90 protein-coding genes, 3 tRNA genes and 1 pseudogene (1 of these 94 only partly in view) are annotated in these 115,343 nt (G+C 57.6%); 34 read left to right on the forward strand and 60 right to left on the reverse strand.

Features of this window, described 5'->3' with window-relative positions; translation table 11 throughout:
• The 4 genes in view from trbB to ACZ5DH_RS00280 are tightly spaced (at most 18 nt apart) and all read right to left on the reverse strand, a layout consistent with a single transcriptional unit that may run on beyond the window.
• On the reverse strand, window positions 1-678 hold the 5' portion of the coding sequence (gene trbB / locus ACZ5DH_RS00265) for a P-type conjugative transfer ATPase TrbB (RefSeq protein ID WP_464255183.1). It extends 321 nt beyond the left edge of the window; the window shows 678 of its 999 coding nt (coding positions 1-678); it begins with the start codon at window positions 676-678; the stop codon falls past the left edge of the window.
• The gene (locus ACZ5DH_RS00270; protein WP_464255184.1) at window positions 678-1,115 is read right to left on the reverse strand and encodes a hypothetical protein; all 438 of its coding nucleotides are present in this window, start codon (window positions 1,113-1,115) and stop codon (window positions 678-680) included. Before ACZ5DH_RS00270 ends, trbB begins: the two co-directional genes overlap by 1 nt.
• An 8-nt stretch (window positions 1,116-1,123) precedes the next feature.
• A complete protein-coding gene (locus tag ACZ5DH_RS00275) occupies window positions 1,124-1,849 on the reverse strand; it encodes a nucleotide-binding protein (RefSeq protein WP_464255185.1) in 726 nt (241 codons plus the stop codon).
• An 18-nt stretch (window positions 1,850-1,867) separates the two neighbouring features.
• Entirely contained in the window at window positions 1,868-2,209 is a 342-nt protein-coding gene (locus tag ACZ5DH_RS00280; protein ID WP_464255186.1) for a hypothetical protein, read from the reverse strand.
• A gap of 239 nt (window positions 2,210-2,448) precedes the next feature.
• Between ACZ5DH_RS00280 and ACZ5DH_RS00285 the strand changes: the two genes are divergently transcribed.
• Both ACZ5DH_RS00285 and ACZ5DH_RS00290 read left to right on the forward strand, forming a co-directional pair.
• Entirely contained in the window at window positions 2,449-2,748 is a 300-nt protein-coding gene (locus tag ACZ5DH_RS00285) for an immunity protein (protein WP_464255187.1), read from the forward strand.
• 71 nt (window positions 2,749-2,819) lie between these two features.
• Window positions 2,820-3,137, forward strand: a complete 318-nt coding sequence (locus tag ACZ5DH_RS00290) for a helix-turn-helix domain-containing protein (protein WP_464255188.1) — start codon at window positions 2,820-2,822, stop codon at window positions 3,135-3,137.
• On the opposite strand, the gene ACZ5DH_RS00295 is transcribed toward ACZ5DH_RS00290, so the two are convergent.
• Entirely contained in the window at window positions 3,092-3,550 is a 459-nt protein-coding gene (locus tag ACZ5DH_RS00295; RefSeq protein ID WP_464255189.1) for a very short patch repair endonuclease, read from the reverse strand. The two genes, ACZ5DH_RS00290 and ACZ5DH_RS00295, sit on opposite strands and share 46 nt — an antisense overlap.
• Window positions 3,551-3,588: 38 nt before the next feature.
• Here ACZ5DH_RS00295 and ACZ5DH_RS00300 point away from each other — a divergent pair, with 38 nt between their 5' ends.
• Genes ACZ5DH_RS00300 through ACZ5DH_RS00320 form a run of 5 tightly spaced genes read left to right on the forward strand, consistent with a single transcriptional unit; the run spans window position 3,589 to window position 12,368 of the window.
• Window positions 3,589-5,145: a DNA cytosine methyltransferase gene (locus ACZ5DH_RS00300; RefSeq protein ID WP_464255190.1), complete on the forward strand. Its 1,557-nt coding sequence runs from the start codon at window positions 3,589-3,591 to the stop codon at window positions 5,143-5,145.
• A 56-nt stretch (window positions 5,146-5,201) separates the two neighbouring features.
• Window positions 5,202-6,683, forward strand: a complete 1,482-nt coding sequence (locus tag ACZ5DH_RS00305) for an ATP-binding protein (RefSeq protein ID WP_464255191.1) — start codon at window positions 5,202-5,204, stop codon at window positions 6,681-6,683.
• Window positions 6,676-9,333, forward strand: a complete 2,658-nt coding sequence (locus ACZ5DH_RS00310) for a Z1 domain-containing protein (protein ID WP_464255192.1) — start codon at window positions 6,676-6,678, stop codon at window positions 9,331-9,333. The genes ACZ5DH_RS00305 and ACZ5DH_RS00310 overlap by 8 nt, the downstream gene beginning before the upstream one ends.
• Window positions 9,326-10,294: a PD-(D/E)XK motif protein gene (locus tag ACZ5DH_RS00315; RefSeq protein ID WP_464255193.1), complete on the forward strand. Its 969-nt coding sequence runs from the start codon at window positions 9,326-9,328 to the stop codon at window positions 10,292-10,294. Before ACZ5DH_RS00310 ends, ACZ5DH_RS00315 begins: the two co-directional genes overlap by 8 nt.
• A 1-nt stretch (window position 10,295) precedes the next feature.
• Window positions 10,296-12,368 carry an AIPR family protein gene (locus tag ACZ5DH_RS00320; RefSeq protein ID WP_464255194.1) on the forward strand — a complete coding sequence of 691 codons (2,073 nt, stop codon included), beginning with the start codon at window positions 10,296-10,298 and terminating at the stop codon, window positions 12,366-12,368.
• Between the two features lie 176 nt (window positions 12,369-12,544).
• Here the strand turns inward: ACZ5DH_RS00320 and ACZ5DH_RS00325 are convergent, their stop codons facing one another.
• The 8 genes from ACZ5DH_RS00325 to ACZ5DH_RS00360 all read right to left on the reverse strand — a co-directional run bounded on the left by ACZ5DH_RS00325 (window position 12,545) and on the right by ACZ5DH_RS00360 (window position 21,580).
• Window positions 12,545-12,766 carry a helix-turn-helix transcriptional regulator gene (locus ACZ5DH_RS00325; RefSeq protein WP_464255195.1) on the reverse strand — a complete coding sequence of 74 codons (222 nt, stop codon included), beginning with the start codon at window positions 12,764-12,766 and terminating at the stop codon, window positions 12,545-12,547.
• A 223-nt stretch (window positions 12,767-12,989) separates the two neighbouring features.
• Window positions 12,990-14,567, reverse strand: a complete 1,578-nt coding sequence (locus tag ACZ5DH_RS00330) for a DUF2357 domain-containing protein (protein ID WP_464255196.1) — start codon at window positions 14,565-14,567, stop codon at window positions 12,990-12,992.
• The gene (locus ACZ5DH_RS00335; protein WP_464255197.1) at window positions 14,536-16,875 is read right to left on the reverse strand and encodes an McrB family protein; all 2,340 of its coding nucleotides are present in this window, start codon (window positions 16,873-16,875) and stop codon (window positions 14,536-14,538) included. Before ACZ5DH_RS00335 ends, ACZ5DH_RS00330 begins: the two co-directional genes overlap by 32 nt.
• An 80-nt stretch (window positions 16,876-16,955) precedes the next feature.
• Window positions 16,956-18,281 carry a tyrosine-type recombinase/integrase gene (locus tag ACZ5DH_RS00340; protein ID WP_464255198.1) on the reverse strand — a complete coding sequence of 442 codons (1,326 nt, stop codon included), beginning with the start codon at window positions 18,279-18,281 and terminating at the stop codon, window positions 16,956-16,958.
• Window positions 18,282-18,472: 191 nt separating this feature from the next.
• A tRNA-Ser gene (locus ACZ5DH_RS00345) sits at window positions 18,473-18,566 on the reverse strand.
• Window positions 18,567-18,651: 85 nt separating this feature from the next.
• Window positions 18,652-19,470: a tetratricopeptide repeat protein gene (locus tag ACZ5DH_RS00350; RefSeq protein ID WP_464255199.1), complete on the reverse strand. Its 819-nt coding sequence runs from the start codon at window positions 19,468-19,470 to the stop codon at window positions 18,652-18,654.
• Window positions 19,464-20,252 (reverse strand): nicotinate-nicotinamide nucleotide adenylyltransferase, encoded by a 789-nt coding sequence (locus ACZ5DH_RS00355; protein WP_464255200.1) that lies wholly within the window; start codon window positions 20,250-20,252, stop codon window positions 19,464-19,466. Before ACZ5DH_RS00355 ends, ACZ5DH_RS00350 begins: the two co-directional genes overlap by 7 nt.
• Entirely contained in the window at window positions 20,252-21,580 is a 1,329-nt protein-coding gene (locus ACZ5DH_RS00360) for a glutamate-5-semialdehyde dehydrogenase (protein WP_464256576.1), read from the reverse strand. Before ACZ5DH_RS00360 ends, ACZ5DH_RS00355 begins: the two co-directional genes overlap by 1 nt.
• Before the next feature lie 128 nt (window positions 21,581-21,708).
• Between ACZ5DH_RS00360 and ACZ5DH_RS00365 the strand changes: the two genes are divergently transcribed.
• The 3 genes from ACZ5DH_RS00365 (at window position 21,709) to ACZ5DH_RS00375 (ending at window position 25,085) form a co-directional block, all read left to right on the forward strand.
• Window positions 21,709-22,479 (forward strand): tetratricopeptide repeat protein, encoded by a 771-nt coding sequence (locus tag ACZ5DH_RS00365; RefSeq protein ID WP_464255201.1) that lies wholly within the window; start codon window positions 21,709-21,711, stop codon window positions 22,477-22,479.
• 131 nt (window positions 22,480-22,610) lie between these two features.
• On the forward strand, window positions 22,611-24,467 hold the full coding sequence (iorA, locus tag ACZ5DH_RS00370; RefSeq protein WP_464255202.1) for an indolepyruvate ferredoxin oxidoreductase subunit alpha: 1,857 nt from the start codon (window positions 22,611-22,613) through the stop codon (window positions 24,465-24,467).
• Window positions 24,468-24,476: 9 nt separating this feature from the next.
• Window positions 24,477-25,085 carry an indolepyruvate oxidoreductase subunit beta gene (locus tag ACZ5DH_RS00375; RefSeq protein ID WP_464255203.1) on the forward strand — a complete coding sequence of 203 codons (609 nt, stop codon included), beginning with the start codon at window positions 24,477-24,479 and terminating at the stop codon, window positions 25,083-25,085.
• 247 nt (window positions 25,086-25,332) lie between these two features.
• Here the strand turns inward: ACZ5DH_RS00375 and rlmN are convergent, their stop codons facing one another.
• From rlmN to ACZ5DH_RS00455, 16 genes are all read right to left on the reverse strand, one after another.
• Window positions 25,333-26,433, reverse strand: coding sequence for a dual-specificity RNA methyltransferase RlmN (gene rlmN, locus ACZ5DH_RS00380; protein WP_464255204.1), 1,101 nt, complete (start codon window positions 26,431-26,433; stop codon window positions 25,333-25,335).
• Window positions 26,434-27,618: 1,185 nt separating this feature from the next.
• Window positions 27,619-28,950 (reverse strand): HD domain-containing protein, encoded by a 1,332-nt coding sequence (locus ACZ5DH_RS00385; protein ID WP_464255205.1) that lies wholly within the window; start codon window positions 28,948-28,950, stop codon window positions 27,619-27,621.
• Window positions 28,951-29,418: 468 nt separating this feature from the next.
• Entirely contained in the window at window positions 29,419-30,588 is a 1,170-nt protein-coding gene (dsrP, locus tag ACZ5DH_RS00390; RefSeq protein WP_464255206.1) for a sulfate reduction electron transfer complex DsrMKJOP subunit DsrP, read from the reverse strand.
• 12 nt (window positions 30,589-30,600) lie between these two features.
• Entirely contained in the window at window positions 30,601-31,383 is a 783-nt protein-coding gene (dsrO, locus tag ACZ5DH_RS00395; RefSeq protein WP_464255207.1) for a sulfate reduction electron transfer complex DsrMKJOP subunit DsrO, read from the reverse strand.
• Window positions 31,383-31,763: a sulfate reduction electron transfer complex DsrMKJOP subunit DsrJ gene (gene dsrJ, locus ACZ5DH_RS00400; protein ID WP_291302133.1), complete on the reverse strand. Its 381-nt coding sequence runs from the start codon at window positions 31,761-31,763 to the stop codon at window positions 31,383-31,385. Before dsrJ ends, dsrO begins: the two co-directional genes overlap by 1 nt.
• Entirely contained in the window at window positions 31,764-33,407 is a 1,644-nt protein-coding gene (gene dsrK, locus ACZ5DH_RS00405; protein WP_464255208.1) for a sulfate reduction electron transfer complex DsrMKJOP subunit DsrK, read from the reverse strand. It lies immediately after the preceding gene.
• A 12-nt stretch (window positions 33,408-33,419) separates the two neighbouring features.
• Window positions 33,420-34,439 (reverse strand): sulfate reduction electron transfer complex DsrMKJOP subunit DsrM, encoded by a 1,020-nt coding sequence (gene dsrM / locus ACZ5DH_RS00410; RefSeq protein ID WP_464255209.1) that lies wholly within the window; start codon window positions 34,437-34,439, stop codon window positions 33,420-33,422.
• A 121-nt stretch (window positions 34,440-34,560) separates the two neighbouring features.
• Entirely contained in the window at window positions 34,561-35,094 is a 534-nt protein-coding gene (locus ACZ5DH_RS00415; RefSeq protein ID WP_464255210.1) for an RsbRD N-terminal domain-containing protein, read from the reverse strand.
• 319 nt (window positions 35,095-35,413) lie between these two features.
• On the reverse strand, window positions 35,414-36,442 hold the full coding sequence (locus tag ACZ5DH_RS00420; protein WP_464255211.1) for a hypothetical protein: 1,029 nt from the start codon (window positions 36,440-36,442) through the stop codon (window positions 35,414-35,416).
• A gap of 672 nt (window positions 36,443-37,114) precedes the next feature.
• Entirely contained in the window at window positions 37,115-38,386 is a 1,272-nt protein-coding gene (gene sat, locus ACZ5DH_RS00425; protein WP_464255212.1) for a sulfate adenylyltransferase, read from the reverse strand.
• A gap of 632 nt (window positions 38,387-39,018) precedes the next feature.
• Window positions 39,019-39,558, reverse strand: coding sequence for a single-stranded DNA-binding protein (locus tag ACZ5DH_RS00430; RefSeq protein WP_464255213.1), 540 nt, complete (start codon window positions 39,556-39,558; stop codon window positions 39,019-39,021).
• Window positions 39,559-39,599: 41 nt separating this feature from the next.
• A complete protein-coding gene (locus tag ACZ5DH_RS00435) occupies window positions 39,600-39,938 on the reverse strand; it encodes a hypothetical protein (protein ID WP_464255214.1) in 339 nt (112 codons plus the stop codon).
• 189 nt (window positions 39,939-40,127) lie between these two features.
• A complete protein-coding gene (locus ACZ5DH_RS00440; RefSeq protein ID WP_464255215.1) occupies window positions 40,128-40,778 on the reverse strand; it encodes a biotin attachment protein in 651 nt (216 codons plus the stop codon).
• A gap of 246 nt (window positions 40,779-41,024) precedes the next feature.
• On the reverse strand, window positions 41,025-43,274 hold the full coding sequence (locus ACZ5DH_RS00445) for an acetyl-CoA carboxylase carboxyl transferase subunit alpha/beta (RefSeq protein ID WP_464255216.1): 2,250 nt from the start codon (window positions 43,272-43,274) through the stop codon (window positions 41,025-41,027).
• Window positions 43,275-43,289: 15 nt separating this feature from the next.
• The gene (locus ACZ5DH_RS00450) at window positions 43,290-43,577 is read right to left on the reverse strand and encodes a DUF1847 domain-containing protein (protein ID WP_464255217.1); all 288 of its coding nucleotides are present in this window, start codon (window positions 43,575-43,577) and stop codon (window positions 43,290-43,292) included.
• Window positions 43,578-43,590: 13 nt separating this feature from the next.
• Window positions 43,591-45,030 (reverse strand): ATP-binding protein, encoded by a 1,440-nt coding sequence (locus ACZ5DH_RS00455; RefSeq protein ID WP_464255218.1) that lies wholly within the window; start codon window positions 45,028-45,030, stop codon window positions 43,591-43,593.
• Window positions 45,031-45,306: 276 nt separating this feature from the next.
• Here ACZ5DH_RS00455 and ACZ5DH_RS00460 point away from each other — a divergent pair, with 276 nt between their 5' ends.
• Both ACZ5DH_RS00460 and typA read left to right on the forward strand, forming a co-directional pair.
• The gene (locus ACZ5DH_RS00460) at window positions 45,307-46,224 is read left to right on the forward strand and encodes a purine-nucleoside phosphorylase (protein WP_464255219.1); all 918 of its coding nucleotides are present in this window, start codon (window positions 45,307-45,309) and stop codon (window positions 46,222-46,224) included.
• A 56-nt stretch (window positions 46,225-46,280) separates the two neighbouring features.
• Complete coding sequence (gene typA / locus ACZ5DH_RS00465; RefSeq protein ID WP_464255220.1) at window positions 46,281-48,110, forward strand: translational GTPase TypA; 1,830 nt, start codon at window positions 46,281-46,283, stop codon at window positions 48,108-48,110.
• 353 nt (window positions 48,111-48,463) lie between these two features.
• Here the strand turns inward: typA and ACZ5DH_RS00470 are convergent, their stop codons facing one another.
• The 3 genes from ACZ5DH_RS00470 to ACZ5DH_RS00480 form a co-directional block, all read right to left on the reverse strand.
• The gene (locus ACZ5DH_RS00470; RefSeq protein ID WP_464255221.1) at window positions 48,464-49,105 is read right to left on the reverse strand and encodes a GNAT family N-acetyltransferase; all 642 of its coding nucleotides are present in this window, start codon (window positions 49,103-49,105) and stop codon (window positions 48,464-48,466) included.
• A gap of 537 nt (window positions 49,106-49,642) precedes the next feature.
• Window positions 49,643-54,658: a translocation/assembly module TamB domain-containing protein gene (locus tag ACZ5DH_RS00475; protein WP_464255222.1), complete on the reverse strand. Its 5,016-nt coding sequence runs from the start codon at window positions 54,656-54,658 to the stop codon at window positions 49,643-49,645.
• The gene (locus ACZ5DH_RS00480) at window positions 54,658-56,715 is read right to left on the reverse strand and encodes an autotransporter assembly complex protein TamA (RefSeq protein WP_464255223.1); all 2,058 of its coding nucleotides are present in this window, start codon (window positions 56,713-56,715) and stop codon (window positions 54,658-54,660) included. The genes ACZ5DH_RS00475 and ACZ5DH_RS00480 overlap by 1 nt, the downstream gene beginning before the upstream one ends.
• Window positions 56,716-56,926: 211 nt before the next feature.
• Between ACZ5DH_RS00480 and ACZ5DH_RS00485 the strand changes: the two genes are divergently transcribed.
• From ACZ5DH_RS00485 to thiM, 3 genes and pseudogenes are all read left to right on the forward strand, one after another.
• Window positions 56,927-57,274: a DsrE family protein gene (locus tag ACZ5DH_RS00485; RefSeq protein ID WP_464255224.1), complete on the forward strand. Its 348-nt coding sequence runs from the start codon at window positions 56,927-56,929 to the stop codon at window positions 57,272-57,274.
• A 241-nt stretch (window positions 57,275-57,515) separates the two neighbouring features.
• Window positions 57,516-58,459 (forward strand): annotated as a pseudogene (locus ACZ5DH_RS00490) (IS481 family transposase).
• Window positions 58,460-58,751: 292 nt separating this feature from the next.
• Entirely contained in the window at window positions 58,752-59,585 is an 834-nt protein-coding gene (thiM, locus tag ACZ5DH_RS00495; RefSeq protein ID WP_464255225.1) for a hydroxyethylthiazole kinase, read from the forward strand.
• Between the two features lie 551 nt (window positions 59,586-60,136).
• Here the strand turns inward: thiM and glgP are convergent.
• From glgP to ACZ5DH_RS00515, 4 genes are all read right to left on the reverse strand, one after another.
• Window positions 60,137-64,393: an alpha-glucan family phosphorylase gene (glgP, locus tag ACZ5DH_RS00500; RefSeq protein ID WP_464255226.1), complete on the reverse strand. Its 4,257-nt coding sequence runs from the start codon at window positions 64,391-64,393 to the stop codon at window positions 60,137-60,139.
• Between the two features lie 255 nt (window positions 64,394-64,648).
• Complete coding sequence (locus ACZ5DH_RS00505) at window positions 64,649-66,067, reverse strand: glycoside hydrolase family 57 protein (RefSeq protein ID WP_464255227.1); 1,419 nt, start codon at window positions 66,065-66,067, stop codon at window positions 64,649-64,651.
• On the reverse strand, window positions 66,067-67,422 hold the full coding sequence (locus ACZ5DH_RS00510) for a glycosyltransferase (protein ID WP_464255228.1): 1,356 nt from the start codon (window positions 67,420-67,422) through the stop codon (window positions 66,067-66,069). Before ACZ5DH_RS00510 ends, ACZ5DH_RS00505 begins: the two co-directional genes overlap by 1 nt.
• A gap of 435 nt (window positions 67,423-67,857) precedes the next feature.
• Window positions 67,858-70,023 (reverse strand): amylo-alpha-1,6-glucosidase, encoded by a 2,166-nt coding sequence (locus tag ACZ5DH_RS00515; protein ID WP_464255229.1) that lies wholly within the window; start codon window positions 70,021-70,023, stop codon window positions 67,858-67,860.
• Between the two features lie 889 nt (window positions 70,024-70,912).
• On the opposite strand from ACZ5DH_RS00515, the gene ACZ5DH_RS00520 reads away from it, so the two are divergent.
• From ACZ5DH_RS00520 to ACZ5DH_RS00540, 5 genes are all read left to right on the forward strand, one after another.
• A complete protein-coding gene (locus ACZ5DH_RS00520) occupies window positions 70,913-72,034 on the forward strand; it encodes a branched-chain amino acid ABC transporter substrate-binding protein (RefSeq protein WP_464255230.1) in 1,122 nt (373 codons plus the stop codon).
• A 207-nt stretch (window positions 72,035-72,241) separates the two neighbouring features.
• On the forward strand, window positions 72,242-73,147 hold the full coding sequence (locus ACZ5DH_RS00525; protein WP_464256577.1) for a branched-chain amino acid ABC transporter permease: 906 nt from the start codon (window positions 72,242-72,244) through the stop codon (window positions 73,145-73,147).
• Complete coding sequence (locus ACZ5DH_RS00530; RefSeq protein WP_464255231.1) at window positions 73,144-74,193, forward strand: branched-chain amino acid ABC transporter permease; 1,050 nt, start codon at window positions 73,144-73,146, stop codon at window positions 74,191-74,193. Before ACZ5DH_RS00525 ends, ACZ5DH_RS00530 begins: the two co-directional genes overlap by 4 nt.
• Window positions 74,190-74,960 (forward strand): ABC transporter ATP-binding protein, encoded by a 771-nt coding sequence (locus ACZ5DH_RS00535; RefSeq protein WP_464255232.1) that lies wholly within the window; start codon window positions 74,190-74,192, stop codon window positions 74,958-74,960. The genes ACZ5DH_RS00530 and ACZ5DH_RS00535 overlap by 4 nt, the downstream gene beginning before the upstream one ends.
• A 3-nt stretch (window positions 74,961-74,963) precedes the next feature.
• Window positions 74,964-75,674 (forward strand): ABC transporter ATP-binding protein, encoded by a 711-nt coding sequence (locus ACZ5DH_RS00540; RefSeq protein WP_464255233.1) that lies wholly within the window; start codon window positions 74,964-74,966, stop codon window positions 75,672-75,674.
• Between the two features lie 398 nt (window positions 75,675-76,072).
• On the opposite strand, the gene ACZ5DH_RS00545 is transcribed toward ACZ5DH_RS00540, so the two are convergent.
• Complete coding sequence (locus ACZ5DH_RS00545) at window positions 76,073-77,149, reverse strand: NAD(P)H-dependent amine dehydrogenase family protein (RefSeq protein WP_464255234.1); 1,077 nt, start codon at window positions 77,147-77,149, stop codon at window positions 76,073-76,075.
• A gap of 261 nt (window positions 77,150-77,410) precedes the next feature.
• Window positions 77,411-78,394, reverse strand: coding sequence for a DMT family transporter (locus tag ACZ5DH_RS00550; protein ID WP_464255235.1), 984 nt, complete (start codon window positions 78,392-78,394; stop codon window positions 77,411-77,413).
• A gap of 416 nt (window positions 78,395-78,810) precedes the next feature.
• Here ACZ5DH_RS00550 and ACZ5DH_RS00555 point away from each other — a divergent pair, with 416 nt between their 5' ends.
• Complete coding sequence (locus ACZ5DH_RS00555; RefSeq protein WP_464255236.1) at window positions 78,811-79,767, forward strand: LysR family transcriptional regulator; 957 nt, start codon at window positions 78,811-78,813, stop codon at window positions 79,765-79,767.
• Between the two features lie 405 nt (window positions 79,768-80,172).
• On the opposite strand, the gene ACZ5DH_RS00560 is transcribed toward ACZ5DH_RS00555, so the two are convergent.
• The 13 genes from ACZ5DH_RS00560 to ACZ5DH_RS00620 form a co-directional block, all read right to left on the reverse strand.
• A complete protein-coding gene (locus ACZ5DH_RS00560) occupies window positions 80,173-81,003 on the reverse strand; it encodes a MipA/OmpV family protein (RefSeq protein WP_464255237.1) in 831 nt (276 codons plus the stop codon).
• Between the two features lie 9 nt (window positions 81,004-81,012).
• Window positions 81,013-82,182, reverse strand: coding sequence for a phosphoglycerate kinase (locus ACZ5DH_RS00565; protein WP_464255238.1), 1,170 nt, complete (start codon window positions 82,180-82,182; stop codon window positions 81,013-81,015).
• A gap of 112 nt (window positions 82,183-82,294) precedes the next feature.
• The gene (gene tkt / locus ACZ5DH_RS00570) at window positions 82,295-84,295 is read right to left on the reverse strand and encodes a transketolase (RefSeq protein WP_464255239.1); all 2,001 of its coding nucleotides are present in this window, start codon (window positions 84,293-84,295) and stop codon (window positions 82,295-82,297) included.
• Between the two features lie 10 nt (window positions 84,296-84,305).
• On the reverse strand, window positions 84,306-85,034 hold the full coding sequence (gene rpe / locus ACZ5DH_RS00575) for a ribulose-phosphate 3-epimerase (RefSeq protein WP_464255240.1): 729 nt from the start codon (window positions 85,032-85,034) through the stop codon (window positions 84,306-84,308).
• A gap of 548 nt (window positions 85,035-85,582) precedes the next feature.
• Window positions 85,583-85,936 carry a MerR family transcriptional regulator gene (locus ACZ5DH_RS00580; RefSeq protein WP_464255241.1) on the reverse strand — a complete coding sequence of 118 codons (354 nt, stop codon included), beginning with the start codon at window positions 85,934-85,936 and terminating at the stop codon, window positions 85,583-85,585.
• A gap of 372 nt (window positions 85,937-86,308) precedes the next feature.
• Window positions 86,309-88,714 carry a phenylalanine--tRNA ligase subunit beta gene (gene pheT, locus ACZ5DH_RS00585; protein WP_464255242.1) on the reverse strand — a complete coding sequence of 802 codons (2,406 nt, stop codon included), beginning with the start codon at window positions 88,712-88,714 and terminating at the stop codon, window positions 86,309-86,311.
• 108 nt (window positions 88,715-88,822) lie between these two features.
• The gene (locus ACZ5DH_RS00590) at window positions 88,823-89,287 is read right to left on the reverse strand and encodes a translation initiation factor IF-2 (protein WP_464255243.1); all 465 of its coding nucleotides are present in this window, start codon (window positions 89,285-89,287) and stop codon (window positions 88,823-88,825) included.
• Window positions 89,288-89,296: 9 nt separating this feature from the next.
• On the reverse strand, window positions 89,297-90,334 hold the full coding sequence (pheS, locus tag ACZ5DH_RS00595) for a phenylalanine--tRNA ligase subunit alpha (RefSeq protein WP_291301910.1): 1,038 nt from the start codon (window positions 90,332-90,334) through the stop codon (window positions 89,297-89,299).
• Between the two features lie 201 nt (window positions 90,335-90,535).
• Window positions 90,536-90,892 (reverse strand): 50S ribosomal protein L20, encoded by a 357-nt coding sequence (gene rplT / locus ACZ5DH_RS00600; RefSeq protein WP_179980803.1) that lies wholly within the window; start codon window positions 90,890-90,892, stop codon window positions 90,536-90,538.
• Window positions 90,893-91,190: 298 nt separating this feature from the next.
• Window positions 91,191-91,388, reverse strand: coding sequence for a 50S ribosomal protein L35 (rpmI, locus tag ACZ5DH_RS00605; RefSeq protein ID WP_179980804.1), 198 nt, complete (start codon window positions 91,386-91,388; stop codon window positions 91,191-91,193).
• A gap of 120 nt (window positions 91,389-91,508) precedes the next feature.
• A complete protein-coding gene (gene infC / locus ACZ5DH_RS00610; protein ID WP_464255244.1) occupies window positions 91,509-92,039 on the reverse strand; it encodes a translation initiation factor IF-3 in 531 nt (176 codons plus the stop codon).
• A 1-nt stretch (window position 92,040) separates the two neighbouring features.
• Window positions 92,041-93,984: a threonine--tRNA ligase gene (thrS, locus tag ACZ5DH_RS00615; RefSeq protein WP_464255245.1), complete on the reverse strand. Its 1,944-nt coding sequence runs from the start codon at window positions 93,982-93,984 to the stop codon at window positions 92,041-92,043.
• 179 nt (window positions 93,985-94,163) lie between these two features.
• A tRNA-Val gene (locus ACZ5DH_RS00620) sits at window positions 94,164-94,240 on the reverse strand.
• Window positions 94,241-94,549: 309 nt separating this feature from the next.
• Here ACZ5DH_RS00620 and ACZ5DH_RS00625 point away from each other — a divergent pair.
• Window positions 94,550-94,990 (forward strand): MOSC domain-containing protein, encoded by a 441-nt coding sequence (locus tag ACZ5DH_RS00625; RefSeq protein WP_464255246.1) that lies wholly within the window; start codon window positions 94,550-94,552, stop codon window positions 94,988-94,990.
• A gap of 128 nt (window positions 94,991-95,118) precedes the next feature.
• Here ACZ5DH_RS00625 and ACZ5DH_RS00630 read toward each other — a convergent pair whose 3' ends face one another.
• Window positions 95,119-95,436, reverse strand: coding sequence for a hypothetical protein (locus ACZ5DH_RS00630; RefSeq protein ID WP_464255247.1), 318 nt, complete (start codon window positions 95,434-95,436; stop codon window positions 95,119-95,121).
• 387 nt (window positions 95,437-95,823) lie between these two features.
• On the opposite strand from ACZ5DH_RS00630, the gene ACZ5DH_RS00635 reads away from it, so the two are divergent.
• The 5 genes from ACZ5DH_RS00635 to ACZ5DH_RS00655 all read left to right on the forward strand — a co-directional run bounded on the left by ACZ5DH_RS00635 (window position 95,824) and on the right by ACZ5DH_RS00655 (window position 101,803).
• Window positions 95,824-96,735 carry an ABC transporter substrate-binding protein gene (locus ACZ5DH_RS00635; RefSeq protein ID WP_464255248.1) on the forward strand — a complete coding sequence of 304 codons (912 nt, stop codon included), beginning with the start codon at window positions 95,824-95,826 and terminating at the stop codon, window positions 96,733-96,735.
• Window positions 96,728-97,504, forward strand: coding sequence for an ABC transporter permease (locus tag ACZ5DH_RS00640; RefSeq protein WP_464255249.1), 777 nt, complete (start codon window positions 96,728-96,730; stop codon window positions 97,502-97,504). Before ACZ5DH_RS00635 ends, ACZ5DH_RS00640 begins: the two co-directional genes overlap by 8 nt.
• Window positions 97,501-98,250, forward strand: a complete 750-nt coding sequence (locus tag ACZ5DH_RS00645; RefSeq protein ID WP_464255250.1) for an ABC transporter ATP-binding protein — start codon at window positions 97,501-97,503, stop codon at window positions 98,248-98,250. The genes ACZ5DH_RS00640 and ACZ5DH_RS00645 overlap by 4 nt, the downstream gene beginning before the upstream one ends.
• Before the next feature lie 2,040 nt (window positions 98,251-100,290).
• Entirely contained in the window at window positions 100,291-100,521 is a 231-nt protein-coding gene (locus ACZ5DH_RS00650; protein ID WP_464255251.1) for a hypothetical protein, read from the forward strand.
• Between the two features lie 97 nt (window positions 100,522-100,618).
• Window positions 100,619-101,803 carry an ImmA/IrrE family metallo-endopeptidase gene (locus ACZ5DH_RS00655; protein ID WP_464255252.1) on the forward strand — a complete coding sequence of 395 codons (1,185 nt, stop codon included), beginning with the start codon at window positions 100,619-100,621 and terminating at the stop codon, window positions 101,801-101,803.
• A 325-nt stretch (window positions 101,804-102,128) separates the two neighbouring features.
• On the opposite strand, the gene ACZ5DH_RS00660 is transcribed toward ACZ5DH_RS00655, so the two are convergent.
• The 3 genes from ACZ5DH_RS00660 to ACZ5DH_RS00670 all read right to left on the reverse strand — a co-directional run bounded on the left by ACZ5DH_RS00660 (window position 102,129) and on the right by ACZ5DH_RS00670 (window position 104,001).
• Window positions 102,129-103,216 (reverse strand): IS3 family transposase gene (locus ACZ5DH_RS00660; protein ID WP_464255253.1). Its coding sequence is split into 2 segments (ribosomal slippage): window positions 102,129-102,964 and window positions 102,964-103,216, totalling 1,089 coding nucleotides; the frame shifts between segments, so codons are not numbered across the junction.
• Window positions 103,217-103,440: 224 nt separating this feature from the next.
• Window positions 103,441-103,526, reverse strand: a tRNA-Leu gene (locus tag ACZ5DH_RS00665).
• A gap of 73 nt (window positions 103,527-103,599) precedes the next feature.
• Window positions 103,600-104,001, reverse strand: coding sequence for a hypothetical protein (locus ACZ5DH_RS00670; RefSeq protein WP_464255254.1), 402 nt, complete (start codon window positions 103,999-104,001; stop codon window positions 103,600-103,602).
• A 298-nt stretch (window positions 104,002-104,299) separates the two neighbouring features.
• Between ACZ5DH_RS00670 and ACZ5DH_RS00675 the strand changes: the two genes are divergently transcribed.
• On the forward strand, window positions 104,300-104,770 hold the full coding sequence (locus ACZ5DH_RS00675; protein ID WP_464255255.1) for a phosphatidylglycerophosphatase A family protein: 471 nt from the start codon (window positions 104,300-104,302) through the stop codon (window positions 104,768-104,770).
• A gap of 98 nt (window positions 104,771-104,868) precedes the next feature.
• On the opposite strand, the gene infA is transcribed toward ACZ5DH_RS00675, so the two are convergent.
• From infA to ACZ5DH_RS00700, 5 genes are all read right to left on the reverse strand, one after another.
• The gene (gene infA / locus ACZ5DH_RS00680) at window positions 104,869-105,087 is read right to left on the reverse strand and encodes a translation initiation factor IF-1 (protein ID WP_006008898.1); all 219 of its coding nucleotides are present in this window, start codon (window positions 105,085-105,087) and stop codon (window positions 104,869-104,871) included.
• A 220-nt stretch (window positions 105,088-105,307) separates the two neighbouring features.
• Window positions 105,308-106,189 (reverse strand): prolipoprotein diacylglyceryl transferase, encoded by an 882-nt coding sequence (lgt, locus tag ACZ5DH_RS00685; protein ID WP_464255256.1) that lies wholly within the window; start codon window positions 106,187-106,189, stop codon window positions 105,308-105,310.
• Window positions 106,189-106,677 carry a cyclic pyranopterin monophosphate synthase MoaC gene (gene moaC / locus ACZ5DH_RS00690; protein ID WP_464255257.1) on the reverse strand — a complete coding sequence of 163 codons (489 nt, stop codon included), beginning with the start codon at window positions 106,675-106,677 and terminating at the stop codon, window positions 106,189-106,191. Before moaC ends, lgt begins: the two co-directional genes overlap by 1 nt.
• A 100-nt stretch (window positions 106,678-106,777) precedes the next feature.
• Window positions 106,778-108,061 carry a metal-dependent hydrolase gene (locus ACZ5DH_RS00695; RefSeq protein WP_464255258.1) on the reverse strand — a complete coding sequence of 428 codons (1,284 nt, stop codon included), beginning with the start codon at window positions 108,059-108,061 and terminating at the stop codon, window positions 106,778-106,780.
• Between the two features lie 10 nt (window positions 108,062-108,071).
• Entirely contained in the window at window positions 108,072-108,422 is a 351-nt protein-coding gene (locus ACZ5DH_RS00700) for a chemotaxis protein (RefSeq protein ID WP_464255259.1), read from the reverse strand.
• A 156-nt stretch (window positions 108,423-108,578) separates the two neighbouring features.
• Here ACZ5DH_RS00700 and ACZ5DH_RS00705 point away from each other — a divergent pair, with 156 nt between their 5' ends.
• From ACZ5DH_RS00705 to leuB, 6 genes are all read left to right on the forward strand, one after another.
• Entirely contained in the window at window positions 108,579-109,226 is a 648-nt protein-coding gene (locus ACZ5DH_RS00705; RefSeq protein WP_464255260.1) for a phosphatidylserine decarboxylase family protein, read from the forward strand.
• Window positions 109,227-109,275: 49 nt separating this feature from the next.
• Window positions 109,276-110,037 carry a CDP-diacylglycerol--serine O-phosphatidyltransferase gene (pssA, locus tag ACZ5DH_RS00710; RefSeq protein ID WP_464255261.1) on the forward strand — a complete coding sequence of 254 codons (762 nt, stop codon included), beginning with the start codon at window positions 109,276-109,278 and terminating at the stop codon, window positions 110,035-110,037.
• A gap of 113 nt (window positions 110,038-110,150) precedes the next feature.
• Window positions 110,151-111,698, forward strand: a complete 1,548-nt coding sequence (locus ACZ5DH_RS00715; RefSeq protein WP_464255262.1) for a 2-isopropylmalate synthase — start codon at window positions 110,151-110,153, stop codon at window positions 111,696-111,698.
• Window positions 111,699-112,026: 328 nt separating this feature from the next.
• Window positions 112,027-113,289: a 3-isopropylmalate dehydratase large subunit gene (locus tag ACZ5DH_RS00720; protein WP_464255263.1), complete on the forward strand. Its 1,263-nt coding sequence runs from the start codon at window positions 112,027-112,029 to the stop codon at window positions 113,287-113,289.
• Window positions 113,290-113,428: 139 nt separating this feature from the next.
• Window positions 113,429-113,920 carry a 3-isopropylmalate dehydratase small subunit gene (locus tag ACZ5DH_RS00725; RefSeq protein ID WP_464255264.1) on the forward strand — a complete coding sequence of 164 codons (492 nt, stop codon included), beginning with the start codon at window positions 113,429-113,431 and terminating at the stop codon, window positions 113,918-113,920.
• A gap of 342 nt (window positions 113,921-114,262) precedes the next feature.
• Window positions 114,263-115,336 carry a 3-isopropylmalate dehydrogenase gene (gene leuB / locus ACZ5DH_RS00730; protein WP_464255265.1) on the forward strand — a complete coding sequence of 358 codons (1,074 nt, stop codon included), beginning with the start codon at window positions 114,263-114,265 and terminating at the stop codon, window positions 115,334-115,336.
• Window positions 115,337-115,343 lie beyond the last annotated feature (7 nt).

The following is a 115,343-nucleotide window of genomic DNA, read 5'->3' on the forward strand; positions in this document are numbered from 1 at the left end:
GCCAACCAAAATGCGCTTGGGCGCATAGCGCATGCTGATTTTCGCCAGTTTGCGCATATCCACATTGGCCAGCACAGACGTGCGTAGAAATACCGTGTTGGGGCTTTTGGATTGCAACTCCGCCGTATCTTCCAGGATGAGCAGACGGTGTGAAGGTGTAAGCCGGTAAATGGCGTCAATGACCGCGTTGACGAAGGTCGTCTTGCCGGATGAGGTGCCGCCGACCACAACGATGTTTAAACGACGCTGCACTGCGTCTTCTATGATGTGGGCCACTTCGAGCGTAATGGAACCGGCAGCCCTGTATTCTTCCAGGGTAAACACCCGGCTGGCCTTTTTGCGGAGCGCGAAAGACGGCCCAGGCCCGACCACAGGCGGAAACGTCCCTTCAAAGCGCGAACCATCCAGAGGAAATTCGCCTTCCACAACAGGATCGCGCTCGTTCACCGTAAGGTTCAAGCCACTGGCCACCTGTGAGAGGATGAGCCGCCCCTGCGCCACAACTATTTCACCAATCCGTTCATGGTCCTGCCCATAGCGTTCAATCCAGAGCGAACCATCCGGGTTGAGCATGAGCTCGATCACTTCCGGATCTTCCAGGGCGTTCATAAAGAGCGGCCCGCAAGAGTGGCGCAAACCTTCCAGCAGGCGTGGGTCGTCGCATGGGCGCATGAGCATCAGCGCAAACCTCCAAGCACGAACACCGCAACATTGAGCAGTGCCGAAACCGCCACTATAGCGGCGAGCCAGATTGTATTGTTCTTGAAAGTCTGCAGCCTGGACGCGTGATCATCAAAAACCTTGCGAATGCCCTGCACCGAAGCGGAAGAAAGGCTGTCCGTCAAGTGTCCGACCGCAGCTGTCACGCCGGACACATAGGCATCTGTCTTGTCCGCCATCAGCCTGCCAAGGCCTTCCTTGTGCCGTGTCTGAAGCTTTTCCACTTCGGCCAGATGGGCGTTAAGAATGGTCACAACCATGAGGATGGGGTCGCTTTTGTCCACAACCGTTTCGTGGTTTTTGGCAAGAAGCGCTCGAACCTGCTCCAGAGAAAGCCCAATGCCGTTTGGCAACGCGCTTTCCACTGACGGTTCCATGTTTTCAGATTCTGACATGGCTCCCCCTATGCGATGGCGGCTCGTTCCACCATGACGACAAGCTCGTTCCAGTAGCGGGACAGGCGCGAACTCATGACAATGGACTGGCTGGAGTTGATGGCCGTGGCAAAGCTTTGGCGCTTGGCAAACAGCATTTCCAGGTCTTTGCCGAGGGTGGCCTTGTTGCCCTGGGGAATGGTGATGACGGCGTGAAACTGCCCACTGAATTCCTGATACACCTTGAATTCTTCGAACGAACGGTCATCCATGCGGATTTCCCCAAAGTAGGGGTTCAGCCAGACCACAATGGGCGATTCGGGAAAGCCCATTGCCAGAGAGCGCAGGCCCAGAACGGTATCAGCAATGGCCTGTCCGCCCGTGATAACCGTATGAAAGAAGACGCTGTGCCCGCTTTCAGTCAGAATGCCGAGCACATCGTTTTCCTTAATATAGCTGTTGAGGGCCAGAAAGGATGATGCGCCGCTATCCACGATAACGTGGGTATCTTCGGGCAGTGCGGCAATGTCATTGATAAGCACGTCAAACTCACGCGGGTCAATGTCGCCGTTTTTCAGTATGTCCAGGCGGGTGACCGCAAATTCCTTGAAACCGGCTAGGGTGGAATTCACCGGGTCGGTATCAAAGGCCATGACCTCTTTGCCCAAGTGCCCCAGCACCTGATAGAGGATGACGGCAATCATGGATTTGCCAACGCCCCCCTTGCCTTGTTGAATAAAATGAATGGTTGCCATAGTTGTTGGTTCCTTGGGTTAAAGAGCTTCATCCGGGCTCATATTACGTGGGTCGGGAAAGGCATTGCCGGACGTGGAAACATGACGAGGCCCGGTTGATGGACGGACAGGTGCCGGAACGGCTTTCTTGGACTGCACAGCCGGAGACACTTCCCCCGGCCTGTGCTGGTCCAGGGAAAGGCGGCGCATATGATAGCAAAACGCTCCATAGGACATGGTTATCTTGCCTTCCTGTTTCAACTGACGGTGAATCTGGGAATGCTTCCAGCTTTTTTGAAGAAATTCCTTGATTGTCTCCATGCAGGCCACAAACTCTATTCCGGCCATGTTGTTGGAAAGCTTTTTGCCGTCAGCAGCCATGACTGTTCCCGCCAAGAACATAAGGAATTCCCGGAACATTTTTTGGGGGTATTCCGCCTTGGGCAAACCATCCCACGACCTTTCGCCAATAGGTATTTCCTTCAAATAACAGTGAAAAACGACACATTCCTGCAACCTCCTTTATATGATTTCAAGGAATTTTTTATTTTTAGTAGCAGGAATTTAAGAATAGACGATAAAGGAATTTCCGGTATAATGGGTACCACTGGAGGAAACGTATGACCACTGGATACAATTTTGCCATGGCATTGGAACGGGCTTTTGTGGAGCTTGTGGCGAAACGCGTGAAAGACAGGGGCATAAAAAAAGGCGAATTCGCCGTCCAAGTCTGGCCGGAAGATTCGCCCAAAGCTGCAGCCGCCCGCTGGACAGCCATGCGCAGCAAAGCGTCCAACACCGGCAAACCCCAAGGTGTGCAGATATCGGACGCTCAACGCATGGCGGAAGTGTTGGGGGAAGACCTCAGCTACCTGATGGCCATAGCCAAAGAGCAGGCCAGAGAACAGGCGGAGGCATAATAATTCAAGAGGAAGTAATTTCCGGTGAATTTATCAGGTTTTTCCTTTCCAACTCCAAGCGAGGAGTTCGCATGGGCGCTCCCAAGCAACTCACCATCAACAGCCAAGAGATCGACCTTGAAAAGGCCGTTGCGGATGCCTTGGAGAAAATTCTTGCCCCAGTGGTGGAAACCATCTGTGAAATGGAACGGATATGTAGGAAGGAATATTTGACGGAAAAAGAGGTGGAGAAGCTGTTCTCGTTGTCGGCAGCGACACTGAAGACGCAAAGAAGTCGGGGTGGTGATTTGCCTTATATCAAGCATGGCAAACAAGTCTTGTATTCCCGCACGTCGTTGCTCGACTATTTTGTATCCTGCAATGCTTCTGGGCTGGGCCATGAAACATAGTTTGCTGCAGGACTGACGATCCATTCATAAAGCCAGTCCAAATCCATTTTTCTTTTAAGCCAGCACTCCCAGATTATGGCTATACGCCATCCCGATTCCAGCAATACTGTTTCGATGCGTAAGTCTCTTTTTTTGTTTTCATCAAATTTGAGGTTCCACTTTTGAATGTTTGTTTTTGGCGTTGTTGCGTACTTGCATTCTTTATGTCTATGCCAAAAACATCCATGGACAAAGATTGCTACTTTATATTTGCCCAGCACTACATCAGGAGTATACCCAAATACTTTTGTTTTCAGTCTGTAGCGAAATCCCCGTGCATGGAGACTCTTCCTGAGAACAAGCTCCGGCTTGGTGTTTGAGGAGCGAATTCCGGCCATCATGCGAGAACGTGTTGCAGGTGAAACTATATCCATGTATTATCTTTGTATAAAATACTGACAGGAAATGGTTGATGCAGCCTATAAAAATAGTTGATTTATTTGCAGGTCCCGGAGGCTTGGGAGAAGGTTTTTCTTCTCTCCGGGTTGATGATGCACACCCATTTAAAATAGCCGTATCTGTCGAAAAAGACAAATTCGCGCAAAGCACATTGAAGCTTCGTGCCTATTCGCGACTGTTAAGACGGCATGGAAGACCTCTGGATACCCTATACGCATATTACAAGGGCTTAATCGATTCGCCAGTTACAACAACGGATGAGGACCTCTGGAACGAGGCCTGTTCGGAGGCTCTTTTACTTGAGTTGGGCGAGTCCAAAGACAACATACTCCTTTATGAGCGGATTGCCCAATTGATTTCCAACGACGAGCATTGGGTTTTGATAGGAGGGCCTCCTTGCCAGGCATACTCCGTTGTTGGGCGCGTCCGCTCTGGAGCAAATAACGAAAAGGATCCCCGCCACTATTTATATCAAGAATATTTGAACGTGATCAGACAATTTCGGCCATCAATATTTGTCATGGAAAACGTCCGGGGGCTTCTTTCTTGCCAGCTGGATCAAAAACATATCATTCACCGTATCCTTGAAGATTTGTCACGCCCTGGAGAGAGTGGCCGTGGCGTAGGAAACTACAGCTATACTATTCATTCTCTGGCTGCAGACGCGTGCTACGAACCGGGCATGGATGCATCCGGACTGGATTTAAAAAAATTCGTTGTGCAGTGCGAAAGATATGGAGTGCCACAAGCTCGACACCGGGTAATCTTGGTGGGAATTCGAGAAGATATTACCTTTCCTTTGCCCAAGTTGCAGTCTTCACAGCCAGTTACGGTTTGGGATGCCATAGGGGATATGCCCGCTCTGAGAAGTGGACTTTCACGCCAAGCGGACTCTGTTGATGTGTGGAAAAATATTGTTGTCGAGGCCTGCAAAGATCTGTCCCAACATGCAAGTGCAGCCAAGAGTACTTTTCTGGCTCAGTTGCTTCACCTCACAGCGGAAAACGTTGAACATAGGGAGCTTTCCCGTGGTGGGCAATGGATTTCTGGACATTATGCTCCTCTTCCCGTTCGTGGAACCGCTTTACATGAATGGTTGCGGGATACAGAACTTGGCGGCTGGCTAAACCATGAAACACGAGCTCACATGGCAAGCGATTTGCGGCGGTATGCATATGTGGCGACCTATGCACGTACCGAGGGTAAAAATCCTCTTGCCGCCAAAGACTTCGATTTCCCTGGTTTGCCTCCGGAGCATGCCAATTGGGACACTGGACATTTTGATGACAGGTTCAAAGCCCAATTGGAAGCTCGGCCCTCGACAACCATTACAAGTCATCTGGCCAAAGACGGACATTCGTTTATCCATCCGGACCCGACGCAATGCCGCAGTCTGACGGTACGTGAAGCAGCACGGCTTCAAACGTTCCCCGACAATTATTTTTTTGAAGGCCCACGGACAGCACAATACGTACAGGTCGGGAACGCTGTCCCCCCGTTGCTGGCGCGTCAAATAGCTGAAAAGGTATGGGCAGTATTGAAATTTACTCATGGAGCAGGAAATTATTAGCATAATCTTCACCCCCTCTCCAGAGGCAATCTCTAATTAGTACGGAGCGTTGTCCAATGGCCAGAATGCATCCACTTCCTCCCAGCGCGCACTCCATGTCGACGTCATTGCGCGATCTCGGGTATTCGCTTGAAACTGCTGTAGCAGATATTGTGGACAACAGTATTTCTGCCGAAGCCACCGGAGTGGGTATTATCTGTGACATATCCTCGGATATCCCCATTCTTGCTATCTGGGACAATGGTTGTGGTATGAACGAAGAGGAGTTGCTTGTTGCGATGAGACATGGCGCTCTTGGGCCGGAACAAAAAAGAAATAAGATGGACCTTGGCAGGTTTGGCCTTGGCCTCAAAACGGCCTCTTTTTCTCAATGTCTCAAACTTACTGTTGTCAGTGTCCAGGATGGCCAATGGTGTGGTGCCGAATGGGATCTCGACCTTGTCAAAGAAACTGACGATTGGCTGATATCCGTACTCGAAGAAACAGACATTGCAGATGTCCCTTTCATCAGCCAGTTGGGTAGCAATGGAACCTTGGTGTTATGGAGAAAGCTGGATCGACTTTTTGATGAAAGCCAAAAAGATAACCACGATGAAGTGGTTAATGAAAAGCTCGATATCCTGGAAAAGCACCTGGCTCTCGTATTTCACCGTTTCCTTGATGGTGAAATAAGAGGAAGAAAACGCCTTTCACTAAGCATCAACGGGCATCCCGTCGAAGGCTTTGACCCTTTTTGCAGAAAAAGCGGTTCACAACTTCTTCCCCCGGAAACCGTTCACCTTGGAGCCGAAGAAGTATATCTTCAAGCTTACATCCTCCCTCATCATTCTCGCCTGTCAGCACGTGAAGAAGCTTACTACCAAAGCCGTAGTGAATTTCTCTCCAATCAGGGAGCTTACGTTTACAGAAACGGACGGCTGATGGCATGGGGTGATTGGTTTCGCCTTATTCCCAAAGGCGAAACAACCAAATTGGCCAGAGTTCAGATCGATTTTTCCAACACTCTGGATGACGCCTGGACCATAGATATCAAAAAATCAACCGTAAGGCCGCCATACCTTGTGCGTGAGCGTTTGAGGCAAATACTTCCCCAAATTTCCGAAAGCAGCACAAGAATACATCGTGGGCGAGGACAAAAGCTGTTCAGCGAAACCAAAGCTCCCATCTGGGAGAGATTCGCAGAACAAAACGGCTCTATCCGCTATGCCCTGAACAGAGATCATGCCCTTATCGCAACCTTGAAGTCAAAATTTTCGGATGCCGAAAACAGAATATTGGAAGTTTTGTTGGAAGCAGTGGGGTCTTCTGTCCCTGTAGAAATGATCTATTCCGATTTTTCCATGCATCCAAGAAAACTGGATACGAGTTTTTTGTCTGATGAAGAGATCTTGGCCAAGCTGAAGGAAGTACATTTTGCTCTTTTTGGAACGGATCCACTGGAGCGAGAAAAGTTCCTGGAGGTTGTCCAGTCTTTGCGTCTGGTGGATGGCAGAACGGATCTGGTTGAAAAGTACATCCGGGAGGGGTGTTATGAGTAATTCGGCATTGGAAAAAGAAAAACAACTCGCCAGTTCTCTTATCTCTCTTCTTGGAGACAAAACGCCTCCCCCCACAAGGGAGGAGGTAGAAGAAAAAGCCAAAATACTTGCTCAACTTGCCGGTTTTGATGGAGATATTGCAAACGTTGTGGAGCAGGCGCTAGTGGCAATCGACTCGCGTATGGGACAGGGCGTTTCCATTGTAGATACAGAGACTCCTCATGACGAAGAATGGATGCTAAAAAGAAGCATCTCCTGGATATATTCCGAAGCCTATGAAAAATATTTACGCCAGGAGGGCTGGGCACCACAGGTCGTACAAGCCCTGAGTGATACTGGCGGACGCATCCTTGGTCATCTGCAAGATCCCTTGAGTGAAGGGGCATGGGACCGCCGGGGCCTAGTTATAGGACACGTCCAGTCGGGAAAAACCGCAAACTACATGGGGCTGGTGGCCAGAGCTGCCGATGCAGGTTACAAATTTATTATTGTTATTGCCGGTATCCATAACAATTTGCGCAAGCAAACCCAGGAACGGATGGACGAAGGGTTTATCGGGCGGTCCAGCGACCCTGGCAACCGAGTCATTGTTGGCGTAGGCAGATTTTCTTCCGATTTCCCCCACCCGGCCACGCTTACCAACATCAACGAAGACTTCAACAAGAACACTGCCGAGAAAAGTGGCTGGAAGCTGAATGACTTCAGCAAGCCCATTGTTCTGGTGATCAAAAAGAACGTAACTACACTCCAGGCACTGCACAAATGGCTGAAAGAGCTGAATTCGAAAAATGGGCAGATAACCGATGTCCCTATGTTGATGATCGACGACGAGGCGGACAATGCTTCGATCAACACAAACAAGCCAGAGCTTGATCCAACAAAAACAAACGCGTGGTTACGTCAAATTTTGAATCTTTTCGCCAAATCCTGTTATGTAGGATACACCGCAACTCCTTTTGCCAATATTTTTATCAACCCGGAGGCGTACGACCAGGATGTTCGGGAAGAACTGTTCCCGAAAGATTTTATCTATTCTCTGGATGCTCCCAACACCTATTTTGGTCCCGACAAGGTTTTCCTTGAAGACGAAAGCAGCGGTAAAATATTGCGCGAGATTCGAGATTGTGAAGATTACCTGCCGCTGACACATAAAAAAGACATCCCGTTTACAGAGCTTCCGCCGAGCCTGTACAAGGCATTCAACCAATTCATTGTTGGCAAAACTATTAGAAACTGCCGAGGACAAAACAACAAGCATTGCTCCATGCTAGTCAATGTGTCCAGATTTGTTGCCGTCCAGCGGACGGTTAAAAATATTCTTGCGCTTTACGAAAAAAAGCTAAGAGAAGCAGTAAAGGCAAACTATGCAATGCCGGAAGATATCTCATCAAGAAACAAGTACATGCAGGCATTGCGTGAAGCTTATGATTCGGAGTTTATAGAATGTGGCTTAGACTGGGATGATGTAAAAGCAAACCTGCTTTCGGCATTCGATACTTTGAAGTTCTTTGTTATAAACAGTAAGTCCGATGAAGTACTCGATTACAAGAAATACGAAAAAGATGGGCACGGACTGACCGCCGTGGCCATTGGAGGCTTGAGCCTATCACGAGGGTTGACTCTGGAAGGACTTTGGATGAGCTATATGTATCGAAACACGCGCATGTACGATACATTGATGCAGATGGGGAGATGGTTTGGTTATCGGCCCGGTTATGAAGATCTGTGCCGAGTGTATTTGTCGCCAGACTCAATAGATTGGTATGGGCATATTGCCGAAAAAACAGAAGAACTACGGCAACAGATAAGGAAGATGCGTAGGGATGGTCTTACTCCTCGTCAGTTTGGCCTTTACGTGGAAACTCACCCTGAAAAGCTTTTGATCACTGCAGCAAACAAAATGCTAAGTGCCGCCAAGATAAAAATTCGACAAAACCTGAGTGGCAGACTTGTTGAAAGTTATATCTTGCCTACGGACAACAGAACAAACATCAAAAACGAAAATTTGATTGAAGAGTTTTGGGCAAATGGTCTTGCCGCTCAGGTTGTTCCGACAGAGAAAGGATGGTGGGCCAAGGATGTCGATGTTGCAGTAATCGAAGATTTTCTGGAGAAATTTGAAGCCCATCCAGACATGGCCGATGCCAAATCTGCCGCAACGTTATACCTGCATGAGATCTCCGACCTGCACCCCAAAGGCGATGTAGTTTTTGTTTCTCTCAAAGATAATGGAGAAGAGGGAGCCCAGTACAAGCTGGGAGCTCAAAAGCGTACAGCAAAACCTTGGGAAGGAACGGCATGGCGAACAGCCAAAAATCGAGTTGCCAGCCGTGGGGATGAAAAACTGGGACTTACGCCAGAGCAGATAGAGAAAGCGCGTTTGCTAGCCCAAGAATACAATGAGCAAGATCAAAAAATGAGTGGCAAACCGTCTGACGTGCACTATCGTGAAGTGAGGAGCAAGCCGCTACTGATGGTGCACATACTGGAATTTCCGGATGTTGCGTATCGGCGCGTACCGGCATTCGGTATCAGCTTCCCCTTTGGAGACTACTCGCGCACCGTTGAGATAGCTGCAAACAGGGTCTGGGTTCAGAACATGCAGGGTGTATTGGACAATCCGGAAGACGAGGAGGACTTCGATGAGTAACTCCTTACCGTGGGACGAGATTGCAACACCGGAGAGAGACTATAATGTCAGACTCATTCCTGATGGAAGTGTAATTCCTGCCTATTGGGGAAAGGATGTTCAGGGAAAACTTCTCTTTTTGATTTCACTGACAGGCGATCACCGCAATCTTTTCGTGCAAGAAAAGATTACCGTGAAAGGTGTGGATACAGACCTCCGCCAAGATCCAGCAACGGACTGTCAATTGTTGGTCTTAACTCTCGACAGGCAAGTTGACTGCGATCTTTTTCATGCTTTGTGCAAGAGCCTGTTCCATAGCCTCATAGAAGTGCACCGTCCGGATGTAGCAATTTCTGTGGCCATGCAGCACTTGAAGCGATGGCGAACCTTTTTGTCCGGACAAAATTCTCGACTCTTAACAATTCAGGAATACCGTGGCCTTTTTGCCGAACTTGTCTTTTTGAACAAGCTGCTTGAGGTCGGTTTGAATCCTGCCTCAGCAGTGATGGCGTGGACAGGTCCGGAATGGGTACATCAGGACTTTATCTATTCAGGAAGGGCCGTTGAAGTGAAAGCGCTCTCCAGCTCCGATCGTAGTACAGTACGGATTTCCTCCGAAGATCAACTGGAGTCTATTGAAGAAAAACTCTACCTTCTCACTCTGACTCTTCAAGAGTCTCGGGACAACCATGTAGCTTTGTCGCTCAATGCGCTTGTGACACATATTCGTGACCTGTTACAGGGAGAAAGCCTGGAAAGCTTTGACAGCAAGCTTGCAGCAAACGGGTATGCCCCCCATCACGAATATGAAACCCCAAAATTGATAACAACTAACAAGAAGGCCTACCTTGTCGAAAAAGACTTCCCCAAGGTAGTTCGCTCCATGCTACCTGCCGGAGTCAGATCAGTATCATACCAGCTTGAGTTGGAAAAAATAGAACCGTTTTCCTGTGCCTTTGAAACGCTCCTGGAGGCGCTCTAGTATGGAAATGTCTCTACAGGACTTTTTTCATGAATTCAGACAGGAAATTCTTGCTGGTGGAGCCGCCAACAACAACTTCCATTTGCAAGAGTTTGTCGATTTTTTCGTCAAGGATCTGGCTGAAACCGGCTTTGTTGAAGACGTTGAATTTTGCCACTATCGGGCCCCACGAGGGATGCGCGTCGATGGCTACTGGTTTGACGAGGAAGGAGCTCTGTCTCTTTTTATTGCCGACTATGAATCGAGGAAGGAGCTACTTTCCCTGACCCAGACAGATATAACGGCCATTTTCCGCCGCCTTGTCAATTTTTTCGAATCAAGTGGCAAAAAGCGACTTTGGCAAGAGCTGGAAGTTACTTCGCCAGAGTATTCTTTAGCCAGACAGATTGAAGACCGATTGGGCAGTCTCAGAAAAATTAATCTGTTTTTGTTATCCGAACGAGCCCTCAGTGAACGAGTAAAAGAGCTTGAGTCTGAAGTCGTCTGCGACAAACCAATTTTTTACCATGTATGGGACATGGCACGCCTTTACCGACAATACAGTGCTCGCGGTCGCAAGGAACCTCTGGACCTCGATTTTCTGCAAATGTTTGGCCATGGCCTCCCGTGCCTTCGCGTAGACCTGCAAGCGGACAACTACCGTTCCTACCTTGCTGCCTTGCCGGGAAATGTTCTTGCAAAACTGTATGGGGACTATGACAGCCGTTTATTGGAGCAAAACGTCAGAACATTCCTTCAGGCGCGGGGTAACGTAAACAAGGGCATTCGCGAAACCATTCTCAACTCGCCCACCATGTTTTTTGCTTATAACAACGGGATAACAGCAACCGCTCAAGAGGTTGATGTCGATCAGGGAAGAGAAAGCCTTGTCATAACCAGGATACGAGACCTCCAGATCGTGAACGGTGGTCAGACAACGGCATCTCTTTTTCATACGCAAAGAAAAGACAAGGCATCTCTGGATCAGGTCTTTGTCCAGATGAAACTGTCAGTTATTGATCCGGAAAAAAGCGAAGAAATCGTCCCAAAAATTTCCGAATATGCCAACACGCAAAACCCTGTCAAAGCAGCAGACTTCTTCTCCAATTCCCCATTCCACCTCAGAATGGAAGAATTTTCACGCCGGGTATTGGCTCCGGCTCATTCCGGAGCCCAGAGAGAAACCAGGTGGTTCTATGAAAGAGCGCGTGGGCAATACGCAGAAGCGCAAAGCAAGCTTACTCTTGCCGAACAGCGAAAATTCAAAGCCATCTTCCCCAAGAATCAGCTATTTACCAAGGAAGATTTGGCAAAATATGAAAATGTCTGGGATGAGCACCCCAAGCATGTGAGCAAGGGACGCCAAAAAAACTTTGCTCAATATGCTACCAGAATCGGGAAAACATGGGATGTATCGCCAGAGGATTTCAATGAGCAGTACTTCAAACGCATTGTAGCCAGAGCCATAATATTTCGTGAAACAGAACGCATTGTTTCGGCCCAACCCTGGTACAGGCCAGGCGGAAGTCTACGCTCCTATATTGTTTATTACAGTCTTGCCTGCTTGGGAGAACTGGCCAACCGGCGCAAAAGGGTCATTCCGTTTGCATCGGTCTGGAATCAACAGGATGTTCCGAGTGCCTTGCGTGAAGCAATCGCTGCGTGTGCTTCCTTTATCAATGACCACATAACCCAGCCCTCGGATAACCTTCCCCGAGACTCGGAGTGGTTCAAGAAAGATATCTGTTGGAGTACTCTGAAAGATGACATTTCGACCCTTGAAGCAAGACAGTCGGAAAGTTTCTGGAGCCTGCTTGTCTCCAGAGAAGAGGAAAAAGAACAGAATCGGGATGCCGTAAAAACACAATTTGTAGATGATGGAATAGCAGCACAAAAGCTGGTAGTAGGCATCCCAGCACGACACTGGCAGCGCATCATGAGCGAGCTGTCTGCAAAAAAGCTTCTTTCGGAGAAAGAACATGGAATTCTTGCTGTTGCGATACAAATTCCTTCAAAAATACCTTCCGAAAAGCAATGCCGTATTTTGGTAGAAATACTTGAGAAGGCAAAGTGCGAGGGGATTACTATTGGGTAGAGAATTTTAGTGCAACTATAAGATAAGACAGTGAACAATGCTTAGTAGATGACATTGCATTTGCAATAAACGCAAAAGGTATTATTATGATTTTGTATTTTTGAAGGCAACACAATGCAACAACAAAGCACAGGGACACAGTGCAGGCTGTCATCCCTGTGCTTTGTTGTTTATGCTTACACTTTATCGCTTGTTTTTTCTTGCTTTCCTAGCATGTTCACCAACTCCGCTATGTCTTCCGCCTTCCAAGCGGTAGTACGCGGGCCGAGTTTGACGGGTTTGGGGAAGCGGCCAGTTTTGCAGCCTTCCCACCAGGCGCTTTTGCTGATGGGGACGAGTTGCAAGATTTGAGGGAGTCGAAGAAAGCCGACTGTCGGGACTGTGTTCATGGTAGTCATAGTTACACCTCCTGAATGGTCTTTGACTATTACAGGAAGCGTATCATGAGTTTTTTAGCGGACTACATTGGCTTCAAAAAAGCGTAGTATGTAAAAGCACTGTATTGCACAGAGTTTTACCCTGTGGACAAAAAAAGTGTTGACAGGGTTTATTGAAAGTTTTTCAGAGTTCACACATTGCCAGATTTTTTAAGAAAAATGCAAAAGTATTCGTTCTCTGGGATTATAAAAAACGCTCAAGCACTTCCTGGATGTCTTCCGGTCCTGAACAGCCAGGAATACAGCCAATCGCGCTAAGACCATCACCAAAGTGCTCTGTTTTACCAGGATAGATAATCCCGGCAAAAAATACTGGTTTTTCAGTTTCTTGGTGGCGTATCGCATCTCGATATGTATGCATTTTATCAATATCCTCTCGAAGTGGGCGGCTATCGTTAGACGTCCACTTTTCTTCAGATATCAATTTATACTTGGGATCAAACAATAAAAGCTGAGGGGGCGTCTCAGGAGCTTCGCATACAATGCAGATGTCTGGTCTCTTTTGATATGAGAGGCTGTAAAACCCTGTTGTGGAAGACCTACCAAAGCTTTGTTCCGGGTATAAGCTTATGCGCTTACCCGTTGTGGGATGTCGTAAAACTAAAGCGGCTCTTCCTTGTGGGAATACGCTAAAAATAAGTCCAGACATGTCTCGCCGTAAAAGTCTTTGTGATTCAACAACAAAACCACGCTGTTCCCCGACGGACAGTATCGCCTGAAGGACCTGTAAGGTTCCCCAATACTGGTACAGTGTGGGCAACTCTTCCAAAGGGTGGTCCATAGAGGGGTGATCCAACTGAACTGATATGATGCGCAATAGCTCAAGTAAAGTTTCCAGCACCGCTCGGTACACTGGAATTTTCAATTGAAGCATGCTGACCCGGCTTGGAGGTTCTTTGAGCGCGGTGACGTGATCTAAAAAACTCGCGTTACGCCTTGCATTCGCTAGTTTTGCGGTCATAGCTGCAATTTCTTTTTGCCAGTCAGGTTTACCTACTCGCTTAAGGCGATGCAACCGCTTTTTCACAAGATCGTGCAGGAATAGCACAATGCGATTTTCATATGTATCCACAGTTGAATTTGCTCGCCTATCTGGCAAAGCCAAAGGGAGTCCGTTTTCCAGGTTGCCTGCCCGATTCAGAGCCTGAACCAGACCTCCAGCATACGGATGACGTGCGGCGTATGCTTTTACCCACGGCTGTTCATCCCTAAGCCAACGTTGTGGCTTTTGAGCTAAGGCCGCAAGCAAAGCAAGCAACCCCACCTTCCCCCCGGCAGTTCCATAAACTGCTCTTCGAAGGAGAATGAGCTCCCGCTCACGCAATGATTCACGCCAAGGCTCGACATGAATACCCACCAGACCACCGAGTTTTTGCAGGGAAAAAACGATGCCGTATGGCAGGTTGAATTGAATATCATCAAGTAACTGGTGAAATGATTCTTTTGTCAGCTTAAGAGGCTGCACCTCAAAAGTAGCGTGATGGATACTTTTTTGCTCGCGTCGTAGTTCGAGGCGATATTGCCCCAAGCCGCATCGGGGCAAGTCGGCGAAAATCCCCATATTCCCATGTTTACGGGTTTGGCTTAACTCCAGACTGATTCCTTGCAAATATAGTTCGTACTTATACCATTCATCAAGCCCAGTAACTTCAAGGATACACGGAGTCCACTCCAGAGGCTGCTCAAGATGGCTTCCATCCCGAGCAAAGAGCTTAAACTCACAGATGGAGTTATTGGAAGAAGGAGGTGAATCCATGTTCATGGTAACATGTCCGCATATAGGCAATTTTGTCTAACACCAAATTTAGCTCATTTTGGCGAGCAATATCTTCAAGCTCCGCAAAAACGGTATCCAGACGCGAGTCATTACCTTTGAGGCGTGGCAGCACTTTTTGTACGACCATTTCATCCAGCGCGGTTGTCCACGAAACACCGATCTGTTCCGCCGAGGCGATGTAGTCGGTGAAATCATCTAGCACTCGGTATGCAAATGGGGCAACGTGATGAACCGCATCCCAAATAGACATCAGCACATCTGCAAACGGTTTCCCCGCGATATGCGCGGCAATTTGTTCGTACTCCAAGGGCAGCTCAATGAGTTGTGCACGATCAAAAACTTTGTCCGCAAAGCTATGTGTTGTTTCATCCACATTGACTGTTCCGATAAATCGTAAATTCTGTGGAAGAAAAAGCGTTTTTCCAGGCCCGAGATTAAGCTGGGGGATTGCACCTCGCTGGCTGAGTTCCATTGCCGACAAAAAACGAGCAAAGTAATGCTCAACACGCGCCAAATTCATTTCATCAAGAATTAGGTGATAAGGCTGTGCGGCTAGGCCAGCTTCGTCTGCAGCCCTTTGCGCATCACACGCTTTTTGTAAAAATGAGGTGAACTCTGTTGGACAAAATGTATTGGACAAAGGATTATGGTATCCCAAAAGATCTTCATTGCTTGTCCAGTTGGGAGCGACCTGAGCAATATGATACTGCGAGTTGGTCGCTTGGGCGTATAATTCCGCAAACCACGTTTTCCCGGTGCCACTTACACCGGCCAAGATGACAAACTTCCTGGTTTTCAAGGATAGATGATAACGTCGTAAAGTCCTGTCGTGCAGAACCATACCAGCATTTTTGATGTAATTCTCGATGTCCTGCAAATCCGGTTCTTCGTAAGGGATGGGAGAAATCGGATTAAGTTTCTCAACGGCGCTCTGTTCAACGTCATGTATATATTCAGGAGGTTGCAGGGTAGCTTCATTCTGTGACGTTTTTTGAGTGCCAACCCAAAAAAAAGATTGAATATCAATAAAGTCTCGTGGCTTCCATTCAGCAAGGGCATTATGAACTGATTGAGACATTTTCATTATTTGGAGGTATTCACGCCCAAGGGTGCTTTTGTGGGCAGTGTAATCAGCGCAAATGTTTGTTCCCAGCAGTTGAGTACTTGCGCGTTCAAAAACTTGCGTCCTGACAAAAATATATTTTTCGGGGAAGGCAAAAGCTAGAATAAAGCTAACTAAAGGACGTAAAATGCCTGACCATGAACGTTTCCCTTTCGGAGCAGGGACTTGCTCATCGACAATGCGCACATACTCTTCTTCAAATTCATCAAGGCGTTGTTGTAGCGGCACTGCCTCATTCAACAAATTACGGTACAGTGTTCCTATGATTCTTGAGTTTTCGCTGTTTAGCTTTCGTAGATGATCCCAAGTCAACCAATGGATTATATTTTGATTTGTCCCTGTCGTTTTTAGCCTCGCCCGCAATACTTTATCGATTGCAGAGGGAATGAGAGCCGCACTTGATTCGTCCAAGCCTTTGAGTAGTGGAAGCAGCTCTTCATCGAATATGGATTTTAATTCATTTTTGTATTTTCTTTCATCATCAATATACTTTTCGCAAGATGAAAATTCTTTAAACCCACTAAATACCTTTAAAAAGATACTTTTCATGGAATCAAGTCGGGATGTATCTATTGGCAGAATATTATGGCTACGGGTGGGGGGCGAGACAAGGATTTGTTGTGATTCAGTTTTGATAGTCAAATTTTTTAATGTTTCTGTATAGTCGTCAAACACTTCAGATAAATTTAAAAAGATTTCTTTAAATGATGCATCATTTATGCCTGAAATTTTTGAAGCGTTATCGAAGCATGCCTTCACAAATGAATCACCATACATGACCCCCGTAGAATTTTTGTGCTGCTTATACTCGGAAGCAATTCCCCGGCGTTGTAATTCGTCACATACGTTTGGTTTCTTTGTTACTTTGGCTCCCCATTGAATAGTCGCCTTGTTCCTTTCACTTACGGCGTATGAAACAATAAGTAAATCATGATATTTATAGTAAAGACAAACTGGATATATACCACGGTGTGCCGTTTGCCCCTTGGCAAAAAAACCAAACCAAGGGATGCGCGCGGGGCTGCCCATGCCAAAACCGGCGCCGACTTCAAAACCAGCAATTTTAAGTTGCTTGTATTTTTTTGTTTCCTGACTACCCGATTGTACTTGTGCGAGGAACTCTTCCAGTAGCGGGTAGAGGCTCTCCGGTGTTAGTGTATTGTCTGGCATATTGCCTCCATTCCAATTGTTGCCTCGAGTAATAAAACTAAATTTATATGTAGTTATAGTTTAGCTTTCTCAGATAGAAATCACAAGGCACCATCCATCAGCTCTTGTTCTTTTTGTGCCTTCGCCCTCAACTCATCCAGATAATCCGCATACTGTTGGAGCAGGGCCCGCCGTTCATCCAGGGCAGTGCGCAGACTCGTTTTGTGGTAGGCGGCCTTGACTTTGTTTTGCTCGACGTGGGCGAGCTGCAGTTCCACATCCAGGGATGATGCGCCGAGGATGTTGTAAGCCGTGGTGGAGAACAGGCCACGGAATGCGTGCGTCACAAATCTGTTCCCGTTCTCCGTAGTATAGCCCATTTTCCTAAAAGCCTGAATCAGGGCCATGGAACTGACGGCTTTGCCCTTACCTTTGGAAGAGGTGGACGGAAACACCAGTTCTTGTTGGCCGGAAAACGCGTACATCTTTTTGAAGAGTGCAACAGCCTGGCGCGGCAGCGGCACAAGATGAGGCAGGCCCTTTTTCATGCGCTCAGCCGGGATAACCCATTCTGCGGCATCAAGGTTGAATTCGCTCCATTTCGCCTCAAGAAGTTCGGAGGGGCGCACCGCGCAGTAGGGGGCCAGTTGCATGGCCGTGGCAACGGGAATGGTCCAGCGCGTTCTGTGTTCCTCTATGCTTCGCAGCAACTGGCCAACATCTTCTGGCCCGAGCTCCTCGGAGTACAGGCTCTTTTTCTTCCGTTTGGGCATTTGCTCTTTGTACCAGCTCAGCCTGACGATGATATCCGGATTCTGGATTAAGCCTTTAGCCAGAGCGTATTTGAAAACGCTGACGATCAAAGTATGCACACGCCGGGCAACTTCAAGCGAGCCTCGTGAAATAACGTGTTTCAGTGCGTGCTCGATGTCATTGACCGTAATTTTGTCAATCGATAGATCGCCAATGACGGGATAGACGTTGGCGGCAAGGCGTCCCCGGTTTTGTTTGCCCGACCTTCCTTCCCATTCCGCCATTTTTAAATCGAGCCAGGACTCGGCCACATTTTGAAAGGTGTGGACGACGCTGGCTTGGGCTTTTCTGATGAGTTCTTCTTTGCGCACCTGGACCAGGTTCGCGTTTTCTTCTTTCGACAGATCTCTTCGTGCTTCAGCCTCGGCTCTGGCTTCTTTGATCCCCATTTTGGGAAATTGTCCCAGGCTGACAATATTCTGTTTGCGCTTTCCGTCAGGAGTCAGGGTGTCGTATCTGAGGTACCAGGTCTTTTTGCCTTTGGCGGAGATCTGGAGGTAAAGCGACTCGCCAACCGGCACTCTTTGCACCTCGCCAGTCGCCTTCAGATTGGTTAAAAATGTGTGTGAGACATTCGGGGTAGATCTTCGGGTAGATGGCGTTATCGTCTTCATATTCCATCCTTTTTTCAGGGTTTCTTTCCTTGGGTATATAAAACTTTTGCAAGTTTTTATCTACCCCGGTTATATACCCGCAGAAGATGGATTGTGTATATATTCGCTGGATGTCGCTGGAAAGAGAAAGTCCGGAAATCCGCTTTATTGCTTGCTTTCCGGACTTTATTGGACTGTAAAAAACATAAAAATGGCGGAGAGGGTGGGATTCGAACCCACGTGCCCCGGTTAAGGGACAACTCGATTTCGAGTCGAGCGCGTTACGGCCAGCTTCGCTACCTCTCCGCAGGTCAGGGCATTGCGCCCGTGACCGGAAGGCTGTCTATAGCGCATCTTTTTTTGAATGGCAATGCCCAGGCGTTACAATGGGCTACTTGCGTTCCAGAGCGGCCATCACTTCCAGTGCGTCGGCCTGTTCCGGGTCATCGTGCAGCGCGCGCAGGGCCATGTCCTCTGCCTTCGGGCGTTTGTGCCAGGCAAGGTACAGCTTCGCCATCTTGCCGTAGGTGGAAGGGTGCCCGCCAAAGGTTCGCAACACCGCCCTGTATACGTTCTCGGCCTTTTCGTATTCGAGCAGTTCCATCCAGGCGGCCACCGCGCCGGTATAGGCGGCAGGATCGCGCGGCTGTTTGGCCATGGCCTCTTCAAACGTTTCGCCGGCTTCCTGATGCAGACCGGCGGCGGCAAAAATCTGGGCCACCTGGACGCGGATGCCGTCTTCCTGGCTGAACTCTTCAATTACACGCTTGAGAAAGGCGCGTCCTTTGGCGGTCTGCCCTTCGCGTATAAATTGCAGGCCCGTATCAATAAGATGTTTTTTTCTTTCCATACGGGCTGTGGCTTCTGCCTGAGCGCAATTTTCGGATTCTTTTTGCAGAATCTTGGCAAGGCCGTCCATCACTGTGGCCAGGGCCGCTTCCTTGCCCTGCTGAAAGGGGATGTTTTTGGGATTGCCCGTCCGGGCCGGGTCCAGCAGCGGCTGCATGCACTGGTGGTGCACCAGTGTAGACAGAAATTCATTGATCTGGATGTCCAGTTCCGCCCGCGCGGTGCGCAGCATCTTGACCTCGGCCATACGGCGCAGAGCCTCGCGCATGACCAGAAGCGAGCGCTCCACCTCATCCTTGCGCAGATACCCTAGGGCCCGTGCCACATTTTCGCGTATGTCCTTGGGGGCGGTTGTCAGCATGTCGGCTCCGTCTGTCGCCAGTGTGCCTGAACGGTTTTCTCGCTCTGCTTCAGAATTTCAAAAGCCGCCCGCGGCAGCAGAAAATCCACCCTTCGGCCTGCCAGCCACAAACTGCGCAGGCGCGACGCGCTCACGTCCAGCCAGGGCAAGGGCAGAAAATGCGCCAGCCCGCCGCCGGGCAGGGCCATACAGGGGCCGTCGCCCACAAGGGGGGCGCGCTCGCGGGCTTCGGGCCACAGCCGCTGAGCCGTGACGATCACGTCCCTCGCGGTCTGTCCGTCGCGCGGCACCACAACAAAGTGGCATAGGCCCGGCAGTTCCAGCCCCCTGTGCCAGGTTGGCAGCAGGGCAAAGTCCGGGCTGCCCAGGATGAAATACAGTTCTGTCTGCGGCTCGGCCTTATGATAGGCCAACAACGTGTCCCATGTATAGGACGGCCCCTGCCGCTGCCCCTCAAGCCTGTTGCAGCGCAAAAAAGGCAGGTCGGTGATGCTGGCTTCCACCATGCGGGCGCGCAGGTCAAAGGGCAGCATGCCTGTCATGGTTTTGTGCGGCGGTACGGCGCAGGGCACGAGATCGACGCCGCTCACCAGGGCGGCCAGAGCTTCGGCGGCCTCAATGGCCAGACGCAGATGCCCCACATGCGGGGGATTGAAGCTGCCGCCCAAAATGGCCCGGCCTTTGCGCGGCCCTGGCGTTCCATCGAGAGCCGCCACGTCGGGAGCCTCGCCGTCGGGAGCCGAACTGGCCGCCGCCTCTTGTGAGCCGAGGTTCGCCGTCACTACTGCCGCACCTGCCCCTGCCCAAGTACCACAAACTTGGTGGTGGTCAGTTCTTCCACCCCCATGGCCCCATAAGCGTGCAGCTTGGAGGTGGAAATGCCGATTTCCGCCCCAAGGCCAAGCTGGCCGCCATCATTGAAACGGCTGGACGCATTGACCGCTACCATGGACGCGTCGGCCTCGCGCAGAAAGCGCATGGCCTTGGCGTAGTCGTTGGTGCAGATGATTTCCGTGTGATTGGAACCGTAGCGGGCAATGTGGTCCAGGGCTTCGTCCATATCCGCAACCACGCGCACGGCAAGGGTGAGGTTGTGGAACTCCTGCCCGAGGTCCTCGGGTTTCTGTGGCACGACGCAGCCTGCTGGGGCTTTGTCCATAAGCGGCAGGGCGGTGGCGTCGGCGTGAAATTCCACACCGGCGGCGCCGAGCTTTTCCGCCACAATGGGCAGAAAGCGCGCGGCCACGTCCTTGTGAACCAGCAGGCATTCCAGCGCGTTGCACACGCCGGGGCGCTGCACCTTGCCGTTGAACACGATGTCCAGAGCCTTTTCAAGGTCGGCGTCCGGCTCGATATAGGCGTGGCACACCCCCTTGAAATGCTTGAGCACGGGCATGGTGGCGGCCTCGGTAACGGCGCGCACAAGACCTTCGCCCCCACGGGGGATGATGACGTCAATGTACTGGTCGAGTTTGCACAGGGCGTTGACGGCCTCATGCCCCGGCACGGTCACAAGCTGCGCGGCTTCGGCGGGCAGGCCAGCCTGCGCCATGGCGTCCTGAAGCGCCTGCGCAAGAGCCGTGTTGGAATGCAGGGCTTCGCTGCCGCCGCGCAGGATGACGGCATTGCCGGCCTTGATGCACAAAATGGCCGCGTCAATGGTGACATTGGGGCGGGCCTCGTAAATTATGGCGATGACGCCGAGGGGGATGCGCATCTTGCCCACCAGCAGGCCGTTGGGGCGCTGCCACTGGCTTTCGGTGGCGCCCACCGGATCGGGCAGATTGGCGACGTGCGCGCAGGCCGCGCGCATTTCTTCCATAATGGCGGGGGTGAGCGTGAGGCGGTCAAGGCGGGCGGAGTCCTGCCCGGCAGCTCTTGCGGCTTCGACGTCACGGGCGTTGGCGGCCAGGATGTCCGCCTCGCGTTGGCGCAAAAGTTCGGTCAGTCCCAGCAGAGCTCTGTTTTTGGATTCGGGTGTAGCCCTGGTCATGGCACGCGCCGCGTTTTTTGCCTGCGCGCCAAGGCGCGCCATTTTTTCCGATGGCGTCATACGAACACTCCTTGTAACAGCGGCTGTGGGCGCGCGTTTGCGGTCCTGGCCGGGGATATTTGTTTTGACAGAAGGACTGTTTGTGGCCTATGAAGAAGACTTCCGTCCTGAGTCCGTCCTCACGTGCGCGCTCTGCTTGCACGCCGGAAATGGCGGCGATTTCGCCCCTAAGGAGTTTTTGATACATGAATCCGCAAAAGAATCAAGGCGCGGACGACGCGCCCCTGCTGCGTGACCTGCAACTGGAAGTAAGCCAGGAGAGTGCGCCTCTTCTGCAATTCATGCTGCGTCATGCCGGACTTATCGCTGGCGTGCTGGTGCTGTTTCTTCTCGTGCTCATAGGCACCGGCATCTATAACTGGCACGGCGATTCCCGGGCGGAAGAAGCCCGCGATGCCCTGGCGCGCACCCTTATACAAAACCATGGCGCGGATCAGGTCAAGGCTCTTTCACAGCTGGCGGAGAGCGCGCCCTCTTCCACCCGTTTTGCCGCCTACATGGCCCTGGCGAACAGCGCCCTTGAAAACGGCGATTACGCCACCGCCGCCCAGGCATACGGCAAGGCCGCCAAAAGCACTGACGGCGCTTTCAGCCTGTCCGCTTCGCTTGGCGAGGCCGGAGCCCTGCTCAAGGCTGGCAAAAACGCCGAGGCCCTGACCCTGCTGCAAGGACTGCAAAATACCCAGCCCGGCGCGGCCAACGCTCCGCAGCTGCGGCAGATGATGGCTGAAGCCGCCATTGCCGCCGGTCAGAATGAGCTGGCGGCCCGCACATATCTGGCCCTGGCCCGTGAGACTGACGGCGTCAACAGCAACTACCTGCGCGCCCGCGCAGCCGAACTTGACCCCAAGCTGGCTGCTGCGGAAGCCGCGCCCAGCGCTCCGGTCACCAAGGCCGCTCCGGATGCGGACAAGGACGGGCAAAAGCCCGTGCAGCCAGAACCGGCAAAGCCGTAACGATTTCATACAACAACCCGCAGCATGCACAGCACTGCGGGTTGTTGTGCAATAAGAGCGCGCCCCCCTCGGGCGCATCTTGCATTTAGCAGAAGCGGCCCGCGTGCCACGCGCCGGGGCCGGGAGGAAGCATGAGCAACAACCCACTGTTGCACGGCGCTCACGGCGAGCGTCATTTGTTGTTGGGCAACGAGGCCATCGTGCGCGGCGCCCTCGAGGCGGGCGTGCATATTGTCACCTGTTATCCGGGCACGCCCTCATCCGAAGTGCCGGACACTTTTCACCGCATTGGCGGCGAAGGGCGCTACCGGCTGGAGTATTCCGTCAACGAAAAGGTCGCCATGGAAGTTGCCGCGGGCGCTGCCCTGGGCGGTGCTCTGAGCCTTGTGACCATGAAGCACGTGGGTCTCAACGTGGCCGCCGACCCGCTGTTCACAGCCGTGTACACGGGCCTGCCCGGCGGGCTGGTGGTGCTCACCGCTGACGACCCCGGCTGTCACTCCAGCCAGAACGAGCAGGACAACCGCCATTACGCGCGCTTTGCCATGCTGCCCTGTTTCGAGCCTGCCTCGGCCCAGGAAGCCAAGGACATGACCCGCGCGGCCTTCAGCCTTGCCCGCCAGCTTGAACAGCCCGTGCTGCTGCGCACCACTACGCGCATCAGTCACATGCGCGGCCCTGTGGACTTTGACGACCTGCCCGCGCCGCAGCCCAAGGTGGACTTTCGACGTGACCCCTCGCGCTTTGTGCCCGTGCCCGCCGTGGCGCGCAGGCGGCATGTCGCGCTGGACGAAATTGTGGCCCGTGCCCGCCAGATTGCGGAACAAAGCCCCTTCAATACGGTTACCGAACCCTCCGCGCCCACGGATCTGGGCATCATTGTCAGCGGTGTTTCGCGCAACTATCTGGCCGACGCGCTTTTGGCCAATGACTGGGCAGACCGCGTGCGCGTGCTGGAACTGGGCATGACCTGGCCCCTGCCGGAAGAAAAAATCTGCACCTTCCTGAATCAGTGCAAGCGCGTGCTGGTGCTGGAAGAAGGGGAAGACCTGCTTGAGCAGGACATCCGCGCTCTGGCGCAGAAGCGCGGGCTGCCCGTGGTCATTGACGGCAAGAACGACATTCTCACGCATCAGGGCGAGTATTCCACCACCCTTGTCACGCGCGACCTCGCACAGTGGCTGGGAGTTTCCTGCAGCGTGCAGGAACCGCGCAGCGCCGAGCCGGATCTGCCGGGCCGTCCGCCCAACCTTTGCCCCGGCTGTTCGCACAGGGCCGTGTACTATACCGTGCGCCAGGTTTTCGGCGACGACGCCTATTATTCCAGTGACATCGGCTGCTACACCCTGGGGCTTCTGCCGCCCCTGCGCACCGCGGATTTTCTCGTCTGCATGGGCTCGTCCATCTCGGCGGGCAGCGGCTTTGCCCGCGCCTCTGAAAAGCCGGTCATCGCCTTTATCGGCGACTCAACCTTCTTCCATTCCGGCATGACGGGGCTGGCCAACGCGGTTTTCAACCAGCACAACGTGCTCATGGTCATTCTGGACAACGGCACCACGGCCATGACTGGCCACCAGCCCAACCCCGGCATGTTGCAGGATGTGCTCGGCGGCATGAGCAGCCACATGGACATCGAGACCATTGTGCGCGGCATGGGCGTGACCGAAGTGGCCAAGGTGCGGGCCTTTAACATCAAGGCTCTGACCAAGACTCTGGAAGAAATGAAGAGCAAGCCCGGCGTACGTGTGCTCATCACCGAAGAGCCCTGCGTGCTGTATGCCCGCCGCCAGCTCAAAAAGACCTCGCCCCAGGTGGCGGAGGTGGCGCAGCAGGGGCCTGAGGCCATGCGTTGCCTTGAGCAGCTTGCCTGCCCCGCCTTTTACCGCAGTGGCGACAATCTGGCCGTGGACGCGACCCTTTGCACGGGCTGCATGGTATGTTTGCAGGTGGCCCCCGGGGCCTTCAAGGCGCGCAAGCGTCAGGGATAGGTGAAAACAATGACTATGCAGAACAACCAAAAACGCATGCGCGTGTATTTTACTGGTGTGGGTGGCCAGGGCACCCTGACCGCCACGACCCTGCTGGCCCGTACGGCCCTTGAAGCCGGGCTGGACGTTGTGGCTGGCGAGGTGCATGGCATGGCCCAGCGAGGCGGCGTGGTTGAATCCGTCATGCTGCTCGGAGGCTGGCGTTCGCCCAAGCTGGATCTGGGCGAGGCCGACGTCATGCTTGGCTTTGAACCTCTGGAAACCCTGCGCGGCCTGCCCTATCTCAAAAAGGGCGGCGCGGTGTTTTCCAGCAGCGATCCCATGCCGCCTGTAAGCGTGTCGCTGGGCAAGGCCGACTATCCCGCCTTGAGCCGCATTGAAGCCAGTGTGCGCGAAGTGGCGGGGTTGTGCCATTTCATCCCCTGTCGTGAACTGGGAATGCAGGCAGGCTCCGTGCAGAGCGGCAACACTGTGCTCTTGAGCGCCGTCTGCGCCTCGGGTGTCTTGCCCTTTGGCGTTGACGCGCTTGAAGCGGCCATCAAAAAATTCCTGCCGGTCAAACTTCAGGAAGTGAACCTGCGCGCTCTGGAACTCGGCAAGAACGCCCTCAAGAGCTGATAGCGACAGCGCGTAAATGCCAAAGGCGGCCCGGCGTTGAAAGTCGGGCCGCCTTTTTTTGTATATCGGGCGTGATGTCTGGAAGACGCTGTTTCTGGAATCTCCGCTCCAGATCAGAACCCACCTTGGGTATACTATACTACAATAAGAGTTTTAGGGGGTGGGGGCGTGGGGGAGGGGACCCTTTTGCAAAAGGGTCCCTCCCCCACAAAGCTCGCCAAAAGATCATTGCTCTATGCAGAGTTTTTTACTCGTCGCCGTCAGGATGGGGAACCCTGATCTCTTCCAGTTGTTCCTTTTGCCTGGCGGCCTTGAGCTGGCCGCAGGCCGCCTTGATGTCCTGTCCCTTGCTCTTGCGCAAGATGGCCGTGACGCCCCTGTCCCAGAGGTATTTTTCAAAAGCCAGCACACGCTCATGACTGGGCGCGGCATATGGCGAACCTTCAGCGGGATTGTACACAATGAGGTTCAGTTTGCCTTTGACGGAATTGACCAGGGGCACCAGTTCCCGCGCGTGTTCCAGCCCGTCGTTGACGCCGCCGAGCAGCAGATACTCAAAGGTGATGCGTTCCCGCGTGTTGAGTGAGTAGGACCGGAGCGTGGCCATCAGGCGGTCCAGAGGCCAGCGGGCGGCCTTGGGCATGATACGGGCGCGCAACTCCTGATTGGGAGCGTGCAGCGAAACCGCCAGAAAAGCCAGGCCACATTCGCCCAGTTCCTTGAGGTTTTTTTCAATGCCGCAGGTGGAAACCGTGATGCGTCGCGGTGAAAAATTTAATCCCTTGTCGCTGTTGAGGCTGACCAGCGAGCGCATGACTTCGTTGAAATTCAGCAGGGGTTCGCCCATGCCCATAAAAACAATGTTGCGTAGCATGGGCCAGTGCAGGCGCGTGTCGCCCAGATGCTCGCGGGCTACCAGTATCTGGCCGAGAATCTCGGCCATGGTCATGTTGCGTTCAAAGCCCATGTCGCCTGTGGAGCAGAAGGTACAGCCCATGGCGCAGCCCACCTGACAGGAAAGGCATTGAGTCCAGCGGCGCACGCCTTCACGTGAATCCGAAGGGATGAGGACGGTCTCCACCTGCGCGCCGTCTTCAAGGCGCAGCAAAAACTTGGTGGTGCCGTCCTGACTTTCTTCCACGGCGGTCACTTCCGGCCAGATGATGCAGGCTTTGGCGGCCATGCGTTCGCGGCAGGGCCGGGAAATGTTGGTCATGATGTCGAAATCACGCGCCATGCGCTGCCATATCCATTGCCAGATCTGCATGGCGCGGAACCTGGGTTCGCCAAGTTCAGTCTGCGTCCATGCCTCCAGTTCAGGAAGGGTGAGATTGAGAAGGTTGATCATGCTGTCCTGCCGGGGCCGGGGGCGTCCTGGCTGCTGGTTGGTGTTACGGCCTCGCCCTGCGCGAAAAGGCCCGCCTTTTGTTTACCGGGAGGAGGAAAAGAGTACAAGGGGATTTGTTGAAGTGGGGCCTGCGGCGGGATTGGTCGCCCGAGGCGAGAAGGGGCAGAAGGGGTTCTGGCGGGGGAGTTGCTCTTTTATTTTGGCCTGTCGCTTGATTGAAGTGCCTGTGCCCTGCGGGCACGGAGGCATTTTATTAATTTAGTTTTGGCCGCCTGCGCGGCGTGCGGCAAGGCGGGGCCGGTTATGGGGCTGCGCCCCCTTCTCGGCCCCCCTTGCATCCCCCCCGAAGCACCCCGCTGGGGCTTTCCCACTTCCGCCACTCCACGAGGGCTGCGCGGCTTTCGCTCCGGGAGCTTCCTCGCTTCGCTCGGCGATCTCCCTGCGCGCCGCACAATGCCATCGGCGGCTTTTGCCTTGAGAGGGAAAGGCGTAGCGGCTCAACTCGCTGCTTGTGCGGGGAAAATAGCTGTAGCGTGGAAAATCGTTACGTGAGTCTGTGAGTAGCGCACACCACGCAAACGGACAAAGCAAAGGAGACGCAAAGTCTTTCGCAGGCAGGGCGTGATTCATGCATCTCAAAACCAGACTCAAGGAGTAAACCCTTCGTCATAACGTGCCTTTCTCCAACAACGAGGCATCATTCCTGAGGTTTCTACACAGCTAATGAGACGTCCTCCCAACCTTTCATTCAGCGTGAAAGCGCATGATGGCATTGCGCGGCGCGCAGGGAGATCGCCGAGCGAAGCGAGGAAGCTCCCGGAGCGAAAGCCGCGCAGCCCTCGTGGAATGGCGGAAGTGGGAAAGCCCCAGCAGGGTGTTCCGGGGGGAGTGCAGAGGGGGCCTCGGAGGGGCGCAGCCCCTAACAGGCCCCCATCTGCCGCCCGCCGCGCAGGCGGCCCAAACAACAAAAAAGGGAAAGCCACCGTGCCCGCAGGGCACACTCACCTCAATTTGCCAACAGTCCACAACACGGTAGCAAACAATATCCGTCACCAGTTCTCGGCATGCGAAATATCAAACCTAAAATTAAAAAGGCCGCCCCATATTTCAGAGACGGCCCCAACTATTATGCAATCCAGACGGGCTGCTGCTTACAACCCGTCCTCAACAACCAATACCCAACCATTACCCCACAGACTTCCGCGCGTATTCCCGCACAAAAAGCACCGCTGAATCCAGATCAGTGACCTCTCCGGCAATCTGCGCCTTGAGCAGGGCATCACGAATGACCCCCACCTGCGGGCCGGGCGACAGTTTGGTTTCGCTCATGATCTCATTGCCGTTGAGCAGGGGTTCCAGCATCTGCTCCGGCGTTTCCGCGCGGTCCAGATACTTCATATTATGGTTGAACGAGGTGGGGATGCCGTCACGTGCCTTGAGGTCTGCCCGGGCCATGGCGATAAGACGGGGGTAATCGTCCAGCGCCTTGAAGCGGCGTATGCCCCTGTCCGTCATCATGAAGTGGAAGCGCATGTGATTGCGTACAAGGTTGCACAGCAGGTCAATGTCTTCCTGGGTAAAGTGCAGGCGGCGCAAGATCTTGCGCGTCACCTTGGCGCCGACGCGGTGGTGCTGGTAGTAGGTCCACAGGCCGTCATAGTACTCACCGGTGTAGAGCTTGCCCACATCGTGAAAGAGCATGGCCATGGTGCCCAGCCAGTCGTAGTGAAAATCCTCTTCGGGATAGCGCTTCATGCACTCGAGCGTGTGTTCAAACACGTTTTCGGTGTCGCCTTCCTTGTTACGCATCTGCGTCAGGCAGGAAAGCGCCGCCACTTCAGGGATGAGCCCCTGAAGAATATGGGCGTCAAACAGCAGGCGGACGAAGCGGTGCATGTTTTCGGCGGCAACCTTGCGCCACTCATCCATAATGTCGGTGGCGGGTACGTAATCAAGCACGCGGCTGGAGGCACGGATGATGGCCAGCCAGGTGTTGGGCTCAATGGGCAGGTCAAAGTTGGCGGCAAACCGCAGGGCGCGAATGGCCAACAGGTAGTTGTGGCGCAGGGTTTCGTCCGGCAGGCCGGTGAGGCAGATGGCTCCGCCTTTGATGTCTTCAAAGCCGTCATAGACGTCGCCGCTGGGTTCGGGCGTATTGAAGCCGGTGAGTCGCAGCTTGAAGCGTTCTTCCGGGCTCATGAGCTCGATCATTGTGGGCGTGATCCTGACCAGCGAAAGTTCGGGGTGTCCGGCCGCGGCCACTTCAAGGGGATAAAAACGGTATGTGACGCCGTTTTCTTCCATAACGGCCAGTGCCCGATTTTCGGATGTGGCAGTGGCTTTGGGAAAAAGCTTGAACAGAGTGTCCATGTCCGGCTCGCAGGCAATGTCCACGGCCAGATGGTTAACCTTCTGGAGCAGATGTTCCTGCAAGGGGGCATTGATGACATGCGCGTCATAGCCGTTGCGCAAAAAAGTTTTGCAAATGGTTATGGCGTCTTTAAGCGCTTGTTGCATCGTGATCTCCTTGCAAATAATGATGGCAATGGGCTGTACTATGCCTGTGGGGGGCCGTGAAAGTCAAGCATGCCGCCTTGTTGAGCTTATGGATTCGGGCACGTGCCGGCGGCTTTGGCGCTGTTTGCGCCTGAGCCTGTGCAAAGGCTTTGCCCGTTTTTTGCTTTGCATGGGGCATCACCCTGGCTTGCGGGCACTGCACATTTGCAGTTGCGCCGTGTGCGGCATCCTGACTGTGCCCTGTTCTGTTTGGGCACACAGTGGACACCTTCCGTTATGCGCGCAGGAGGGGGCGGGACTGCCCCTGCTCTTTACGTCGGCGTCCGCATATGCGGCCCCGTGCGGTTTAAGGTACACAAGCTCTGATAAGAGAATTTTATCACAATTGGACGGCATAGGAAAGCCCCCGTGCGAACACGGGGGCTCTGGTAACGGTGTTTTCACCGTATGGCCGACCTTTTGGTCAACCTAGTCGTGCATGTGGTTCACTTCCATCTTGACGCCAAGGGCGACCCGCCACAGCAGGGAGAGCACCAGAGCGCCGACGCCGTAGACGCCGAGTGCCACGGCTATTTCCTTGGCGCTGGGCATGTAGGGCGTGAAGGCTTCAAACATGTTGGGCGTGAAACCGGCCACCAGCAGGCCAAGACCCTTGTCGATCCAGGAGGCCAGCACCAGCATGATGAGGGCGATGGGCAGCAGGCAGGGGTTTTCGCGCAGCTTGGGCGGAATGAGCAGGGCCAGAGAAGCAAAGGCCATGATAACAGCGCCCCACATCCAGTAGCTCACCCAGGGCAGATGACCTTCGTGCCCGAAGAAGAGGAAGTGGATGGGTTCTTCATGCCCGGGAATGCCGCTGTAGAAGGCGGTGAAGATTTCCAGCAGGTAGAAGAACACGTTGATGCACATGGCGTACACAATGATGGTGGTCAGGGTTTTCACGGCTTCCTTGCCGGGCTCGAAGCCCGTCAGGCGGCGCAGCACCATCATCAGCAGAAGCAGGATGGCAGGACCGGAGCAGAAAGCCGAGGACAGGAAGCGGGCGGCCATGATGGCGGTGAGCCAGTAATGGCGGCCGGGAATGCCCGCGTACAGGAAGGCCGTGACCGTATGGATGGAGAAAGCCCACAAAATGGAGATGTAGATAAGGGGTTTGATCCATTTGGGCGGATCAATCTCGTGCCTTTCGGCCTCAAGCGTGACCCAGCCGATGATGATGTTCAGACCGAGATAGCCGATGAGCACCATCATGTCGTAGAACATGACGGAATGGGGCGAGGGGTGAAGCATGACGTTGAGCATGCGCTGGGGCTGACCAAGGTCCACCACGATGAAGAGCGCGCACATGACCACGGCCGCGACGGCCATGAATTCACCAAAGATGATCATGCGTTTGAACTTTTTGTAGTGATGAAAGTAGGTGGGCAGCACCAGCATGACGGCCGAGGCCGCCACGCCCACAAAATAGGTGAACTGCGAAATGTACAATCCCCACGAAACGTCACGGCTGAGGCCGGTGACGGAGAGACCGTTCTGCAACTGATCGAGATACACAAGGCCGCAACCCGCAATAAGAACCAGCAGGAAGATCAGCCACATGTAGTAGGTCTTAGGACCGTCGAGCAATTTTTCAAGCATGGCCTGTTCTCCCTAGATAAGGTAGTAGACGCCGGGCTGGGTGCCCAGGCTGGGCTTGCGGCGAATACTGTAATTGGCGGCCAAAGCCTGGCGCACCGTTGAATTGGGGTCTTCCAGGTCGCCGAAAAGTATCTTGCCATTGGCCGCTTCCACGCAGGCGGGCAGCTTGCCTACGGCAAGGCGCTCGGCGCAGAACGTGCATTTCTCCACCACGCCAATCATGCGCGTGGGGTATTCGGGATTGGGCACGGGGTTGGACAGGAACTTGCGCGGGTCTTTGAAGTTGAAGGAACGCGCGCCGTAGGGACAGCCGGCCATGCAGAACCGGCAGCCGATGCAGCGGTGGTAGTCCATGGCCACAATGCCGTCTTCCATCTTGTAGGTGGCCTGTGTGGGGCACACGCGCACGCAGGGCGGATTGGTGCAATGGTTGCACAGCAGCGGGTACATCGACTCGCGGGAGTGCGTGTTCAGGTGCGCGTTCATGTCGTCAGGGAAGACATGGGCGTAGCTGTCCAGCCAGAACCACTTGATTTCCTGGTTGCCGGGAATCTGCGGTACGTTGTGGAAGGCGTGGCACGCGTCGCTCAGGGGCTTGTAGTCTTCAGGACCCTTGAACTGGCGCGTGTCGATGACCATGGCCCAGCGTTTGGCATGCAGTGCATTGGCCGCGGGCTCATACTTGCCGGGGGCAATCTGCGCCTGGGCAATGCCAGACAGGGCAGCCATGCCGCTGGTAAGGGCGAAGGCCGAAAAGCCCGCCACTTTCAGAAAGCTTCTTCTGCTCTTGTTCATTACTTGCTCCCCTGGGGAATGATGTGGCAAGTCCAGCAATAGGGATCAACGCCGTTAGCCGTATGGCACTTTTCACAGAATCCCTTGTAGTCATTATGGCACTTCAAGCAGGTATTCTGAAGGCTGATGTTCCACTTTTTGCCGCTGGTGGCCACATAGACGCGGTTTTCCTTGCGCAGGGCCTCGTCGCGCCATTCATTGAGCAGGCGCATGTGCTGGTCGCGCATGAACTGCACGTCCTCGATGCATTCCTTTTCGCCCTTGGGCAGCTCAATGCCGGTGCTCTTGTAATCCTTCCCCATCATGCTCAGCCAGAAAGGGGAGGTGAACAGGGCCACAAATACTATGATCCCAACGATAACTGCTTTGGCGTTATACATTTATTGGCCCTCCCCCTGTGCTTCGGGCGCGTCCTCGTCGTCCACCACATTGGGCAGGTCTTCCTGACGCAGGTCCATGGTGCGCTTGCCTTCGCCCTTCATGATCAGGGCGTTGCCCACCAGTTCATGCAGGCCGCTCACATTGACGCCCGGCGCCCAGTAATTGGCGAGCGGGGGCAGGGTGGCGCGGTCAATGGCGCAAACGCAGGCCATGTGATTGACACCGTACTTTTCCTGCACAAAGCGCAGGGCGTTGCCGCGCGGCATACCCGCGCGCATGCGCAGCTCCATGATTTCTTCCGTGTTGAGGCCGGAACCGGCGCCGCAGCAGAAGGTTTGCTCACGAATGGTGTTTTCGGGCATTTCATGGAAGTTGTTGCACACGGCCTTGAGCACGTAGCGGGGTTCTTCCAGCAGGCCCATGCCACGGGCCGGGTTGCAGCTGTCGTGGAAGGTGGTGATGATGTGGTCGTTACGGCTGGGATCAAGATTCAGCTTGTTGTGGTGAATGAGGTCAGCCGTAAACTCCGCGATGTGCACCATCTTGGTGGAAGCGGCATTCTTGAACACCGTGCCCGTAATGGGCGACACGGGCACTTCCATGCTGGCCGGGGCAGGGCCGTTGTAGGTGTCCATGTACTGGTTGATCACGCGCCACATGTGCCCGCACTCGCCGCCGAGAATCCACTTGGAGCCCAGGCGTTCGGCCTCGGCGTACATCTTGGCGTTGAGCTTCTTGGCCATGTTGAAGGTGGTGAAGGAACCGAAGTTGCCGCCTTCAGAAGCGTAGGTGGAGAAGGTGTAGTCAAGATCAAGCTCGTGGAAGAGCATGAGGTAGCCCATGAAGGTGTAGATGCCGGGGTCGGCAAATACGTCGCCAGAGGGCGTGATGAACAGGATTTCGTGCCCCTTTTCGTTAAAGGGCGTCTTGGGGCGGATGCCGGTGATGGTTTCGCAGTCATCGGCCAGCATTTCCACGATTTCCACAAAGGAGTGGGGCTGGATGCCAAGGTGGTTGCCCGTGAAGCTGCAGTTTTTCACAGGATCCATGATCCAGTGGGTGCCGAGGCCCACTTCATGCAGCAGTTCGCGCACGATGGCGGTGATTTCGGCCGTGTCGATGCCGTAGGGGCAGAAGAGCGAGCAGCGGCGGCATTCGGTGCACTGGTAGGCGTAGTAGAACAGTTCTTTTACTACGGCCACGTCCCAGCCACGGGCGCCGACCTTCTTGCCAAGAATCTTGCCCAGCATGGTGTAGTCGCGGCGGTAGAGCGAACGGAGCAGTTCGGCGCGCAGCACGGGCATGTTCTTGGGATCGTTGGTGCCAAGGAAGAAGTGGCACTTGTCCGCACAGGCGCCGCAACGCACACAGATATCCATGAACAGCTTGAGCGAGCGGTGCTTTTCAAGCCTGTCGGCAAAGGCGTCGCACAGGATTTCTTCCCAGTTTTCGGGCAGGTTCCAGTCCTCGGCGGACGGATCCCACTCGTGGGGATTGGGCATGTGCAACAGTTCCATTGTGTCTTTTTTGGCCGGATAGCAGAAGCTGCCCGGCGTAAATTCCGGCTTGACGTCAAGCCAGTCTTCGACCGGGAATTCCGGACGGCTGGCGACAAGCATTTGCGGCGTAGGTAATTTTGCCATGATGAAGACTCCTTACTCGGCGGCCTTTTCGGGTTGCTTATCCAGCGGCAGCCCGGCTTCAGCCATGGCGTCGCGATAGGTATCCTCGTACTCGGCATAGGTGAAGTACTGCTTGGGCGGATTCCAGGGGTTGATGTGGCGAACCCGGCGGGAATTGTTGGCCAGGTTGCGCGTGGGGCTGAAGAACACGCCCGGCATATGCATGAGCTTGGAGAAGGGGAAGTAAAGCAGCAGCACGCACACCAGAGTAAGGTGGGTGAAGAAGAGCGCGTTAATGCCGGCAGTGGTCACGGGAGCAAAGTGGGTAAGCCCCATGACGAAAATCTTGACCTGGGCTATTTCGGTCTTGTCGAAGTACCGAAGGCACAGGCCGGTGCTGATGATGCCTGTGATGAGCCACAGCGGGAAATAGTCGTTGAACAGCGAGATGTAGCGCAGGCGCTTGTCATAGATGCGGCGACCCAGAAGAAAGAGCACGCCCACGAGCACCAGACCGCCGGTCATGAAAAAGCGGGGCGAGCCCACCTGCATGATGCCGTCGATGGTTTCAAGAAACTTGATACAGGAGGGGATGGGCTCCATGAAAAAGCGGAAGTGCCGGATGAAAACCAGCAGGAAGCAGTAGTGGAACAGCAGGGCGAAAACCCACAGCCACTTGGAAGAAAAATAAATGGTACGCGGTCCCTTGCTGATGGGGTCGTTTTCGCGCACATCGGCTACAGTGTTGCGGAACAGCGAACGGAAGAAAAACACTTCCAGAAACATGCGACGCACCACGTCCCAGGTGTTGCTGGGACAGTCGATCCGGTTGGGCTTGATGAAATCAAGCGACACTTCCTGCCCGCCCGTGGTGGGGATGCAGAAAGGCACGGGCGATTTGGCCCAGTACACCATGCGCCAGATAACACCGGCGATGAAGACGACGACTGCCACATATGGCAGCACAACGCCGAACAGCGGGGCAAGCCCTACGGCCGCTCCCGCCCAGGCGATGGCTCCTATGAGCAGCACCAGCAGTAATGAATTGAACATTCCCTACCTCACTTCCACTAAAGTTGCCTCAAAAGCCCACCACGGGATATTGAGAAATGCCTGGACCGCACGCCTGAAAAGCCCGGCAAGGGCAAGATGCCGGGCAGAAAACGTGTGGATTTCAGCGTTCGTCAACCGGATGCGGCGAACCGCCTTCCAGCTTTTGCGCCCAGCGCGCCAGTTGGGCGTGCTGGTTGCGAATTTCTGTGATGCGCAGGTCGGCCAGAACCTCACGGGCCTCAGTGTACATGTCGAAGGCCAGCAGGGTCAGGCTGTCCAGGCGCGACTCGGCTTCCAAATATGGCGCTATGTCGCCCAAAGCCAGGAACTCGGGCAGCAGGTGCTCGCGCAGAATGGGCTTCATGAGAAAAAATACGCCCAGACCCTGGCTTGGAGCAAATTTTTGCACGGCCCGCAGCCTGATGAAGCGTTCCAGGGCCTGCTTGGTCTGGCCTGGGTCAACGTGTTCACCAGCCATGGCGTCATACAGTGCGCCGGCCGCTTCCTTGGTCATGTCAGCGACAGGATTGCTGAACGGGTCTTCACGGGTACGCAAAAAACCTGTCGTTTCAAACGGGTAGGTGTTAAAAACCTCTTCAGCCCAAAGGCGAATTATTTCACTTTTGCGCTCTCTGAACAAAGCCTTTGCTTTCATGCCGCCCTCATGCCTTACGGGTAAGGCTGTTTCATATAAAGTGGAAGAGTAAATGGCGTCAAGCCCCTTTACCGCTTACCTGCACTACTTACGTTATTTTTTGCACAAAGGCGTCTTTTGCCGCACTCGTGCATGGGATGGCTGCCCACCCCACAGCACTCAGGCGCCTTTGCGCCAATGTTGGCATGTCATTTGAGCAAACTAACATGAAATGCTTCACATTACGTTCGCGTTTTCACCTCGGGCTCCCGCTTCCGCGGCCGTCAGGACAATCGCAGCGTGACGGTGCTCCAACGCCCGCCTGGGGGTGACTGCCGGTCTACTCGGGGCAGGGGGCGGGGCCGCCGCACTGTCCCGCTATCTGCGGTTCCAGCGGCAGCACGTCGCTTGCGCCGCCCTGCGGTTTCTGCGTCGAGACCGCGCCTGCGCCGCCGCCCGTCATGCCTCCGGCGGGCGCGCCAATATTGGCGGTGGGGCCCGCGGATCCACGCTGCCCCGAGCCCTGGCTCTGCTTGACCAGCATCGAGGGCAGGCCATGGTATTCAAAGAAAGGCACTGTATGGGATCCCGCCAGAAATACGTGGGACTTGTTGCGCAGCATGCGGAAGCGCAGCCAGATCATGTCCAGGCTCCAGTCGGCGAGGCCGCCGGGCGAGGTCACGTTTTGCGCACGCGTCAGGGCTTCGGCCATGCTGTCTCCCTGGTTCAGCCTGCGCAGCATGTGGGCCACGCGGTATACGTCCGTGTCATTTTCCGCCAGGGGGTAGAAGGCCACGTCCACATGGCCGGAAAGACGGGCGATGCCTTCGCGGCAGCTGGAGCAGGAGGGCGAAAAGTACATATGCACCGAGGCTTCCCGCCCATTATCGGTAATGGCCCATACATTGGCCTGCAATTTGGCCACAGCGCCAAGATTGACGATAAAGAGCAGGCCCCAGACAAGCACAAGCGCCGAGCGGCCCGCTTTGCCGGAGCGGCTGCGCGCTGCCGCCGCCTGGCGAAAGCTCACATAGGTAAGGGCAAAGAAAACGGCAACGATAAGACAGCTTATGCAAGGGGCGGTGAGGGCCATGACCAGTAGCAGGGCCACATCACCGGCGAGCGTCAAGGCAGCCAGGCTCCGACCCCAGTTCGCGGCGCCGAGCAGGGCGAGAAAGCTCAGGACAGCGAATGCGCCTGCGCCGAGCCACCACAGTGAAATGCCCGCCACGGACGTATCCTGATATAATGAGCAGCCAGCCGTTACGCACAGGTTGACCTCGTTGCCAAGGGCGCTCCAGGCGCAGAATGCCGCGCCCAGCAGGGCAAGGCACAAGGCACCGGTAACGATTTCGTGGGATCGGTTCATGGACCACCTGTAAATGGGTTTGAGCGGGGACCGCCTGGGCACGCACAAAGCGCAGGCCAGTGGTGGCCCGCCCGCCGGAACATTCGGGCCGCCCGTTCATGGCAGCCGGTAACGACTTCTATGCCCGAAATGTATCATTTGCGTATAGGCTTTTTTTTGTCTCAGGTAAAGCGCGGGTTGCTCCAAGAGGTGACGCCTGGCAAAAAAACGGACGGCCGCCGTCGAGTTTGGGCATTGGCATTTTACGGTAAAATGGCGGTTCATTAGAGCAATTTCAAAGTGAAATTGCTCTGGCGGCTGCGTGAGCAGACGCCCGCCGCAAAGGCGCAAGCTCAGCTTCAGCCGTTGCTTTAGCCGTTGTGACGCAGGCTTAAAGCGTTGTGACGCAGGAAACTACGCTTGAAGACAGCATGCGTAACGACACGGTTTGTCCCTTACAGTCGCTGTCGCCATCCGTAAGCCCTTGCGGGCAACGGCTGCCGCGAAACTACGCTTGAAGACAGCATGCGTAACGACACGGTTTGTCCCATACAATCGCTGTCGCCATCCGTAAGCCCTGCGGGCAACGGCTGCCGCGAAGACGAACGCACCTGCCAACGGCACTCAACGGCATTGCGGCAAAACAAAAGGACGCCCTTGCGGGCGTCCTTTCGCGTTGTGACTGCGGCGTCCTTACATGGTGGAACCAGAGGCGGCACGCTGCATCTTGACTTCGACTTTTTCGGTAAGGCTGGAATAGTACTCACGCAGAATGGTGAGAACTTCTTCGCGACCGAAGTGATCCGGCACTTCCGCGCCTTCGGAGAGCATCTTGCGCAGCTTGGTGCCGGACAGGATGACACGATCGTCTTTGCCGTGCGGGCAGGTGCGCATGCTGGCCATGCCGTCGCACTTTTTGCAGTAGAAGGTCCAGTCGATATTCAGGGGTTCGCAGAGCAGGCGTTTGCTGGGATCAGCAGACTCGGGCATCTTGCGGAAGATTTCCTGGGCTTCGAACATGCCGTAGAAGTCGCCCACGCCGGCGTGGTCGCGGCCAACCAGCAGGTTGTTGATGCCGTAGTTCTGGCGGAAGGTGGCGTGCAGCAGGGCTTCACGCGGCCCGGCGTAGCGCATGTCCAGGGGGTAGCCGGCCTGGATGACAAAGTCTTTCACGAAGTACTTGTCAACCAGAGTGTCAATGCAGCGCACGCGCACTTCAGCGGGGATGTCGCCGGGTTTCAGGGAGCCCACCAAGGAGTGGATGACCACGCCGTCGCACACTTCCACGCCGATCTTGGCGAGGTATTCATGCGAGCGGTGCATGGGGTTGCGCAACTGCAGGGCGGCAACCTTCTGCCAGCCGCGTTCGTCCATCTTGGAGCGCAGCTGGGCGGGGGTCATGTAGACGCCGGGGAACTTTTCGGGGAATTCGCCCTGCGAAAGCACTTTGACGGGGCCAGCGATGTTGAATTCTTTCTGGGCCAGAACCATTTTCACGCCGGGGTGGTCTTCGGGGGCCACTTCCCAGAACTTTTCAGAGTCGGGGCCTTCGCCTTTGAAGACCAGCTCGCATTCCATCTTTTTGTCGGCTTCAGTCATTTCATAGACTTCTTCGACCTTCATGGTGGCCATGATTTCACCCTTGCGGACCAGAGCCACTTCTTCGCCAACCTTGACGGACTTGGCTTCGTCAGCGGAGATGTCCAGGGTCACAGGCACGGGCCAGAAGGTACCGTCGGCGAGAGTCATCTTTTCGCACACGCTCTTCCAGTTGGCCTTATTCATGAAGCCGTTCAGAGGCGAAAAGCCGCCAATGCCCATCATGATGAGGTCGCCCTTGGCGCGGGAAGAAATCTCGATCTGCTTGAGGCCTGCAGCCTTTTTCTTTTCGTCTTCCAGGGCCTTGCCTTCAAGCAGGCAACAGACCAGACCCTTACCGCCGTGAGGAGCTACCAATTTGGACATCGCGAAATCCTCCGTTTTTTAGTTATGACAGCCTCTCCCCGTGGTATCACGTTGACCGGAATGGGAGGGCTTCTTTCAGTCACCATCTTGTGAATAATCTAACAAAAAGTCAACTACCTCTCGCAACTTTTCCTGACAACAGTGGCAAAAATATACGAAAAGACGTTGATCCCCGCCGAAAACTTAAATACCATCATACTGCAAGTTTTTAAAAAAGAGAAGCCCCCCGGCGGGAAAAAACGCGCAAAGCTTCACCTCTGACAACAGCGTAAATGTGCGTGAACGGTGATGATATCATGGCGGTTTTTCATGATATTTTACCACGGTTGCGATAAGGCTTAATACGCTAACATGCTAAAATTGTAATAAAAAAATCATACAAAAAGAATGTGAAGGCCGCAGGGCATATGGGGGCAGACGCTCCTTCGGACCAGCCATTGCATGATGCGAAACAGGCGATGGCGCTTTTTTTCGCAATCTCGAGATCCAGGCGCACATTGCGTGATTAATGGGGCATTGACGGCAGGTTGGGAAAAACTGCGTGAAGAGCCGAGCGCTACGTGGAACGACAAAAGGCCGGAACCTGATGGTCCCGGCCTTTTTTGACAATTCAAATACAATGGCAGGTCGCCCTAGAAGGGCACATCGTCCATATTGGAAGCTTCGGAGGGAAAGGCCGGGCCAAGATCTTCGTCCATTCCCCTGCGGCTGCCCTGGCCGCCGCCCTGTGGCTGCTGCCGAGCGCCTCCGCTCTGGCCGCCGCGCGGTGCATTGCCGCGCGGAGCGGCGGCAGGCGCGCCGTAGTCATCTTCATAGCCGCGGCCGCCGCTTTCACGCGGGGCGTCGCCCTTGCGGTCGAGAAACTGGACCCGCTGGGCCTTGATTTCAGTGGTGTAGCGGTCCTGCCCCTGCTGATCCTGCCACTTGCGGGTCTGCAGGCTGCCTTCCACAAAGACCAGACTGCCCTTGGCAAGGTAGTTCGCGCAATTTTCCGCCTGACGCTGAAAAACGGACACGCGGTGCCATTCCGTGCGGTCAACCTTGTTGCCTTCGCGGTCCGTATAGGATTCGTCAGTAGCAATATTGAGGCTGGCCACGGGCGAACCGCTCTGAGTGTAGCGCAACTCGGGGTCGCGGCCCAGGCGGCCGATAATCATAACTTTATTCAGCATGCGAATGCTCTCCAATAATATACTGCTGCGTTCAGGATACGTCAGGCCACAAAAGCCTTTTCCAGAGTATCCAGCACGTCTTCCAGTTTGTCACTCAAAATATTGGCCTCACGGGGCTGCCAGTCAGCCAGGGCGTTTTCCAGAGCCTGCTTGAGGCGGGCGGCCTCTTCAATGCCGGGGCCCATGGCTTTGCGCCTTGCCTCGGACCATGGCAGAAACTGCAGGCCGTCATGCAGGGCGCGCACCATCTCAAGCACGCCGTGTTTCTCGTGCTTGATGGGAACGCTGAAGGCCAGTTCCGTCAGTCGGGGCCACAGTTTTTCGAGCAGGTCTTCGTTCCAGGTCACGGCAGTGACACGTATTTGCAGGGCTTTGCCCATGATGACCCTCCGTGTTGTTGGTTGGCCTGTTACGGGCAGGCGCCCGGCCGGCCAGCTACGGGAATGTGCATTCCCAAGGGGTAGGGTATGCCCCTTGCGGCGCGTAACAGTGTGGCTATCCTGCCTTTGCGCCTTGACGGCACGGGCCTGCCCATGCGGCCTTCAGGGCAATTTCACCGTAAAAGTGCCCTAGTCTTTTTCCGTCCATTCCGTCTGCACGCGCATGATCACGTCCTGGATAGCCGGCAGTTGGTCCTTGGGGCACACGCCGAGAAGGGGCGCGCCAGCGTCCATGTTGTCGTTGATCTTGAAGTAGACCGCGTAAATGACGCCTTCAGGCCCCGAATAGTTGAGGGGAACCTCACGCTTCATGCGCGACATGATGAGCAGTTCCATGCCGTCGCGAACAGCCACGGACTGCGCGTCAGCCGCGCGGATTTTTTTATCCACATCAGGCGTGAAGTAGTATTTGGCGCGTTCGGGCGCACGGAACAGATGCAGGGTCTTTTGCAGAATGATGCTCTGCACCTCGTCCTTTGTCAGCATGTGCCGCAACACCGCGAGCGGGGTTCCGGCCTCCACGAACTGGCCCTCGAGGTTGCTGTGCACAACGCTCACTTCGCCTTTTTCAGGGGCGCAGATGGGTTTGGGGTTGCGCTCGCGTTCAAGCGTGGCAATAAGGGTGCCGGGTTTTTCCTTCCACTGGCCCTGGGGGCCGGCTGCCTTGTCGCCTTGCGTGAGTCCCGCGAACGTGACCCGGCCCGTATGCGGGGTGCGGATAACGATTTCTCGGTAGGGAGAGGCTTTTATTTCGTCCAGCAGCGAAGATATATTAATCATGCTTGGTCCGTTATATGCTTGGCGCGTGTGCCGCCGGGGCGGCGCGGGCGTTCGGGTTCTTTCGTGGCGTGCCCGGCGGGCGCGCGTCCATTCATGTGCCGGCGGTGATGCGGCGGAGCCTCACAGCCTACCGATAGTACAGGTTTCTGCCGCCGATGGTGAGCAGAGCGCGGCAGCTCTTTGGCCCGCAGGGCCTTAGAGATGGCGACAGTGACTGATTCCGTAACAGCATCACTACACCACCACCTACCGATAGTACAAGTTTCTGCCGCCGATGGTGAGCAGAGCTTGCTTGAGGTTGGCCCGAACCTGCCTTCTGTCCCATATGCCCTGAATGTGGCCGCGAGACAGGGCGCGGTACGAGCGATGGTACTTGGGCGGAATGTCCATACCAGTGGTCTCCTTGATGACGCCCGGACCGGCAAAGCCGATATTGGACGAACGCACGGCGAACTGGTAGGGCGAGCAGCCAAGGAAGCTGGCCACAGGCCCGGCAAAGGAGTTGGTGTCGTACAGCACCATGTACAGGCCGCCGGATTCAATGTAGCGGCGAACTGCCACAGTGCAGCGCGGCATCTGTATGACGCCGTGGGTTCCTTCCTGAATGCGGATGCCCGCCGTGCCGTGCACGTAGGCCAGGAAGGGGTAGCGCTTTTTGGCGGCACGCTGGGCGGCTTCCACAAACTTGTAGCCCTCGGCGGCCCCGACGGAGCCACCACGGAAGGTGCCCATGAGCATGGCCACCACCATCTTGATATTGTCGATGCGCGCCTCAAAGGTCATGCAGCCGCTTTTGGCTCCGGTCTTTTTTTGCGCGTCGCTGATGCGGTCGTTGAAGTCGGGGAAGTCCAGCGGGTTGCCCGCTTCGATTTCACTGTTGAATTCAAAAACAGAACCAGCGTCAAAGACGTTTCTCACATACCATTCCGGTTCCATCGGGAAGTGGTAGCCGCAATGGCTGCACACGCCCGCAAACTCGGCAAAGAGATCCGGCCCCCACAGGTCAAGGCAGCCGTATGAGGCGCTGTTGGGGCAGGTAACCGTGCGGTCAGTCTTGTAACGAGGGGATATGTAGTTCCACTTGAGGCGGCGCGAATCGTCCGCCCAGGTGGAAAGGGCCATGAGTTCCTTGGCCTTGCTGTCTTGCTTGTTGGGCAGCTTGCGGGTGAGTTTGTGCCAGGGGGCCAGCAGGCGCCCCTTGAAAACTTCCCATTCATTGTCCATTTCTTCCACAAAGGTGCGGATGCGCCTTTGATGCTTGCGGTAGAAGTCGTACTTGAAGCTGACCCAGGGTTTGGAGATCCAATCCCAGGCGGCTCCCGCCACCTTGGTGACGAAGGGCCTGCGGTCACGCGCGGCCTGTCGTGAAAGGCGCAGAAACTTCTGCTGCCGCCGTTCGCGCAGGCAATCCTTGGCCTTGGACGAAAGCCCCCAGCGGGTATACATTTCGTCCAGGTTGGCGTCCGGCTTGCGCAGGCGTGAGAGAGCCAACCCTTTGAAAATGGGCATTTTTCGGGTGGAGACCACCACCTCGTCTGTGGCGCGGATGACTTCCTGCCGCAAGTTGCGGAAGAAGTCGAAGTGCCAGGGGCGCGCGCCCAGAGGCGGCTCCTGCACGATGCGGTCAATGTACCCGAACCTGAGGTTGTCCTGCGCCGTGATCTTGAGGTTCTGGGCGCAGTGCTCGATGAGCTCGGGGGTGGCGCGCTCGCCCGATTTGAGACGTCCCTCAATGGCGGCGGCCCCTTCGGGCGAAATGACCGAATAGTAGCCGTGCGAAAGCATGAGCCTTTTGTCAGCGAGGCCGATGGCCTCGGCGCCGCCCGAGCCGCCCTCGGAGATCACGGCAATGACGGGAACCCGCAAACCTGCCATGCAGTAAATGTTGCGGGCAATCTGCTGTGCCGCGCCAGGGTAGTCCTCAATGGGATACGAACCGGGCGTGAAGATGTACGCATGAATGGGAATGCCCTCGGTTTCGGCCACGCGCATGTACTGCTGCGCCTTGGCGTTGCCCCAGGGCTTCACCGAGCCGCCGTTGCGGAACTCCGCTCCGTGGCCCTTTTCCTGCCCGATGACCATGACGGACTGGGTATAGGTTTTCTTGCCGCGCCGCCGGGTGATGACAGCGCGGGCGATGAGCATGCTGGGGTCGAGACTGTGTTCGTCTTGGCCGCCGACTTCAGTGAAGTTGTCGTAGACGTTTTCCAGGATATCACGCAGGCAGACGCGTTGCGGATGCCGCACGATGCGCACCTTGTCCATGGGGGTGATGCTGCCTTCAAGGCGGCGTTCCACATAGGAGAAAAGGTCTTCGACCGTGGCCAGCTCTGCGTAGGGGTCTTCAATTTCCCCCGCCCGGACGCGGGCCGCAAAGGAGGTGAGCTTTTCTTCCAGCAATTGCGCATTGTCTTTGTGCTTGCCGGCGAAAATGTCCACCAGGTAGCTGAGCCTGTCGCGCAGGCTCTGGATGCGTTTTTCTATGTTGTTATCCATGACTCGCGTATGCCGCTAAACGGGTGTTTTAAGGTAGTTGGAACAGGACGAGCGCAGAGCGGCCAGCGGGTTGTTGCCGGGCATGCGGTCCTTGACGGCCAGCACGTGGGTGGGGGCTTCAAGAAAGCGCACGGCAAGGGTATCATGAGCGACGCACAGACCGGGCAGAACATTCAGCTCCACGCCAGCCTCGTTCATGATCTTGGCCTGAAGCACCGGGTTGCACATGATTTCCGGATTTGCGGGTTTGCGCAGGCGCCTGGCCTCAAGCCCCAGAGTGGCCTTGGACACGTTGTCCATCATGCATTTCCTTTGGTCAAAAACGGAGGATTCGTCCGGTATTGGCCGCTAAAAAATTGACATTGGACTTCAGGTCTTGGCCCGCGCCGTTGTGTCCCTCAAGACGCAGGTCTTGCAGAAACTCAAGGCCACGGGCCTTGGCTTCCTCCAGATCCTTGCCCCAAATGATGGCAAGAGCCAGATTTGGATCAAATTCTGTAGGAATTTCATATGGTTCTTTGGTGGGCACATGGGTGAGCATGGTCAGCCAGGGCTGGTCGCTCCACTGGAAGCGCTCAATACGCCCGACCCAGGGGGTAAAGTTGCTGTCGGGATCTTCGGCGATAAGGCGGTATTCAATGCCCACGCCGTCAAAGGTGATGTCGGACTGGCTGTAGCCCAGAGGTTCGCCGAGGCCAATGCGGATCTGCTCGGCGATGATGTCCACATTTCCCTGTCCCTTGACCTTGGAAATGCGGGCAGACACGCCGTTTTCCACCTGGATGCGGGTATTGACTTCCATAAGGAAGGGTTCGCCCTTGCGGGTGACGATCCACTCCCAGGTGCCCACGTTGTCATAGCCCACCTTGCGGGCCATGGTGAGGGAATAGTGAACGATGTCGGTAAGCACCTTGCCCGCGTCAAAGGTATATTTGAGTTCATCCGGCACAAAGCCGGGGGCGACTTCGATGCGCTTTTGCAGGCCGGTGGACTGGATGGAGCAGTTGCGGGTGCCGAAATGCACGGGGTTCATGCCCGACCGGTCGGAAACCACCTGCACTTCGAGGTGGTTGAAGTCTGTAATGCGCTGTTCGATCAGCACGCCCTCGTCCTTGAACTGGCGCAGCGCATAACTGCGTATGCGGCGGTAGACGGAACGGAACTGATCGGGGTCGTACACTTCTTCAATGCCCATGCCGCCGCCGCCGGCCGAAGCCTTGACAAGCACCAGGGGCCTGCTGATGCCCTGCTGGGCCTGAAATTCAAAAATGCTCTTGGCAATGCGTTCGGCTTCCATCTCGTCATAGATGGGGCGGTCAGAACCGGGCACCGTGGGCACGCCAAGGCTGCGCGCCAGGCGCTTGGTGTTGATCTTGTCGCCGAGTTCGCGAATGATTTTCCACGAGGGGCCGATGAAGATGAGCTTGCGGTCGCGCTTGGCAACGCGGCGGGCAAAACGGAAGTCTTCGGCAAAAAAGCCGTAGCCGGGGTGTACGGCGGTGCAGCCCGCCTCATCGGCCACGGACATGAGTTCGTTGGCGTCATGATAGGAAGAGACGCGGAAAAGGCTTTTTTCGCCCCCTTCTTCCTGCGCAAGGCGCACATGCCCCGAAGCCGCGTCTTCGGCGGTAAATATGGCGGTAAAGGCCACGCCCAGCTTGCGGCAGGCTTTCATGATGCGAATGGCTATTTCGCCCCTGTTGGCTACCAGAATTTTATGCTTTTGCAGGGGGATGGTTTCCTGAGCTTTGTCCAAGCCTGTCTCCGTATGCAGCGCCGCAGAGGCGCAAATAGTTGTTGTCTGTTTATTCCGGGCAGCCGCAAGGACGGCGGGCCAGGAATTAGTCGAATCCGCCTGTTAGCCCTTGTGGGACAGGGCCGGGCGGGATATACAGAGTTTGTATCAAACGAGCATACGCATTTTCCGTGTGAAAATCCACACGCACGGTCACAGTGCAGGTGAAAAAATCGCGCATCCGCTGTGGCTGCTGTGTTGCGACTTTTCCGCCAGATCAGAATCAGGAGGGATAATATGCAAAATTCGCAGGAAGTCCAGTCGGCGACAGCGGCGCTACGTGCGGCTTTGGAGGCCGCCAACTGCACCTTTTCGCAACCTGCTGGCGTGCGTAACATCATATCTTGCGGCTCTGCAGAAAATACTGCATCGCCCATAGGGCTCATACTGGGCACCGGCCTTTCCGGGCTGGCGGACAGGCTCGCCGAGAGGGTGGCCGTGCCCTATGCCGATTTGCCGGGCTTTCCCGTATCAAGCGTGGATTCTCACGTGGGCGCTTTTGTGTGGGGGCGTTTTCCCACGGCCTGCGGCGAAGATGACGACGTACCTGGCAGGTCCGTGCTCATCCAGCAGGGGCGGTGCCATTTATATGAAGGGCGCACCCCGGCGGAAGTGTGCATGGGCGTGCGCGTGATGGCTGGTATGGGCGTCAGGACCCTCATCATCACCAACGCGGCCGGGGCGCTCAACCCCACGTTCGATGCCGGTTCCATCATGTGCATGACGGATTTTATCAACCATACCGGGCATTCGCCCTTGGTGGGCTGTAATTGCGACCATTGGGGACAGCGCTTCCCGGACATGAGCATGCCCTTTGACGCGGATCTTCGCGCTCTGGCTATGGAAACCTCGGCCAGGATGGGCCTGCGGCTCGAGCGCGGCGTGTATATCGGCGTGCGCGGGCCGGAAATGGAAACCCCGGCCGAAACGCGCATGTACCGGCAGTGGGGGGCTGACGCCGTTGGCATGAGCACCGTGCTTGAGGTTATAGCAGCGCGGCATATGGGCATGCGCGTGCTTGGCCTGTCCTGTCTTTCCAATAAAAATTTGCCGGACTGTATGACCCCGGCTCCTTTGGAAGAAATCATTCTTGTGGCTGCCCAGGCAGGCAAAAATCTGGGGCGTCTCATACGGGCAATGGTGACAAAACTCTGAAAAATGCGTACAAGCGCTGCCCGGACACTTTTTTTCTACCAAAAGGCAAGCGCTCTATGCAGCACAATGAATCTCTTCGCAATGTAGCCATTATAGCACACGTTGACCACGGCAAGACCACCCTTGTGGACGCACTCTTCAAGCAGGGCGGCGTTCTTCGCGCTGGCCAGCAGCTTGACGATCGCGTCATGGACAGCATGGATCTGGAACGCGAGCGCGGCATCACCATTGCCGCCAAGAACTGCGCGGTGTCGTGGAACGGCGTCAAGATCAACATCATCGATACGCCTGGCCACGCTGACTTTGGCGGCGAAGTGGAACGCTCGCTCTCAATGACCACGGGCGCGATCCTGCTGGTGGACGCCTCCGAGGGGCCGTTGCCCCAGACCCGCTTTGTGCTGCGTAAAACCCTTGAGGCCGGGCTGCCTGTTGTGGTCGTCATCAACAAGATCGACCGCAAGGACGCCCGCCCGCAGGAAGTGCTCAACGAAATTTACGACCTTTTCATCGACCTTGACGCCAACGAGGCGCAGCTCGAATTTCCGGTTCTTTACGCCATCGGCCGCGCGGGCGTGGCCATGAATAACATTGATGACGAACAGAAAGACCTGTCGCCGCTTTTTGAAGCCATCCTCAAGCATATCCCCGGCCCGGCGCACGATCCCGACCAGCCCTTCCAGATGCTGGTGGCCGACCTTGACTATTCCGACTATCTGGGCCGTCTGGCTGTGGGCCGCATCATGCACGGCCATGTGCAGAGCAAGGAATCTCTTGCCTGCATAGGCGAGGACGGGCAGCCCCGCCCCCTGCGCGCCACCAAGCTTCAGGTGTACGACGGTCTGCAACTGGCCGAGGTCGAAACCGCTCAGCCCGGCGATATCGTTGTGCTGGCGGGCATCGAAGACGTCACCATCGGCGACACCATCTGCACCCGCGAAAATCCGCGCGCCCTGCCGCGCATCCGCGTGGACGAACCCACCGTGGCCATGCGTTTTGGCATCAACACCTCCCCTCTGGCCGGACGCGAAGGCAAACTGGTGCAGAGCCGCGCCATCCATGACCGCCTGGTCAAGGAAACGCTGCGCAACGTGGCCGTGCGGGTTGAAGACACGGCAGACCGTGACGCTTTTCTGGTCAAGGGCCGTGGCGAATTCCAGATGGCCATTCTTATTGAAACCATGCGCCGTGAGGGATTTGAACTTTCCGTGGGCCGCCCCGAAGTCATCCTGCAAAAGGGCGAAAACGGCAAAACGCTTGAACCCATTGAGCGCCTCTATGTGGACTGCGACGAAACCTTCATGGGCGTGGTCACTGAAAAGCTGGCCCAGCGCAAGGGCCGCATGGTCAACTGCATCAACAACGGCACGGGTCGTGTGCGCCTGGAATTCAGCGTGCCCGCGCGCGGTCTTATCGGCTACCGCGACGAGTTTCTTACGGATACCAAGGGCACCGGCATCATGAACTCCTACCTTGACGGTTACGAGGAGTGGCGGGGCGATTTTCTCACGCGCTATTCCGGTTCCATCGTCGCCGACAGGGCGGGCAATGGCGTGGCCTATGCCCTCTACAACCTTGAGCCGCGCGGCGTGCTCTTTGTGGAGCCGGGCGACCCTGTGTACGAAGGCATGATCATCGGTGAGCACAATCGCGATAACGACATTGACGTCAATGCCACTAAGGAAAAGAAGCTCACCAACCTGCGCGCGTCGGGCAAGGACGAAAACGTCACCCTTACGCCCGTGAAAAAGATGACGCTGGAGCATGCCCTGCACTTTGTGCGCGAAGATGAACTGGTGGAAGTAACACCCCTGTCCATCCGGCTGCGCAAGTCGGAACTTTCGGCGCAGAAGCGGTATCAGACCGCAGGCAAGCGCAAGAGCAGCTAACAGTTTTTATTTTTGAAGTTTCTTGTGGGGGAGGGACCCTTTTGAAAAAGGGTCTCCTCCCCCACGCCCCCACCCCCTAAAACTTTTATTTTAGAGCCTGTTACCTTTGAAAAAGGTAACAGGCTCTAATGCTGCGCGAAAGTGCAGCGCGCCACAACGTGGTGTGGATTCTGCCGAGCTTTAGCCGTTGCATTGAACGGGCAGCCTGCTGATGGTTGTCGCTATCCGTAAGCGGCAAAGGCCCGCTAACAGCTGCCGCAAATCGCAATGTTGGGCAGATTACCGTTGAAATGCTTCACATTTCAACGGTAATCTGGTCTGGGTACTGTTACCTTTGAAAAAGGGTACAAGCTCTATGACCGTCGCCATTGCATATGCAGCAGCGGGTACGGGCGGCCCTGACCGTCCACGGGGGAACGCCCCGTCACCACAAAGCCCATGTGTTCATAAAAAGCCAGGGCGGCGGGGTTCTGCTCATTGACGTCAAGGGTCAGTGTCGCGCTCTCCGCCATGGCCCGCTGCCGCGCATGGCCAAGAAGCATCTTGCCGATGCCGAGGCCGAAACATTCTGGCTCCACAAACAGCATTTCTATCTGCGGCCAGTTGCAGCCCATAAAACCGACAGGACGGGGCGCATCCGCGCGAAGCACATTCGGGGCAAGCGTATCTGGCCGGAGCTTATTCGGGTGGAGAGTATTCGGCAGGGGCGGGTTCACCGCGCGTTCAGGTTTTACGCCTTTGTCGCCAAGGGCATCGGCCTCTGGCGCTTTTGGGCTGGAATGTCCGTATTCCACCAGCCACAATTCCTCCACACCCGGCAGGTATTCCCGCACGACGGCAGTGTAAAGCTCGTCCACGGCCTGTGGAGTGAGAAACTGGTGTGTTGCACGAACGCTGCGCTTCCAGAGGTCGGCAAGTGCGGCATGGTCAGCCGTCACGGCGCGGCGAAGACGCGGCACTGCTCCGGCAGTGGGGGCAGGGGGGTGCTGTTTCATGTTCGTTGTCCTGAAATCTTGTGAAAAAAAAGCATCCGGCCGCAGTGCTGCAGGATGCGTCAAGCCGCGCGTGGTGACAGTGCGATGGTATACCGCAGGACAATAAAGTTTTTAGGGAAGCACTGATTAAAGAGCCTCTTGGAAACGCGCAGTTGTTTCGTTTGGCAAGGCGCGATCTTTTTTTGAAGCAGGAGTGGACTCTTCCGCCCTCGACTGTTTCAAAAAAAGTGAAGCAACGCCGCCAGACGGAACAAATCAGCGTTTCCTTAGAGCATTTTCACTTTGAAATTGCTCTGGCGACTGCGTGAGCAGGCGCCCGCAGCGAAGGCGTAAGCGCAGCTTCAGCCGTTGCCCGCAGGGCTTACGGATGAAGACAGCACCGCTATTTATTTGCGCTGTTAAGCGCCGAAGTATGCGTGTCTTAAACTTTGAGAATGTCCATTCTCAAAGTTAATCTGGTCTAGGAGGTCGGGCGTGGGGGAGGGACCCTTTTTCAAAAGGGTCCCTCCCCCACAAAGCACTTCTCGTGAACCGGCTCTAGTAATTGTATTTCCAGCGTATGCCGCCCCAGGTGTTCTGTTGCTCGGAGCGCAGTTCCAGGCTGGTGCGGGGCGTAATCTCAAGCTGTATGATAAAGGCCGTGCTGCCCTGCTTCATGCCCTGCTGTACGCCCACATAGATGATGTCTGAAATGTACTTGCCCATTTCCACCGCGGTGCCGGCGCCCATGCCCTCGTCTTCGGACTGCCCGCCGGAGGCAGTGCCTGGAGTGGAGTTCAGCCGCAGCACATCAACGCCCAGCGCCTTGCGGGTCAGGTCAAAGATGCCGCCGCCGCCGGAGCCAAAGCCCGCGAGCTGGGCCACTGCTCCGGCAAGCCGCAGGTTTTCCAGCCGCCCAAGTTCGTTGGTGCTTTTGCCGAAAAGAATCTGGGCCAGGATTTCGTCCCTGGGCATTTCGGGTTCACTGCTCAGGGTCAGTTTCATCTTGCGCACTGTGCCCGATATGGTCACATAGGACGTAAGGTTGGGCGTTTCATTGGAAAGCTTGATGTCCAGCAGGGGGTTGCTCAGCGATCCCCCGGCAAAGGTAATGCTGCCGCGTGAGAGCTTGAAAACCTTGGTCAGAAAATCGAAGGTGCCCTTGATCGCCGTGATTTGCCCCGTGATCTGCGGGTCTTCCGGGGTGCCGGAAACCAGCAGGTCGGCCTTCCACTCACTGGTAAGCCCGTGCCCTTCCACAAAGAAGCGGCCGGGAATCACAATATTGATGTTCAGGTTGCCCCGCGCTACGGGTTTTTCGGGGGCTGCGGCCTGTTGCGCAACCTGCGAAGGGTCGGGCGCTTCCGTGATGGGCAGGGTGGTGACGCTGCCGCCCACGGCCAGCTTGTTAAGCTGTATGAGACCCTGGTTGACGATGATTTTGCCGGCCACCTGCGGGGCGGCGGCACTGCCGGTCACGCCCGCCTCGCCCGAAAGCTCGATGCGTATGTCGCGGCGACTCAGGGGCCGCAGATGGTCAATGGTGGTCTTGATGTCCAGCCTGCTGCCGTCAAGGCTGGCGAATCCGGCCACGCGCAGTTTGCCGCCAAGGCCGCCGGAGGCGTCCAGTTCCAGCCGGGCCACGCCCGGCAGACCGCCCTGTTTTTTGCCGGAATTCCCGCCACGGCCTTCCTCAAGGTTGAGGCGCAGGTTGATATTGGTCAGCAGCACGCCCTGGAGCAGGTTTTCATACTTGCCCTTGTCCACCAGAACAGAACCCTTGGCGGAAGGGGCCGCAAGCGTGCCGCCCAGATCAACGTTCATGGCCACATTGCCCGCAAAGCGCTGGTCCGCGATGGGCAGCAGGGACCAGAGCGGCCCGGCGGCCCCTTTCCAGCGAACCTGCCCGCGCAGGGGGCCCTGCATGTTGGGCTGCGGCAGGCCGTCCTTGCCGAAAAGCAGGGGCAGGCGCACTTCAAGCCGTGCTTCGCTGCCGCCCAGCGCCTGAACGCTTTCCTTGTCCATGTCCAGTCGGGCCACAAGGCTGCCGCTGGAGCCGCCGTTTGCCTCAATGCGGCCAGTGAGTCCCACATTGAGGGGCTTCAGCGGGCTATTGGGGATGCGCAACTGCCGGACGCCAAGGCGGAAGTTGCCGCCGGGCTGCGAGGGGTTGCCCGTAAGGCGGACTTGCGCTTCCACCGTACCTTCGGGCAGGGCGGGCACAAATTTTTTCCACGGGGTGAGGGCGAGTCCTTCAAGATCAAGGCGCACGTCCAGCTTGTCCTGGGCAAGAGATGCCTGGGCGCGCAGCCTGCCGCCGGGAACAAGGCGGATGTCCAGCCCTTTCAGGTCAAGTCCGCCATCGCCATAGCGCAGGGCGGCTCCCGGCGTTGCGCGGAAGCCGAGGTCGCGTCCGCTCACATGTGCCTCAAGCCTTTGCACCTGCACAAGGCCCGGCTGCCAGCGCGCGTTGACGTGAGCGGCCACTGCGCCGCTCGTTTCAACACTGGCGTCCAGGGGGCCGCTGAGAGGGCCGTTTGCGCGCACTCTGGCGCCGAGGGAGAGATCACCCTGATGGACATTGCCAAGGTCTATGCGCGCGGTGAGGCTGCCCGGCCCGAAAGCGTCCTTGAGCGTGAGCTCGCCCGCAAGATTGCGCAGGGTAAGGGGAGCGTCCGCCCCGGCGCTGTAGTTCAGGCGGGGTACGTTGAAGCGCAGTTCGGCCTTCTGGCTGTAGCGCTGCGCCGGTTCCGCCGTGGCGGACGCGGGCGCGACGCTGCTGTTGGAAGCAGCAGGCGTTGCGGGCGGGTTTTCACTGGCCGCCTGCGAGTCTTGAGCCGCCTGAGCGGCAGCGCTGTGCCCGTTCTGGTCATTGGGGGAGGCGCGGTTACTGGCCGTTGTGGTCACGGCCACGCGGTCGGTCCGCAGTTCAAGGCTCAGGGCGGCCTCGCCGTCAAGGCGCGCGCCCGGCACAAGGGTGGAAAGCGCCGCCCAGTCGGCCACGCGCACATCCAGCTTGCCGTCACAGGCCGGCATGGAACCTGGGGGCAAAGTGGCCGTCACCTGCCCGGCGGCTGCGAGCCCAAGGGCGTTGAGGCGCAGGTTGCGCAGGCCAGCCTGCAACATGTCTCCCTCACTCCGGCCCGCAAAAATCTGGCTTTCCAGGCTCAGGGGCTGACCGTCCCAGCGCCCGTTCACATCCAGTTGCACCGTGAGTTCCGGTCTTTTGGACGGGGCGGCTTTTGGGGGCGCGGCGTCCGCAGTCTGCGCGGTTCCGGCATCCTGCGCGGCACTGTCATTGGGCGCGGCGTCGGGAGCTTTGGGGGGCGCGGCTGCCGGGGCGGGCGGAGCGGCATTTGAGGCGGCAAGGTCACGTTTGCGGTCCTGAGCCACCATGAGGGCTTCCTGCCAGTTCAGCGGGGCCGCGCCAAGGTGCACAGCGGCCTGTTCAAGTCGGTGCGTGCCCATGCGCAGGTCGGCGCATTCCACACGCAGGGTAAGGTCAGGGGCGGCCAAAGGCCCGGCGGCGGTGAGGCGTACGGTGGCAGGGGAGGCCAGCATGTCCAGCGGGTCAGCGCTTTCATCCGCAGTGGCGACTTGGGCGGCGGCCTGCGCCGTGGACTGAGCGGAGGGCTGGACGGCAGCTTGCCTGGCGTTCGCGGGCGCGCTTCTGGAGGGAGCGATGCTGACCTGCAAATCCACATCCAGAGGGCCTGAAAGCCACGAAGATTCCTGCGGGGAAGTTTTCTGCGACGGTGTGGCTTGCGAAGGTACGGCCTTCGAGGATGCTGTCAGCGGGGCTGCTGCCTGTGCAGGGGCGACGTGTGGTGACGCGGCCAGCGGCGTTGTGCCCTGTGAAGATGGCGCTTGCGGCGTCGTGCCCTGTACAGGTTCGGCCAACGGAGTTGCGGCCTGTGTGGGTGCGATTTGTGGTGATGCGGGCTGCGGCACAGCGCCCCCGGCAGGCGCGGCGGGCGCGCTTTGCCAGAAGGCATGCCCTGCCGTGGACAGCGGGCCAGCCTGAATGGAGAATTTGTTCAGGCCCACACGGGCGACAGTGGCCATGGCGTCCGGCGAGCCCGGAGCGCCGGGTTTTTCGGGGGCTTCCACTTCCGCGCCCAAGGCCAGTGAAATTCTGGCTCCACCGCCGAGCAGGGTTGCCAGAGGGCCGGAGGCGGCTTTTGTTGTGGATGTTTTGTCCGCGCCCTGCGCGGGTACAGTGGCGGGCACGGGGGCAGCGGCGGTGGAGGTGCCCGTCGCCGTTGTGGCGGTGGAGGATGTGCTGCCGTTCGCGGTGATGCCAGTCGCGGTGGTGGCGGGCGTTGTCTGACCAGCCTGTGCGTCCGCCCCGGCGGACGGATCTGCGTGGGCGGCCCCGGCATGTCCGGCAGGCAGCACCGTGGCTTCAAGCGTGCTGTCCACGGTCAGCGCCATGGCTGAGGGCGTGACTGTTCCCGATTGACGCGGGGCGAAATTCAGTTCAAGGCGGACCTCAAGGCCGCCGCTGGGCACGCCGGGCAGGGGCAGAGAGGCATTGTTGGCGCCATAGGCTGTCAGCAGGGCCGTGAGGTGGCCCCCCGTGTTTCCGGCCCTGAGTGTGGCCTCGATATTCGCCAGAAAATAGCTGTCTGAGGACTGGCTGGCGGCGGGCGCGCCCGGCGTGTCCTGTCTGGCGGCGCTTTGGGCTGCGCCATGTTCTGCCGTGCCTGCGTTCTGGCCCTCAGCCGTACGGTTTCCGTTCCCGGCCGCCGGAGTATTGGCCGAGGTATTGGCAGGGGCGTCCGCCGCGGCACCGGGCTTGGCGTCTGCCAAGGCATCTGCCCTGACATTGGCCGGGGTATCGGTTGGCGGCATCGCGCCAAGCAGGCTTGCGGGAAGCTGCGCGTCCACAACGGCCACACGGTCCAGAAGCACATCGGGCAGCCAGCCCGGCAATCCGCTGATGGCGCGTACCGCCTCGCCGAGAGTTTCACGCAGCGACGCCTCCGTCAGCGGCGGCGAGGGGGGCTCCGGGGGCGACGGAGGCAGGTCGGGCAAACGCAGGAGGCGTGGCCCGGTGCTGGTCAGTTCGGCAATGCGCACACGGCCCGGCAGGGCGGCCCAGTCCCAGACAAAGGCGTTCTGCGGCGCTTCAAGCCACAGACCGTGGGCGTCGGCGAGTTCCACCCCCACCTGCGCCGTGAAGGGCAGCGCGCCCGAAAGGCTCGTCAAACGGATATGCAGGCCGCTTTCTGCCGCTGAAGCGGCCAGAACGGCATTGACCTCGTCCTTGATCCAGGCCTGGACGTTTTCATTGCGCAAGGCCAGCAGTACGCCAGCCAGAAATAACAGCAGTAAAAGCAGCAGAAAGGCCAGCCCGCGCCATACCACAGACCAGATGCGGGCAGCCAGCCCCCGTTTTTTATGGCCTCCGCCAGACCCCTGAGGCGTGCTCGTGCCCGCGTCGGCCACGCCAGAGCCAGTCACGCTGGAGGCAGCCGCGCCGGATGCCGTTACGCCGGAAGCCCCGGCCCCGACCCTGGAGCCGTCCGCCGTGGCGTCAGTCTGCGCGGGATGTGTGGATGCGCTCGTCATCAGAAGGACTGCCCTATGCTCACGTAGATTTGTATGGGGGGATCGCCGTCCCTTGGTTGCAGGGGCGTGGCCACGTCCAGCCGCAACGGCCCGATGGGCGTGAAATAGCGCAGACCTATGCCCGCGCCCCAGTCCATGTCGCCTATGATGCGGGGCACTTCATCCCTGTAGACCATGCCGCCGTCCAGAAAGGGCACAATGCCCACATCTTCGGTAATCTTGTAGCGGGCCTCAATGCTGATTTCCTGAAAGGAGCGCCCGCCCAGGGGATCGCCATTTTTGTCCTCCGGCCCCACTGACTGATAGGGATAGCCGCGCACCGACCCCGCGCCGCCAGCGTAGTAGCGCAGGCTGCCGGGAATGTTGCGCAGGGCCGCGCCGGACATGGCCCCTGCCTCAATCCTGCCAGCCATGATCAGTTTGTCGTCGGGCCGCCCGTCTTTGTGGAAGGGAGCGTAGTAGCCGCTGGCTTCCAGCGAACCGGCCATGACAGTGAAGCTTTCGCCGTAAAAGCCTGTGTAGGGATTGGCCTTGACGGTGATCTCCGAACCGCGCGTGGGGTTGAGGATATTGTTGCGGCTGTCGCGCCGCACGCTGGCCTTGGGGCCGATGTAGCCGTAAAACTGTTCGGATTTGTCGTTTTCCTTGATGGAACCGCTCTGGCCCCCGGCCCCGAGGCTGGCCCACCAGAAGCGCGAGACGCGCCGCTCCAGCGCGGCGGAGGCGCTGCCTGCCGTGCTTTTGTACGCCTCTGTGTTTTCACGCAGGGCCGAGGCGGACGCCAGCAAACGCTGCTCGCGCACAAGAAAGGCGGGTTTTTCAAAAGCCGCCTTGATGCCTTGAACCTGTGTGGCGATGGGGGCGCTGACCACCAGCTTTTCCCCATTGTCGAAAAGATTGCGGTGTTCCCAGAAGCCTTCAACGCCAAGGCCCGTATCCGTGTCATACCGGGCGCTGCCGCCCACGGAACGGAAGGGCAGTTCGGCCACGGTCACTTCCAGGGGCAGCACGGGCACGCCGTCCCTGCTTTTGGTTGGAGCGCCGTTGGCGGCGGTTTCATTCTTGGCCAGCAACTCTTCCTGCGGGCGTACCTCCACAGAGCGGAAGAGCCCCAGTCCGCGCAGGTTGTTGGCGTAATCTTCCATCAGTTCCGCGTCCCACGGCTCTTCGCCGGGAACCCAGAGGGCCAGCCTTTGCAGGTAGGCAGCGTTGACGCCAGCATTGCCCTTGACGTCAATGCGGCCCATGAGGGCGGGCGGGCCGGGATCAATGGTAATGTCGGCGTTGACCTGCCGTTTTTCGGGGTCAAGCGTGTAGCGCGACCGGGTCACTGAAGCCAGGGGGTAGCCCTGGGTGCGCAGTTTTTCCGGCAGGTCCTCAACGGCGCTCAGCAGGGCGTCGGCCACCACGGGTTTGCCCACGGCGACCCCCGGCAGGGTTGAGGGAAAGGACGGCGGCGGCAGGGTTTTGGTTTCCAGGCCCCAAAAGCCCACTTCACGTTCGCGGGTCTTGAAATAGCCGGGCACATCGGGCGGCGGTTCGTAACTCACATTGGCGCGGCCCAGCGTGTAGCGCGGCCCGGCCGTAAGAGTGAGGGTCACGCGCACTGGCCTGGCCTCTTCATCCAGATTGAAGTCCGCTGCGCCTTCATAATAGCATTGGGAGTGCAGAAGTTTGACCGCTGTTTCCACATCGGCGCGGGCGCGGCGTTCCAGGGCCAGCATGCTGTCGGGCGGCTCCTTGGCAAGCTGCTCCAGCTGGCTTACGGATTTCATTTTGCCTTCAAGGGAGGATGGCCCGTCCTTGACCTTGACGCGAAGGGTATAGGGCACAGGATCCCCACGCCATGCGGCTTCAAGGGATTCCTGCTCTTTTTGCTCGTGGGGGTCCTCAACCTTTGGCGACAGCAGGCCGCAACCGGAAAGCTGCAGTAACAGCAGCAGCGCGCAAAGAGCGCGTAGCGGTGCAAGCCAGGAAACTGCGTGTTCGCGGGAGAGGCTTTGGACATGGTTGGGCCGAGAGGGCCGCAGGATTTTTATGCTGAATACACTGCACATGCGTAACGATACGCTGTATGGTTTTTCTTAGCAAGAAACATTCGCATATTGTGGTATTTTTATAAGCAATATTGCTTAGCTACGGCAGCCTCTCATTGTGCGCTGCTTGGCAAAACGCCAGCCCCCTGCTACTACTTGTGCCGTGCCCGGCGTTGTTGTGAGAGCGCCGCAGCCACCCTTGTTCCGGCTGCAATTTTTATGGAGAATGCACATGAACTACGATCTCTGCCTGCACATAGACAGCAAGGAATCCGCTATCCTGAAGCTGGTTCTGATGAATGCGGCCAACTACATCAAGGCCTTGCCCAACGAACGCTATCAGCTGGTGGTGGTGGCCAACGGCCCTTCCGCAGCCCAGTTCCACAAGAGTAATGAAGAGTTCCGCGCCATGGCCGCGCCCCTTCAGGAACAGGGTTTGCGCATTCGGGTTTGCGCCAATGCCCTGGCCAATAACAATATGACGGCCGAAGACCTCTGGCCCGGCTGCGAAGTCGTGCCTGCCGGGCTGGTTGAAATAGTACGCCTGCAGCGTGAGGGTTTTGCCTACATCAAGCCCTAGGGAAACGCTGATTTATTCCGTTTGGCGGCGTTGCGTCACTTTTTTTGAAACAGTCGAGGACGGAAGAGTCCACTCCTGCTTCAAAAAAAGATCGCGCCTTGCCAAACGAAATAACTGCGCGTTTCCGGGAGGCTCTTTAATCAATGCTTCCCTAGATGTAGTGTTCCAATAGGTTGTTCACCCTCCCTCAAGTCGGTAAAGCTGGAGTTGCGAGACAACAGCAAACCGAGAGAGGGAAAGGGTGAACAGCCATAAGAATGCCAAACTGACGGTTCGTAGTCGAGAAGAAATGGTGCGGCGGATGCAGTATGAACCGGCGGCAAAAGTGGCGGCTGGGTATGGCGTGAGCTTGCGCACGGCCAGAAAATGGAGGAGCCGTTACCGCCAAGGCGGCGCTATGGCCTTGGCGGACAAAAGTTCTCGCCCCCGGCGATGCCGCGGCAAGCTGACGGAGCAAGATTTTGCGAGTGTTCTGGCTTTACGCAGGGAGCGCCTCAGCGGCGATGAAATAGCCTTGCGGCTTGAACTTTGTCGCAGCAGTGTATTCCGGGCGTTGCGCAAACTCGGCTGCTCCCGGCTCTCTTCACTGGAAGTAAAAGAGCCAGTACAGCGCTATCAGTGGGAAAAGCCGGGGCAGATGCTCCACCTGGACATTAAACGGCTCGGCAAAATTGACGGTGTCGGGCACAGAAAAGCGGGAACACGGCAAATCGGCCGCCGTCGGCCGGGCTGGGAGTATTTACACGTCTGCGTGGATGATGCGTCCAGGGCCGCGTATACAGCCATCCTCCCGGATGAGACGGCAGAGAGCGCAGTGGAGTTTTTATGGTTTGCCGTTGCCTGGTACGCTTCGCACGGCATCAAGGTGGAGCGGGTGCTTACGGACAACGGGTCTTGCTACAAATCTTGGAAATTCCGTGATGCTTGCCGGGAACTTGGAATAAAGCACAAACGAACCCGGCCTTATCGGCCGCAAACAAACGGCAAGGCCGAACGCTTTATCAGGACAGCATTAAAAGAATGGGCATACGCCGAAACGTATACCCACTCATGGAAAAGAACGGCTTACCTGCCGGTCTGGACGTATCGCTACAATTTCTTGCGTCCTCACACGGCTCTTGGCAGAAAAGCTCCAGCTTCAAGATTAAGCGGAGGGTGAACAACGTGTTGACACTCTACACCTAGAGCAATTTCACTAGCGATGCTGTCGCCATCCGTAAGGCTTCTTCGTCGCCTAACGGTTGCCGCTTGAAATTGCTCTGGTGGATGCGAACATATTGGAAGCATTGAGAATACACGTTCTCAAAGTTTACGGCACGCTCACAACGGGTTTAAGCGCGCAGATAAACTGCGCAGATAAACTGCCTTACGCCTCCGTAGTCGGCGGCAGCGCGCGCGGGGCAGGAGGTGGCGTTTTTCGCCCCTGTGCGGCGTGTCATTGCGCAAGGGGGCCGGCTGTGGCCGGAAGGAGAAGTGCATGAGATTCTTTGCGGATATTCTGGATACCGTGCGGCGGCGCGGCCCTGTGGTGCACTGCATTACAAACTACGTCACCGTGAACGACTGCGCCAACATAATTCTGGCCGCTGGCGGGTGTCCCATAATGGCCGACGATATTGCTGAAGTGGAAGATGTGGTGACTCTGGCGCAGGCTCTGGTCATCAATATAGGCACGCTCAACAGCCGCACCGTTGAGGCCATGATTGTTGCGGGCAGGCGCGCCAACAGCCTGGGGCGGCCAGTGGTGCTTGATCCCGTGGGCGCGGGCGCCACGGCTCTGCGTAACAGCGCTTTGCAAAGCCTGTTGCGTGAAGTGCGCTTTGCGGTCATCAAGGGCAATATTTCAGAAATAGGCTTTCTGGCCGGAGAGGACGCCAGGGCCAGAGGTGTGGACGCCGAGGACGCCTCCCTTGTCACCGAGGGCAACCTCAAGGCCGCGTGCGACACGGCCCGGCGGCTGGGTGACAGCACGGGAGCCGTGGTTGTGATCAGCGGAGCCATAGATATTGTGGCCCATGGCCAGGGGGTATGGACGGTACGCAACGGGCATCCGCTCATGGCGCGCATCACCGGTTCGGGTTGCATGTCGGCAGCCATCATCGGCTGCTGCCTTGGGGCTGCGCCCGACGAAGCGCCCCAGGCATGTCTGTGCGCTGTAAGCAGCATGGGCGTGGCAGGAGAAATTGCCGCTGAAACTATGGTGGTTGGCGTCGGGGGCGGCACAGGCAGCTACCGCGCGCTGCTGATTGACGCCATGAGCATGCTTGACGGGCCAATGCTCACCTGCCGTGCCGATGTGAAAAACATGTAGCCGCCGCGCGGGCAGACATTGGAACTGTCAGCCCGTGGGATACTTATTGCGCCCTTGCGCTTTCTACTTCAAGTGCTTTCTGTGCCTGATGCTTTCCGCACCTGTGCGCCTCCGGCGAACAATCTTTTACAACCGCCCGCCCGGAGCTTTGTTACATGAATATGCGCCGGTGAAGCAGTAAGAAACCGCAATGACCAGCAATGAAAGCGGGCCGCCTTTGGGCGGCCCGCTTTCCGTCTGAACGGTTTTAACGCAGCGTAAGTCACTACCGTTACGGCGGGTAGCTACGCAGCCGCTATACCGAGGGATAATAAAGGTTTTAGAGCAATTTCATAATGAAATTGCTCTGGCGGATGCGGGAGCAGACGCCCGCCACGGAGGCGTAAGCGCTATTTATTTGCGCGGTTAAACGCCGAAGTGAGCGTGCCTCAAACTTTGAAAATGTATATTTTCAAAGTTAATCTGCTCTAGGGGGAGGGGGTGTGGGGGAGGGACCCTTTTGCAAAAGGGTCCCTCCCCCACAAAGCCTTTCAACGCGGCATTTCCCTCGCCTATGCCCACAAGACAAGGTCCGTCTCAAACGGCGAGGCCAGACCTTTATGGAAGGGCATGACGCGAACGCCATAGCGGTACTGCCCGCTGTGCGTTGGTATGTAGGTGGCCGCATAGGTTCTGCCGCCATTGCCATTGTCCGAGGTGCGGGGTTCAAGCCGCAGTATTTCGGGTTTGTCAATGAAGTTGCCGTCAATGAGCGCACGGCCGATAACAAGCTGGGCCAGGATTTCCTCGGGCTGCATTTCGCCCAGGTGGATATGCAGACGGACGCTCACAGGCTCGCCGCAGATCATTGTATTGTTCTCCACGCCGCTGATGAGCATTTCCTCCACCTTGACGGTGCCGAACCGGGCGGGCAGGTCTTTTGTCCAGGCGGCCAGCTGGCGGCAGGGGGCCCAGTTGTCTTCGGCCAGCATGTTGCGGCGGCGCGCCGCCCGCAAATAGTACTGGCGGATGTAGTCGTTGAGCATGCGATTGCTGCTGTACATGGCTGTAAGGCTTTTGAGGGAGCGCTTGGCCATGGCGATCCACTGGGTGGGCAGGCCGTTCTGGTTGCGTTCGAAGTACAGGGGCAGCACGGCATTTTCCAGCAGGCCGTACAACGATTCCGCGTCGATGTAGTCGTTCTGCTCGCTGCTGGGCAGTTCATTGGTGATTACGGGGCCGATGGTCCAGCCGTTCTGCCTGTTGTAGCCCTCGCACCACCAGCCGTCCGAGATGCTCAGGTTCACGCCGCCGTTGACGGGCAGTTTCATGCCGCTGGTGCCCGAAGCCTCGTGGGGCCGGCGGGGCGTGTTGAGCCAGACGTCGCAGCCCTGCGACATGAGCCGCGACACGGACAGACTGTAGTTTTCAAGAAAGAAGACGCGCCCCATAAAGCGTTGGTCCTGGCACATGCGCATAACTTCCTGAATGAGGTTTATGCCTGCCTCATCCGCAGGATGCGCTTTGCCGGAGAACACCAGCACCACAGGGCGGTTGGGGTTGTTGAGAATGCGCGCCAGGCGATCGGGATCGGCAAAAAGCAGGGTGGCGCGCTTGTAAGGTGCAAACCGCCGGGCAAAGCCGATAATGAGTGTTTCCGGCTTGAGCAGTGCCTCCATATCCTTGCGGGTGGCGGGGTCCAGCTTGAAGCGCTGGGCAAAGACGGGAACCCGCTTGCGCAGGGCGTCAAGCAGGGCCTCCTTCTGGTTCTGGCGGGCAGCCCAAAAGGCTTCGTCGGGGATTTCGTCCACCTTGTCCCATGTGCCGGCGCCGGGCTGTGACTGCATCCAGCCGGCTCCAAGGTATTTGTGCAGAACCTCATGCATCCAGCTGCCCACGTAGGAAGGAGTATGCACGCCGTTGGTGACGTGCCCAATGGGCGTTTCGGCCGTGGGCAGGCCCTTCCACAACTTGTTCCACATGTGGCGCGAAACAATGCCGTGCAGGCGGCTGACGCCGTTGGCCCAGCAGGAAAGGCGCAGGGCCAGCACGGTCATTTCAAATGCCTGGCTGTCGCCGCCCTCGATCTGTCCCAATTTGGTGAATTGCTGCCACGAAAGGTTCAGGTTTTGCGCCATGCCGGTGAAATAGCGGCCCATAAGTTCGAGAGAGAAGGATTCGTTGCCCGCCGATACGGGCGTGTGGGTGGTAAAGAGCGTGTTGGAGCGCACGCGCACCACGGCTTCGTCATATTCCATGCCCTGGGTCATGCAGTCGCGTACCCTTTCAAGAGCCATGAAGGCCGAATGCCCTTCGTTCATGTGATACACGCTGGGGATGATGTCCAGAATCCGCAGAAGGCGCATGCCGCCCTGACCCAGCAGGATTTCCTGCAACAGCCGGGTTTCACGGTTGGCCTCGTAGAGGCGGTCTGTGATGCGGCGGTCTTCATCGGTGTTGCGGGGGGTGTCCGTATCCATAAGGTAGAGCGTCACCCGGCCCACCTGCAACCGCCACACCCGGGCGAAGAGTATGCGGCCGGGCAGTTCCAGCTGTACGTATATGTCTTCACCGAAGGCGTCGTGCACCTGCTTTATGGGCATCTGGGCAAAGTTGTTGACGGGATATTGCGCCACCTGACGGCCGTTGGAATCTATCTCCTGCATGAAGTAGCCGTTCTTGTAGAGCAGGCCGATGCCCACCAGAGGCAGGGCCATGTCCGAGGCGGACTTGAGGTGGTCGCCTGAAAGAACGCCAAGGCCGCCGGAATAGATGGGTATGGACTCGCTAAGCCCGTATTCCGTAGAAAAGTAGACAATGGGGTGTTCGGGCGTCACGTCCTGGCTGAGGGAGCGGATGGGTTCGGCCATATAGGCGTCAAAGCGCTCCATCACCCTGTGGTACATGTCCATATATTCTGCGTTGGCCATGAGCTCCTTGAAGCGGGCGGGCCATGCCTCTTCAAGCATTCTCAGCGGATTGCGGCAGGCTTCCCACAAATGGGGGTTCAGGGCCATGAACAGGGCCTTGGCGTAGTCTTGCCAGCACCACCAGATGTTCTGGGCAAGTTCGCGCAGGCGTGCGAGCTCCTGGGGCACTTCGGCCACTGCCATGATGGGGCGCAGAAAGGGGGTGGCCGAGCAGGAGGCCGTGAGAACCCGCGTGAGCGCGCCGTGCCCTGCGTCGTGATCGGCGCGGGTTTCGGATTTGGTAAGAGCGATATGAAATGCCTTCAGATAGTTATCGAAAAAATAACTCCAGGATGTTTTTTCGGCCAGGGCGCGGGCGTAGCCGCGCCAGGAGTGCAGTTCTTCGGCGGGGCAGGCGGCGGCAACAAGTATTTTTTCGTGCAGCACATTGGCGCTCTGCTCAAAGTTCATGCCGCGTCTGGGCATGACGTATACGCCCCTGTGGTCCATGCCCGCTTCCTTCATCTTTTCCCTGACCCACATGCCGAAGCCCGAAAGGTCGGTAGTGAGCGTGGGCACGGCCCAGGCCGCGCTTTCCTGCGGCGTATAGCCCCAGGGCTCGTACCAGGAGGGGAAGAAGCCCAGATCACAGGCGGCCAGGACTTCTTCATAGGGCATGTTCAAAAAGCCGTCATGCCCGTCAAGCATGGCGGGCACAAAGATCACCTTGATGCGTCGCTCCGGCCTGTTGTTGAGTCCGAGGCGGCGGCAGGCGTTGATGATGGGGTCCTGCGGGGCGTTCCACACATAGTGGGTGCAGATGAAGGGCTGGCCGTTGTCCGTGTCGGCCGGGTCGCCGGACACGGCCGCCGGGTTGACGCCCGTGTGGCCGCCCATGACCATGCAGAGAACCAGAATGGAGGTGTCAGTGCCGGAGAGGTTGCGGTCGGCCTGGGCCAGGGCGTCCAAAAAGATGTCCACGCCCTTGTTGTGCATCTCGTAGCGGCCTGAAATGATGAAAATCCTGGTGTGTTCAGGCAGGGGGCCGCGCAAAAAGCGCCCTGCGGCTTCCATTATTTTTGCCCGCGAGGCAGAAGGCACGCTGCGGTCTTCGGAATAGTCGGCTATGACGCGCAGGTCCAGACCGTTGGTGGTGATGACGTCGGGCTGGCGGCCCAGAAAGACAGTGGACTCCTCGCCGGTGATGGGGCTCACTGTGGTAAAGGCGTCGGCCTCGCGCGCGCCGGTGCTCTCCATGGACCATTTGGCCGTGATGTTCAGCGCTGCCGCCTCGTTGGCCGGATTGATGTTGCGCATGTTGGTGTAAATGTCGCGGCCAGTGGCGGCCAGGGCGCGGCCAAGCATGGTGGCGTGGGTGGTAAAGACCGTGCCCACCTCCGGCGCGAGCCTTTTGACCGTGAGCAGACCTGCGGCGCACATCCATTCGTGAAAAAGGGCCACGCTGTGCCCCTGCATGGGCTCCACACGGCTTTCGTGCACGGCGGCGATGACTTCACCGCAGGTCGCGGCGAACATGACGGGCTCTATATAGTCCCACCCGCCGGAAAGGGAATCCACACCGTAGTTTTTCCACATTTCAAAGAGCAGCTGGTTGCTGGCATAACGCTTGTCGAACTCCACCAGTATGACCTTTGGGCGTCCGGGTATGTTCCAGCGGCCCATGCGGCATTTGAGGTCACGGGTGGCAAGGCCTATGCGCAGGGAGTCCCAGGCGTGCTCGTCGGTTTCTTCAAAACCGGGATTCTGTTTCAGGGCCGGGCCCAGAAGAAAGTAGTCTTCACCGAAATGTTCCACGGCCTGAAGCGCCTTGCTGGTGACGACAGAGTGAATGCCGCCCACCTTGTTGCAGACTTCCCAGCTCACTTCAAACAGGGTTACCAGGGAGGAATTGAAGTCCATGTCATCTCCTTGCTCAAGATATCAGTAGGGGCCGCGCCTGTGGGGAACGGCCCCGTCATGTCGGGGGTCCGCTTCAGGGCAGTTTCACTGGCAATGCTGCGGCCGTCCGTATGGCGTATTCGCCGCTTGACGGATGCCGCCCGAACGTGCTCTGGCCGCGGCGTGTGCGGGCGCTGGCCGTGACGGCGCACGCGCGGGGCATATGCGCGGTTTCGCACCGTCACGGGCGTGCCGCAGCCTTTGCGATACGTATTCTCAAGGCTGATCCGCTCCTGCGGTCGAAGCGGCGGGCTTTTTTTCTTTTGTGGAGGCCCCGGCCTTTGCGCTGGTTTTTTTGCCCGGCGCCTGTTTCTTGTCCGTTGCTGCTTTCTTGCCTGGCGCTGTTTTTTTGGCTGGCACTTTTTCCGCAGTCTTGGGCAGCGCCTTGGGGCTTTGGCCTGTACGGCGTTTTACCGGGGTAGCCTTTGCCGGGGCGGGACCCTTTTGCTGTTCCTCAACGGCCTTGAGGCGCATTTCAAAGTCCGCCAGAACGTTCATGAACGTGATATAGGCGTCGTAGGGGCTGCCGAACGGGCTTGGCCTGTCCGGGGCCTCGCTGGAAAACCATTTGGTGGACATATGGCGGAAGTGGTCGGCGGTCTGCAACCTGTCGAAATCATGTCGCAGCTCTGCCGATCCACTGAGGGCCGCCCGTGAGGCCAGGGCGTAGAGGGCGTGTATGGCGTCTTTTTGCATGTCGTTGCCGAGCCACGCGGTGAGGTCGCCGCTCTCATCTTCCCAGGATATGAACTGGGGAATATCCATCTTGCCGACAGGCTTGAACTTTTTGACCGCCATGGCGGGCGTGGCGAAGTGAAAGTCCTTGCGGGCCAGCAGGGCCTCCGGCAGGGCTTCCATAAAGTCAAAAAAGCCCGATTCCTTGCTGTGGCGCAGGCCGAACACGTGATAATCGTTGATAATGTTGATGACATCGGCTGCATCGGCCAATCCGTGGCACCAGGAGGCAAAAGTGTCGGCCGTAAGGGGCCATGCGGGCCACGCCGTGTCGGAAAAGCGCAGGCCGATATCGTTGGAAAGGCTGGTGTTGCGCAGCAGCAGGCCAAGCTCAGGGGCGCTGACAGGCTGGTACAGGTGGTTGGCGCTGCGCCAGCCCAGCACCTGATCCGTGCCCTCGGCCAGCACGGCCTTGAAGCCGAGTTCGGCCACAGCGGCGGCGAGGTCGTTGTTGTACACGCATTCCGTATGCTTGAAGGTCACGGGCTTGACGCCGAAGAGCTTTTTCAGTCGGGCCGTCTGTGTTTGCACCTGACGGTCAAACTCCTGGCGGGAATAGAGAAAGGCCAGGGAATGCGGCGCGGTCTCGGCCACAAATTCCACGCAGCCTGTTTGCGCCAGGGCCGTAAAGCTTTCAAGCACTTCAGGAACGTACTGTTCAAAGAGGTCGAGAGCCGTGCCCGAAATGGCGTAGGACACGCGAAAGTCCTTGCCGTAACGGCGGATGAGCCTGAGCATGAGCTCATTGGCGGGCAGGTAACACAGGCGTGCCGCGCGCAGCATGGCATCGCAGTTGTGGTCGTCGTCTTCATAGATGGAATTCTGGCCCATATCAAAAACCGTATAGCGGCGTAGCTGATAAGGTTCGTGAACCTCATAGCACAGGCATATGGCTGTCATTAGCGACCTCCGTGTACGTTGTGGTAAATGGCCAGCAACTGGTCGGCGGCATTTTCCCAACGGATGGACTTCATTTCTTCGCGGCAGTTTTTAACGAGTTCAGCCGCGAGGCAGGGGTAGCGCAAGACGGCGCAGATTTTGTCGGCCATGTCGCGGGTATCCCAGAAATCGGCTTTAAGGGCATGGTCCAGCACTTCGGATACGCCCGATTGGCGTGAGAGCAGCACAGGAACGTCGTAGAGCATGGCCTCAAGAGGCGTTATGCCGAAGGGTTCGGAAACGGACGGCATGACGTACAGATCGCTGAGGGCAAACATGCGGTCCACTTCTTCCCCGTGCAGAAAACCGGCGAAGTGAAAGCGGCTGCCCATGCGCAACTGGCCGGCTCTGCGGATGAGACGTGGCAGCATGTCGCCGCTGCCAGCCATGAAAAAACGCACGTTGGGGATTTTTTGCAGCACCAGCCGTGCGGCTTCCATGAAATATTCCGGCCCTTTCTGAAAGGTGACGCGGCCCAGAAAAAGCACGCGCTTTTCGTGCCGTATGCGCGGAGGAATGGGATAATGACGCTGGGCCTCGTGACGGGCCACGGCGTTATGCACGACCATCACCTTTTCAGGGGGTATGCCGTAGCGTTCGATGACGGTTTTGCGGGTCAGGCGGCTCACGGCCACCACAACGTCGGCGGCCAGCATGCCCGCCCGTTCAATGCCCGCCACCTGCTCGTTGATGTCGCTTCCGCTGCGGTCGTATTCGGTGGCGTGAATGTGGACGACAAGGGGTTTGCCCGTGAGGGTTTTGGCCAGCATGCCCGCTGGATAGGTCATCCAGTCGTGGGCGTGGATGACGTCGAAGTCTTCCTGAACAGCCAGGGCCGCGGACAGGCGGCTGTAGCGCAGCACCTCGTCCATAAGGCTGGGGCCGTATCCGCCTTGCAGCATATAGGTGAAGGACCGGGATTGACGGAATTCTTCCTCCCCCGCCTGGTGCGGTGTCAGGCGATACGGTGCGCCCGCGCAGGTGCGGCCGCTGAGACGGCCCAGCGCGCCTACGTAGTCCTGCGGGGTGAGATAGGGCATGAGCGGACTGTCCACTGGCAGGCAGCGTATGCCGTTGCGCCAGACTTCCTGTTGCGCCCAGTCCATGCGCTGTACCAGGTCTTCAGTGATGGGAGTTCCGGATGCCGAACGCAGGCGCAGAAATTCCCCCCGTCCCTTGCTGTCGTCAATACGGGGCAGTACAAAGATTATTTCCGCTCCCCTGCGGGCCAGGGCCTGGGTCATGCCAAAGCAGGCCGTGCCCAGACCTCCGCTGATGTGAGGCGGGAACTCCCAGCCGAACATAAGCACTCGCATGTATTCTCCCTCATGCGGCGGGGATACTCCCGCCGGATTCAGCGGCCGTTCCTGTCGGCCGCCACAGATCTTTCCTCCGCTCCTGTTTGAACTTTTCACTTTGAAATACGTGCCTGACGGCGAAGCAGACTGGCCGTGCAAGCAGAGTTTCGCTGGCTGTTTTTCCAGGGTCGCGGGGCGATCGGGAAAATGCCCGGCTTGCCGGACACGCCTTGTGCAGTTTTGCGGCGCGAATTCTCATAAAAATCCGCCATAAAATCCGCCATAAAAAGTGGGGCTGACAGATAAACAGTTTCAATGGGCATCTGCCCGGAGTTCTTCACGTTTGAGAGTGGCGTTCCCAAAGGTTGCAGCTCGTCCATTTCGGCGCATGCCAGCGCGTTGCCCCGCTCCTTTACGGCGAACACCTGTTCCCCGGTCGCCAGGCAGTTTCATTTAGAAATTGCCCTGGCAGGTTGATCCTTCCTCCGGTGTGGCGACCGGCGCACACTGGTGCGTTTTTTTGCAGCCCTCCAAAACCATGCTCACGCGGCAAACCCCCGCCGTATCGCCAATGACGGGGTGGGCCATGCGGTGCGCCGCCAGTTTTTGCCAGCGCTCGTAGACAGCGGGTGCGGCTTTTTGCAGTCGCAGCAAAAGGCGCAGGCATTCGGCCACACTCCAGGCCTGGGCGATGCAGCCATTGGGTTTGTACGGGGGCGAGCCGTCAAAAACTTCAGAAATGCTGCCCAGGCCCGCCTGGGAAATATGGTCGCAGTAGAGTGGCGTGAGCGTGTCCAGAAGCGCCATGGCCGCACCATCCATATCCCAGGCCGTGCGCAGCAGAGCGTCCGCGTAGTGTCCCAGCAGCCAGGGCCAGACCGTGCCCTGGTGATAGGCCGCGTCCCGGCTGGCCGGGCCGCCGTCGTAGCGTCCCTTGTAGTGCAGGTCGTCCGGGGCCAGGGTGCGCAGTCCGTAAGGCGTGAGCAGTTTGTTGCGCACGCATTCCACCACCTGGGCCTGATAGTCTTCAGACAGTACGGGATGGGGCAGGGAAACCGCGAAAATCTGGTTGGGCCGCACACTGACGTCGAGTTTGCCGTTCTGCCAGACGTCGCCAAGATAGCCTCCGCCGCCGTAAACCCAGAAGCGCTGGAAAAATGCCGTGCGCATGCGGCGCAAAAGCATGTCGCCCGCCAGGGGTTCCTCGCCAAAGCGCGCGGCGAGCTGGTCCGCAAAGGCCAGGGTGTTGTACCAGAGGGCATTGATTTCGACGGGGCAGCCCTGCCGTGGCGTCACGGGCGCGTTGTTGGCCTGCGCGTCCATCCAGGTGAGCTGGCTCTGGGCGTTGCCGGCGTGCAGCAGGCCCTCGGCGTCCACATGTATGTCCAGCTGCCTGGCCCTGCCCTCGCCCGCGCGGTAGCCGGAAATGACCGCCTTGAGCGCGGGCCAGGCATTTTCACGCACCCAGGCGAGTTGCCCGGCGTCCACCTCAAGGCAGCTTTGCAGCGCAAAGGCGTACCACAGGGCGGCGTCCACGGAGTTGTATGCGTGGTCGCCCTGCGGCGAAAACATGTTGGGGATGAGCCCGTCTTCGACATGTCTGCCCATTTCGGCCAGAACGCGCAGGCCAAAATCCGTACGGCCAGCATGAAAGGTCAGGCCCGGCAGGCTGATGAGCGTGTCGCGGCCCCAGGCGTCAAACCAGTGGTAGCCCGCCAGCACCTCGGGTCGTCCCGACGGGGATTCGATGCAGAACTGGCGTCCGGCCTGGCTCAGGTGTCCCGTGAGTCCGATGCTGGCCTTGTGGGCCTTGGTGCGTTCATGGCTGGCTGCATCCCACATCTGGTGCAGGTCCTGCCCGCAGGGACGTGTTCCCACCGCCAGATAGACGCAGCTTTCCGCGCCGTCGGCAAGGGGGGGCATGCCCACGTCAAGCACGCCCGGCATAAAGAGGTCTTCGCTGTAGGGGAAGCCGCGCTCACGCTCTTCAAGGTATTCCACATTGCGGCACCAGTCCGGACGTGGCGTGAAAGAATGCTTCTGGCTCGTCTGGCACTGGATGTAGAGCGTGGGCAGGCCCTCGTAGGGGGTGATGCTGAAGCCGTCGGGCAGTGGGGTGGTTTCCGCGCGCAGGTCGGGATTGGCGTGGGTAAGCTTGTGAAAATTGCGGTAGGCCAGCAGGGGGCGCAGGCGTAGCGTCAGCGGTGGTACGGGGGTTGGCCCGCGCACGCTCCAGCGCATCAGAAGCAGGCTTTGCCCCCGGACAAGCTGGACTTCGCGGCACAGGCGCACGTCGCCAACGCGGTAGACGCACTGGGGCCACTGATCCAGGCGGAATGCCTCAAGATAGTCGTGGCCGTGGGGGTAGAGCGTGCCGGGATGCTGGCGTGTGGAAAGCGTGAATTCCTTGCCGCCGCCCAGGATGGATTCTTCAAGGGCGGAAAGCAGCACATGGCGGCCATAGGGCGTGTTGACCGTGAGCAGGCCGTGGTATTTCCGCGTATTGCAGCAAAGGATGGTGCTGCTGGCGTAATCGCCAAGGCCATTGGTGAGCAGCCATTCCTTGCGCAACGCCCTGCGGGTGTTCTGGCAGGCGGCCTTGTCAAAGCTGAACCGCATACAGCCTCCTGGCGGTACGGGTGCTTATGGGAAGTGCGCTGCGTGAGGCGAGGAGGGGGCGGCGAGGTCGCAGCGGGCCTGTGTGAGACTGCTGAGGGTGTGGAACCGGGCGGCAGAAAAGGCCGTGTGGGCAGGGCGGAAAGAATACCTGCGGCAGCGCTTCATCATGCAATGCCTTTGAATCGCCATCAGCAAGTTTCTGCCCGAAGCACGGTTGCGGCGCATGCCGCGCACAGGGCGACTGCACCTTTCCTGCCTCTTTGGAGTTTATCGTACAGCATGTTTTTATATCTGTCGAGTTTTACAGCTTTGCTTCAGAATTGTGGCAGAATCGTACAGGCGGGATGGTCAGTGCATGCCCGTTCAGTTGCGCGATTTTTCTTCCAGAGCGGACAGGTTTTGTGAATATGCATTTGCAACGTTCAAGTCACGTTTTCTCGGCACCTAACAACGCAAAAACATTGCGTTTACGCTGTATCCGGAAGGCGTCTGCCCGCACGGCGGCCTGGCGTGGCAACACGCAACCACCCGGCAGGGCGGATTACCCTTCCCAAAGAATCGCCACTCCAGGCTGTGTCTGACCAGGGTTGTGCCACGCCAGGGCCACGGCAGGCTTATGGCGCGCACGGTTTGGCGCGGGGTAGTTGCGGCGCTATTTACGCGCTTTTACCGTGCCGTGGTTTCAACGCCCGCTTCGCCCGTCACATCGGCGTGCGCCCCAAAGAACGCCCGAAAAAACGCGCCGTCGTGTCCCTTAAGGTAGCCCTTAAGGGTATTTTCGGCTGTATCGGCAGGGATTACGGGCAAAAAATCCGGGCTTTTTCTTTCTTGCGTTTTAGGGTATGCTATTTTGTTACTATCATCATCGCACAACGGACGGGGGATTTTTATGAAAGCACTTGGTCGTTTGCTTGGGGCTCTGACCCTCACTCTGCTGGTGCCCGTGGCGGCTCTTGCCGGAGACGTCAAAATCGGTCTCATGTGCCCGCTCACGGGTAAATGGGCCTCTGAAGGGCAGGACATGAAGAACATCGTCAGTCTGCTGGCTGACGATGTGAATGCCAAGGGCGGCATTAATGGCCGTCAGGTCAGGATTGTGGTGGAAGACGACGCGGGCGATCCGCGTACCGCCGCGCTGGCCGCGCAAAAACTGGCTTCGGCCGGAGTGGTGGCCGTTATCGGCACCTATGGCTCCGCTGTTACCGAGGCAAGCCAGAACATTCTGGATGAAGCCCAGCTGGTGCAGATAGGCACGGGCTCCACCAGCGTGCGTCTGACGGAAAAGGGCCTGCCCCTTTTCTTCCGCACCTGTCCCCGTGACGACGCGCAGGGCCGCGCTGCCGCCGCCGCCATTGTGAAGGGCGGCTACAAGGCTGTGGCGCTGCTGCACGACAATTCCTCCTATGCCAAGGGCCTGGCTGAAGAAACCAAGGCCGCCCTGGACAAGGACGGCGTCAAGGTGGTCTTTTATGACGCTCTTACCCCCGGAGAGCGCGATTACACGGCCATTCTGACCAAACTCAAGTCCGCCAAGCCCGATCTTGTGTTCTTCACCGGCTACTACCCGGAAACGGGCATGCTGCTGCGCCAGAAAAAAGAAATGGGCTGGCCCGTGCCCATGATGGGCGGCGATGCCGCCAACCATCAGGATCTGGTGAAGATTGCGGGCAATGAGGCGGCGGAAGGCTATTTCTTCATCAGTCCGCCCCTGCCGCAGGATATGGACACCGCCGAGGCCAAGGCTTTTCTTGACGCCTTCAAGGCCAAGTACAACACGGTGCCCGTTTCCGTGTGGGCCGTGCTGGCTGGCGACGCCTTCAAGGTTATTGAAGCGGCCCTTGCCGCTGGCAATGACAAGCCTGAAGCCATCGCCGCATGGCTGAAAAACCTCAAGGGCATGCCCGGTCTTTCCGGCAACCTTGGGTTTGACGCCAAGGGCGACCGCGTGGGCGAGTTCTATCGCACCTACGTGGTTGACGGTAAGGGCGTATTTGTCTTGCAGCCCAAGTAAACTGGCCGTACAGTGTGCCCCGCGCCTGCGTTTCAGCGGCGCGAAAACAGTCAATACGTAATCAACGCCCATGGCGGCGGCCCGGTTTTTCCGGTCCGCCGCCCAGGTGCGCAAATGGGAGCCGACCTGTGCGGCTCCAGCGGCGGAATCGCGCTCTTCCCGGCGAGCCTCCCCGGCTGCCGGAGCGTGGCAAGGGTACAACGCTTTATGGAACAGTTTTTACAACAGCTTTTGAACGGTCTTGCCGTGGGCGGCATCTATGCCCTGGTGGCCCTGGGATACACGATGGTGTACGGCGTGCTGAAGCTTATCAACTTCGCGCACGGCGACCTCTTCACCATTGGGGCCTACCTTGGTCTGACCCTGCTTGTGAGCTGCAATTTTTCAGGCATGCTCAGCCCCATGCTGGCTGTGCTGGCCGTCTTTGTCATGGTCGCCCTGCTGGTCGCGATCATCGGTTTTCTTCTGGAGCGTACGGCCTACCGGCCCTTGCGGAAAGCAAACCGTCTTTCCGCCGTTGTTTCGGCCCTTGGGGCTTCCATATTTTTTCAGAACGCCATCATGCTCATCTACGGCGCGCGCTTTTACGTCTACCCCGACTACCTCAGGCCCGACTTCACGGTGCAGATGTTCGGTCTGGCCGTTCCCGGCGTGCGCCTGCTGGTCATTGCGGCCAGCGTCATCCTCATGCTTGGCCTCTGGGCCTTTATCCAGCGTTCACGCACCGGCGCGGCCATCCGCGCAGTGGCCATTGACCCTGGCGCGGCGCAGCTTATGGGCATCAACGTGGACCGCATCATCAGTCTGGTCTTTCTTATCGGGCCGGGGCTTGGCGGCGCCGCCGGGCTTATGGTGGGCATCTACTACGGGCAGATCGACTTTACCATGGGCTGGACGTACGGCCTCAAGGCCTTTACCGCCGCCATTCTGGGCGGCATAGGCAATATTCCCGGAGCCATGATCGGCGGTCTTCTGCTGGGCGTTATCGAGGCCCTGGCCGCGGGTTATATCGCCATTGCGTGGAAGGACGCCATCGCCTTCTTTGTGCTTATTCTCATTCTTATCATCCGCCCCACGGGCATTCTGGGCGAGCGCACGGCGGACAAGCTATGATAACAGAGCCCATACGCATTGCCGTCAGGGTCGCTCTGGCGGCCGTCATCTGCGCGCTGCCCCTCTTCAGCAACGCCTACTGGACCGACGTGTGCGTGAGCATCGGCCTTTACGCGCTGCTTTCGCTGTCGCTCAACGTCATTCTGGGGCAGGCGGGCATCTTTCATATGGGGCACGCGGCCTTTTTTGCCGTGGGCGCGTATGTCACCGCCATACTGAACACCCTCTGCCAGTGGCCCATATTCTGGACCATGCCCATTGCCGGGGCAGCGGCGGCCCTCTTTGCCCTGCTGGTGGCACGGCCCATCATCCACCTGCGCGGCGACTACCTGCTTATCGTCACCATCGGTATTGTGGAAATTGTGCGCATAGCCCTTATCAACGACGTTTTCGGCCTCACGGGCGGGGCCAACGGCATTTTCGGCATCAGCCGGCCCAGCTTTTTCGGCTTCAGGATCGTCAAGGGCATACAGTTCTACTATCTGGTGTGGGGCATGGTGGCCGTAAGTCTGCTGCTTTTCTACGGCCTGTGGCATTCACGCTTTGGCCGCGCCCTGAACTACATCAAGGAAGACGACGTGGCCGCCGAAGGCTGCGGGGTGAACGTCACCCACTACAAGCTCATGGCCTTTGTGCTGGGCGCGTTCTGGGCGGGCATGGCCGGTACGCTCTATGCCGCGAAAATGACGACCATTTCACCGGAATCTTTCAGTTTTATGGAATCCGTCATTATTTTTGCGGTGGTCATTCTTTCGGGCGGCAGCCAGATTGGCGTGCTTATCAGCGCCTTTCTTTTCATCGGCCTGCCGGAACTGCTGCGTGAGTTTTCCAATGCGCGCATGCTTATTTTCGGTCTGGCCATGATGATCATGATGGTGTGGCGTCCTCAGGGGCTGCTGCCCCCGCGCCGCCGTCGCTACCATGTGAAATCATTGGCGGAAAACGGAGCCGATGACGGTTCCGGGCCTGGCTCCGGCAGCCGGGAGGCCGGATCTGCCGTCGCTGCTGCAAGCGACGTACAGGCCCCCGGCGGGAGGACCGCATGAGTCTTTTGCGCTTGCAGGAAATTACCAAGATTTTCGGCGGTCTTGTGGCTGTCAACGACCTGACCTTCAGCGTGGAGGCGGGCAGCGTGGTGGGGCTCATCGGCCCCAATGGAGCGGGCAAGACCACGGTATTCAACTGCATCACAGGCAACTACACGCCGGAGAAAGGCCGTATCTTCTTTGACGGCGAGCCCGTGGCCGGGTTGCGCCCCCACAGGGTGGTGGAGCTGGGCATAGCCCGCACCTTTCAGAGCATCCGCCTGTTCGGCAAGCTGTCAGTGCTGGAAAACGTTCTGGCCGGGCGGCATTGCCGCATGAAATCGGGCATGCTGTCCTGCATGCTGCATCTGCCCTGGCAGCGCCGCGAAGAGCGCGCCGCCGTGGCCCGCTGTATGGAGGAACTGCGCTTTGTGGGCCTGGCTGACCGCCATGCCGAGGCCGCCGGGGGGCTTTCCTACGGCAACCAGCGGCTGCTCGAAGTCGCCCGCGCCCTGGCCTCCGACCCGCGCCTGCTCATTCTTGACGAGCCCGCTGGCGGCATGAACGACCAGGAAACCGCCGCGCTTGTGGACACCATCGCGGCCATCCGCGACAGGGGCATCACCGTGCTGCTCATCGAGCACGACATGCGCCTGGTCATGAAAATCTGTGAAAAACTGGTGGTGCTGGAACACGGCACCATGATCGCCCAGGGCGAGCCGGAGGCCGTGCGCCGCAATCCGGCCGTGGTTGAAGCCTACCTGGGCGTAGAAGACGAGAAGTGGTAAGCCATGTCCCTGCTGCAACTGTCGAACATACGGGTGAGCTATGGCAGCGTCGAAGTGCTGCACGGCATCGACCTGCGTGTGGAAGAGGGCGAGATTGTCACCATTCTCGGAGCCAACGGCGCTGGCAAAAGCACTACACTGCTTTCCATCAGCGGCCTTGTGCGGCCCTCGTCGGGCGAGATTCTTTTCGACGGGCAGGATCTGCTGCGTCTGCCAAGCCACAAGGTCGTGGGCCTGGGCATTGCCCAGTCGCCCGAGGGACGGCGGGTTTTCGGCGTCATGAGCGTGCTTGAAAACCTGCGGCTCGGGGCCTTCTGCATTGAAGACAAGACCCGCAAGGAACGCACCCTTGAATGGATATTCGACCTTTTTCCGCGTCTGCTTGAGCGCAAGGATCAGCTCGCGGGCACGCTTTCGGGCGGCGAGCAGCAGATGCTGGCCATAGGCCGGGCGCTCATGGCCGAACCGCGCCTCCTGCTGCTTGACGAGCCTTCCCTGGGCCTGGCGCCCCTGCTGGTGCGCTCCATCTTCGAGACCGTGAGGGCCATCAACAAGCGCGGCGTCACGGTGCTGCTGGTGGAGCAGAACGCCCGCGCGGCCCTCAAGCTGGCATCGCGCGGCTATGTGCTGGAAGTGGGCAAGGTCGTTATGGAAGACAAGGCCCAGAGCCTGCTCAACAATGCCAGTGTGCGCGAGGCGTACCTCGGCGGGTAGGGCTCGCACACATGGTTGCTCGTTGCCGCGTACAGTGCGTGGCGCTTCTTTTTGAAATACTTTGTGGGGGAGGGACCCTTTTGCAAAAGGGTCTCCTCCCCCACGCCCCCACCCCCTAAAACACTTACTATATTTCAGTATATCACAAAGTGCGCCCTGATTCGAGCCGGGTATGCAGAGGGTGCGCCTTCCAGGGTATCGCATCACCTCAACGCTCATCTGCTCCAAGTCCGCAGTGATTCCCGTCCTCGCCCGCAGCGGCACCGCAGCATTGCCGCCCGCAGCGCCTGTTGGACGGCGTGCATGCCGGATTCACATCACCAGTTGTTCATTTGAAAAGGCCCGTCCTTGTTGCAAGGACGGGCCTTTTTTGTGCGCTTGGGGCGAGCTGGATCTGGCTATTTGTTGACGTAATAGTCCAGCGGCTTCACCCGGTAACTGTTTACGGGCATCTGGTCTGTGGTCACATAGCCGGACGCGGCGTTGATAAGATCGGGAATGCGGTTCACCAGGGTTGCGCAGGTCAGTTCCACGGTGGCGGGCTGGGTGATGACCACCTGGGTGTCGGGCTCGCCCATGAGCGTCCAGTCGTTGCGGTCAACCTCATCCGGCGCGTAGACCTTGCCTATGCACTCGCTCTCGATGGTGACGCCTTCCCGCGTTTCGGTGGTGACCACTGCGGACATGCCCGTGGCGTATCCGGCGGGAATGGTCATGCCCAGAGTGGAAGACTTGAGTTCTGTGGAATGGGTCATGGGCACGCATTTCTGCGTCTGTCCGGTGACTGTGAGCCCCAGCCGGGCCGCCAGCCAGCCGTTGACGTTCCACATGTAGGAGGGCAGGAACTCGCCCTTTTCAATAAGGGCCTTGCGCTGGGATTCGGGAATATTGTCCGCCGAGGCGATGTCCCTGTCAAAAGCCTCAAGGTCAAGGCCGGCGCCGTGCGCCTTGGCCAGGGCTATGCCGTAATCCTCCACATTATAGCTGGACTTGCCGCGAATTTTTTTGATGGTGTGCATGGCCCCGGCCAGGGTGGCAATGAGGTTGCCCCAGAAAACGTCCTGATAGCCCGTGCCGCAGATGGTGCAGCCGTTCTTTTTGGCCAGCGCGTCAATTTCGCGGGTGAGGGCCGGCGAGGAGTTCATGGGGTAGATGGCTTCCTCGCAAATGGTGATGGCGTTGACGCCGCATTGGGCGCAGGTCATGAGGGGTTCCCGCAGATCGCGCAAAAGGCTCATGGTGGTGACAAGGCAGGCGTCCGGTTTGAGCCGGGCCAGGGTTTGAGCCGCCTCGGACGCATCCTGCACAAGAACGCCCTTGTTTTCGCAACCCATGATGGAGCCGATGTCACGCCCAATGACAGCCGGGTTCACATCAAAGGCGGCCACGATCTCCGCCCCTTTTTCGTATACGTAGCGCATGGAGTATCGCGACATTTTTCCGCAACCATACTGGGCTATCCGTAGTGTGCTCATGGATTTCTCCTGGTTTGGAAATGGGGATTAATTGAAAATTGTTTTCAAATAGAGCTTATCAACTCCACGACCTAATGCAAGGTGGAACTTCACTGTCACCAGTGAGCGCAAACGCCTTGGGAAATAAAAAGCTTTGTGTATTTGAATAGTTGTGAAGTATAGTGAATGACAATAGGCTTTGAGAATATTTTCTCAAAGCCTGTGTTGCCACAGGAAAAAAGGCAAGAGGGCTGGTTTGCGCGAGTGTGGCCGATGGCGTGGTTACGTCGGTTTTGGGGCTTGTCCTGGCCGCAGGGCCACATACAGCCCCGCCACAATGGCCGCAGCGCCCATGACATCCTGCACGCCAATGGCAGTGCCGAGAAGCAGGGCGGAGAGCGCCAGTCCCGAAAGGGGGTTGAGCATGTTGTAGGAAGCGGCCATGGACGGGCCTTGCGTGCGTATGAGCAGCAGCCACAGAGCCATGCCCGCCAGGCTGACCACTACCAGCCACAGCAGCGCGGCCAGCGCGGGCCAGGTGATGTGCAAAGGGTTCGCTGGGGTCATGAAGGCGGCGGGGGCAAAGCAGAGCATGCCGCAAAGGGTCATCCAGAAGTTCAACGAAAGCAGCGACAGGGCGTCGTACTTGCCTCGAAAGAGCACCGCGCCAGCCGAAAAGGCCAGCGTGGCGGCGATGGCCATGCCAAGCCCAAGGCCAGCGCTCGCGTGCAGGCCCGTAATGCCCACCATGATGACTACCCCGGCAAAGGCCACGGTAAGTCCCAGCAGTTTTCTTTTGTCAAAAGACTCCTGACCGCGCAGGGCCGCCATGGCCATGGTCATGAAGGGCGCGCAGGAAACCACGATGACGACCCATGAGGCGGCCAGATATCGCAGGGCGGAAAAACTCAGTCCCAGGTAGACCACGTTATTGAGCAGCCCAAGAAGCAGGCCGGGCAGCATGGCCTGCCTGCCCTCGGGGCCAAGGAGTCTCTTACCGCAAAAGAGTAGAAGTACCAGAACGGTCAGCATAAAGCGGTAAAACAGGGTGGCGAACGGCCCCATTTCCATCACGACCACCTTGCCCGCGATGAATGCCGAACTCCATATGACGCTGAAAAACACGCCCACAGCGTAGCGCCCCCATAGCGTACCGCTCGCAGGGGGCGCGGCCCGGGATGGCTGCCGGATTTTATCCTCAGTGTGCCGAGCGGGGCTGCTGCTGCGGCCTTCTGCGTGCTGCGCTGTGCCGTTCTTTTCAGACATGCGGTATTTCCTGCCAGTGCCTGTGCCGTGCGATTTTGGCGGGACTGCCGCCGCCCGCGCGGCATGGGCGAAAATAGTTGCGTCGTCTTGAAGCCGGATGGTGGGCCTGTTGTCACACTGCCTGCGCAGTTTTCGCGCTTGCCCGCCATGTCGTACGCAGCGTGGTTCTCCCTCCAGGAAGGGGAAGGGCGAAAAAGGCGGAAAAGTCGGAAGCAGCCCATCGCACGCGCGTCGCCTCAGAAAATTGAAATTCTGATCCACGACTTCCTGCAACGGAGCTGCACGCGCGTTTGCTCCGGACACGCTGTGGCGCTGACAGCAATTCCCTTTGGTTACTGCAGCATATTTTCTGCTTGATAACTTGTAAAATTAGTATTTACCATGCTAAAATAAGTTTGATTAATACCGAGGTGCGTATGTCTTCAGACGTTTCCTCCATATCGCAAGGCCGCGCCATTACGCTTGAACATCTGCGCGCCTTTGCCGAGGTTGCGCGCAGCCTCAGCTTTCAGCAGGCCGGGGTGAAGCTCTGCCGCAGCCAGTCGGCTGTGACTCAGGCCGTGCAAAGGCTGGAGGCGCACCTTGACTGCACCTTGCTGCACCGAAGCCGTGGCCGCGTTGCGGGCCTCACGCCCGAGGGCGAGCGCATATTGCCGGAAATAGCCGAAGTGCTTTCGCGCCTGGAACACGTGATCCAGGCGACCAAGCGGCCCGAACTCAAGGGGCGCATCCAGGTGGGCATTCCGCCGAGCTTCAGCGCCGTGGAACTGCAAGGAGCCATTGCCCGTCTGCTGGCCCTGAATCCCGGTTTGCAGATCGGCATCATATCGGGCATGTCCCACGATCTGCAGCGGATGCTGGTTGCGGGCAGTCTGGATGTGGCTCTGGTCAACCAGTGCAGATTTGACGACAATGTGCTGCCGCAGGGGATGTTTCAGGAACTCTGCCGTCAGCCCTTGCTGTGGCTGTGCAATGCGCGGGAAGTTGTGAACAGTGCCGGGGAAGTTCCCCTGATCACCTACACGGAAGGCTGCCCCTGGCGCGCCGCTGCAGTGGATGCGCTGGACAAGGCGGGACGTGCCTACACCCTTGCCCATGTGAGCACATCCTATGAAAGTTTGTGCGGTTCGCTGCTGGCCGGGTTTGGCGTGACGGCCTTGCCAGAATGGGAAATTGATGAGCGCTTTTGCGTAGTTGACGCCAGCCACGGCTTGCCGCCATTGCCGCAAGCGCGGGCGGTGCTCGCAAGCCGTTTGCGCAGCGAAGTTGTGGAGCAGTTTTGTGAATTTATCGCCGGATTGCCCTTTTTTATCAGGGCCAGAGAGGGCGGATATGGTCAGGAATTTCGGGCGGGCATGGCAGTTATGGCATGACTGCCGGAGGGTGAAGAAGCTGGCGGTCAGCGCGGCTCCAGATCAGAGCAGATTTGAACTATTTCAATTTTTAATTTGCCAATCGGTAAAGCCCACACCAGGTTGTGGCCACTGCTGGAGGGTACAATGGCAGAGCATTCCTTTTTTTCCAAAGGCAATACTCTCTACATAAAAGTTTTAGAGCAATTTCACTTTGAAATTGCTCTGGCGGCTGCGTGAGCAGACGCCCGCCGTGGAGGCGCAAGCGCAATTTATTTGCGCTGTTACGCGCCGAAGCGGGCGTCTTGTAAGCATTGAGAATGGATATTCTCAATGCGAAAATGCTATAGGGGGAGGGGGCGTGGGGGAGGAGACCCTTTTCCAAGAGGGTCCCTCCCCCACACAGCATTTCAAACTGGACCTTAACTAAAAGGCGTACAGCAAACCAGCGCTGAAGGAATAGGTTGTGGTGCGTTCCACCATGGGGCTGTCGGTAATCTCGTTGCCGAGAAAGAGCGCCTTGGCATTGGCGATGGCGCTCCAGTCCTCGGTGAGGATGACCCGCATGGTCAGCCCGGCGTAGGGCGAAAAGGCGCTTTCCGGGCTGTATTCCTTGAAGCCGCTGGCGCGGGATTCGCTGGAACTGATGCTGTAGTAATAGTCGTTATAGTTGGTGTCCGTCCACTGCACGCCCACGGCGGGTGAGATCATGACGTTTTCGAACCGCACCGGGTAGGCGTAGGCCACATCGGCCTTGATGCCGTTGTTGACGCCAAGGATGTCGGTGGACACCGTGGCGGACGCCTGACCGTAAGGCGTGCGCAACGTATAGTTCAAGCCAGCCATGAGTGTGGAGTACCTGTCGTCCAGACGCTTCATCCTGTTATTGTCGCTCCAGGAGGCATAGAAGTTCTGCGGCAGGTAGGACAGCTGAATGTTGAACTCCTGATAGCGGTCCCTGTACACATGCGCGCCGCCGTCCAGGCCGCGCAGGTACAGCCACTTGCCCTCATAGCCAATCAGGGGAAGCGGAGAACCGAGGGAGTCGATGCCCTTGTATTCCGACGTGCGCAGAGTTGCGCCCAAGCCGGCGTTGAAGCCCCACTTGTCGCCCTGGGCGGCCGCGTCAGCGGGGTTTTCTTCCCAGGCTTCCTGAGCCGGAGCGGCCAAGGGCGTGCCAGGGGTAATGGTCAGCAAGGTCAGCAGGGCCAGCAACGTCAACGAGGCCAGCCCGCCGGGGAGTATACGTTTTTTCATTAAACTACCTTAGCCCCGGTCCTCCAGGGCAGCCACCGAAGGCAGTTTTTTGCCTTCAAGCAGCTCAAGGGACGCGCCTCCGCCTGTGGATATGTAGCCCATGCGGTCGGCAAGTCCGTATTTTTCCACGGCAGCCACACTGTCGCCGCCGCCAACAACCACAAATGCCTTGGAATTGCCAAGGTACTCGGCCAGGGCCTTGGTGCCGTCCCCAAAGGGTTCGGTTTCGAACGCGCCCACAGGGCCGTTCCACACCACAGTGGCGGCCTTGGCCAGATACTTTTCATACAGTGTCAGGGTTTCGGGCCCCACGTCCAGTATCATCTGGTCGCCGGGCACGTCGCCCACGGCGTGCAGCGAGGCGCGCTGGCCAGGGGCCAGTTCCTCGGCGGTGATCACGTCCACGGGCAGGGGAAGTTCCTTGCTGAGGTTCTTGGCCTGTTCCATAACTTTTTTGGCTTCAGGCACCAGCTCTTCTTCGTACAGGGACTTGCCCACCATATAGCCAGCCGCCGCCAGGAAGGTGTTGGCGATGCCGCCGCCCACGATAAGCACATCCACCGTGTTCAACAGGTTTTCGAGCAGGCCGATCTTGGTGGAAACCTTGGCCCCGCCGATAATGGCGACCAGCGGACGGGCGGGATTGTCGAGCACTTTTTCAAAGGCCTGCAGTTCCGCCTGCAGCAGGGGCCCGGCGCAAGCCACTTTCGCGGCGCGTATTGCGCCTTCGGTGGAGGCATGGGCGCGGTGTGCTGCGCCAAAGGCGTCCATTACGTATACGTCGCCAAGGTCGGCCAGTTTTTGGGCCAACTGGGGATCATTCTTTTTTTCGCCGGGCAGAAAGCGCACGTTTTCCAGCAGCACCACCTGGCCGGGCTGCACCTTGGCCTCGTCGAGCGTCTTGGCCAGCGTCACGGGCTGCCCAAGCTGTTTTTCAAGGCAAGCGGCCACAGGGGCCAGGGAAAACTGCTCGTCATACTGCCCTTCGGTGGGGCGGCCCAGGTGCGAAAGCAGAATGACGCCCGCGCCTTTTTCCAGCGCCAGCTTGATAGTGGGCAGGGCAGCGCGGATGCGCTTGTCATTGGTGACCTCGCCGTTCTTCATAGGCACATTGAGGTCTTCGCGGATAACAACGGTTTTGCCAGTGAGGTCCAGGTCCTGCATGTTCTTTATAGGCATAGCGCGCTCCCTTTGTTGCTTGCAGATTTTTCGTTGAGGCAACCGGCCCTGAGGGCCATGCGTGCATGAGGCGCGGGGAACGGCAAAAGCCCGGCCCCCGCGCGAAACAGCGTCAGATGCGGCCCATGAGGGCGCGGGCCTTTTCCAGAGCGTTGGCGACGGTAAAGCCGAGGCGTTCGAAAACCACCTTGCCGGGGGCGGATGCGCCAAAGCTTTCCATACCGATGACCGCGCCGTCCAGCCCCACGTATTTGCTCCACCAGTCGCTGGCGGCGGCTTCAATGGCCAGGCGGGCGCGCACGGCGCGCGGCAGCACGCTTTCCTTGTATTCGGCGCTCTGGGCGTCGAACACTTCGGCGCAGGGCATGGACACGACCCGCGCCTTGCGGCCATCGGCGGCAAGCTGCTCGGCAGTTTCAAGGGCCAGGCCCACTTCGGAGCCGGTGGCCATGATGATGATTTCGGGCGTGCCTTCGCAGTCGCGCAGCACGTACCCGCCACGGGCGATGGCCGCCACCTGCGCCTCGCTGCGCGGGCAGAAGGGCAGGTTCTGGCGCGAAAGGGACAGGCCGGAAGGCGTGTGGACGCTTTCCAGCGCGCAGATCCAGGCCGCGGCGGTTTCCACCGCGTCGCAGGGCCGCCAGAGATTGAAATTGGGCATAAGCCGCAGCATGCCAAGCTGTTCCACGGGCTGGTGCGTGGGGCCGTCTTCGCCCACGCCGATGGAGTCGTGGGTCAGCGCCCAGATTACGCGTATACCCATGATGGAGGCAAGGCGCAGGGCGTTCTTGGCCTGATCGGCAAAGGCGAGGAATGTTCCGGCGTAGGGAATGAAGCCGCCGTGCAGGGCGAGACCGTTCATGATGGCGCTCATGCCGAATTCGCGCACTCCGTAGGAAATGTAGTTGCCCGTATGTTCCTTCACGTCCATATGCACGGAGGAAGACGTAAGCGTGCCCACCGAACCCGTAAGGTCGGCGGAGCCGCCCGCCAGTTCCGGCAGGCGCGGCACAAGGTATTCAAGGGTTTTTTTGGAGGCAACGCGGGTGGCGATGCTTTCGCCCTTGCTGATGGCATCCTGCAAGGCTCCGGCGGCTATGGAGGCCCAGTCGGCGGGAAGCTTGCCCTGCATGCGGCGCGTCAGCTCGGCGGCCAGTTCGGGATGGGCCTTGGCATAGGCGTCAAAACGCGCGTTCCAGGCTGCTTCGGCCGCTTTGCCCGCGTCGTGGGCGTTCCAGGCCGTGTAGATGTCCTGCGGGACGGTAAAGGGGGCTTCGTGCCAGCCAAGGGCGTCACGCGTGGCGGCGATGCCGTCTTCACCCAGGGGGGAGCCGTGGCTGGAGGCCGAATCCGCCTTGGGCGAGCCAAAGCCGATATGGGTATGGCAGATGATAAGGCTTGGGCGGGAAGTGTCGGATTTCGCCTCGGCCAGGGCATTGTCCAGGGCGGCGGCGTCGTGCCCGTCCACAGGGCCGATGACCTGCCAGTTATAGGCGCGGTAGCGGGTGGCCACATCCTCGTTGAACCAGCCGTCGATCTTGCCGTCAATGGAGATGCCGTTGGCATCGTACATGACAATGAGCTTGCCCAGGCCCCAGGTGCCTGCCAGGGAGCAGGCCTCGTGCGACACGCCTTCCATAAGGCAGCCGTCGCCCACAAAGGCGTAGGTGTGGTGGTCCACCACCGTGTGCTCGGGCGTATTGAACTGGGCGGCCAGCATGCTTTCGGCCAGGGCGAAGCCCACGGCGGAGGCAATGCCCTGCCCCAGGGGGCCAGTGGTCATTTCAATGCCCAGGTGCGGTTCGTATTCGGGATGCCCGGCGGTTTTGGCTCCCCACTGGCGGAAATTGCGCAGTTCATCCATGGGCAGATCGTAGCCCGTGAGGTGCAGCAGGGCGTAAAGCAGCATGGAGGCATGCCCGTTGGACAGGATAAAGCGGTCGCGGTTGAACCACAGGGGATTGGCGGGATTGTGCCTGAATCCGTGCCGCCAGAGGGCCTCGGCCATATCGGCCATGCCGAGGGGTGCGCCGGGGTGGCCGGAGCGGGCTTTTTCAATGGCGTCCATGGCAAGGGCGCGAATGGCGTTGGCGCACTGTCTACGGGTAGGCATGATCATTCCTCTATTTTTGCTTGGGATGGGTATCGGCTGAAGGCTGTCGCAAAGCGGCAGCCCGAACGGCGGGGCGTGGTTCGTATCCGGCCAGGGGAGCCATAAAGGCGGCCATGCGCGCATCGTAGGGTTTGTGCCCGAAAAAGGCCGAGCCCGACACAAGGACGTCGGCCCCGGCTTCCACCAGGCGGGCCGTGTTTTCGGGGCATACGCCGCCGTCCACCTGAATGAGCACGTCCTCGCGGCCACAGGCGTCCAGCAGACGGCGGGCGGAGCGGATTTTGTCAAAGGTGGCCGGAATGAACGCCTGACCGGAAAAACCGGGGTTGACGCTCATGACAAGCAGCATGTCCATATCATTGACGAGCCAGCGTATGGCGCCAAGATCCGTACCGGGGTTCAGGGCCACGCCAGCCTTGCAGCCCATGTCGCGTATGGCCGAAAGGGTGCGTTGCGGGTGGCGGTCGGCCTCGGCGTGGATGACCAGCATGTCGGCCCCCGCGTCTCTGAAGGCGCGGATGTAGCGGGACGGATCTTCCACCATGAGGTGCACGTCAAAAAAAAGCCCGCTGCCAGGCCTGAGAGCCTTGATCAGCGGGGGACCAAAGGTAATGTTGGGCACATAGGCGCCGTCCATCACGTCAAGGTGCAGCCAGGTCACTCCGGCGGCTTCAAGAGCTTGCAGCTCTTCGGCCAGACGCGAAAAATCGGCGGAAAGCAGCGAAGGTGATAGAATCATGGGGGTATTCTGTTTGTTTTCACGAAGGAGGAATGTTGGCGATTCCTGCCGTCCGAGGTTGCCGCCTGTTTTCCGGCCGCAAGCGGTTGAATGACATCCTGCGGGGCAAGTGCGTCCTGCGCGGCAGCCCTGGTGTCAGGATATCTGCCGGGCGGGTCGGATGCACGCTCCCGTGCCCATTTTTTGAAACATCAATCCTACTGCGAGCCGCGCAGACCGGAAAAGAAACGGTCTTTCGCGTCACTGATTCTACAGCGTTTGCCTGGTGCGCACGCTTGCGAGTGCTCGCGGGTGCGGCCAGGGGCCGCGCTGGCGGGGCGCGCGTACTTTGCGCTCTCATGCCCGGGCGCAGTTGCTAACCTTGCCGCCTTGGCCGCCGTTAAGCTTGCAGTTCCAGGGAAGCACCGATTAAAGAGCCTCCTGGAAACGCGCAGTTATTTCGTTTGGCAAGGCGCGATCTTTTTTTGAAGCAGGAGTGGACTCTTCCGTCCTCGACTGTTTCAAAAAAAGTGAAGCAACGCCGCCAAACGAAATAAATCAGCGTTTCCCTAGCCGCCGCTGAGCAGGCGGCGTACCGCCGTCAGTTCCCGTTTGAGCATGCGCATGAAGTCCGGGTCAGGCACGGCGGCCACACGCTCCGGCAGATTTTCATCCACCACGGCGCTGCCTTGCAGCACGCGGCGCGCGCCTTCAATGGTCATGCCCTGTTCGTGCAGCAATTGCTGTATACGCCGCAAAAGGCCCACATGCTCCTCGGTGTACAGGCGCTGCCCCTTGCCCGTACGCAAAGGCGCCAACTGGGGAAATTCCGTTTCCCAGAAGCGCAGCACATGGGTTTTGAGGTTGAGCAGTTCCGCAACTTCACCGATGCGGTAGGTTTTTTCGTCGTTGTGGTCCGGCATGGGGCCCCCTGACGTCCTCCAGAGCATTTTTCTGCATACAGTGCAGCGACGTTGCGCGTCATTGCGGCGCAAGCGCCAAACGCCGGAAACATGGCCTCCATGTTCCGGCAGGCGAAAAACCAGTGGCGCGTACGGCGGGGCCACGACCTCGCAACGGCATGACGGCGTTAAACGGCGGTGTTCCAGAGCCGTTAACTCATTTCATCCGTAAACGGCTCTAAGGAAGCACTGATTAAAGAGCCTCCTGGAAACGCGCAGTTATTTCGTTTGGCAAGGCGCGATCTTTTTTTGAAGCAGGAGTGGACTCTTCTGTCCTCGACTGTTTCAAAAAAAGTGAAGCAACGCCGCCAAACGGAATAAATCAGCGCTTCCCTAAATCCTGACGCCCAGTGCCGCTGCCAGAGACTGTGCCACTTTTTCCCTTTCCTTGTCCACTTCCGCGTCCTTGAGGGTACGGTCTGCGTGCCGGAAGGTCAGGCGGAAGGTGAGGTTGCGTACCGCTTCCTGACCCTCGGCGGCCTTGGGCTCAAAGCAGTCCACCAGCACGATGTCTTCCAGAAGGGGCAGGCCAAGGCCGCGCACATGGGCCGCAATGGCGCTGACCGTGAGCCCCTGCGCGGCCATGACCGTGATGTCGCGGCGAACCGGAGGATACACGGGCAAGGGGCGGAAGCGCACCTCGGCGGCGTCGTACAGTTCGCGCAGAATTTCCAGGTTCAGTTCGGCCAGCCAGACGTCCTTGCGGGCGTGGAACTCTTCGGCCATGGCGGGCCGGACCCGGCCCATGACGCCAACGGCGCGGCCGTCAACCGTGACCTCGACGCAGGGCAGCAGGAAGGGGTGGCTTGCAGCAAGGGTGCATTCCGGCGCGGGCAGGTGCAAAAAGCGCAGCAGATTTTCAACAATGCCCTTGATGTCCGCATAGTCCAGGTCGCCTTCGGCCTGGGGCCAGGCCGCGTCAAAGCGCGCGCCATAGAGCAGCACGCCCAGCATGCCTGTTTCACGGGCCGTGGTTTCGGAGGTGGCGTCCGCCTCAAAGATATTGGCCAGTTCAAAGAGGCGCAGCCCCTGAACTCCCTGAGCAAGGTTGTTGCGCAGATCGTAGAGCAGGCCGGGAGCCAGGGCGGTGCGCAGGGCGTCTTGTTCCGCAGAAAGGGGATTCATGATGGATATGCGACCCTCGCGCGGCAGACCCAGATGGTCCATATCCTTGTGGCCCACAAAGCTGTAGTTGACGGCCTCGTTGAGGCCAAAGCCGGCGCCCCAGTGCTTGAGGCGCGACCAGAAGCTGAAGCGCGATTCCGGCTCGCCGGCGCGGTCGAGATTGCTGGCCACGGCGGGCAGTTCGGGGGCAATAGTGTCCAGACCGTGCACACGGCCCACTTCTTCCACAAGATCGGCCTCGCGGGTGAGGTCGGGCCGCCAGGACGGCTGGCTCACGTGCCACACATCCGCAGAGGCGTCCACGGTGCAGCCCATGCCCGTAAGCACTTTCTGGTCAAATTCCGGGGTCAGGTGGACGCCCAGCAGGGCGTCGGCGCGGGCCGGGCGAAAGTCGATGTTCGCGGCCCTGAAGGGGCGCGGCTCGGAAATGGAAAGCCCGGGCTGCACAGCGCCGCCGCTGATGGCGGCCATCATGGCGCAGGCGCGGTCCAGCGCCCAGACGGTGCGCTGCTGGTCTATGCCGCGCTCAAAGCGGTACGAAGCCTCGGACGAAAGACCCAGGCGACGCGACGTTTTGCGGATGGTGCCGGGACGGAACACGGCGCTTTCAAGAAAAACATTGCTGCTGGCATCGCCGATTTCTGTATTGAGGCCGCCCATAACGCCAGCGAGAGCCACGGCGCGCGAAGCGTCGCGGATGCAGAGGTCCTGCGCGGTGAGGGTACGTTCCTGACCGTCCAGGGTGGTGAACTTTTCGCCTTCCCGCGCGCGGCTGATCTCGATGCGGCCGCCTTCGAGCTTGTCCAGGTCAAAGGAGTGCAGGGGCTGGCCGCATTCAAAAAGAATGTAGTTGGTCACGTCCACGATATTGGATATGGGGCGAACGCCCACGGAGTGCAGGCGGTGGCGCATCCGCATGGGCGAGGGGCCGATTTTCGCGCCTGTGATGACCCGGCCGGAATAGAGCCAGCAGAGGTCGGGGTCTTTAATGTCAATGGGCACGAGGCGCTGGGGTGCGCTTTCGTCAATCTGCAGGGGCAGGGCCGGAATCTGCAGCGGCAGGTCAAAGGCAAGGGCCGTTTCGCGGGCCAGACCCAGCACAGAAAGGCAGTCCGCCCTGTTGGGCGTGATGGAAATGTCCAGAACTTCACGGTCCAGGGTCAGCTGGTCCACCAGGGGCTTGCCCACCACAAAACTGTCAGGCAGCACCATAATGCCCGAATGGTCTTCGGTCAGCCCCAGCTCACGCTCCGAGCAGATCATGCCGCAGGAAGGCGCGCCGCGCAGCTTGGCCTTTTTGATGACCATGCCGTCGGGCATGACAGTGCCCACAAGGGCCACGGGAACCTTCTGGCCTTCGGCCACGTTGGGCGCGCCGCAGACGATGTCCAGCAGCTCGCCCTGGCCCGCGTCCACCTTGCAGATATGCAGATGGTCGGACTCCGGATGATCCTCACAGGCTGCCACAAGCCCCACCACAATGGAGCTGATGGAATCGTAGGGCCGCCGGATATCTTCCAGCTCAAGCCCGAGCATGGTCAGGCGGTCACCCAGAGCTTCAGCCGTGCCTTCGTAAGGCGTAAATTCACGCAGCCATGAAAGTGAGAGCAGCATAGCATGTCCTGTTAGTGCGGGGCCGCGGGCCGCCGCGTTGGGCGTCATTGATGGTGTTCTGTACAAATCTGCGGCCCTTGAGCGCAAGCGCCCTCTGGCCTGTCAGCCTCAGTTGAAACTCCAGGCTGGCGTAGTATCTTTGGGCGTCGGGTTCGGCAGGGGGCGGTCATGTTCCTGCACGCCCCTGTTGCCGTAGGCTCCGGGGCCGGGCCTGCGCCTTGAGGCCTTTTCTTCCGGCTGCGACTCGGTAATGGTGTTGCCGTAGGCATCAGTGTAACCCATACCGCCTTCGGCGGTGCGCCCCACATTTTTGCTCGGCAGGCCTTCCATCGGTTTTGGGCCGCCCGGCGGCTCAATGCCGGATTCGCGCGCGCTGAACGCCGATTTGGCCCAGACCGCGCCCGCAGTGCCGTGCACATCCCCGACTGGCCAGAGGCCGGGCGCAAGCGCCAGAAGCGCCGCCGCCACCACGAAAGCCAGCACCGGGCCGCGATGCCACAGGCCAGGCAGGCCGCGCATGGGCGTGGTTTGCCGTCTGGTGGCAGTGCGTGTGGTGTCCGGGCGCGGAAACATGGTCGTGTCCTAACGGGCGAACTGACCCAGAAAACGGGTGTCGTTCTCAAAAAACATGCGCAGGTCGCCGATGCCGTATTTGAGCATGGTCACACGTTCAACGCCCATGCCGAAGGCAAAGCCGCTGACTTCGGGATCATAGCCCACAGCCTCGAACACGGCGGGGTCCACCATGCCGCAGCCGAGAATTTCGACCCAGCCAGTGGTTTTGCACACCCGGCAGGGGGCATCGCCAATGTGGCCCTTGCCGCCGCATATGCAGCAGCTTATGTCCACCTCGGCCGAGGGTTCGGTAAAGGGAAAGAAGCTGGGGCGGAAGCGCACCTGGGTGTCGCCGCCGAAAATGGCGCGCACAAAGGCTGTGAGCGTGCCGCGCAGATGGGCCATGCTGATGCCTTCGCCCACCATGAGGCCTTCAATCTGGTGGAACATAGGGGTATGGGTGAGGTCGCTGTCGCGCCGGTAGACCTTGCCGGGGGCCACCACGGCCAGGGGAGGCTTGCGGTGCAGCATGGTGCGCGCCTGCACGGGGGACGTGTGGGTGCGCATGAGCACCTTGTCGGTGATATACAGGGTGTCCTGCATGTCACGGGCCGGATGTTCCGGCGGCATGTTCAGGGCCTCGAAGTTGTAGTAGTCGATCTCCACTTCGGGACCGGACACGATTTCAAAGCCAAGGCCTTTGAAAATTTCGCAGATTTCTTCCATCACCAGAGTGGTGGGGTGCAAGGTGCCGCTCCAGGGCGCACGGCCGGGAATGGAGGGGTCAAAGCGCTTGAGGGCTTCGGCCTCGCGTCCGGCTTCCAGGGCCTGTTTGCGCGCGTCAAACAGCTCGTTGCAGCGCTCCTTGACGCTGTTGGCCGTCTGGCCCACGGCGGGGCGCTGTTCAGGCTCCAGCTTGGGAAGCTGGCTCATGATCTGGGCGATTCTGCCCTTGCGGCCCAGAAAGTCCACCCGCAGGGCTTCCAGCCCTTCCAATGAAGAAGCCTGATCCAGACCTTTTTCAAGCTCAGGGACCAGGCCTTCCAGTGCAGAAATCAGATCCATACGGAGTCCCAAGGCCGCCTGCGCGGCGCTGACGTTGATAGTGTAAATGTAAAAACAAGGGCGTGGGCAGCGCATCGCACCGTCCACGCCCCGTATAGCATGCATGACCCTGCTCCCGCAAGCCAACCGGCAACGGATACATCCGTGCTGGCCAGCGCGGCCTGGAGGCCTGCTCCGGCGCGGGGAGCGCCAGCTCTGTGCCTATTTGCCCAGAGCGGCCTTGGCCAGTTCCACGATCTTGGCGAAGTCGTCTTTCTTGTAGACGGCCAGGTCGGCGAGAACCTTGCGGTTCAGGTCGATGCCGGCGGTCTTGAGACCGTGCATGAAACGGCTGTAGGAAAGACCGCTCAGGCGGGCGCCGGCGTTGATGCGCAGAATCCACAGGGTGCGGAAGTCGCGCTTGCGCAGTTTGCGGCCCACATAGGCGTACTGGAGCGAACGCTCCACAGCCTCACGGGCGGTACGGTACAAACGGCTGCGGCCGCCACGGAAACCCTTGGCAGCGGTCAAATATTTTTTGTGACGGCGATGACCGGTAAGACCTCTCTTGACACGCATGGTGTAACCTCCTTCTCCCAACCAGGCGGAGGAATGCCCGTTGGGGGGTGTAAAGATCATCTGCCCTCTGGGAGGGGAGCGGATTGAACGTCAGTTGCGGCTCCGCACGCGCCGCGACGCTTGCGCGTCATAGGATTTTATCAATGGTCCGCAGGCCTGAACCCTTGCCGCGCCTTAGTGAAGGACTTGCGGCATTTCGCTGGCGACGGTGGGGCTTGCCACTGCGCGCCCGACACGGCATTGCCGCGCGTGGAGCGAGCCGTGGCCGCCTGTGGCCGACGGGCGAAAGAACGGGTCTTTAGCCGTTGGGCAGCATGCGGCGCACAGCTTTTTCATTGGTCTGATCCACGGTGGTGGACTGACCAAGACGCATTTTGCGGCTGGCGGCCTTCTTGGTGAGAATGTGGCGCAGGTTCTGGCGACGACGCTTGAACTTGCCGCTGCCGGTCTGCGAAAAACGCTTGGCGGCGGAACGCCTGGTTTTGATCTTGGGCATGGCGTACTCCTTAACGAAAGCATATACCCGGCATGTCACAGGACGCACCAGGGGAAGGGCATAATGCCCCAAAGCGCCTCAGGGCGCAAGTGGTAATGTCGGATGCCCCGGCAGCAAACGCTACTTTTTGGGCACCAGCATCATTTGCAGGGTACGGCCTTCGGCGCGGGGTTCCTGATCGACCTTGGCGATATCAGCCAGGTCCTGCACCACACGCTCCAGAATGGCCATGCCGCGATCCTTGTGGACAATTTCGCGGCCCCTGAAGAATACCGTGATTTTACAGCGGTCGCCTTCTTCAAGAAAACGGCGGATGTGGCGGACCTTGGTTTCGTAATCGTGGTCGTCCGTTTTGGGGCGAACCTTGATTTCCTTGATCTGCACCACGGCCTGGCGCTTTTTGGCTTCCTGCTTTTTTTTCTGCTGCTCGTACTTGAATTTGCCGTAGTCCATGACGCGGCAAACAGGCGGCTCCGAGGTGGAAGAAACTTCAACGAGGTCCAAGCCCGCTTCCTTGGCCAGGGCAATGGCCTCATTACGCTGCAAGATACCAAGCTGCTCGCCATCGGCAGCGATCACGCGCACTTCACGGGCGCGGATCATTTCGTTGCGACGCACGCTGTCTTGCGGCATGTCGCGGCGGAATCTCATATTAGGCGAAGCTATAGCGCATCCCTCCTTTTTTGAAAGGCTCTTCGGCGTCTGCGCGAATAAGCGCGGCGATTTCGGCCACAGACTTGAGCCCCAGGTTATCACCGTTGCGCAGGCGCACATTTGCGCCGCCCGCCTGCACTTCCTTTTCTCCTACAACAAGAATGTACGGCACTTTTGCCAATTGTGCCTCACGCACCTTGAAACCCAGTTTTTCATTGCGCGTGTCTGCCTGGGCACGGATGCCCAGAGCTTTGAGTTCGTCACGCATGCTGGCGGCGGCTTCGTCGCCGGCGTCGGTCACCGTAAGCAGGCGGGCCTGCTCCGGGGCGAGCCACGTGGGCAGGGCTCCGGCAAAATTCTCCACCAGGATGCCGATAAAGCGCTCAAGCGAACCCATGATGGCCCGGTGCACCATGACCGGGCGGTGGCGCTCGCCGTCCTGACCCACGTAGGTGAGGTCGAAACGCTCGGGCAGGGTGAAGTCCACCTGGATGGTAGAACATTGCCATTCGCGGCCGATGCAGTCCAGCAGGCGCACGTCGATTTTCGGGCCGTAAAACGCGCCGTCACCCTCATTGATGGTGTAGGGCAGACCGGCTTTTTCCACAGCCTGCACAAGGGCGCTGGTGGCCAGTTCCCACGCTTCGTCCGTGCCTATGCTGCTCTCGGGACGGGTGGACACGGCCACCTTGTACTCAAAGCCGAAGAGGTGCATCAGGTCGCGGATAAGGTGGATGACTTCAAGGATTTCGCCTTCAAGCTGTTCCGGCGCGCAGATGATGTGGGCGTCGTCCTGGGTGAACTGGCGCACGCGCAAAAGCCCGTGCAGCACGCCGCTTTTTTCGTGGCGGTGCACCACGCCAAGCTCAAAATAGCGCTGCGGCAGGTCGCGGTAGCTGTGCAGTTCGTTGCCGTAAATGAGCATGTGCGAGATGCAGTTCATCGGCTTGACGCCGTAGGCGTCTTCTTCAATCTGGGTGAAGTACATGTTCTCGCGGTAGTGGTCGTAGTGGCCGGACTTCTGCCACGTTTCCACGCGCAGAAGCTGCGGGCCCTGCACGATGTCGTACCCACGCTTGAGGTGTTCCTTGCGCCAGAAGTCTTCAAGAATGGTGCGTATGAGCATGCCCCTGGGCAGCCAGAACACCATGCCGGGGGCCACGTCTTCCTTGAAGGTGAAAAGCGAAAGTTCGCGTCCCAGCTTGCGGTGGTCGCGGCGTTTGGCTTCTTCCATCATCTTCAGGTAAGCGGCAAGGGCTTTTTCATCCGCAAAGGCCGTGCCGTAAATGCGGGACAGCATGCGGTTTTTTTCGTCGCCGCGCCAGTAGGCGCCAGCCACGCTCATGAGTTTGGAGGCTTTGGCAAAGCCCGTGTGCGGCACGTGCGGGCCGCGGCACAGGTCTGCAAAATCACCGCAGGTGTAGACCGACACCGTATCGGCGTCGATGCCTTCAATGATTTCAACTTTATAGCTCTCGCCCATAGCCTTGAAGCGCGCCACGGCATCGGCCTTGGACAGCACTTCATGGGTGAAAGGCTCACGCGCATTGGCAATGCGCTGCATTTCGGCTTCAATGGCGGGAAAATCTTCGGTGGAGAAGGGCCTTTCAACGTCAAAGTCGTAGTAAAAGCCGGAGTCGATGGAAGGCCCGATAGTGACCCTGGCATTGGGGAAGAGTTTTTTCACCGCCGCAGCCATGACGTGCGCGGTGGAGTGGCGGATCATCTGCAGGCCTTCGGCCGAATCGGCGTACACAGGCTCAAGGTCTTCGCACCCGGCGGGAACCGGAGAAGAGAGATCAAGCAGGCCCTCCGCGCCGCCAAGCGCGCGGGCAGCCACGACGGCCTTGAACTTCTTGCCGCTCAAGGCTTTCTGGAGCATGGAGGCCACGCTGTCGCCAGCTTGCCCCTCAACCATTTGCCCTTCCACACGGACTTCCATGAAAAACTCCTTAGCGTCGCCGGGGGCGCTGTCCGGCCAGACGAAAAGCCAAAACAAAATGGGGAGGTAAACCTCCCCACTGCGCCGATACCGGTCATTCGGCCATCTTTCGATAACCTGTGCTATGGGCGGGGCCAAGGCCTTCCGCCGTTAAGGGGAATCAACCCCAAAGTTTCTTTTGGTAGGAACGAGCAGACTTGAACTGCTGACCCCTTCCGTGTCAAGGAAGTGCTCTAGCCACCTGAGCTACGCTCCTACATGAGGCAAGGGGTTATATAGCGACTCCTTACCCGCCCGTCAACATTTTTTTGCGCTTTTTCGCATTTTATTCGGTCAATCCGCAGTGTTTGGCCTGAGTTACGCTGACGAGGTGCCTCACGTAAGGCCATATTCGTTGAAAATTCCTCGCGTGGGGCATGACCGTTGCGGATGTGACAGGTTAGAGGTAACTATCCTGTCAAAGAATGGTGTTCCGGGCGAAAAGCCGGCGCTGCCACGCATGCGGCAGTATGCGGCTTACCAAGGTTCGTGACAGGCAAACAGTCTGAAAACATAGGAAAATAGTATGGGTATTATCAAGGCCATCTGCACCAGTGCAAAAAAAGGCACTGCCAAAAAGACAGTGCCATCAGCCACCCTTGTGGTGGAGCACGGCATTGAGGGCGACGCGCATGCCGGCAAGTGGCATCGTCAGGTCAGTCTGCTGTCCTGGCAGGCCATTGAGGATTTCAAGGCCAGGGGAGCCATTGTTTCGCACGGCTGTTTTGGCGAGAACCTTATTGTGGACGGCATCGACTTCGCGGCCCTGCCCGTGGGCACGCGCCTGTCCTGTAACGAGGTTCTTATGGAAGTGTCGCAGATAGGCAAGGAATGTCACAGCCACTGCCAGATATTTCACACCATGGGGGACTGCATCATGCCCCGGCAGGGCGTGTTCGCCAGGGTTTTGCACGGCGGGATTGTACGCCCCGGTGATGAGATGCTTGTGCTGCCCGCCGGGGCGTAAAAAGACGCGGGCGGTAAGGCGATAGGATATGGGTACTGCTCCGCCGGTTGCAGCCGGGGCCGGGAGGGTGATGGGGCGCTGTGCCGCCGGGGTCTAAGCTGGCGCGCGGCGGAGCAGTGTAGAGCTTATTAGAGCATTTTAACTTTGAAAAAGTGTAAATGCTCTAACGCTGCACGAGAGTGCAGCGCGCCACAACGTGGCGTGGATTCAGCCGAAAATCGTATTTTTCGGCTGAATGAAAACTTTGAAATGTGAAACATTTCAAAGTTAATCTGCTCTAGTAGCCACGTTTTTTGAGTTGCTGTGCAGAACAGCCCTTTTTCTTGCGGCGGCGTGTAAAAGCACGCTGCCATATGAAAGAGGGCTGCTTTTTTGCCTAAAACCCGGACGCAATCTCCATCTGCTTGTTTTGCCAAGCACCATGAGTGATTTTCTAATTCCGGCATGACCTGTTGGGGGCTGGGTGGTGTGCTGGCAGCACCGGGACCAGCGTCATCACTTTTTTCTATTCACTGGTCATTGCTGGGCGCTATTTGCACAGGGGAAGTTGACATGCCCCTTGAAGTGGCGTTTCTTATTGCCATAGTAGACCAAGTCAACTAGTGAAAGTGTCTTGCGCACATTCTTGAGGCTGGTCGCTGTCTGGAAGCTTTCGGTTGGATTGACATCCGCGTGTGCGCTTCAAGCGCGCACGCTTTTGGACGCTTTTTTTAATAGAAGGGGGCAACGTGGCGGCAAGGAAAAAAATTGCGACAGACGCGAGCCTTCGCGGCATCTTTTTTGTTCTGGCTCATATCGCTGCCAGCGGCCTTTTGATTCTGTTGACGACAGGCATGTCCGTGGCGACCGAAGTCTGGCATGTGGGCACATGGAAGACCGCGCAGACCATACAGCCTTTTTTGTATGAAAAATATGCGGCGCCGACGAATCCTGGCCTCACGGTAAAAGTGCGCCCTTTCACCAATCCTGCCGATCAAAAATCCGCACTGCTTGCGGGCAGCCTGGACATGACAGGCACCACGCTGGCGCTGGCCATTCAGGCCGCTTCACGGGGCGAACCAGTAAAGCTTGTGGCAACGCTGGGCAACAAGTGCTCGGCGCTTGTAGTGGCCAAGGATGGGCCTGTAAAAAAAGCCAGCGACCTCAGAGGCAAGCGCATCGCCTACGTTCCCGGCACGATGCACGAAATTTTACTGCGCGAGGTGTTGCACCGTGAAGGCATTGACCCTGATCGCGACGTCACGCTCATGCGTATTGATTTTTTTGATATGGGCACTGCCCTTGCCAGGGGTAATGTGGATGCCTTTTTATCTGGCGAACCATTTCCCACTCAGGCCGTCATGCAGGGGTACGGGCGCATTCTGGCCTATCCCTACTATGGCGACAGCATAGGAACCATCAACAGCGGCATGCTCGTGCGCGAAGATTTCATAAAGGCGCACCCGGATAAGGCCTTGCGGATGGTAGCCGCACACAGGGCCGCCACACAAGCTTTGACTGCGGACAAAGAACTGTGGCTGGATACGGCGGCCAGCCTGTTCGGCGTCGATAGAGCCTTGCTTGAAGCTTCTGCCGGCAATATCGAACTGGTTTGGGACATGGACGATGCCTTCATGCGCCAGTTGGCCGCCTTGGGCGCGCGCATGAAAAGCCTCGGCATCATTGCCCAGGAACCGGACTACGCCAAACTTGTTGACCGCAGTTTTGTGGATGCCCTGCGGGCTGATTCCGCCAACCATGAGTGATGACAAGGGGGCACGAATCCTGCCCTGGTGCCTTCCGCTTCTGTTGCTGGCGATATGGTGGGGAGCCACGGCATTTCGATTGATGCCGGAATGGCTGCTGCCTTCGCCTGCGGAAGTGACGCGCACCACGCTCGCATATGTGGCGGGAAACACATCCGTCCCCTATGGCGGGCGCTTTTGGAGCGATGCCGCCGCAAGTTTGTGGCGGGTTGCCTGTGGATTCACACTGGCTGCCATGCCCGGTTTGGTTTTAGGGTTGTGGTCGGGCAGAAGTGCAACAGTATCGCGTCTGCTGTCTTTTTCCATCAACGGCATCAAGTCCGTGCCCGGCATAAGCTGGCTGCCATTGGCGCTCATCTGGCTGGGAGTGGGCTTTATGACCACCGTCAGCCTTATAGCCCTGGCGGGATTTTTCCCGATATATTTCAGTGCGGCAGCCGCGGCCGCGTCTGTGCCGCAAAATCTGGTCAATACGGGCCGGATGCTCGGCCTTTCACGCGTGAAGCTTTTTACCACGGTGATCCTGCCGTGGGCCATGCCGCAGGTATGCGCCGGTTTGCGCGTGGCGCTCGGCATGAGTTTCGCCTATCTGGTGCTGGGAGAACTTACCGGTGTGCCGGACGGCCTGGGAGCGCTCATTATGGATGCACGCATGAATGGCCGTGTGGACGTGCTTTTGAGCGGCATTGTGCTCATCGCCGTGCTGGGGGGGATTTGTGACGCCCTGCTTGTCCGGTTTTTATACAGGCTGCCGGGTGTTGTGCGATGAAGGATTATTTTCGTTGCAGAGGCCTGCGGAAAAGTTATGGCGCGCATACTGTTTTGCCCGGCATTGACATAAGGCTTGAGCAAGGCTCCATAACTGCGCTCATCGGGGCCAGCGGTTGCGGAAAAAGCACATTTTTACATGTGGTGGCAGGGTTTGTGCCAATGGACGCCGGGGCCATGCTGCTTGAGGGCGTCCCCTGTGGTGAACCCGGCCCAGACAGGGTTATGGTATTTCAGGACGATGCGCTTTTGCCGTGGCTGAACGTCAGGGAAAACGTGGAGTTGGGCCTGAAAACTGCCGGGATGGCTCCTGAATTGCGACAGGAGCGTGTGCGGGACATCCTGATGCAGGTAGGGCTGGAGCCATGGGCCAAAGCCCTGCCTTCGGAACTTTCAGGAGGGATGCGGCAGCGCGTCGCATTGGCGCGCACGCTGGTGCTTCGGCCAAAGCTCTTGCTTCTTGACGAACCGTTTGCTGCCCTGGACGCCATTTCACGCTCGCGAATGCAGCGCCTGCTGGCGGAGCTGCAAATCCGGACCGGCGTTACGGTACTGCTGGTCACGCATGATGTTTCAGAAGCCTGCCTGCTGGCGGACACCATACATCTTATGGGAACTGGACGCGGTATTGTGGACACGTGGACGGTTGAAGCGCCCCGCCCGCGAGATCCCGATGATCCGTCCTTTGCGCAATTGAAGGTGCAAATCCGTGCAAAGCTGGAAGCCCAGGCCGATCCCGTGTTGTGAATATGGCAATAAGGCTTGTCAGTTGCGTGAAGTGTTACAGTGGGCACTTGAGGGCAGCGTGGAGGGATACGCAGCGCCAAGCCTTACACTGGCCGCGATATTGGGGTTCGGTGATACGCTTTTCTGACTCGGAAATCGTAGTTGAACCGCCTCCAACGTGGGGCATATCTGCGCAATAACCTTCACCGTGCGACCCTGCATAAGCTGCGGCAGTTCCGTTACGTGCGGTTTCTAGAGCAGATTAACTTTGAAATGCTTCATATTTCAAAATTTTCATTCAGCCGAAAAATGCGATTTGCGGTAGCCGTTAGCGGGTCTTTGCCGCTTACGGATAGCGACAGCCATCAGTAGGCTGCCCGTTCAATTAACCAATTGCTGTCTTTGCGGCAGCCGTTGCCCGCAGGGCTTGCCTGAACCGTTGACGGAACCGTCTTACGGGGCAGGACAGCATCGCTACGGATGGCGACAGCGATTATATGGAGTGAACTGTGTAGTTACTCAGGCTGTCTTTATCCGTAGCTTCCTGAGTTGCAACGGCTGAAGCTCGGCTGAATCCACGCCACGTTGTGGCGCGCTGCACTCTCGTGCAGCGTTAGAGAATTTACACTTTTTCAAAGATAAAATGCTCTAAAGACTGACTGGCAACGCCGCTTGAGGCTGCCCATAGAGCCTTATCCCAAGCCGGATGAGGCGTGCTGATAATAACACAAAAGCGGGGCTAAATCCCCGCTTTTTTATGCGCTCGCGTGTGCCAGCTTGCGTGCAAATCAGTGCGGGAGCGGGACTTGATTGTATATTATAACATGCTTAAATTAAACATTATTCAAAATAATAAGGCTTCAGTTGCCCCCAAAGTTGCCCCCTTTTTTATTCGGTGTGGCACTGACGGAGACATCACAGAAATGGGGTTGATAGAAAACCCCTGATCAATTTCGGTCTTTTTGTTGTATCCTGTAAGTAGCTCCGCATTCAATGCATGCCACGGTTGGACCATAATTGCCATTTTTGCCGAGTCTGCTTATAGTGGGACTATGGCTTGGACAGGCCCAAGTCGACCATGCGGTATCGTTAATGATGATGCAAAATTATGCAATTTTGAATGTTAAGAATAACCCTTCTAGGGCCATTTTGGCGCACAGTTCGGCCAAGGGATGCTCCGATTGGAAGGATGCGGAGGGGTTGACAAGCGTGTTATTCTAACCATAGATATGAAATTAAATTTCTCATGCCGACACATGGCAACGGCTTTGAGAAGATAAATGAACGGTTACCGTGGATGCCGGACAGATTTTCTAAAAAACAAATTATCGACTTCCGTTCTCTGGCATGAAAGCGATGATCGGGGTTTCTGACAAAGAATTTTTTACGTCTTGGGGCTGGACAGAAGTTTTTCCAGCTACGGGCATTAACGCCATCTGACTCATATACTCATAACCCGAAGGTCGTAAGTTCAAGCCCTGCCCACATAATTATAATAAAATTAGTCTGTTAGGCTAAAGAATGAGTGCTTTTTTCTTTGTTTAGCTTTTAATTTGTGCCGCCTGTGTGCCACATAAAAATGTTTTACTTCGTGAAAGTCGTGAACCTGACATGAAGGGGCCAAGGCTTACAGATCGGGACGCTTGTTCCATTTATTGCCAGTCTTTTCTGCACTTTCAAATCTGCCATTCTAATGAAATGATTCGATGCTCAAGGAATCGGAGTTGTCTTCCGACACGCAAAATTAACACAATTTAATTTGCTGTAGCCGCAATTAAATGCTAACCGTGACCAAAGAAGCTTGACGTTTCTTGCGAGCCACCATCTTTAGGGGATAAATTCCTGCTAAGAAAAAGCATGCGTGCGCTTTTGCAGATTTACATTGACTTTGTCTGCGCTGAGTGATTAACGTCTAGCCTCTTCGCGATATTTGTCGCACATAGCTTTAGAAACAGTAGATGTCTGATGGCCTTGTGAGCCAAAAATGCTTAGGAAAGGTTAGATAATTTCAACCTGAGCATTCTATTGGTTTCTTAACTCTGCGCATTAAAGGCGAACCACATGAATACTCTCAATAAAAACATGGCTCGTGACTTCTGCCTCAAGTATTTTGGTATCTATATCAGCATGAAGCCCAAAAATGAGCCTAAACTCCCATGTTTTGGTTATCCAGTTTCGACGGTTGGCAATAGTGATCCTTTAAGTAAAAAAGAGGTTAATGCTATTAACCGAATAGTTCGCGAAAAGCGTTTTGGTATTGCTGGCAAGCTCATGAACTATATCTTTAATTAATAGATATTCTGCATACGGACATTGTCTAACTATTTTTAGCATGCCCACAAATTTGTGGGCATGCTTAATTTTATTTAACAAAATTCGGTGCGCCTTTATGAAAAATGTGTACTTTCAATTTGACTGGAATAATTTAATTCACAATTTTATTGCTGGTGCATTTCTTACATTGTTTGGCACGTCTCATGAGTGGGTCGTGTGTTTTTTGTTTTTTTTTGTATTTATAGTTTTAAAATGGCGGTATTCAACTGTAACTCCAACATCTAAGGAAATCTCAGAGGCAAGAGCTAACATTGTCAGGCAAATATGCCTAGAAGAGCATGTTGCCTTTTTAGAGAGTAGCCCCCTTTCTATCCAACAAATAGAATCTTCCGTTTCCGCGATTCGATCAATATGTGGTGTGAGAGAAAAATTTCATGTTGCCTATGAGACGCTCCTTTTGGTTGCAGACAGACTAAATATTCAGGTCCATGAATTTACGACAGACTTAACTCTCGGCATCGATGCTTTCTGCCTTAGAGACGGCTCTGACAGCGCGCAAAGATCTATATATATCCAAAAGAATTTGTCAGAAATTAAAAAAAGCTTTAGTTTGGCGCACGAAATAGGCCACCTTGTGCTCGGACATGAGTTAATTGCACTCAACGATGCCCTTGGTTCCTTTAAGAAATATAGGACTTTTTTGAGAAATGAATTTGAAGCCAACCATTTTGCCGGGGCTTTATTGATTGATAAGAAAACTCTTCACCACATTTTCAGTCAAGGCAACCAAAGCACACTCGAAGATGTCTGTGAAAAATTTGGCGCAGAATACGAGACGATAGTGCATAGATTAAGTCTACTTCTGACAAACAAGAATCTTCACTTTATCAAAATTGATACATCAGGAAGGGTTATTAGAAGATTTTCGAGAGCAAGAAGCGGAATATATTGGTCATCCCAATTCGCTCCTTGCGACAGGACATCAACGCTGAAACTTCTTAAAAAAATAAAGAACAACCCAGCAGAGTACCTTGGACTCAAGATCACACAGATTTCTAAAGTAGCCAAGGATGATGGGACAGCCTCTGATTATTCTTATTTTTGCATATCTAAAGTAATAATTAAGCATGGAAAATTTTTTATTATTACAATTGGAAGTACACTAGATGATGCCGGGATTTTCGCTGAGTACAATACTCAACCCGAGATTGAGACAGAACTCGTAAGTCCGTATCAATGTGATGTCTGCAGATTGAATGAAAATAGTGTTTGTCTAAACACCTCTCACACTGCTAGGTAGGTGCTATGCATCTAATTGCGGCGTTTCTATGGTTTTTGTGGCGGTTTGACGCAAAAAATCCCGGCCCATGTTAACTGAGTCGGGATTTTCGTTTCAAACCGTCTGATGGCTATTGTGGGTTATTTTTGACTCGCTCAAGCTCATTCTGGCATTGCTCCACATAGTTGCCCAGATTCTTAGCAGCGAAGGCAATCATGTTCAGCCCGGCATAAAGGGAGTGTTCGGCGGTAGTCTCGCCAGAGTGCAGCCCGTGGTCGAGGAAGGCTTCCCTCAGGCCCGATGCTATGGTAATCATCCCTTTTTTAGTAGCTCTTCAAAGTAGAGTCTATGCTACCAGTTTAAGTTTCATGGCTGGGGTGATGCCGCCAATACCCATGTTTGGTCGCTCATTGTTATATGTCCACAGCCAGGCCGTGGCAAATCCTTGTATTTCTTCCAGAGATTCAAAGATATACTGATTCAGCCAATCGTAACGAACTGTCCGGTTGTAGCGCTCGATGTAGGCATTCTGCTGCGGTTTTCCCGGTTGGATATGCCGTATTGCAATGTTCCGCTTCTCTGCCCACGATAAGAGCCGGGCGCTTATGTATTCCGGGCCGTTATCGCAGCGAATTTCTTGCGGGCAGCCACGCCACTCGATGATTTGCTCCAGTGTTCGCACCACGCGTTCGGCTGGAAGCGAGAAGTCTATCTCAATCCCAAGCCCTTCACGGTTAAAGTCGTCAATAACGTTCAAAAGCCTGATCGTTCGCCCGTCCCGGAGCTGGTCATGCATAAAATCCATTGACCATATCTGATTAGCAGATTCAGGCACGCTCAATTCCTCAGGTTTATCACGCTTGAGACGTTTTCGAGGCTTGATGCGCAAGTTCAGCTCCAGCTCTCGGTAAATTCGATACACGCGCTTATGGTTCCAGGCACACCCTTTTACGTTGCGCAAATAGAGAAAACAGAGACCAAATCCCCAGTTGCGCTGGGCTTGCGCCGGTCCAAGAAGAAGCTCAGCAATCAGGATGTTCTCGTCAGAAAGCTTATGTTCATAGCGATAGCAGCATTCACTGACCTGAAATGTCAGGCAAGCCTTGCGAATATTGAGCTTACGCCCGGAAACGGCTTTTTTGGCCATCTCAACGCGTTGAGATGGCCTCACCAATTTTTTTCAAGGGCTTCCTGCAAGACATCGTGGCGGAGCTGGACATCGGCATACATCCGCTTCAGACGGGCATTTTCCTTTTCCAGCTCTTTCATTCGAGCCATCATGGATGCATCCATTCCGCCGAACTTGGCCCGCCATTTGTAAAAGGACGCGCTACTCATGCCGTGCTCACGACAAAGTTCTGGAACGGGCACCCCATTTTCGGCCTGCTTTAAAATCGCCAAAATTTGACTGCCCGTGAATCGTGATTTTTTCATCGTAAAATCTCCAGGTTGCTTATTCTCGGAAATTCTACTTTGAGATGCTACTTTTTTCTGGGGGGATTACCGGGGCAACTGTTAATCCTAATCTGCCCCTAAGTTGCCCTCAATGGCATGAGATGTTAACGGAGCTTTTGAGACTATCCAAGACTTGAAAGTTCTGAAATAGTTAAGCCCCACAAGACATTTCAGACTTTGTGGGGCTTTTTGAGATTGTAACTTGGTACCCGGAGCGGGACTTGAACCCGCACACCCGTTAGGGCCAGGGATTTTAAGTCCCTTGTGTCTACCATTCCACCATCCGGGCAGATGTGATTTTGCAAGCGGCTGCCTGGGCAGCTATTTGTTTTCGCGGGGCTGGGCGCTGGCCGGGGCTTCCGTCAGATGGCGGCTCCGCCTGTTTTCCAGGTTTTAAGCCCCTGTGGCGGATCAAAGGGAACGGAGCGTTCCTCTTCCTGCCACTGTCCCGTTCGCAGCCAGTATATATGCAGGGAATTGAAGTCCTTGTCCAGGCACAACAAGCGTCCCCGCACCCCTTCCGGCAGAAGGGTCGCTGTTTCGAAGGCGATTTTGCGGTATACATAAAGCTTGTGCGCCTCAAAAACACACTGAAACATGAGCGCGTCACCCCGCGGCGTGAAGTCCAGGTGGCTGGCGCCCGCCCGCAGCAGTAAGCTCGTCATTTCGGCAGTAAGAACTTCTTCCACTTCCAGCAGGACCTCATAGGTGAGGTCATCGTCATAGCTGAAGTGGCCAAAAAGTTCGCTGCGGTTTTTGTCCATTTCTTGCCTATACGGCAAAGCGCTTCCTTAGGCAATGCGCGGGGGTAATGCCGCGTTCGGCAAGGAAAATGCCGGCCTCATCGCACGGTATTCCGCTGGGTTCTGTTCTGGTCTTGCGCAAAAAAAATGGATAGACTGCCTCGGCATGGCCTTTGCGGCATGCGGTAAACACCTGTTGCCCGCGCTCGCCCGTACCGATTTGCCGGGGGATTCCCATGCCTGCCCGTGCTCGCCCATACCTGTCTGCGGGGTTTTGCCGGCGGGATTATAGCCTGCCGTATGCCAGTCTGGAGGATATATGCGCCTGATGGATCAAATAACCCTGTATTTCTGCCGCCTCGGTGTGGCCGGGCTGGACCCCAAGGCCCCCGGAACCTGGGGCACGGCCATGGCCTGTCTGTTGGCCCCGTACATTTTTTTACCGCTGAATTTTTGGTTGCGGCTGGCCGTGCTGGTCGTGCTGTTCTTTCTTGGGGCCGTGGCGGCAACCAGAGCCGAAACGCTGCTTGGGCGCAAAGACCCCGGCGAGGTGGTCATTGACGAACTGGTTGGCGTATGGCTGGTGCTGCTGCCCTTTCCCAATCCCAGCTTTTTCATGGTGCTGGCGGCCTTTGTGCTCTTTCGCATCTTTGACATCGCCAAACCCTGGCCGGTCAAGGCTTCGGAGGACTGGCTGCCCGCAGGCTACGGCGTCATGATAGACGACGTTGTCGCCGGATTGTGGGCCTTGTTGTGTCTGGGCGTGCTGGCCTGGATGGGACTTTCGTAAAGCGGAGGCAGCCGACTGGCTGCGAAAGAGAAGAGGGGGCGCGGCCACGGGCGGTTCAGCCACGTCAGGTGGCGGTAGAAAAGCCGCCGCGCCCGCTGCTACTTCATGCGGTAGGTGATGCGTCCGCGTGTGAGGTCGTAGGGCGAAAGCTCGACCTTTACACGGTCGCCGGGAAGAATGCGGATGTAGAATTTGCGCATTTTGCCGGAAATATGGGCCAGTACTTCGTGGCCGTTTTCCAGCTCCACGCGGAACATGGCGTTGGGCAGGGCTTCCTGCACCACGCCGTCAACTTCAATGGAACCTTCTTTAGCCATGTGATCTCCGTAAAAAATGTTTGGGATAAACGGCGGTCAGCTTCACAAAAAAGCGGGCAAGTGTCAACCTGCGCGGTTGCTCACAAACCCGCCGTGCGCGTCTTTACCCGTTGATGCCCATGCAGCCGCGTATATGCATCGGCCACATGGGCATCTGTAATTTCTTCAGTTCTGTGCAAGTATTATCAATATTTTCATTATGTTGCGAAAAAACTGGGGGCTACTTTTTGGGCCTGTTTTTTCCGCCTTTGGGCGGCTTGCCGTTGCCGGAGCCTCGCCCGGAACCTTGTTCGGACGGACGGTCCAGCACCACATGCATGCCGGCTTGCGATATGGGGGCCTGGCGGCAAAGCAGCCACAAGCCTACGGCTATGAGCGGGAGGCAGAGCAACTGCCCCATGGTCAGCCAGCCAAAAGCCAGATAGCCCAGCTGGGCGTCAGGCACGCGCACAAATTCGACAGTAAAGCGGAACACACCGTAGCCAACGGCGAACAGGCCCGAAACTGCCCCGCGCTTGCGGGGTTTCAGCGAGTAAATCCAGACCACGGTGAAGAGCACCAGGCCTTCCAGAAGGGCTTCGTACAACTGGCTGGGATGCCTGGGGTAAGGGCCGCCACCGGGAAAAACGACGCCCCACGGGCTGTCCGTAACCTTGCCCCATAGTTCGCCGTTGATATAGTTGCCCAGGCGGCCAAAGAACAGGCCCGGAGGCACCAGCGGGGCCACCAGGTCCGAGATGTCCAGAAACGAGCGGTGGCGGGAATGCGCAAAGTACCAGAAAGCGCCAAGAACGCCGAGCAGACCGCCGTGAAAGGACATGCCCCCGTTCCAGATGCGCAGGATCTCCATAGGGTCCGACAGGTAGACGGGCAGGTCGTAGAACAGCACGTAGCCCAGGCGGCCGCCCAGAATGATGCCGATCATGACGCAGGTCAGCAGGTCGTCCACATCTGTTGCGCGCCAGCCCGAATTGGGACGGGAAGCGCGCCAGCGCCCAAGCCACCAGCCCAGGCCGAAGCCCGCGAGATACATGAGGCCGTACCAGCGCAACTGAAGATTGCCGAAACTGAGGGCAACGGGGTCGATATGAGGCAGGGTCATTAGTCCATGTCCAGTGCGTTGAATTCGCCGCTTTTGCCGCCGCGCTTGTGTAGCAGGCGCACCCGGCTGATGACGATATCGCGCTGCACGGCCTTGCACATGTCATAAATGACGGCGGCTGCGGTTTGCGCGGCCACAATGGCCTCCATTTCCACACCGGTGTTGCCCACGGTGCGGGTTTCAGCCTCAATGCGGATGCGCGGCGGCATCTGGCTCACCTCGAAGCGTATGTCGGCATAGCTGAGGTTGAGCGGATGACACAGGGGGATAAGCTCCCCGACCCGTTTGGAGGCCATGATGCCGCCGATTTTGGCGCAGGTCAGCACATCGCCCTTGGGCAAGGCCACCTTGAGCAGCAGTTCGAGGGTGGCCGGGCTCAGCTCCACAACAGCCTCGGCAATGGCGACGCGCTCGGTGGCGGCCTTGTGCCCCACATCCACCATGGTCACGTTGCCCTGTCCGTCCAGATGCGAAAAGTTAGTATCCATAGCAATCCTCGGCAATTCTGGCGTTACTCCGGCATGGGCCGTCCGGCAGCGCGCGCCGGGGCGTTATGGCGCGGCATCAGGCCGCCCGCCGGATAAAATGTTAGCGCAGCCCCATGAGCCAGTCGCGGAACGGGGGCGGAGAAGGCAACCTTGGCTTTTGCCAGTACGAGTCCTTGCCGCTGTCAGAAAAGCGCAGGCGCTCGCGCACAAGCCGCACACCGCCGGGATTCTGACCCTCATTCACAAGGGCCGCGGATTCGCCAGGGGCGGCAAGTTCCAGCTCCACCATATATTTAAAAGGAACGTCGGCATTGGGACGATAGGCAATGATGGCGCGCACGAAGGCGAGATCGCTGCCAAAGCGCAGATCGTTAAACAGCGCGTAGGTGGGGCGCGGTTTGGCGGCCGGGCTGTCACTGCCTGCCGTGTTTGCGGAACCCGCTGTCACCGGTGCACCCCCTGCGCCCGTTTGGGCGGGCGGGGTGGCTTGGCCAGACGAGGCGGACAGGGCGTCTCCTGCCGTCGTCGCAAGAGCTTCCGCGGGTTTAAAGTCATCTGCCAGCGGGCTTATGACCGGCAGCAGGGTAAAGTCGAAAAAGGCGTCAGCCGCGACGGACTGCCGGGCCAGTTCCGCCAGAAGCTCCGGCGGCGCGGCCCTGTGGGGCGTCGGGGCGGTGCGGGGCTGGCCCAGGGCGTTGAGCCCCTGACTGTGAACTATTTTGCCGTCGGGCCCGTCCGTTTCGTACAAGGCGCGCCAGAAGAGGGGGCCAAAGGCGTCGGGCAGCAGCACAACCTGTCGCACCGTCTGCTGGGTAGTCCGGGCTTCGGCGGCCAGACGGTCTTGGGTCTGGGCCGTGTGCCAGGCATTGAGGCCTATGCACAGCGCCGGATACGCAAAAATCCAGGCCAGGGCCAGGCGCATGAGGCCACGTTTGGCCCGCCAGCGCAACACAGCCCAGAGCAGGGGCAGGGTCAGCAAAAGGTCAATGATATAGACGGCGTTAAGCCGCACCCTTTCGTGGGAAAAGGGCAGATATATCATGGTGCCGTAGGTGGTGATGACGTCCAGCCAGATGTGCAGCAGCACCATGCCGATCATGAACAGCCAGACCTTGGGGAAGCTCCAGTGCCCTGGCGTGACGGATTTCCACAGGGGGCGAGCCAGCAGCGTCAGCAACAGGCCCAGCAGCGGGGCCGCTGCCAGGGAGTGCGTGATGCCCCGGTGCAAGAGCAGAAATTCAAGGGGGGTATGGCAAAGGGCCACGTCAATATCGGGGGCAGCTGCGGCAATGGCGGCCAGAGGCACGGCCCACCGTGTGGCGGGTCGACCCGGCATGGACAGCATGGCTACAGCGCCGCTGGCGGCATGTGTTATGGGATCCATAGGTGGGCTGCTACTGCTTGAAGGGACTGCGTTGTTTGGGCACGGCTCTGTAGGCCGGATCTTCAGGGCTGGTGTCCTTGTCCAGGCCGTGAATCGCGTTAAACTGCCGTAACCGCCACTGTTGTGTGTTGGCCATGATATCGGGCCTGTTTTGCAGGTAAAGCAACTGTTGCGTCCTGTTGGCGCCCGTGATGGGGTAGCGCATCTGGTCTTCGGCGCGTGCGCCCATGGGGGGCGCGTCATTCTCAACTGATGTGCCCGCGCCGATGTCCTTGGGGCCGCACGCCGCCAGCAGGCCTGCAAAGGCAAGACTGCACAGCAATAAGCAAGGCTTCACACGGGGGGCGGACGCGTTGTTCATAGCTCCAGTATAATCCCGTGCCGGGCATACGGCAAGGGGAGGTTTTTTCCTGGCCGGGCTGCATGCTTGTGCTTGCCATGCGGCGGATGTGGGACTATGCTACCGCTTTGATTGCGCAACAGCGCGGCCAGCCGCGCACTACGAACTGGAGCAGCCATGCGTACCGCCCATTGCGGCATTACCCCTGAAGGATGGCCCTGCATCGGGCTTACGGGCTTTTCGGCTCTTGTGTTCGCCGCCTTGGGCTGGTGGCCTCTGGCCCTGGTTTTTCTGGCCCTGTGCTGGTTCAGCATGCATTTTTTCCGCGATCCCGAGCGCGTGACCCCGCAGGGGCCTGGCCTGGCCATAAGCCCCGCTGACGGCAAGATTATTCGTATCGAGGAAAAACCCGATCCTTTCAGCGGTGAAAAGCGCCTGTGCATCAGCATCTTTATGAATGTGTTCAGCGTGCATGTGAACCGCGCCCCGGTGGCCTGCACGGTGGAAGACATACGCTATTTCCCCGGCGCGTTCGTCAACGCCGCCTTTGACAAGGCCGCCACGGACAACGAACGTTGTGCCTACTGCCTGCGCGACGACAGCGGAAAGCACTGGACCATGGTCCAGATTGCGGGGCTTGTGGCCCGCCGCATCGTTTGCCGCACGGATATCGGCGATGTTCTTGAACGCGGGCAGCGCTATGGCATGATACGTTTTGGTTCACGAGTTGACCTTTACCTGCCTGAAGGATATGTTGCTGCTGCGCAGTTGGGGCAGCAGGTCTTTGCCGGGCAGTGCGTTGTTGCCCGCGCGGGTCAGGAATAGGTTTTTACGCTCCGCTGCAGGAAAGATTCAGTGCTTGTAATGGTGAAGAATGACCACAGAAAGTAAAAAGCCACGCAAGGGAGTATACCTCCTGCCGAACATGATCACGACGTTGAGCATGTTTCTTGGCTTTTTGTCTATGGTATGGGCAGGGCAGGGGCGTTTTGAATCCGCCTGCATGGCCATCCTGCTTTCTGCGGTTATGGACGGTCTGGACGGAAAGGTGGCCCGTCTCACCAACACGGCCAGCGAGTTTGGCGTCCAGTACGACTCCCTCGCCGATCTTGTGGCCTTTGGGCTTGCCCCGGCCATGCTGCTCTGGCAGTGGGAACTGCACGACTTCAACCGCATGGGCATTGCGGCGGCCTTTATCTACGCCGCCTGCGGGGCCTTGCGGTTGGCGCGCTTCAATGTCAGCACCGCCGCGACCGGCAAGCGCTTCTTTATTGGTCTTCCCATTCCGGCGGGCGGCTGCACCATTGTGACTTTTGTGTTTTTTGCCAGCCTGTTTCCTGAAGCGTTTCAGCCTGTCAAACCCTACCTGGCCCTCTTGCTGGCCGTGGGCGTGGGCGTGTTGATGGTGAGCCGGGTGCGTTATTTCTCCTTCAAGGAGTATGACTTCCTTCGCGCGCACCCCATACGCACCATGCTGGTGTTCTTGCTTATTTTGTCCTCCGTCGTGTCCTTTCCGCGCGTCATGGGCTTCGTGCTCTGTGCCGTGTATATCGCCGGTGGCCTCATTTACACCTTTGTCATCCTTCCCCGCCGCGACCGTCAGCTACTACGCGCCCTATCGCCTCAGAGCGATTAAGGTTGCGTAACGGTTCGCCGCCCATTGGGCGGAATGACGCTCCCCTGACCGCCGCCCTGAACGGTGGCCGTTATGCAAGAATATATCACTTGCCATATCCAGAGGAGATTGTCATGAACAACCGCGTCTATTTTTTCGATACCACCTTGCGTGACGGGGAACAGTCGCCCGGCGCAACCATGAACTTGCAGGAAAAACTGCGTCTGGCCCACCAGCTTGAGGTGCTTGGCGTGGACATTATGGAAGCTGGCTTTCCTGCCTCCAGCCCCGGCGATTTTGAATCCGTGCAGCGCATCGCGGCCCAGGCCGGCGACATCCAGGTGGCCGGGCTTGCCCGTTGCGTGGCTGGCGATATCGACCGCTGCTGGGACGCCATCAAGGTTGCCAAAAATCCGCGCATCCACATCTTTCTGTCCACTTCCCCCTTGCATATGCAGCACAAGCTGCGCAAAGAGCCCGCCGAGGTGCTGAAAATGGCCGTGGACGGCGTCAAGCGTTGCGCGCAACACACCAGCAATGTGGAATTTTCCTGCGAGGATTTTTCGCGCTCCGAGCCGGAATTTCTCTGCCGCGTCGTGGAGGCCGTCATCAATGCCGGAGCCACCACGGTCAACTTGCCCGACACCGTAGGCTACGCGCAGCCGGCCGAATACGCGGCCCTTATTGACCATGTGATCCGCAATACGCCCAACAGCGACAAGGCCGTCTTCAGCGTGCACTGCCACAATGACCTGGGCCTTGCCGTGGCCAACACCCTGGCCGCCTTCAAGGTTGGCGTGCGCCAGGCCGAGGTGACCCTCAACGGCATAGGCGAGCGCGCCGGCAACGCCTCCCTTGAAGAGGTGGTCATGAACCTGCGCGTGCGCCATGATTACCTCGGCCTGGACCACAATATCGTCACCGAGCAGCTTTATCCTTCGTGCCGCCTGCTTTCGATGACCATCGGCCAGCCCATCCCCAACAACAAGGCCATCGTCGGGGCCAACGCTTTTGCGCACGAATCGGGCATCCATCAGGACGGCATGCTCAAGAACCGCGAAACCTATGAAATCATGACGCCGCAGTCCGTGGGCCGTACCGAGAGCAATCTTGTCATCGGCAAGCATTCGGGCCGCAATGCCGTGCGCAACAAGTTTGAGAATATGGGCTATACGCTCGACGACGAGCAGCTCAATCTCGTGTTTGAAGCCGTGAAGCAGTTGGCCGATCGCAAGAAAACCCTGCATGACGACGACCTCATGGCCCTTGTGCAGGAAGAAGTGTTCCGCATGCCCGACCGCTTCCGTTTGCGCCATGTGAGCGTGCAGAGTTCCGACGCGGGCGGCGTGCCGCCCACGGCTGCCGTTATCATGGATGTTGACGGCATCGAGAGCAGCAGCGCGGGCTTTGGCGTGGGGCCGGTGGATGCGCTTTTCAACGTCATTGCCGATATGGTGGGCCGCGAACCGCAGCTTGAGCAGTACGCCATCAACGCCGTAACCGGTGGTACGGACGCCCTGGGCGAAGTGACCGTGCGCCTGCGCGAAGGCGACTTCAGCGCTGTGGGACGCGGCACGCATCCTGACATTTTTGTGGCCAGCGCCAGAGCCTATGTCAATGCGTTGAACCATCTTTTCAAAAAGGAAGAGGAAGGGCCGAGGCTGCATTGCCAGCATGGCTAGAGCTGTTTACGAATGAAATGAGTTAACTGTTCTGCAAGGATTTTCAGGAAAATCCTTGCCACGAAATGCGAGTAGGCAGGCTTGTGCCTGCCGTACGCGAGCATTTCAAGTGTTAAATGCTCTGGCAGTGGCGATGCCCTGGCTTTTTCCGGCTTGGCCGGCTCTTTGCTTGACCGTTGTCGCAATGACGCGATCGTGAAGGCCGCCGCCGGCAGAGGACGCAACCCGCACTACCGGAGGGCGGAAAGGGCAGATACTACCGCCTTTTTCATGCCGCCTTCATAAACATGCATCGGTGGAACCGCTTCAGGATAGAAAGGAGTTCAACATGGCTCAAACGCTTGCGCAGAAAATTTTGCAAGCTCATACGGACGAGGCTGTGGAGCAGGACGGGCAGATTGTTCAATGCCGCGTATCCATGGTGCTTGCCAATGACATTACCGGCCCGCTCGCCATCAAGTCTTTTCGCGGCATGGGGGCGAAAAAGGTTTTTGACCGCAGCAAGATTGCTCTTGTCATGGACCACTTTACCCCGCAAAAGGATATAGATTCCGCCAATCAGGTGCTGATCAGCCGCAAGTTTGCCGAGGAACAGGGCATTGTTCACTACTATGAGGGCGGCGACTGCGGCGTGGAACACACCCTTTTGCCCGAGCAGGGGCTCGTGGGCCCCGGCGATCTGGTCATCGGGGCTGACAGCCATACCTGCACCTACGGCGGCATTGGCGCCTTTGCCACCGGCATGGGTTCCACCGACATTGCGGCGGCCATGGCTCTTGGCGAAACATGGCTCAAGGTTCCGCCCACCATCCGCGTGAACATCAGGGGCCAGATGCCCAAGTGGCTGCGCGGCAAGGACCTTATGCTCATGCTCATCGGCGCCATCGGCGTTGACGGCGCGCTGTACAAGGCCCTGGAATTCGGCGGCCCCGTGGTGGACGATCTTTCCGTTGAAGGACGCCTGAGCATGGCCAACATGGCCATCGAGGCGGGCGGCAAGGTGGGGCTTTTTGCCGTGGACGCCAAAACCCGCGCCTACTGCGCCGAGCACAAGCGTCCGGGCGTGATGGACAACATGGCCGCTGACCACGGTGCGCACTATGATCGCGTGGTGGATCTGGACGTCACGGGCAAGGAGCCGGTGGTGGCCTGCCCGCACCTGCCCTCCAACGTGAAGCCCGTCTCTGAAGTGCGCAATACTGCCGTGCAGCAGGTAATCATCGGTTCCTGCACCAATGGCCGCATCAGTGACATGCGTGACGCCGCAGAAATTTTGCGTGGCCGCAAGGTGGACAAGAGCGTGCGCTGCATAGTGCTGCCCTCCACGCCAACGGTGTGGAAACAGTGCCTCAAGGAAGGCCTCATCGAAACGTTTATGGAAGCTGGCTGCATTGTGGGTCCCTGCACCTGCGGCCCCTGCCTGGGCGGTCACATGGGCATCCTTGGCGAGGGCGAACGCGCGGTGGCCACTACCAACCGCAACTTCAAGGGACGCATGGGCAGCCTGAATTCCGAAGTCTATCTGGCAAGTCCCCTGGTGGCCGCAGCCACGGCCGTGACCGGCTTTGTGGCCGGGCCTGATCAGTTGTAGGCAGGGGCTCTGGCCGCACGCCTTGCGGGGCGGCTCCGTCAGGCTGAAGCCGACGCCGGGCCTGACTGCCGCCAAGGCAGACCCGCGAGAAACAGAAAAACTCTTCTACGTCACGCTTTGGACAGGAAGGATCAGAAATATGAACTACAAAGGCAAGGCCCACAAAGTGGGCGAGCATATTGATACGGATGCCATCATCCCCGCGCGCTTTCTTGTGACCTCGGATTCCAGAAAACTTGGCGAAAACTGCATGTCCGGCCTTGAGCCTGACTGGGCCAAGCGCGTAAGCCCCGGCGACATCATGGTGGCCGGACGCAACTTCGGCTGCGGTTCCTCGCGCGAGCACGCGCCCATCGCCATTCTCGGCGCGGGCATGCCGGTGGTCATCGGGCACAGCTTTGCCCGTATCTTCTACCGCAACTCCTTCAATATGGGCCTGCTGCTCATGGAAGTGGGCGATGAGGTGGACAAGATCAACGATGGCGATGAGCTGGAAATCGACGCTGCAACAGGGGTTATCCGCGATCTCACCAATGGCGCGGAAATCACGTGTCCGCCGCTGCCTGCCTCCATGTCCAGGATTCTGGACAAGGGCGGGCTTGTGAACTACGTGAAGGAAAGGATTGCCTAGACAGTGCCGTGACGAGCGCCTTTCCAGTTATTTCTGCGTCGAACTTCGCCTTTTATTCCGGTCGAGTACCATCAGAGTACACTCAGAGTACACTCCCTGCATAAAAGGCCCGTTCTCCTTGACATGACAGGAAATTCATCTCGTGACGACACTGTCCAGATCAGCTCCGCATTTGTCCGTGCCTTGTACAGCTCTGGCGGCTGGCAGAAGGCCGATGCGCTGTAAGATGACAGCAGCCGGGAGCCCTGACAGAAGAAGGTTCAGGCAGGGCTCCCGCCCCGAAAAAAGCCGCCGCAGAAAGGGCTGGAGTGATTCGGCCTGCAAAATTGCCACGAGGATAGCATGAAAAAGACCATCTGCCTGTTGCCGGGTGACGGCATCGGCCCGGAGATTATCGCTCAGGGCGTCAAGGTCCTGGAAGCTACTGCTGAAAAATTCGGCCATGAGTTTGTCTTTGAAACCGCCCTCATTGGCGGCGCGGCCATTGACGGTGCGGGCGATCCCCTGCCCGAAGCCACGGTGCAGAAGTGCCGTGGTGCTGACGCCGTGTATCTTGGCGCGGTGGGTGGCCCCAAGTGGGACAATCTGACGCCGGAACTGCGGCCTGAAAAAGGCCTCCTGCGCATTCGCAAGGAACTGGGGCTGTTCGCCAACCTGCGGCCGGCCATGCTGCTGCCGGAACTGGCCGGGGCCTGCCTGCTGCGGCCCGACATAGCCGCCAGGGGGCTTGACCTCATGGTGGTGCGCGAGCTCACGGGCGACGTCTACTTTGGCGAACCGCGCGGCATCGAGAACCGTGACGGCCTGCGCACCGGCTATAACACCATGGTCTACAATGAAGAAGAAATCCGCCGCATCGCCTGGGTGGCTTTTGAAACGGCCCGCAAACGCCGTAACAAGGTGTGCTCGGTGGAAAAGAGCAATGTGCTGGAGTGCTCCCGTTTGTGGAAGGAAGTGGTCATCGAAATGCACCGCGAATACGCTGATGTGGAGTTGAGCCACATGTATGTGGACAATGCCGCCATGCAGCTGGTGCGCGACCCCTCGCAGTTTGACGTGATCCTCACCGGCAATATTTTTGGCGACATCCTTTCGGACGAAGCGTCGGTCATTACCGGTTCTCTGGGCATGCTGCCCTCGGCCTCCACCGGAGCCGAAGGGCCGGGCCTGTTTGAACCCATCCACGGCTCCGCGCCCGACATCGCGGGACAGGACGTGGCCAATCCGCTGGCCACCATCCTTTCCGCCGCCATGATGCTGCGTCTGGGCCTTGATATGCCCGAAGAAGCCGACCACATTGAAAAGGCCGTGCGCAAGGCGCTGGCCGACGGTTTCCGCACTGCCGATATTATGGAGCCGGGCAAGGAACTGCTGGGCTGCGAGAGCATGGGCGACAAGGTGGTGGAACGGCTGTAACCGTTCG

Source organism: Desulfovibrio simplex, assembly GCF_055387835.1.

What these genes read in the sequence shown, in the direction of transcription:
- ACZ5DH_RS00270 (WP_464255184.1), bottom strand. Translation starts at nt 1,115, where the DNA reads ATGTCAGAATCTGAAAACATGGAACCGTCAGTGGAAAGCGCGTTGCCA.
- ACZ5DH_RS00275 (WP_464255185.1), bottom strand. Translation starts at nt 1,849, where the DNA reads ATGGCAACCATTCATTTTATTCAACAAGGCAAGGGGGGCGTTGGCAAA.
- ACZ5DH_RS00280 (WP_464255186.1), bottom strand. Translation starts at nt 2,209, where the DNA reads ATGGCTGCTGACGGCAAAAAGCTTTCCAACAACATGGCCGGAATAGAG.
- ACZ5DH_RS00285 (WP_464255187.1), top strand. Translation starts at nt 2,449, where the DNA reads ATGACCACTGGATACAATTTTGCCATGGCATTGGAACGGGCTTTTGTG.
- ACZ5DH_RS00290 (WP_464255188.1), top strand. Translation starts at nt 2,820, where the DNA reads ATGGGCGCTCCCAAGCAACTCACCATCAACAGCCAAGAGATCGACCTT.
- ACZ5DH_RS00295 (WP_464255189.1), bottom strand. Translation starts at nt 3,550, where the DNA reads ATGGATATAGTTTCACCTGCAACACGTTCTCGCATGATGGCCGGAATT.
- ACZ5DH_RS00300 (WP_464255190.1), top strand. Translation starts at nt 3,589, where the DNA reads ATGCAGCCTATAAAAATAGTTGATTTATTTGCAGGTCCCGGAGGCTTG.
- ACZ5DH_RS00305 (WP_464255191.1), top strand. Translation starts at nt 5,202, where the DNA reads ATGGCCAGAATGCATCCACTTCCTCCCAGCGCGCACTCCATGTCGACG.
- ACZ5DH_RS00310 (WP_464255192.1), top strand. Translation starts at nt 6,676, where the DNA reads ATGAGTAATTCGGCATTGGAAAAAGAAAAACAACTCGCCAGTTCTCTT.
- ACZ5DH_RS00315 (WP_464255193.1), top strand. Translation starts at nt 9,326, where the DNA reads ATGAGTAACTCCTTACCGTGGGACGAGATTGCAACACCGGAGAGAGAC.
- ACZ5DH_RS00320 (WP_464255194.1), top strand. Translation starts at nt 10,296, where the DNA reads ATGGAAATGTCTCTACAGGACTTTTTTCATGAATTCAGACAGGAAATT.
- ACZ5DH_RS00325 (WP_464255195.1), bottom strand. Translation starts at nt 12,766, where the DNA reads ATGACTACCATGAACACAGTCCCGACAGTCGGCTTTCTTCGACTCCCT.
- ACZ5DH_RS00330 (WP_464255196.1), bottom strand. Translation starts at nt 14,567, where the DNA reads ATGAACATGGATTCACCTCCTTCTTCCAATAACTCCATCTGTGAGTTT.
- ACZ5DH_RS00335 (WP_464255197.1), bottom strand. Translation starts at nt 16,875, where the DNA reads ATGCCAGACAATACACTAACACCGGAGAGCCTCTACCCGCTACTGGAA.
- ACZ5DH_RS00340 (WP_464255198.1), bottom strand. Translation starts at nt 18,281, where the DNA reads ATGAAGACGATAACGCCATCTACCCGAAGATCTACCCCGAATGTCTCA.
- ACZ5DH_RS00350 (WP_464255199.1), bottom strand. Translation starts at nt 19,470, where the DNA reads ATGCTGACAACCGCCCCCAAGGACATACGCGAAAATGTGGCACGGGCC.
- ACZ5DH_RS00365 (WP_464255201.1), top strand. Translation starts at nt 21,709, where the DNA reads ATGAATCCGCAAAAGAATCAAGGCGCGGACGACGCGCCCCTGCTGCGT.
- iorA (WP_464255202.1), top strand. Translation starts at nt 22,611, where the DNA reads ATGAGCAACAACCCACTGTTGCACGGCGCTCACGGCGAGCGTCATTTG.
- ACZ5DH_RS00375 (WP_464255203.1), top strand. Translation starts at nt 24,477, where the DNA reads ATGACTATGCAGAACAACCAAAAACGCATGCGCGTGTATTTTACTGGT.
- rlmN (WP_464255204.1), bottom strand. Translation starts at nt 26,433, where the DNA reads ATGATCAACCTTCTCAATCTCACCCTTCCTGAACTGGAGGCATGGACG.
- ACZ5DH_RS00385 (WP_464255205.1), bottom strand. Translation starts at nt 28,950, where the DNA reads ATGCAACAAGCGCTTAAAGACGCCATAACCATTTGCAAAACTTTTTTG.
- dsrP (WP_464255206.1), bottom strand. Translation starts at nt 30,588, where the DNA reads ATGCTTGAAAAATTGCTCGACGGTCCTAAGACCTACTACATGTGGCTG.
- dsrO (WP_464255207.1), bottom strand. Translation starts at nt 31,383, where the DNA reads ATGAACAAGAGCAGAAGAAGCTTTCTGAAAGTGGCGGGCTTTTCGGCC.
- dsrJ (WP_291302133.1), bottom strand. Translation starts at nt 31,763, where the DNA reads ATGTATAACGCCAAAGCAGTTATCGTTGGGATCATAGTATTTGTGGCC.
- dsrK (WP_464255208.1), bottom strand. Translation starts at nt 33,407, where the DNA reads ATGGCAAAATTACCTACGCCGCAAATGCTTGTCGCCAGCCGTCCGGAA.
- dsrM (WP_464255209.1), bottom strand. Translation starts at nt 34,439, where the DNA reads ATGTTCAATTCATTACTGCTGGTGCTGCTCATAGGAGCCATCGCCTGG.
- ACZ5DH_RS00415 (WP_464255210.1), bottom strand. Translation starts at nt 35,094, where the DNA reads ATGAAAGCAAAGGCTTTGTTCAGAGAGCGCAAAAGTGAAATAATTCGC.
- ACZ5DH_RS00420 (WP_464255211.1), bottom strand. Translation starts at nt 36,442, where the DNA reads ATGAACCGATCCCACGAAATCGTTACCGGTGCCTTGTGCCTTGCCCTG.
- sat (WP_464255212.1), bottom strand. Translation starts at nt 38,386, where the DNA reads ATGTCCAAATTGGTAGCTCCTCACGGCGGTAAGGGTCTGGTCTGTTGC.
- ACZ5DH_RS00430 (WP_464255213.1), bottom strand. Translation starts at nt 39,558, where the DNA reads ATGCTGAATAAAGTTATGATTATCGGCCGCCTGGGCCGCGACCCCGAG.
- ACZ5DH_RS00435 (WP_464255214.1), bottom strand. Translation starts at nt 39,938, where the DNA reads ATGGGCAAAGCCCTGCAAATACGTGTCACTGCCGTGACCTGGAACGAA.
- ACZ5DH_RS00440 (WP_464255215.1), bottom strand. Translation starts at nt 40,778, where the DNA reads ATGATTAATATATCTTCGCTGCTGGACGAAATAAAAGCCTCTCCCTAC.
- ACZ5DH_RS00445 (WP_464255216.1), bottom strand. Translation starts at nt 43,274, where the DNA reads ATGGATAACAACATAGAAAAACGCATCCAGAGCCTGCGCGACAGGCTC.
- ACZ5DH_RS00450 (WP_464255217.1), bottom strand. Translation starts at nt 43,577, where the DNA reads ATGATGGACAACGTGTCCAAGGCCACTCTGGGGCTTGAGGCCAGGCGC.
- ACZ5DH_RS00460 (WP_464255219.1), top strand. Translation starts at nt 45,307, where the DNA reads ATGCAAAATTCGCAGGAAGTCCAGTCGGCGACAGCGGCGCTACGTGCG.
- typA (WP_464255220.1), top strand. Translation starts at nt 46,281, where the DNA reads ATGCAGCACAATGAATCTCTTCGCAATGTAGCCATTATAGCACACGTT.
- ACZ5DH_RS00470 (WP_464255221.1), bottom strand. Translation starts at nt 49,105, where the DNA reads ATGAAACAGCACCCCCCTGCCCCCACTGCCGGAGCAGTGCCGCGTCTT.
- ACZ5DH_RS00475 (WP_464255222.1), bottom strand. Translation starts at nt 54,658, where the DNA reads ATGACGAGCGCATCCACACATCCCGCGCAGACTGACGCCACGGCGGAC.
- ACZ5DH_RS00480 (WP_464255223.1), bottom strand. Translation starts at nt 56,715, where the DNA reads ATGTGCAGTGTATTCAGCATAAAAATCCTGCGGCCCTCTCGGCCCAAC.
- ACZ5DH_RS00485 (WP_464255224.1), top strand. Translation starts at nt 56,927, where the DNA reads ATGAACTACGATCTCTGCCTGCACATAGACAGCAAGGAATCCGCTATC.
- thiM (WP_464255225.1), top strand. Translation starts at nt 58,752, where the DNA reads ATGAGATTCTTTGCGGATATTCTGGATACCGTGCGGCGGCGCGGCCCT.
- glgP (WP_464255226.1), bottom strand. Translation starts at nt 64,393, where the DNA reads ATGGACTTCAATTCCTCCCTGGTAACCCTGTTTGAAGTGAGCTGGGAA.
- ACZ5DH_RS00505 (WP_464255227.1), bottom strand. Translation starts at nt 66,067, where the DNA reads ATGACAGCCATATGCCTGTGCTATGAGGTTCACGAACCTTATCAGCTA.
- ACZ5DH_RS00510 (WP_464255228.1), bottom strand. Translation starts at nt 67,422, where the DNA reads ATGCGAGTGCTTATGTTCGGCTGGGAGTTCCCGCCTCACATCAGCGGA.
- ACZ5DH_RS00515 (WP_464255229.1), bottom strand. Translation starts at nt 70,023, where the DNA reads ATGCGGTTCAGCTTTGACAAGGCCGCCTGCCAGAACACCCGCAGGGCG.
- ACZ5DH_RS00520 (WP_464255230.1), top strand. Translation starts at nt 70,913, where the DNA reads ATGAAAGCACTTGGTCGTTTGCTTGGGGCTCTGACCCTCACTCTGCTG.
- ACZ5DH_RS00525 (WP_464256577.1), top strand. Translation starts at nt 72,242, where the DNA reads ATGGAACAGTTTTTACAACAGCTTTTGAACGGTCTTGCCGTGGGCGGC.
- ACZ5DH_RS00530 (WP_464255231.1), top strand. Translation starts at nt 73,144, where the DNA reads ATGATAACAGAGCCCATACGCATTGCCGTCAGGGTCGCTCTGGCGGCC.
- ACZ5DH_RS00535 (WP_464255232.1), top strand. Translation starts at nt 74,190, where the DNA reads ATGAGTCTTTTGCGCTTGCAGGAAATTACCAAGATTTTCGGCGGTCTT.
- ACZ5DH_RS00540 (WP_464255233.1), top strand. Translation starts at nt 74,964, where the DNA reads ATGTCCCTGCTGCAACTGTCGAACATACGGGTGAGCTATGGCAGCGTC.
- ACZ5DH_RS00545 (WP_464255234.1), bottom strand. Translation starts at nt 77,149, where the DNA reads ATGAGCACACTACGGATAGCCCAGTATGGTTGCGGAAAAATGTCGCGA.
- ACZ5DH_RS00550 (WP_464255235.1), bottom strand. Translation starts at nt 78,394, where the DNA reads ATGTCTGAAAAGAACGGCACAGCGCAGCACGCAGAAGGCCGCAGCAGC.
- ACZ5DH_RS00555 (WP_464255236.1), top strand. Translation starts at nt 78,811, where the DNA reads ATGTCTTCAGACGTTTCCTCCATATCGCAAGGCCGCGCCATTACGCTT.
- ACZ5DH_RS00560 (WP_464255237.1), bottom strand. Translation starts at nt 81,003, where the DNA reads ATGAAAAAACGTATACTCCCCGGCGGGCTGGCCTCGTTGACGTTGCTG.
- ACZ5DH_RS00565 (WP_464255238.1), bottom strand. Translation starts at nt 82,182, where the DNA reads ATGCCTATAAAGAACATGCAGGACCTGGACCTCACTGGCAAAACCGTT.
- tkt (WP_464255239.1), bottom strand. Translation starts at nt 84,295, where the DNA reads ATGCCTACCCGTAGACAGTGCGCCAACGCCATTCGCGCCCTTGCCATG.
- rpe (WP_464255240.1), bottom strand. Translation starts at nt 85,034, where the DNA reads ATGATTCTATCACCTTCGCTGCTTTCCGCCGATTTTTCGCGTCTGGCC.
- ACZ5DH_RS00580 (WP_464255241.1), bottom strand. Translation starts at nt 85,936, where the DNA reads ATGCCGGACCACAACGACGAAAAAACCTACCGCATCGGTGAAGTTGCG.
- pheT (WP_464255242.1), bottom strand. Translation starts at nt 88,714, where the DNA reads ATGCTGCTCTCACTTTCATGGCTGCGTGAATTTACGCCTTACGAAGGC.
- ACZ5DH_RS00590 (WP_464255243.1), bottom strand. Translation starts at nt 89,287, where the DNA reads ATGTTTCCGCGCCCGGACACCACACGCACTGCCACCAGACGGCAAACC.
- pheS (WP_291301910.1), bottom strand. Translation starts at nt 90,334, where the DNA reads ATGGATCTGATTTCTGCACTGGAAGGCCTGGTCCCTGAGCTTGAAAAA.
- rplT (WP_179980803.1), bottom strand. Translation starts at nt 90,892, where the DNA reads ATGCGTGTCAAGAGAGGTCTTACCGGTCATCGCCGTCACAAAAAATAT.
- rpmI (WP_179980804.1), bottom strand. Translation starts at nt 91,388, where the DNA reads ATGCCCAAGATCAAAACCAGGCGTTCCGCCGCCAAGCGTTTTTCGCAG.
- infC (WP_464255244.1), bottom strand. Translation starts at nt 92,039, where the DNA reads ATGAGATTCCGCCGCGACATGCCGCAAGACAGCGTGCGTCGCAACGAA.
- thrS (WP_464255245.1), bottom strand. Translation starts at nt 93,984, where the DNA reads ATGGAAGTCCGTGTGGAAGGGCAAATGGTTGAGGGGCAAGCTGGCGAC.
- ACZ5DH_RS00625 (WP_464255246.1), top strand. Translation starts at nt 94,550, where the DNA reads ATGGGTATTATCAAGGCCATCTGCACCAGTGCAAAAAAAGGCACTGCC.
- ACZ5DH_RS00630 (WP_464255247.1), bottom strand. Translation starts at nt 95,436, where the DNA reads ATGCCGGAATTAGAAAATCACTCATGGTGCTTGGCAAAACAAGCAGAT.
- ACZ5DH_RS00635 (WP_464255248.1), top strand. Translation starts at nt 95,824, where the DNA reads ATGTCCGTGGCGACCGAAGTCTGGCATGTGGGCACATGGAAGACCGCG.
- ACZ5DH_RS00640 (WP_464255249.1), top strand. Translation starts at nt 96,728, where the DNA reads ATGAGTGATGACAAGGGGGCACGAATCCTGCCCTGGTGCCTTCCGCTT.
- ACZ5DH_RS00645 (WP_464255250.1), top strand. Translation starts at nt 97,501, where the DNA reads ATGAAGGATTATTTTCGTTGCAGAGGCCTGCGGAAAAGTTATGGCGCG.
- ACZ5DH_RS00650 (WP_464255251.1), top strand. Translation starts at nt 100,291, where the DNA reads ATGAATACTCTCAATAAAAACATGGCTCGTGACTTCTGCCTCAAGTAT.
- ACZ5DH_RS00655 (WP_464255252.1), top strand. Translation starts at nt 100,619, where the DNA reads ATGAAAAATGTGTACTTTCAATTTGACTGGAATAATTTAATTCACAAT.
- ACZ5DH_RS00670 (WP_464255254.1), bottom strand. Translation starts at nt 104,001, where the DNA reads ATGGACAAAAACCGCAGCGAACTTTTTGGCCACTTCAGCTATGACGAT.
- ACZ5DH_RS00675 (WP_464255255.1), top strand. Translation starts at nt 104,300, where the DNA reads ATGCGCCTGATGGATCAAATAACCCTGTATTTCTGCCGCCTCGGTGTG.
- infA (WP_006008898.1), bottom strand. Translation starts at nt 105,087, where the DNA reads ATGGCTAAAGAAGGTTCCATTGAAGTTGACGGCGTGGTGCAGGAAGCC.
- lgt (WP_464255256.1), bottom strand. Translation starts at nt 106,189, where the DNA reads ATGACCCTGCCTCATATCGACCCCGTTGCCCTCAGTTTCGGCAATCTT.
- moaC (WP_464255257.1), bottom strand. Translation starts at nt 106,677, where the DNA reads ATGGATACTAACTTTTCGCATCTGGACGGACAGGGCAACGTGACCATG.
- ACZ5DH_RS00695 (WP_464255258.1), bottom strand. Translation starts at nt 108,061, where the DNA reads ATGGATCCCATAACACATGCCGCCAGCGGCGCTGTAGCCATGCTGTCC.
- ACZ5DH_RS00700 (WP_464255259.1), bottom strand. Translation starts at nt 108,422, where the DNA reads ATGAACAACGCGTCCGCCCCCCGTGTGAAGCCTTGCTTATTGCTGTGC.
- ACZ5DH_RS00705 (WP_464255260.1), top strand. Translation starts at nt 108,579, where the DNA reads ATGCGTACCGCCCATTGCGGCATTACCCCTGAAGGATGGCCCTGCATC.
- pssA (WP_464255261.1), top strand. Translation starts at nt 109,276, where the DNA reads ATGACCACAGAAAGTAAAAAGCCACGCAAGGGAGTATACCTCCTGCCG.
- ACZ5DH_RS00715 (WP_464255262.1), top strand. Translation starts at nt 110,151, where the DNA reads ATGAACAACCGCGTCTATTTTTTCGATACCACCTTGCGTGACGGGGAA.
- ACZ5DH_RS00720 (WP_464255263.1), top strand. Translation starts at nt 112,027, where the DNA reads ATGGCTCAAACGCTTGCGCAGAAAATTTTGCAAGCTCATACGGACGAG.
- ACZ5DH_RS00725 (WP_464255264.1), top strand. Translation starts at nt 113,429, where the DNA reads ATGAACTACAAAGGCAAGGCCCACAAAGTGGGCGAGCATATTGATACG.
- leuB (WP_464255265.1), top strand. Translation starts at nt 114,263, where the DNA reads ATGAAAAAGACCATCTGCCTGTTGCCGGGTGACGGCATCGGCCCGGAG.